111 protein-coding genes (2 of these 111 running past the window's edge) are annotated in these 113105 nt (G+C 61.1%); 35 read left to right on the top strand and 76 right to left on the bottom strand.

The window, feature by feature from the left end; all coding sequences use genetic code 11:
• Positions 1–885, bottom strand: partial view of a hypothetical protein gene (locus QCE79_RS27320; protein WP_404989421.1) — the 5' end (the start) only. It extends 1284 nt beyond the left edge of the window; 885 of the gene's 2169 nt are visible here — the first part of the coding sequence; the start codon lies at positions 883–885; its stop codon lies off the left edge, out of view.
• Positions 886–1051: 166 nt separating this feature from the next.
• On the opposite strand from QCE79_RS27320, the gene QCE79_RS27315 reads away from it, so the two are divergent.
• Entirely contained in the window at positions 1052–1540 is a 489-nt protein-coding gene (locus QCE79_RS27315) for a nucleoside deaminase (protein WP_309849207.1), read from the top strand.
• Here QCE79_RS27315 and QCE79_RS27310 read toward each other — a convergent pair.
• The 8 genes from QCE79_RS27310 to QCE79_RS27275 all read right to left on the bottom strand — a co-directional run bounded on the left by QCE79_RS27310 (position 1528) and on the right by QCE79_RS27275 (position 10383).
• Complete coding sequence (locus QCE79_RS27310; protein ID WP_309849204.1) at positions 1528–3357, bottom strand: alpha/beta fold hydrolase; 1830 nt, start codon at positions 3355–3357, stop codon at positions 1528–1530. The genes QCE79_RS27315 and QCE79_RS27310 overlap by 13 nt on opposite strands.
• A gap of 429 nt (positions 3358–3786) precedes the next feature.
• Positions 3787–4548 (bottom strand): IclR family transcriptional regulator, encoded by a 762-nt coding sequence (locus QCE79_RS27305; protein WP_250510051.1) that lies wholly within the window; start codon positions 4546–4548, stop codon positions 3787–3789.
• A 14-nt stretch (positions 4549–4562) separates the two neighbouring features.
• Complete coding sequence (locus QCE79_RS27300; RefSeq protein WP_244829671.1) at positions 4563–5303, bottom strand: amino acid ABC transporter ATP-binding protein; 741 nt, start codon at positions 5301–5303, stop codon at positions 4563–4565.
• Positions 5300–5950: an amino acid ABC transporter permease gene (locus QCE79_RS27295; protein ID WP_244829670.1), complete on the bottom strand. Its 651-nt coding sequence runs from the start codon at positions 5948–5950 to the stop codon at positions 5300–5302. Before QCE79_RS27295 ends, QCE79_RS27300 begins: the two co-directional genes overlap by 4 nt.
• A 14-nt stretch (positions 5951–5964) precedes the next feature.
• Positions 5965–6681 (bottom strand): amino acid ABC transporter permease, encoded by a 717-nt coding sequence (locus tag QCE79_RS27290; protein WP_244829669.1) that lies wholly within the window; start codon positions 6679–6681, stop codon positions 5965–5967.
• Positions 6682–6727: 46 nt separating this feature from the next.
• Positions 6728–7561, bottom strand: a complete 834-nt coding sequence (locus tag QCE79_RS27285) for a transporter substrate-binding domain-containing protein (RefSeq protein ID WP_244829668.1) — start codon at positions 7559–7561, stop codon at positions 6728–6730.
• Between the two features lie 200 nt (positions 7562–7761).
• Positions 7762–8760, bottom strand: a complete 999-nt coding sequence (locus QCE79_RS27280; protein WP_309849197.1) for a PDR/VanB family oxidoreductase — start codon at positions 8758–8760, stop codon at positions 7762–7764.
• Positions 8761–8838: 78 nt separating this feature from the next.
• Positions 8839–10383 carry a Rieske 2Fe-2S domain-containing protein gene (locus QCE79_RS27275; RefSeq protein WP_250493411.1) on the bottom strand — a complete coding sequence of 515 codons (1545 nt, stop codon included), beginning with the start codon at positions 10381–10383 and terminating at the stop codon, positions 8839–8841.
• 234 nt (positions 10384–10617) lie between these two features.
• Here QCE79_RS27275 and QCE79_RS27270 point away from each other — a divergent pair, with 234 nt between their 5' ends.
• The gene (locus QCE79_RS27270) at positions 10618–11304 is read left to right on the top strand and encodes a GntR family transcriptional regulator (RefSeq protein WP_244829665.1); all 687 of its coding nucleotides are present in this window, start codon (positions 10618–10620) and stop codon (positions 11302–11304) included.
• A 62-nt stretch (positions 11305–11366) separates the two neighbouring features.
• Here QCE79_RS27270 and QCE79_RS27265 read toward each other — a convergent pair whose 3' ends face one another.
• Complete coding sequence (locus QCE79_RS27265) at positions 11367–12683, bottom strand: MFS transporter (RefSeq protein WP_309849191.1); 1317 nt, start codon at positions 12681–12683, stop codon at positions 11367–11369.
• Between the two features lie 185 nt (positions 12684–12868).
• On the opposite strand from QCE79_RS27265, the gene QCE79_RS27260 reads away from it, so the two are divergent.
• On the top strand, positions 12869–13774 hold the full coding sequence (locus tag QCE79_RS27260; protein WP_309849188.1) for a LysR substrate-binding domain-containing protein: 906 nt from the start codon (positions 12869–12871) through the stop codon (positions 13772–13774).
• A 19-nt stretch (positions 13775–13793) separates the two neighbouring features.
• Here QCE79_RS27260 and QCE79_RS27255 read toward each other — a convergent pair whose 3' ends face one another.
• The 3 genes from QCE79_RS27255 to QCE79_RS27245 all read right to left on the bottom strand — a co-directional run bounded on the left by QCE79_RS27255 (position 13794) and on the right by QCE79_RS27245 (position 17198).
• Positions 13794–14195, bottom strand: coding sequence for a hypothetical protein (locus tag QCE79_RS27255; protein WP_309849185.1), 402 nt, complete (start codon positions 14193–14195; stop codon positions 13794–13796).
• A 760-nt stretch (positions 14196–14955) separates the two neighbouring features.
• Positions 14956–16479 (bottom strand): HAMP domain-containing sensor histidine kinase, encoded by a 1524-nt coding sequence (locus QCE79_RS27250; protein WP_309849182.1) that lies wholly within the window; start codon positions 16477–16479, stop codon positions 14956–14958.
• 5 nt (positions 16480–16484) lie between these two features.
• Positions 16485–17198: a response regulator transcription factor gene (locus QCE79_RS27245; RefSeq protein WP_244829660.1), complete on the bottom strand. Its 714-nt coding sequence runs from the start codon at positions 17196–17198 to the stop codon at positions 16485–16487.
• A gap of 153 nt (positions 17199–17351) precedes the next feature.
• Here QCE79_RS27245 and msrB point away from each other — a divergent pair, with 153 nt between their 5' ends.
• The 3 genes from msrB to msrA are packed head-to-tail and all read left to right on the top strand — an operon-like array spanning position 17352 to position 20429.
• The gene (msrB, locus tag QCE79_RS27240) at positions 17352–17849 is read left to right on the top strand and encodes a peptide-methionine (R)-S-oxide reductase MsrB (RefSeq protein WP_309849179.1); all 498 of its coding nucleotides are present in this window, start codon (positions 17352–17354) and stop codon (positions 17847–17849) included.
• A 43-nt stretch (positions 17850–17892) separates the two neighbouring features.
• Positions 17893–19698, top strand: coding sequence for a cytochrome c biogenesis protein DipZ (locus QCE79_RS27235; protein ID WP_309849177.1), 1806 nt, complete (start codon positions 17893–17895; stop codon positions 19696–19698).
• A 17-nt stretch (positions 19699–19715) separates the two neighbouring features.
• Positions 19716–20429, top strand: a complete 714-nt coding sequence (gene msrA / locus QCE79_RS27230) for a peptide-methionine (S)-S-oxide reductase MsrA (protein ID WP_309849174.1) — start codon at positions 19716–19718, stop codon at positions 20427–20429.
• A 5-nt stretch (positions 20430–20434) separates the two neighbouring features.
• Here the strand turns inward: msrA and QCE79_RS27225 are convergent, their stop codons facing one another.
• Positions 20435–21553 carry an aminotransferase class I/II-fold pyridoxal phosphate-dependent enzyme gene (locus QCE79_RS27225; protein WP_309849171.1) on the bottom strand — a complete coding sequence of 373 codons (1119 nt, stop codon included), beginning with the start codon at positions 21551–21553 and terminating at the stop codon, positions 20435–20437.
• Between the two features lie 96 nt (positions 21554–21649).
• Between QCE79_RS27225 and QCE79_RS27220 the strand changes: the two genes are divergently transcribed.
• Positions 21650–22543 (top strand): LysR family transcriptional regulator ArgP, encoded by an 894-nt coding sequence (locus tag QCE79_RS27220; protein ID WP_309849168.1) that lies wholly within the window; start codon positions 21650–21652, stop codon positions 22541–22543.
• Positions 22544–22546: 3 nt separating this feature from the next.
• Here the strand turns inward: QCE79_RS27220 and QCE79_RS27215 are convergent, their stop codons facing one another.
• From QCE79_RS27215 to QCE79_RS27205, 3 genes are all read right to left on the bottom strand, one after another.
• Positions 22547–22924: a DUF427 domain-containing protein gene (locus tag QCE79_RS27215; RefSeq protein WP_309849164.1), complete on the bottom strand. Its 378-nt coding sequence runs from the start codon at positions 22922–22924 to the stop codon at positions 22547–22549.
• Between the two features lie 106 nt (positions 22925–23030).
• Positions 23031–23369, bottom strand: coding sequence for a DUF4148 domain-containing protein (locus tag QCE79_RS27210; RefSeq protein ID WP_244829652.1), 339 nt, complete (start codon positions 23367–23369; stop codon positions 23031–23033).
• A gap of 82 nt (positions 23370–23451) precedes the next feature.
• Positions 23452–24345: a 2-dehydropantoate 2-reductase gene (locus QCE79_RS27205; RefSeq protein ID WP_309849160.1), complete on the bottom strand. Its 894-nt coding sequence runs from the start codon at positions 24343–24345 to the stop codon at positions 23452–23454.
• Between the two features lie 474 nt (positions 24346–24819).
• Here QCE79_RS27205 and QCE79_RS27200 point away from each other — a divergent pair, with 474 nt between their 5' ends.
• Together QCE79_RS27200 and QCE79_RS27195 are read left to right on the top strand one after the other, a co-directional pair.
• Entirely contained in the window at positions 24820–25518 is a 699-nt protein-coding gene (locus QCE79_RS27200; RefSeq protein WP_244829648.1) for a FadR/GntR family transcriptional regulator, read from the top strand.
• A gap of 149 nt (positions 25519–25667) precedes the next feature.
• Positions 25668–26141, top strand: coding sequence for a ferritin-like domain-containing protein (locus QCE79_RS27195; RefSeq protein WP_309849157.1), 474 nt, complete (start codon positions 25668–25670; stop codon positions 26139–26141).
• Between the two features lie 59 nt (positions 26142–26200).
• On the opposite strand, the gene QCE79_RS27190 is transcribed toward QCE79_RS27195, so the two are convergent.
• The 9 genes from QCE79_RS27190 to QCE79_RS27150 all read right to left on the bottom strand — a co-directional run bounded on the left by QCE79_RS27190 (position 26201) and on the right by QCE79_RS27150 (position 36772).
• Positions 26201–26857, bottom strand: coding sequence for a peroxiredoxin (locus QCE79_RS27190; protein ID WP_244829646.1), 657 nt, complete (start codon positions 26855–26857; stop codon positions 26201–26203).
• 257 nt (positions 26858–27114) lie between these two features.
• Positions 27115–29121 (bottom strand): acyl CoA:acetate/3-ketoacid CoA transferase, encoded by a 2007-nt coding sequence (locus QCE79_RS27185; protein WP_309849154.1) that lies wholly within the window; start codon positions 29119–29121, stop codon positions 27115–27117.
• 68 nt (positions 29122–29189) lie between these two features.
• Positions 29190–30026, bottom strand: a complete 837-nt coding sequence (locus tag QCE79_RS27180) for a shikimate dehydrogenase (protein ID WP_244829643.1) — start codon at positions 30024–30026, stop codon at positions 29190–29192.
• Between the two features lie 80 nt (positions 30027–30106).
• Positions 30107–30841 carry an ABC transporter ATP-binding protein gene (locus QCE79_RS27175; protein ID WP_250467084.1) on the bottom strand — a complete coding sequence of 245 codons (735 nt, stop codon included), beginning with the start codon at positions 30839–30841 and terminating at the stop codon, positions 30107–30109.
• Between the two features lie 50 nt (positions 30842–30891).
• Positions 30892–32835 carry an ABC transporter permease subunit gene (locus QCE79_RS27170; protein WP_244829641.1) on the bottom strand — a complete coding sequence of 648 codons (1944 nt, stop codon included), beginning with the start codon at positions 32833–32835 and terminating at the stop codon, positions 30892–30894.
• Between the two features lie 10 nt (positions 32836–32845).
• Positions 32846–33718: a branched-chain amino acid ABC transporter permease gene (locus QCE79_RS27165; RefSeq protein WP_250526729.1), complete on the bottom strand. Its 873-nt coding sequence runs from the start codon at positions 33716–33718 to the stop codon at positions 32846–32848.
• Positions 33719–33808: 90 nt separating this feature from the next.
• Positions 33809–35029, bottom strand: coding sequence for an ABC transporter substrate-binding protein (locus QCE79_RS27160; RefSeq protein WP_404989441.1), 1221 nt, complete (start codon positions 35027–35029; stop codon positions 33809–33811).
• Positions 35030–35373: 344 nt separating this feature from the next.
• A complete protein-coding gene (locus QCE79_RS27155) occupies positions 35374–36129 on the bottom strand; it encodes an anti-sigma factor (protein WP_244829638.1) in 756 nt (251 codons plus the stop codon).
• Entirely contained in the window at positions 36119–36772 is a 654-nt protein-coding gene (locus QCE79_RS27150; protein WP_250467091.1) for an RNA polymerase sigma factor, read from the bottom strand. Before QCE79_RS27150 ends, QCE79_RS27155 begins: the two co-directional genes overlap by 11 nt.
• 298 nt (positions 36773–37070) lie before the next feature.
• Here QCE79_RS27150 and QCE79_RS27145 point away from each other — a divergent pair, with 298 nt between their 5' ends.
• Both QCE79_RS27145 and QCE79_RS27140 read left to right on the top strand, forming a co-directional pair.
• Positions 37071–38054 carry a metallophosphoesterase gene (locus QCE79_RS27145; RefSeq protein ID WP_309849143.1) on the top strand — a complete coding sequence of 328 codons (984 nt, stop codon included), beginning with the start codon at positions 37071–37073 and terminating at the stop codon, positions 38052–38054.
• Positions 38051–38461 (top strand): cupredoxin family copper-binding protein, encoded by a 411-nt coding sequence (locus tag QCE79_RS27140; protein ID WP_244829632.1) that lies wholly within the window; start codon positions 38051–38053, stop codon positions 38459–38461. Before QCE79_RS27145 ends, QCE79_RS27140 begins: the two co-directional genes overlap by 4 nt.
• 25 nt (positions 38462–38486) lie before the next feature.
• On the opposite strand, the gene QCE79_RS27135 is transcribed toward QCE79_RS27140, so the two are convergent.
• The 3 genes from QCE79_RS27135 to QCE79_RS27125 form a co-directional block, all read right to left on the bottom strand.
• Complete coding sequence (locus QCE79_RS27135) at positions 38487–39581, bottom strand: VOC family protein (RefSeq protein ID WP_309849141.1); 1095 nt, start codon at positions 39579–39581, stop codon at positions 38487–38489.
• A 157-nt stretch (positions 39582–39738) separates the two neighbouring features.
• Positions 39739–39987 carry a hypothetical protein gene (locus QCE79_RS27130; RefSeq protein WP_244829630.1) on the bottom strand — a complete coding sequence of 83 codons (249 nt, stop codon included), beginning with the start codon at positions 39985–39987 and terminating at the stop codon, positions 39739–39741.
• A gap of 26 nt (positions 39988–40013) precedes the next feature.
• The gene (locus tag QCE79_RS27125; RefSeq protein ID WP_309849138.1) at positions 40014–40517 is read right to left on the bottom strand and encodes a lecithin retinol acyltransferase family protein; all 504 of its coding nucleotides are present in this window, start codon (positions 40515–40517) and stop codon (positions 40014–40016) included.
• Positions 40518–40930: 413 nt separating this feature from the next.
• On the opposite strand from QCE79_RS27125, the gene QCE79_RS27120 reads away from it, so the two are divergent.
• Together QCE79_RS27120 and QCE79_RS27115 are read left to right on the top strand one after the other, a co-directional pair.
• Positions 40931–41227 (top strand): hypothetical protein, encoded by a 297-nt coding sequence (locus QCE79_RS27120; RefSeq protein ID WP_244829628.1) that lies wholly within the window; start codon positions 40931–40933, stop codon positions 41225–41227.
• 84 nt (positions 41228–41311) lie between these two features.
• The gene (locus QCE79_RS27115; protein ID WP_250467100.1) at positions 41312–42070 is read left to right on the top strand and encodes a protein phosphatase 2C domain-containing protein; all 759 of its coding nucleotides are present in this window, start codon (positions 41312–41314) and stop codon (positions 42068–42070) included.
• A gap of 4 nt (positions 42071–42074) precedes the next feature.
• Here the strand turns inward: QCE79_RS27115 and QCE79_RS27110 are convergent, their stop codons facing one another.
• From QCE79_RS27110 to QCE79_RS27055, 12 genes are all read right to left on the bottom strand, one after another.
• On the bottom strand, positions 42075–42332 hold the full coding sequence (locus tag QCE79_RS27110; protein WP_250467102.1) for a BrnA antitoxin family protein: 258 nt from the start codon (positions 42330–42332) through the stop codon (positions 42075–42077).
• Positions 42310–42588 carry a BrnT family toxin gene (locus QCE79_RS27105; RefSeq protein ID WP_309849133.1) on the bottom strand — a complete coding sequence of 93 codons (279 nt, stop codon included), beginning with the start codon at positions 42586–42588 and terminating at the stop codon, positions 42310–42312. The genes QCE79_RS27110 and QCE79_RS27105 overlap by 23 nt, the downstream gene beginning before the upstream one ends.
• A 59-nt stretch (positions 42589–42647) precedes the next feature.
• Positions 42648–43955 (bottom strand): sigma-54 dependent transcriptional regulator, encoded by a 1308-nt coding sequence (locus QCE79_RS27100; protein ID WP_309849131.1) that lies wholly within the window; start codon positions 43953–43955, stop codon positions 42648–42650.
• A complete protein-coding gene (locus QCE79_RS27095; RefSeq protein WP_309849128.1) occupies positions 43952–47011 on the bottom strand; it encodes a peptidase domain-containing ABC transporter in 3060 nt (1019 codons plus the stop codon). The genes QCE79_RS27100 and QCE79_RS27095 overlap by 4 nt, the downstream gene beginning before the upstream one ends.
• Before the next feature lie 37 nt (positions 47012–47048).
• Positions 47049–47801 carry a peptidylprolyl isomerase gene (locus QCE79_RS27090; protein WP_250467109.1) on the bottom strand — a complete coding sequence of 251 codons (753 nt, stop codon included), beginning with the start codon at positions 47799–47801 and terminating at the stop codon, positions 47049–47051.
• Between the two features lie 72 nt (positions 47802–47873).
• Complete coding sequence (locus QCE79_RS27085) at positions 47874–49247, bottom strand: HlyD family efflux transporter periplasmic adaptor subunit (protein ID WP_309849122.1); 1374 nt, start codon at positions 49245–49247, stop codon at positions 47874–47876.
• Entirely contained in the window at positions 49225–51741 is a 2517-nt protein-coding gene (locus tag QCE79_RS27080) for an FHA domain-containing protein (RefSeq protein WP_309850614.1), read from the bottom strand. The genes QCE79_RS27085 and QCE79_RS27080 overlap by 23 nt, the downstream gene beginning before the upstream one ends.
• Positions 51742–51943: 202 nt before the next feature.
• Positions 51944–53395, bottom strand: a complete 1452-nt coding sequence (locus QCE79_RS27075; protein ID WP_309849118.1) for an efflux transporter outer membrane subunit — start codon at positions 53393–53395, stop codon at positions 51944–51946.
• 241 nt (positions 53396–53636) lie between these two features.
• The gene (locus QCE79_RS27070; RefSeq protein WP_250493431.1) at positions 53637–53918 is read right to left on the bottom strand and encodes a hypothetical protein; all 282 of its coding nucleotides are present in this window, start codon (positions 53916–53918) and stop codon (positions 53637–53639) included.
• Positions 53919–53945: 27 nt separating this feature from the next.
• The gene (locus QCE79_RS27065; protein WP_244829621.1) at positions 53946–54230 is read right to left on the bottom strand and encodes a hypothetical protein; all 285 of its coding nucleotides are present in this window, start codon (positions 54228–54230) and stop codon (positions 53946–53948) included.
• A 334-nt stretch (positions 54231–54564) separates the two neighbouring features.
• Positions 54565–54933: a DUF4399 domain-containing protein gene (locus tag QCE79_RS27060; protein ID WP_404989440.1), complete on the bottom strand. Its 369-nt coding sequence runs from the start codon at positions 54931–54933 to the stop codon at positions 54565–54567.
• Between the two features lie 114 nt (positions 54934–55047).
• Positions 55048–55485 carry a DUF4399 domain-containing protein gene (locus QCE79_RS27055; RefSeq protein WP_244829619.1) on the bottom strand — a complete coding sequence of 146 codons (438 nt, stop codon included), beginning with the start codon at positions 55483–55485 and terminating at the stop codon, positions 55048–55050.
• Positions 55486–55846: 361 nt separating this feature from the next.
• Between QCE79_RS27055 and QCE79_RS27050 the strand changes: the two genes are divergently transcribed.
• Together QCE79_RS27050 and QCE79_RS27045 are read left to right on the top strand one after the other, a co-directional pair.
• Positions 55847–57751, top strand: a complete 1905-nt coding sequence (locus QCE79_RS27050) for an SUMF1/EgtB/PvdO family nonheme iron enzyme (RefSeq protein WP_309849110.1) — start codon at positions 55847–55849, stop codon at positions 57749–57751.
• Between the two features lie 208 nt (positions 57752–57959).
• Positions 57960–58868, top strand: coding sequence for a fimbrial protein (locus tag QCE79_RS27045; protein ID WP_309849108.1), 909 nt, complete (start codon positions 57960–57962; stop codon positions 58866–58868).
• On the opposite strand, the gene QCE79_RS27040 is transcribed toward QCE79_RS27045, so the two are convergent.
• Together QCE79_RS27040 and QCE79_RS27035 are read right to left on the bottom strand one after the other, a co-directional pair.
• The gene (locus QCE79_RS27040) at positions 58862–60739 is read right to left on the bottom strand and encodes a DUF3857 and transglutaminase domain-containing protein (RefSeq protein ID WP_309849105.1); all 1878 of its coding nucleotides are present in this window, start codon (positions 60737–60739) and stop codon (positions 58862–58864) included. The genes QCE79_RS27045 and QCE79_RS27040 overlap by 7 nt on opposite strands.
• Positions 60740–60800: 61 nt before the next feature.
• The gene (locus QCE79_RS27035) at positions 60801–62036 is read right to left on the bottom strand and encodes a glycosyltransferase family 9 protein (protein ID WP_309849102.1); all 1236 of its coding nucleotides are present in this window, start codon (positions 62034–62036) and stop codon (positions 60801–60803) included.
• Positions 62037–62424: 388 nt separating this feature from the next.
• On the opposite strand from QCE79_RS27035, the gene QCE79_RS27030 reads away from it, so the two are divergent.
• The 4 genes from QCE79_RS27030 to QCE79_RS27015 all read left to right on the top strand — a co-directional run bounded on the left by QCE79_RS27030 (position 62425) and on the right by QCE79_RS27015 (position 64673).
• Positions 62425–63357, top strand: coding sequence for an aldo/keto reductase (locus QCE79_RS27030; protein WP_309849100.1), 933 nt, complete (start codon positions 62425–62427; stop codon positions 63355–63357).
• Between the two features lie 20 nt (positions 63358–63377).
• Positions 63378–63800: a DUF1810 domain-containing protein gene (locus QCE79_RS27025; RefSeq protein ID WP_309849098.1), complete on the top strand. Its 423-nt coding sequence runs from the start codon at positions 63378–63380 to the stop codon at positions 63798–63800.
• A 57-nt stretch (positions 63801–63857) separates the two neighbouring features.
• Positions 63858–64073: a DUF2945 domain-containing protein gene (locus QCE79_RS27020; RefSeq protein WP_244829613.1), complete on the top strand. Its 216-nt coding sequence runs from the start codon at positions 63858–63860 to the stop codon at positions 64071–64073.
• 162 nt (positions 64074–64235) lie between these two features.
• Positions 64236–64673 carry a PRC-barrel domain-containing protein gene (locus QCE79_RS27015; protein WP_244829612.1) on the top strand — a complete coding sequence of 146 codons (438 nt, stop codon included), beginning with the start codon at positions 64236–64238 and terminating at the stop codon, positions 64671–64673.
• A 160-nt stretch (positions 64674–64833) separates the two neighbouring features.
• Here QCE79_RS27015 and QCE79_RS27010 read toward each other — a convergent pair whose 3' ends face one another.
• The gene (locus QCE79_RS27010; protein ID WP_309849094.1) at positions 64834–66537 is read right to left on the bottom strand and encodes a methyl-accepting chemotaxis protein; all 1704 of its coding nucleotides are present in this window, start codon (positions 66535–66537) and stop codon (positions 64834–64836) included.
• Between the two features lie 264 nt (positions 66538–66801).
• On the opposite strand from QCE79_RS27010, the gene QCE79_RS27005 reads away from it, so the two are divergent.
• Positions 66802–68046 (top strand): aminotransferase class V-fold PLP-dependent enzyme, encoded by a 1245-nt coding sequence (locus tag QCE79_RS27005; protein ID WP_309849092.1) that lies wholly within the window; start codon positions 66802–66804, stop codon positions 68044–68046.
• Between the two features lie 44 nt (positions 68047–68090).
• Here QCE79_RS27005 and QCE79_RS27000 read toward each other — a convergent pair whose 3' ends face one another.
• Positions 68091–68978: an NAD-dependent protein deacetylase gene (locus QCE79_RS27000; RefSeq protein ID WP_284503870.1), complete on the bottom strand. Its 888-nt coding sequence runs from the start codon at positions 68976–68978 to the stop codon at positions 68091–68093.
• Between the two features lie 107 nt (positions 68979–69085).
• Between QCE79_RS27000 and QCE79_RS26995 the strand changes: the two genes are divergently transcribed.
• Positions 69086–70096, top strand: a complete 1011-nt coding sequence (locus QCE79_RS26995; protein WP_250467130.1) for a zinc-binding alcohol dehydrogenase family protein — start codon at positions 69086–69088, stop codon at positions 70094–70096.
• A gap of 4 nt (positions 70097–70100) precedes the next feature.
• Here QCE79_RS26995 and QCE79_RS26990 read toward each other — a convergent pair whose 3' ends face one another.
• The 3 genes from QCE79_RS26990 to QCE79_RS26980 all read right to left on the bottom strand — a co-directional run bounded on the left by QCE79_RS26990 (position 70101) and on the right by QCE79_RS26980 (position 72124).
• A complete protein-coding gene (locus tag QCE79_RS26990; protein WP_250467132.1) occupies positions 70101–70505 on the bottom strand; it encodes a GFA family protein in 405 nt (134 codons plus the stop codon).
• 240 nt (positions 70506–70745) lie between these two features.
• On the bottom strand, positions 70746–71306 hold the full coding sequence (locus QCE79_RS26985) for a hypothetical protein (protein WP_250467134.1): 561 nt from the start codon (positions 71304–71306) through the stop codon (positions 70746–70748).
• A gap of 200 nt (positions 71307–71506) precedes the next feature.
• Complete coding sequence (locus QCE79_RS26980; protein WP_250510294.1) at positions 71507–72124, bottom strand: OmpW family protein; 618 nt, start codon at positions 72122–72124, stop codon at positions 71507–71509.
• Positions 72125–72355: 231 nt separating this feature from the next.
• Here QCE79_RS26980 and QCE79_RS26975 point away from each other — a divergent pair, with 231 nt between their 5' ends.
• Positions 72356–72637, top strand: a complete 282-nt coding sequence (locus QCE79_RS26975; protein ID WP_244829605.1) for a hypothetical protein — start codon at positions 72356–72358, stop codon at positions 72635–72637.
• Positions 72638–72754: 117 nt separating this feature from the next.
• On the opposite strand, the gene QCE79_RS26970 is transcribed toward QCE79_RS26975, so the two are convergent.
• Together QCE79_RS26970 and QCE79_RS26965 are read right to left on the bottom strand one after the other, a co-directional pair.
• Entirely contained in the window at positions 72755–73252 is a 498-nt protein-coding gene (locus QCE79_RS26970) for a hypothetical protein (protein ID WP_309849087.1), read from the bottom strand.
• Between the two features lie 117 nt (positions 73253–73369).
• On the bottom strand, positions 73370–74338 hold the full coding sequence (locus QCE79_RS26965) for a GlxA family transcriptional regulator (RefSeq protein WP_309849084.1): 969 nt from the start codon (positions 74336–74338) through the stop codon (positions 73370–73372).
• A 165-nt stretch (positions 74339–74503) separates the two neighbouring features.
• Between QCE79_RS26965 and QCE79_RS26960 the strand changes: the two genes are divergently transcribed.
• Together QCE79_RS26960 and QCE79_RS26955 are read left to right on the top strand one after the other, a co-directional pair.
• Positions 74504–74638 (top strand): hypothetical protein, encoded by a 135-nt coding sequence (locus QCE79_RS26960; protein ID WP_255784629.1) that lies wholly within the window; start codon positions 74504–74506, stop codon positions 74636–74638.
• A gap of 23 nt (positions 74639–74661) precedes the next feature.
• Positions 74662–75351: an HD domain-containing protein gene (locus QCE79_RS26955; RefSeq protein WP_250467140.1), complete on the top strand. Its 690-nt coding sequence runs from the start codon at positions 74662–74664 to the stop codon at positions 75349–75351.
• A gap of 10 nt (positions 75352–75361) precedes the next feature.
• Here the strand turns inward: QCE79_RS26955 and QCE79_RS26950 are convergent, their stop codons facing one another.
• The 9 genes from QCE79_RS26950 to norR all read right to left on the bottom strand — a co-directional run bounded on the left by QCE79_RS26950 (position 75362) and on the right by norR (position 84429).
• Positions 75362–76072, bottom strand: coding sequence for an extensin family protein (locus QCE79_RS26950; protein ID WP_309849080.1), 711 nt, complete (start codon positions 76070–76072; stop codon positions 75362–75364).
• A 38-nt stretch (positions 76073–76110) separates the two neighbouring features.
• The gene (locus QCE79_RS26945; protein WP_309849078.1) at positions 76111–77166 is read right to left on the bottom strand and encodes an NAD(P)/FAD-dependent oxidoreductase; all 1056 of its coding nucleotides are present in this window, start codon (positions 77164–77166) and stop codon (positions 76111–76113) included.
• A 121-nt stretch (positions 77167–77287) separates the two neighbouring features.
• Positions 77288–78097, bottom strand: a complete 810-nt coding sequence (locus QCE79_RS26940) for a c-type cytochrome (RefSeq protein ID WP_250467147.1) — start codon at positions 78095–78097, stop codon at positions 77288–77290.
• Positions 78094–79719, bottom strand: coding sequence for a b(o/a)3-type cytochrome-c oxidase subunit 1 (locus QCE79_RS26935; RefSeq protein ID WP_244829598.1), 1626 nt, complete (start codon positions 79717–79719; stop codon positions 78094–78096). The genes QCE79_RS26940 and QCE79_RS26935 overlap by 4 nt, the downstream gene beginning before the upstream one ends.
• Positions 79709–80275 carry a cupredoxin domain-containing protein gene (locus tag QCE79_RS26930; protein WP_244829597.1) on the bottom strand — a complete coding sequence of 189 codons (567 nt, stop codon included), beginning with the start codon at positions 80273–80275 and terminating at the stop codon, positions 79709–79711. The genes QCE79_RS26935 and QCE79_RS26930 overlap by 11 nt, the downstream gene beginning before the upstream one ends.
• A 26-nt stretch (positions 80276–80301) precedes the next feature.
• Entirely contained in the window at positions 80302–80460 is a 159-nt protein-coding gene (locus QCE79_RS26925; RefSeq protein WP_250493447.1) for a hypothetical protein, read from the bottom strand.
• Positions 80461–80473: 13 nt separating this feature from the next.
• Positions 80474–81742 (bottom strand): c-type cytochrome, encoded by a 1269-nt coding sequence (locus tag QCE79_RS26920; protein WP_404989420.1) that lies wholly within the window; start codon positions 81740–81742, stop codon positions 80474–80476.
• A gap of 13 nt (positions 81743–81755) precedes the next feature.
• Positions 81756–82415, bottom strand: a complete 660-nt coding sequence (locus QCE79_RS26915; protein ID WP_244829697.1) for a c-type cytochrome — start codon at positions 82413–82415, stop codon at positions 81756–81758.
• A gap of 427 nt (positions 82416–82842) precedes the next feature.
• The gene (gene norR / locus QCE79_RS26910; RefSeq protein ID WP_244829594.1) at positions 82843–84429 is read right to left on the bottom strand and encodes a nitric oxide reductase transcriptional regulator NorR; all 1587 of its coding nucleotides are present in this window, start codon (positions 84427–84429) and stop codon (positions 82843–82845) included.
• 111 nt (positions 84430–84540) lie between these two features.
• On the opposite strand from norR, the gene hmpA reads away from it, so the two are divergent.
• The 3 genes from hmpA (at position 84541) to QCE79_RS26895 (ending at position 86752) form a co-directional block, all read left to right on the top strand.
• Positions 84541–85728: an NO-inducible flavohemoprotein gene (gene hmpA / locus QCE79_RS26905; protein WP_309849067.1), complete on the top strand. Its 1188-nt coding sequence runs from the start codon at positions 84541–84543 to the stop codon at positions 85726–85728.
• 168 nt (positions 85729–85896) lie between these two features.
• Positions 85897–86334, top strand: coding sequence for a carboxymuconolactone decarboxylase family protein (locus tag QCE79_RS26900; RefSeq protein ID WP_244829592.1), 438 nt, complete (start codon positions 85897–85899; stop codon positions 86332–86334).
• Positions 86335–86344: 10 nt separating this feature from the next.
• On the top strand, positions 86345–86752 hold the full coding sequence (locus QCE79_RS26895; RefSeq protein ID WP_244829591.1) for a cupin domain-containing protein: 408 nt from the start codon (positions 86345–86347) through the stop codon (positions 86750–86752).
• Positions 86753–87152: 400 nt separating this feature from the next.
• On the opposite strand, the gene oxlT is transcribed toward QCE79_RS26895, so the two are convergent.
• From oxlT to QCE79_RS26860, 7 genes are all read right to left on the bottom strand, one after another.
• The gene (oxlT, locus tag QCE79_RS26890; protein WP_309849064.1) at positions 87153–88466 is read right to left on the bottom strand and encodes an oxalate/formate MFS antiporter; all 1314 of its coding nucleotides are present in this window, start codon (positions 88464–88466) and stop codon (positions 87153–87155) included.
• Positions 88467–88789: 323 nt separating this feature from the next.
• Positions 88790–90217: an OprD family outer membrane porin gene (locus tag QCE79_RS26885; RefSeq protein ID WP_309849061.1), complete on the bottom strand. Its 1428-nt coding sequence runs from the start codon at positions 90215–90217 to the stop codon at positions 88790–88792.
• Between the two features lie 229 nt (positions 90218–90446).
• Entirely contained in the window at positions 90447–91439 is a 993-nt protein-coding gene (oppF, locus tag QCE79_RS26880; protein WP_309849058.1) for a murein tripeptide/oligopeptide ABC transporter ATP binding protein OppF, read from the bottom strand.
• Complete coding sequence (locus tag QCE79_RS26875) at positions 91432–92430, bottom strand: oligopeptide/dipeptide ABC transporter ATP-binding protein (protein WP_309849056.1); 999 nt, start codon at positions 92428–92430, stop codon at positions 91432–91434. The genes oppF and QCE79_RS26875 overlap by 8 nt, the downstream gene beginning before the upstream one ends.
• A gap of 3 nt (positions 92431–92433) precedes the next feature.
• Positions 92434–93324, bottom strand: a complete 891-nt coding sequence (locus QCE79_RS26870) for an ABC transporter permease subunit (RefSeq protein WP_309849053.1) — start codon at positions 93322–93324, stop codon at positions 92434–92436.
• Between the two features lie 10 nt (positions 93325–93334).
• Positions 93335–94255, bottom strand: a complete 921-nt coding sequence (gene oppB / locus QCE79_RS26865) for an oligopeptide ABC transporter permease OppB (protein WP_244829572.1) — start codon at positions 94253–94255, stop codon at positions 93335–93337.
• A 7-nt stretch (positions 94256–94262) separates the two neighbouring features.
• Complete coding sequence (locus QCE79_RS26860; protein ID WP_309849047.1) at positions 94263–95882, bottom strand: peptide ABC transporter substrate-binding protein; 1620 nt, start codon at positions 95880–95882, stop codon at positions 94263–94265.
• Between the two features lie 403 nt (positions 95883–96285).
• Here QCE79_RS26860 and QCE79_RS26855 point away from each other — a divergent pair, with 403 nt between their 5' ends.
• A complete protein-coding gene (locus QCE79_RS26855; protein ID WP_309849044.1) occupies positions 96286–97188 on the top strand; it encodes a LysR substrate-binding domain-containing protein in 903 nt (300 codons plus the stop codon).
• Positions 97189–97378: 190 nt separating this feature from the next.
• Here QCE79_RS26855 and QCE79_RS26850 read toward each other — a convergent pair whose 3' ends face one another.
• Positions 97379–97849 (bottom strand): VOC family protein, encoded by a 471-nt coding sequence (locus QCE79_RS26850; protein ID WP_309849041.1) that lies wholly within the window; start codon positions 97847–97849, stop codon positions 97379–97381.
• A 166-nt stretch (positions 97850–98015) separates the two neighbouring features.
• Here QCE79_RS26850 and QCE79_RS26845 point away from each other — a divergent pair, with 166 nt between their 5' ends.
• The 3 genes from QCE79_RS26845 to QCE79_RS26835 all read left to right on the top strand — a co-directional run bounded on the left by QCE79_RS26845 (position 98016) and on the right by QCE79_RS26835 (position 102337).
• The gene (locus QCE79_RS26845) at positions 98016–98777 is read left to right on the top strand and encodes an SDR family oxidoreductase (protein WP_309849038.1); all 762 of its coding nucleotides are present in this window, start codon (positions 98016–98018) and stop codon (positions 98775–98777) included.
• A 90-nt stretch (positions 98778–98867) separates the two neighbouring features.
• On the top strand, positions 98868–100601 hold the full coding sequence (gene ggt / locus QCE79_RS26840; RefSeq protein ID WP_250467169.1) for a gamma-glutamyltransferase: 1734 nt from the start codon (positions 98868–98870) through the stop codon (positions 100599–100601).
• Positions 100602–100930: 329 nt separating this feature from the next.
• A complete protein-coding gene (locus QCE79_RS26835) occupies positions 100931–102337 on the top strand; it encodes an NCS2 family permease (RefSeq protein ID WP_244829561.1) in 1407 nt (468 codons plus the stop codon).
• A 154-nt stretch (positions 102338–102491) separates the two neighbouring features.
• On the opposite strand, the gene QCE79_RS26830 is transcribed toward QCE79_RS26835, so the two are convergent.
• Positions 102492–102644, bottom strand: a complete 153-nt coding sequence (locus tag QCE79_RS26830; protein ID WP_244829554.1) for a hypothetical protein — start codon at positions 102642–102644, stop codon at positions 102492–102494.
• A gap of 283 nt (positions 102645–102927) precedes the next feature.
• Here QCE79_RS26830 and QCE79_RS26825 point away from each other — a divergent pair, with 283 nt between their 5' ends.
• On the top strand, positions 102928–104445 hold the full coding sequence (locus QCE79_RS26825; RefSeq protein ID WP_309849032.1) for an ATPase domain-containing protein: 1518 nt from the start codon (positions 102928–102930) through the stop codon (positions 104443–104445).
• A gap of 4 nt (positions 104446–104449) precedes the next feature.
• Positions 104450–106129, top strand: coding sequence for a response regulator (locus tag QCE79_RS26820; protein ID WP_250467170.1), 1680 nt, complete (start codon positions 104450–104452; stop codon positions 106127–106129).
• Between the two features lie 39 nt (positions 106130–106168).
• Here QCE79_RS26820 and QCE79_RS26815 read toward each other — a convergent pair whose 3' ends face one another.
• The 3 genes from QCE79_RS26815 to QCE79_RS26805 all read right to left on the bottom strand — a co-directional run bounded on the left by QCE79_RS26815 (position 106169) and on the right by QCE79_RS26805 (position 106899).
• Complete coding sequence (locus QCE79_RS26815; RefSeq protein ID WP_244829549.1) at positions 106169–106438, bottom strand: DUF1488 domain-containing protein; 270 nt, start codon at positions 106436–106438, stop codon at positions 106169–106171.
• Complete coding sequence (locus QCE79_RS26810) at positions 106439–106624, bottom strand: hypothetical protein (RefSeq protein ID WP_309849028.1); 186 nt, start codon at positions 106622–106624, stop codon at positions 106439–106441.
• A 134-nt stretch (positions 106625–106758) separates the two neighbouring features.
• Positions 106759–106899 (bottom strand): hypothetical protein, encoded by a 141-nt coding sequence (locus QCE79_RS26805; protein WP_309849025.1) that lies wholly within the window; start codon positions 106897–106899, stop codon positions 106759–106761.
• 367 nt (positions 106900–107266) lie between these two features.
• Between QCE79_RS26805 and QCE79_RS26800 the strand changes: the two genes are divergently transcribed.
• Positions 107267–107602, top strand: a complete 336-nt coding sequence (locus QCE79_RS26800) for a hypothetical protein (RefSeq protein WP_250510097.1) — start codon at positions 107267–107269, stop codon at positions 107600–107602.
• 42 nt (positions 107603–107644) lie between these two features.
• Here the strand turns inward: QCE79_RS26800 and QCE79_RS26795 are convergent, their stop codons facing one another.
• From QCE79_RS26795 to QCE79_RS26780, 4 genes are all read right to left on the bottom strand, one after another.
• Entirely contained in the window at positions 107645–108109 is a 465-nt protein-coding gene (locus tag QCE79_RS26795) for an RbsD/FucU family protein (RefSeq protein WP_244829546.1), read from the bottom strand.
• Positions 108110–108187: 78 nt separating this feature from the next.
• Positions 108188–109303 carry a succinylglutamate desuccinylase/aspartoacylase family protein gene (locus QCE79_RS26790; RefSeq protein ID WP_309849021.1) on the bottom strand — a complete coding sequence of 372 codons (1116 nt, stop codon included), beginning with the start codon at positions 109301–109303 and terminating at the stop codon, positions 108188–108190.
• Positions 109304–109385: 82 nt separating this feature from the next.
• Complete coding sequence (locus tag QCE79_RS26785; protein WP_309849017.1) at positions 109386–110195, bottom strand: ABC transporter substrate-binding protein; 810 nt, start codon at positions 110193–110195, stop codon at positions 109386–109388.
• Positions 110196–110324: 129 nt separating this feature from the next.
• Complete coding sequence (locus QCE79_RS26780; protein ID WP_404989439.1) at positions 110325–111431, bottom strand: calcium:proton antiporter; 1107 nt, start codon at positions 111429–111431, stop codon at positions 110325–110327.
• Between the two features lie 282 nt (positions 111432–111713).
• Here QCE79_RS26780 and QCE79_RS26775 point away from each other — a divergent pair, with 282 nt between their 5' ends.
• Positions 111714–112688 (top strand): sensor domain-containing diguanylate cyclase, encoded by a 975-nt coding sequence (locus tag QCE79_RS26775; RefSeq protein ID WP_309849011.1) that lies wholly within the window; start codon positions 111714–111716, stop codon positions 112686–112688.
• 61 nt (positions 112689–112749) lie between these two features.
• On the opposite strand, the gene QCE79_RS26770 is transcribed toward QCE79_RS26775, so the two are convergent.
• Positions 112750–113105, bottom strand: the 3' portion of a protein-coding gene (locus tag QCE79_RS26770) for an OsmC family protein (protein ID WP_244829538.1). Its footprint extends 76 nt past the window's final position; 356 of the gene's 432 nt are visible here — the last part of the coding sequence; its start codon lies off the right edge, out of view — the gene reads right to left on this strand; the stop codon is at positions 112750–112752.

Genomic DNA, 113105 nt, shown 5'->3' with positions numbered 1-113105 from the left:
AGTTAGCGCCGCGTTCTTTCGGAAAGGCAAGATCTGCTGGCCCACGCCGTTATCCGCGATATAAAGATCACCCGATGGAGTGACCGCGATATCCGCGGGTATCGTTCCTATGGGGAGTATCGGCACGCCGCCGAGTATCGCGCCTGTCGTCGAATAATGTGCAATGGCGGGGTGTCCGTTGAACGTGCCTGTAATGACCCAAAGCGTGCCGTCTATATCGAGTGCCATGCGTCCCGGTGATGTCACGTTGAACGCGCGATTACGCCTCATCGTGTTGGCATCGAACACAACGATCTGATTGCTCGACGCGTCGGAAACAAAAAGCTCGCTATCGTTAGCGGCCAGGCCGCGAATGCCCGCGTCCGTTCCGGCCGGCACAGTCGCCACGATCAGGAAACTGTTCTTGGTAGCATTCGCGCTGTTGCCGGCGCCGCCCGTAAAAGACGCGCCCTTGGCGATGTTGGCGATCGTGCGTCGCGTAATGCCGAACCACGTATAACCGTTGGGCGGATAATCCGCGCCGACGAGGCCACCGCCTTGATTGCCGATGGACATCGCCGCATAGAGGTATGTGCTGTTCGATGCAATGGCGTCGCCGCCCGCCGCGCCCCAACCATGCGTCGCGCCCGCCACCGCGATGCGGTCGCCATTGCGATACGCCGCGATCTCGGCGCCGCTTTCATCCCACGGACTATTGGTATAGACGGTTCCGTCCGGTGCAACGCGGATGGCTTGTATGTCCTGCTGCATCCACTTGCCATCGCCAAAGCCGAAAGTGTTGCCTATCCAGGACGTGGTGTAATTGAGCGGCGACGTAGCCGCGCGCGCGCCGCTGGCAAGGCTGAACACCATTAGCCATACCGCTAGGAAACATGAAACGTTCATCACTTGCACCCAGGCAAACCGCTGCAAAGCGAAATCGAGTTACGACCCTAATGATATGAAGAAAAGGCCTGTTTTCTTCTTAACGGCGGTCGGTACGAATGCTTGAATCCGGTTTATTGAGGCGTGTTCAATGTGCAAGAAGGCGAGCAAACAACGGAGAGGTCGAATGATAGATAGCGTGGACAGGAAACATCTCGAACGATGCATCGAACTGGCTAAAGAAGCGCTCGTCCAAGGCGATGAACCCTTTGGTTCCCTACTGGTGGCGAGCGACGGTCACGTGCTCTTTGAGGATCGTAACCGCATCAGCACGGGCGACAAGACCTTGCATCCTGAGTTCGCTATTGCAAAGTGGGCAGCGGAAATTATGAGCGAGCCCGCGCGCAAGAATGCCGTGGTCTACACATCGGGTGAGCATTGTCCGATGTGCTCGGCGGCGCATGCATGGGTGGGGCTTGGGCGAATCGTCTATGCGAGTTCGACTACGCAGTTCACGCGCTGGCGTGAGGAACTCGGTGCTGGGACCGGCCCTGTTCGCGCGTTGCCCATTGAAGAGGTGATCGACGGAGCAATCGTGGATGGCCCCGTCGACGACCTTGCAGAACGCGTGCGTGCACTACATGTCGCTTATATGCAGAAGCATCAAACGCGTTGATCGGTCAGTGCGCTGCTATGGTTTCGCTGTTGCGACACGCCTGGAACTTCGGTCTGCACGTTCGTCTGCGTGATGACCGACTCGCACAACGCGATCACTTGCGGAAGACTCGCGGCATTGAACAGCGAATGATCGACATCGGCGTAAGTTGCGACACGCACTGAACGAAGCCGCTTGAGTCGGGCGCCCAGCTTGCCGCAATGCGCGGCGAGCAAGTCCAGGCCCGCATCGTAGGCGCCGTAGACCAGCACCGTGTTCACGCCTCTAGCGTCGAGCGCGCGAATGATCGGCATGGGTGTAGTGGCCTGCTCGGGCGGCGTTTTGCTCAGGCTGTCGAGCCTCAAGACATCGACAACACGTGAACGCGCACGCGTGAGCATGTAGCCGCCGATAAAGCCCATTACGCGAAGCAGATTCTTATCGCCGCGCAAAATGGCTTTCCACTTCTGCGGATCGAGCATGGAGAACGCATAACCCGCCATGGAGTTGCGTGTGGATTCGCGCAACGCTTCGGGCGTTTTATCCTCGGGACGCTTGAACGTAGGGATATTCACCGAAATCACGCCGGTAATAACGCTCTCGCTGACCGCTGCCTTCAAAGCGTGATACGCACCTGAACAAATGCCGAACGCATAAATCGTCTTGTAGCCTTGCCGGGACAACCAACGCGCGGCGACGCCAGTGTCTTCGGTTGCGACCACGTTATAGATTCTGCCGAAGGGCGTGTCTGACTGCACATCGCCCGAAGGAAGCGGACTGTCGCCACGGCCGCGTGCATCGAAGCGCAATGAAGCAATACCACGTGATGCTAGCTCGCGTGCAATCCGCACGGAAAGCCGGCTATCGCCTACGCGTGAACTCGCCGCCGTATTCGTCATGACAAACACAGGGCCACGCGCTGCACCATGACGCGGCTCGCACAGCACGCCTACGAGTCCTTGTTCGTCCATTCGCACGGGACGCTCGACAGCCTCCGGCGTTTCGATGACGAGATCTGGCCACACGTCATGTGCCGCAGCCGATGTATTAACGGGGCCTGCTTCGAGCGCGCCGTTTGCAATCCACTCAGTGGCCGTTGCCAAAGCAGCCTTGGGCAATACCGTGAATGCCGACTCTTGAATGAAGCCGAGCAAATCTTCAAAGGGTTGTGTCTGCGTATCGACGCCAAGCCCACTGAGCGCATCCAGCAGCGGGTCTTTCGAGCTCGTTCGTGCGTGCATCAGCAATACGCGATTGGCGGGCGCAATGGCCGCACTTTTCACTTGCGACGCGAGATCGATCTTTTCAAGCCGGTCCCTGAAGGTATCGTCATAAACCTGACCCAGCACGTTGAGCGGACCAGTCTTGGGTTGCGCTTCGCGAAGGGGCGGTGCGAGCTGGTCGAGCCAGGTCTTGCGCACTGCGCCGAGTTCGCGGATATAGGTGCGTCCGCTCACGACTGGCGCAAGCAAGGCGAGATCGTCGACGGGACGCTTGAGCGCCGCAGCCAAAGCGAACGCGGCACCGACCCGAAAGCCCGCTAGCGTGACGTGTTCGATACCCGTCTGTTCCTTGAGGAAATCGACGGCTGCACCGATGTCATCCACCGCCGAATCGAACAGGTCTTGTCCTGCCTCTAGATCGGCTGAATCCCCCGTGCCGAGATAGTCGAAGCGCAAGACCCACAAGCCGCGGGCCGCAAGAGCGTCTGCCAGGTGACGCAGGCCGCTATAAGTCCACACATATTCGTGGCCATAGGTGTTGCAGAGAACGACGCCGCGCGTGCCGGCGCCTGCGTGCAGCCATCCGAATCTTTTGCCGAAAACCACCGGTCTCATTTGTATTTTCCTCGTCTTTGGCGGTGTTCAGACGTAAGCAACGAGTGCCTTCGAAACCGCCAGCCTGCATGCGTCATTATTATGCTTGGACAACTGCAGGCACAAAGGGAACGGGCAGCAAGTGCTATTCCCATCGACACGGGACTCCAGCTAGTCCTAGTCGGGCGTTGCGCAAAGCTTCTCTCCGGGCTTTGCGCCGCCATGCAGCGAGGGTTACTTGTCACCAATTATATTAAGCCCGCTTAGCACTTGCGATGTGCCGACGCGAATTTTGTTCAAACGGACTATCTATTGGCGATCATTGCATGGGGTGCATGATGTCTTGTCTGGCAAATGCGCTTAACTGCAAACACTCCGCGCGGCATCGCACAGAGCTTTTTAGGGTTTGCTTATATTTTTTTGGCTTTTGGCTTTTCGCAAAGCGGCGAATCATCCGCGCCTATGAGGTTGCGATAAGGCGCGTGCCGAGCGAATGAGGTCGTCAAGCATGAGATCGCGTTTCTCTGGATCGGTGTCGCGACTCGTCATGAAGCAGAGCGCCGCGACGGCCAAACCAGAACGATCGCGAACGGGCGCGGCCATGCAATAGCGAAACGTATGCGACAAGCCTGTCGTGCAGCAGAAGCCCTGCTCCCTTGCGCGTTCCACATCGGCGAGGAAGTCTGTGAAATTTACTCGCTTGCCGTTGTCCAGAACGAAGTCTTCATCAGGAATGAGCGCGCGAATTGCGTCGCCGCTCAAATGACCTAGCAGCAGCCTGCCCGATGCCGTCCAGGGAATGGGGACCTTAACGCCAATATCCGAACTGATATTGAAAGGTCGAGAACTGTTTTCTGAAAGCACGACCGTGTATTTGTCGCCTTCGAGCATGCACAGTTGCGCGGTCTCGTCGTGGCTGCGCACTAGCGCGAGAATGGACTGATGCGCGCGGCTGATCAGATCGTTGTGCACCGCATAATCGGAGCCGTAGTAATGCATCTCGCGGCCAAAGAAGATGCTGCCGTCGGGGCCCGCTTCCAGTAGACCCGCCTCGCTTAAAATTGCAACCAGTTCGTAGATGCTCGAACGCGGCGCGCCAGTCGCTTCGATCAATTCGCGCATCGCAAGCGGCCTGCGAGCTAGATGCAATTGCTTCATGATCGCCACGACCCGATCCACCCCGCGCGCACGCGACGTTTCCACTGTCGACATCGGCCGGGCTCCGCTCAATGATCCAGCACGCGATGCAGAAACTGCCGCGTGCGTTCGTTCTGCGGATTCACGAAGATTTGCTCGGGTGCGCCCTGCTCTGCAATCACGCCCTTGTCCATGAACACCACGCGATCCGCCGTCTTGCGCGCAAAACCCATTTCGTGCGTGACGACGACCATCGTCATGCCATCGCGCGCCAGTCCGCGCATGACTTCGGTCACTTCGCCGACGAGTTCCGGATCGAGCGCGGAAGTCGCCTCGTCGAAGAACATGATGCCTGGCTCAACGGCGAGTGCGCGTGCAATGGCCACGCGTTGTTGCTGGCCGCCCGACAATTGACTCGGATAATGCGTCGCACGATCGGCGAGGCCGACACGGTCGAGCGCATCCATGGCGCGCTTCTTGGCATCGGCGGGACTCATTTTGCGCGCCTTGATGAGTGCAAGCGTGACATTGCCGAGCGCGGTCTTGTGCGGGAACAGATTGAACTGCTGAAACACCATGCCCACATGTCCACGAATTTCTTTAGCGCGACGTGCATCGTGCAGCGGCACCTGGTTGACCCACACTTCGCCCGCATCCGCGGTTTCAAGGCCGCTCATGATACGCAACACGGTGCTCTTGCCCGAGCCCGATGCGCCGATCAAGACAAGCACTTCGCCAAGCCTCACATCGAGATTGATTTCCCGCAGCACTTGCGTGGCACCGAACGACTTGCTCACGCCCGCGAGGTTGATGATCGACGCTTCACTCATGACAGCACGCTCCTTCTACGGTCGTGACGGCGCACCCACTGCGACAGCGGAAAGCACACTATGAAATACAGTATGGCGACGAGGCCATAAATCTCGACTGGCTTGCCCACGCGATCGACGATCGCCTGGCCGCCGTGCATCAACTCCGACATGCCGATCATGCTAACGATCGACGTGTCCTTGATAAGCGAGAGATATTGCCCGACCAGCGGTGGCAAAACGATCCGGCCGGTCTGCGGCAAGACTACGGAGAAGAACGCTTGCGCTTTGGAGAGACCGAGAATCTGCGAGACTTCCCACTGTCCTTTAGGGACCGCCTCGATGCCTGAGCGAAATACTTCGGCGATATACGCGCCTTGATAAACGCTCAAGCCGACGACTCCGGCGGCAAAGACATCGATGGCATAGCCGAAGTAGGACACGCCGAAATAGATGAACATCAGTGTGATGAGCACTGGCGTGCCGCGGAAGAGTTCGGTGTAGAGCCTTGCAATCTTGTCGGTGCCCCAAGGCCCGAAAGAACGAAGCACGGCGGCCAGAAGACCGATTACCGTACCGCCCACGATCGACGCGGCCGACAAGGCCAGCGTCATCAAGAGCCCTTGCAAAAGGATCGACAGGCTCGTCGTCAATAAATCGCTCGACATGTCTCGCTCTCCGATTAAGTGCGCGCGGCAGGACGGCGCAGCATGAACGATCGGCGCGAAGGCTTCCTGATGACGAGCGGCGGGTGAAAGAGCCTCAAGCCAATCTGCCCTGCAGCCCAGGAAAGCAGGTTGCTGAGCACGAGATAGGCAAGAAGCGTGACCGTGAAAGTCTGTACGTAAAGCAGCGTACGCGAATTGATGACGGTCGCCGTACCGCTCAACTCGGGCAGTGCAATCGCGGAAAGCAGCGACGTGCCGAGCAAAAGCTGGATCAGGTTGTTGACGATAGCCGGATAAACAGCGCGTGCCGCTTGCGGCAAGACCACTTGCGTGAAGATCTGCGAGCGCTCTAGTCCGAGAATCGATGCCGCTTCGAGCTGACCCTTGGGCACCGACTGGATGCCCGCCCGAAACACTTCCGCCAGATAAGCGCCTACGTTCACCCCTAGTGCGATCACGCCTGCTGTATAAGCATCGAGCGTAATGCCAAGGGACGGCAAGCCGAAGAACACGATGAATATCTGCAGCAGGACCGGCGTGTTGCGGATGACTTCGATATAAACGCTTGCGATTCCGCGCAGCACGCGGCTCTTGGACCCGCTTGCAAGCGCCGTCAAAAGACCGAGCGCCATCGCAAGAATGAACGCCAGCAGCGTGATTTGCAGCGTGAGCCATGCGGCATGCAGGAAGTCGCTGAAATAGCCAGCAAGCGTCAACCATTCATAGCCCATGATTTTTCCTCACGTTGGACGTCACGCAACCGGCGTCACGGTTAAATTAATATTGCGGGTTGAGCGGGAAACGCGGCTCTTGCCCAAACCATTTTTTATAGAGCTGCGCGTTCTGCTTGGACGCGTTGATCTGGAACAGGAACAGGTTCAGATAGTTGAGCCAGACCTGATCGCCGGCCTTGACGCCGAACGCGTTGTATTCAAGCGGCACGAGGGCTTCGTCAGTGACGGTAAGTTCCTGATCGAGCGATGCCTGGTATGCGAGAAAGTTGTTGTCTTCGATCATCGCGTCAGCCTGGCCTTGCTTGACGGCGAGAATGGCGGCTTGCGAGCTGTCGAATTCCTGAATCTTCACCTGCATGTTGAGTGAGCGCACTTCGTCGCCGTTGGTCGAGCCTTTGACGGTGGCAATCGTGCGGTTGCTCATGTCCTTGATGGATTTGATCCCGCTCGATTTCTTGACCAGCAGCGCTTCACTCGCCACCACGTACGGATTGGTAAAGGCAATTTCCTTGGCCCGTTCGAGATTGCGAGTGAAATTGCAGAACACGACATCCACCTTACTCGTCTGCAGATTTGGAATGCGGTTGGCGCTGGTGGTGTTGACCACTTCGAGCTTTACGCCCATTTGTTTAGCGAGTTCCTTAGCGAGATCGACGTCGTAGCCGTCCGGCTGGCCGTCCTTGTTATAGAAACCGAAGGGCGCAAAGCTCAAGCAATCGCCTACGCGCAAGGTGCCGCGTTGCAAAACGGTCTTAAGCGTTGAGCTTGCCGCCCCATCCTGCGCTGGTGCTTCGACTTTCGAACAGGCCGCCAACGCGACAAGGCCGGCAATTGCAACCCAACGAGCAAAGCGCGCGCTTTCTCTAACAAGTTTCATGTGTGCATCTCGCAAGAGGAAAATCCGTTTGAGGCTTGTCCGATATATCGGACACGTATCCGACGCGGCAGATGGGAGGCAAGTCTTCCACTAAAAAAAACTTGAGGCAAGCGGGTTTACGCGTGGATGGATTAGACGCTCGCGAAGAAAAAGGGCAGACAAATTTCTTTGTCTGCCCTTCGTGGTGGTTCAAGCGCTTGCTAAAGATCCAGCACCAGCACCCTGCTCGTCGCACGCGATACACACGCCGTGAGAAATTCGGTCTTTTCGTCGTCGCCGAGAATGCAGTCGTTGTGTTCGACTTCGCCTTCGAGATAGCGCACTTTGCAGGTGCCGCATAGACCTGCGCAACAAGAGGTTTCAATCGGTACGCCTGCCAGTGCCAACGCGTCTGCAATGCTTTCTTCCTTAGATACCTCGATCTCTTGTCCCGTACTCGCAATGCGCACGGTGAAACTGTCAAGTGCATCGTTGGCGGCTTCATCGTCGAGATTGCGCTCCGGCGCCTTGAAATGCTCGAAGTGCACCGTGCCGGTGGGCCAGTGCCCGGCGGCATCGGCGCATGCCTTCATGAAGCCGCCTGGGCCGCAGTAATACACATGCTCGCCTTCGCGCGGTGCGTCGAGCAACCGGCGCAGATCGAGGCCCGTGGCCGGGTCGCCGCCATCGAAATGCAGGTGCAGCTTTCCGCTTGCGCGCATCGATTCGAACTCGTCAGCAAACGCGGCGCAGCTTGCGTCCCTGGTGCAGTAATGCATCTCGTAGTCGATGCCGGCGTCGTCCAGTTCATGCGCCATCGCCTTGAGCGGCGTGACGCCGATACCGCCTGCGATCAGTAACACGCGACGCGCGCCATCGACGAGACTAAAGTTATTGCGCGGAAGACTCACCTTCACGATGTCCTGTACGCGCAGTTGCTCGTGCAGTGCTCTCGAGCCACCGCGTCCGCGCTCATCGCGCAGAACGGCAATCACATAGCGATGCCGTTCGCGCGGCGCATTGCAGATGGAATACTGACGGATCACGCCGCCTGCAAGATGGATGTCCAGATGCGCGCCAGCCGTGAACGGCGGCAATGCATGTCCCTCAGGATCGACGAACTCATAGGAGTTGATGCCGCGTCCTTCGAAGCGGACTTGTCGCACCATCAATTGCAGCGTCTGTGCCTGGCGGTCGGTTGATATGGGTTGTGTCGACATGGTTGCGTCTCCTCGATCGATGAACGGCGGGCTTGCGAAAGCGCTCGGCATTGGTCAAAGCGCCTTCGCCATAAGCCGCTATTGCTTCATCGATTGCTCGAGTTCCTCGAAGCTTTGCCGCACGAAGTTAGCGCGCTCATCACCCTTCATCGTCTCGCTCTGCGCGAGAATGGCGACGATCTTCTTGGTGACGGCGCGACGACGCGTGACTTCTTCTTCAACGGTCTTGCCCTCGGGAATTTCGAACACGTTGCCCGAGCAGAAGCTGTTGGGCGAGCCGGCGTTCTCGCGAAACCAATCGGCGAAATTCTGCGCGGATGCCGCCGGGTTCGAACCGCGCACCGCATCGCGCAACATCTTGCGGAAGAGGAAGAGGCCCGCATCGAACTTCGTCGGATTCTCGAGCGCGTGCACGGCAATGGGCCGCTGCGAAATGATCGCTTCGTAATCGCCCGGTGCGTATTGCGCTTCCTTATAAGTCTCGCGCTCGCGATGGTTCGGCGGAATCGGTACGATATCTTCGATCTTGTACTTGCCAAAGCGCTCTGGACGACGCATGGCGACTTGCCCTTCGAGAAAGTCGATCGACTCGTAGCCGACCATTTCCTTCTTGCCCACACCGCGTGTGTCGATCCCCGGACCCATCACGCGCCAGCCGATCATCTTGCTGTTTTGGTCGTCAACAGGCACGGTCCAGCGCACGATATGAAAGCGGCTAAAGAGCTTCTTCTTCGAACCGTCCTCCGACGTATATGCATGCAGACTCAAGTTCGGCAGCACCTGATGCTGCACCCGCACGAAGAGACGATCCTTGTTCACGCGGCGCGCGCCCGCACAAGCGAGACTTCGGCCTTGCTGCACCGGTTGAAAATGCATATCGGGAGCGACTTCCATCGAGGCCGCGCCGACTTCATCGAACGTCGTGCCCTGGAAGTTGCCATTGACGACGTTCTTGGCCGCATGCAGCGCGGTCGGGTGATAGTTGTCGGCGGCGTTGTCCTGCACTTGCAGCCAGTTGCAATGCTGGAAGTTGCTGTAGGGGACGAGTTCATCGCCGGGCAGCACCGTGTAGTCGCCTTCCCATTCAGGGAACGGCGGCTCGTTCTCGGGCGGCCCCATATAAGCGAACACCAGGCCGTTACGTTCGACGGCTTTATAAGCGCCTTGACGAATCGAACAGGCATACTTCTCGGCCTCTTTTTCTTCGCCCTTAGGGAACGGTACGTGAAGACACGCGCCATCCACATCGAACACCATGCCGTGATAGCAGCACATGATGCCGTGTTCTTGAATGGCACCGTACTCGAGCGATGCGCCGCGATGCACGCAATGCGCGTGCAGCACACCAATCCTTCCGCTGCCGTCACGGAACGCCACGAGTTCTTCGTTAAGTATTTTCAGGTAACGCGGAGTATCGGTCAGTTCGATCGACATGCAGATGGGATGCCAAAACGCGCGCATGTACTCGCCCATCGGCGTGCCGGGACCGGTCTCGGTCAACTCCGGATCGTGGCCCGGCACCTTGCTCGTGTAGTACCCGCCGAAGGGAATCAGCTTCTTGACGGCGGGCGTGGCGCCGCCACTGCTCTTCTGCCCTTCCAGCTTGTCTGATTTGATCGTCATGGAGAGTCTCGTCCTGATGTGGGGATGGATATGGTCCGCTGCTTTTGATGGTTGAAGTCCGAACTTCGGTTACCGAACTCCGTACTCTGTATACAAAGATTAGCGACGGACTGCTGCGTTGTCTCTATGGGTAAACGCGAATGTGGACTAGCATGCGTGGCTTCGTTCGTTGACCGCCGCACTGGCGGGCTGTAACCTTGTCGTATTCTGTATCCAGAGATTGAGCTCGACATCATGCCCGCCAAACTTCTCAAGCTTCAGGCCCGCACGGACTACGTGGACGAGGTCTACAAGGTCTTGCTCGATGCCATCAGTTCCGGCTCGCTCGCGCCTGGTACGCGCATCACGCAGGAAGAGATCGCCGAGCAACTCGCCGTATCGCGTTCACCCGTGCTGCAGGCGCTGCGGCTCCTAAAAAAAGATGGGCTCGTGCAGGACGCGCCCGGTCGCGGTTTGCTCGTCACCCCGCTCGATCCCGCGTGGATCAGCCATCTCTACGAGATTCGCGGTGCACTGGATTCGCTTGCCGCACGCCTCGCGGCGGAACGTGGAGCGAAGCTCGACAAGTCGCTGATCGCGAACGGCCGGCGCGCGTCGAAAAGCGACGATGTCAAGGCGATGATCGATGCGGACATGGCTTTTCATGGCGCCATCTACGAAGCCTCGGGCAATCCGCTGATCGCCGATACCGCGCAGATGCACTGGGTACATCTGCGTCGCGTGATGGGCGCGGTCTTGCAGGCATCGGGACAGCGCAAGTCGATCTGGGATGAGCACGCCGCCATTGCAGCGGCAATCGCGGAAGGCGACGCGCAACGCGCATCCGAACTCACGGATCTCCATACCGCGAACGCGCGCAAGAATCTGGTCGAGCGTCTGGGTCTTGTACTGAATGAACAGAGGCAGGCGGAAGCAACGTGAACACGAATCGGCATCGCGCGAGAAAGCCCTGCATTTGCAGGGCTTTTCGTGTTGAACTGCTTTCATCGGTCCGTGCGACGGCGGCTATTCACCAACGCAGCCGGTATCGTAAAGACCATGAGGGCGCCTATCACGCAACTTACCGCAAGACCAAGCACACCATTACCGGTCGAACCCGAATGCGTCTGGATGATGCCAATCAGCCACGGGCTCACGACACCCGAGATGCTGCCCACCGAATTGGCAAGCGCGAGCCCTGCGGCTGCCGCACCGCCGCTGAGAATCGCAGGCGGCAAGACCCAGAACTGCGAGATGGTCGTGACCACGCCCATGGTCGCAATTGTGAGCGCGATCATGCCGAAGAAGGTCGAGTGCGCATACACCACGCTGAAATACAGACCGATTGCGCCGACGATTCCCGCGCCCGCCAGATGCCAGCGACGCTCGCCGAGCTTGTCCGAGCTATGACCGACTGCCAGCATGGCGATGGCGCCGGCCGCATATGGAATTGCCGTCAGAAGACCGATGTTGAGCGGATCGGAAACGCCGCTTGCCTTGACGAGCGTCGGCAGCCAGAAGCTCACGCCGTAGAGGCCCATCGTGAAGAAAAAGTAAGTCACGCTCAGCAGCAGCACCTTGGGATGCAAGAGGCCATCCTTCACGGAATGCAGTGCATGTGCGGGCTTCTCATCGCGAAGATTCGCTTCGAGCATGGCCTTTTGCGAGTCACTGAGCCACTTTGCATCGGCGACTTTATCGTCGAGATAAAAGAACGCGACGATACCGAAGAGCGCGGTCGGAATACCTTCGAGCAGAAAGAGCCATTGCCATCCCGCAATGCCGTGCATGCCGCCCATATGACTCATGATCCAGCCCGACAGCGGTCCGCCAACGACGCCCGACATCGGAATGCCAGTCATGAAGAGCGCGGTCACCTTGCTGCGCCGCGAGGCCGGAAACCAGTACGTGAGGTAGAGCAGGATGGCTGGAATGAAGCCAGCTTCGGCGACACCGAGCAAAAAGCGCATGATGTAGAAGCTCGTCGGGCTGGTCACGAACATCATGCCGGCGGAGATGACACCCCACGTCACCATGATGCGCGCAATCCAGCGTCGAGCGCCTACGCGCAAGAGGATCAGATTACTTGGTACTTCGAACAGAAGGTAGCCGATAAAGAATACGCCCGCCCCGGCTCCATAGACCGCTTCGCTGAAATGCAGATTATTGAGCATCTGCAGCTTGGCAAAGCTCACGTTGATGCGATCGAGATAAGCGCAGAGATAACACACGAAAAGAAATGGCAGCAGGCGCCATGTCACCTTTGCATAGGTGGACGACTCGTCGCCCGCCAGGTACGCAACCGGACTATGGGAACTCATTGTTGTGTCTCCGTTGTGGGGCAGGTGCGGCGTCGCATGAATCGCGTGCCTATTGCCGGTGTCGTGGCCTTGAACGACCGTTATGGATATGTCTCGACGGCTTCCATGTTCGTGGCGCGCACAACGAAAGACAAACGATGCCTGTTCATAGAACCATGACACGCATTCATGCATAAGGAATTGCCATGAGGCGCATCCCCAACTTCGTTCTCTTGCGCGCATTCGAGGCGGCCGCGCGGCTGGAGAGCTTCACGCTTGCCGCAAGCGAACTGCACCTCACGCAATCGGCCATCAGCCATCAGGTGAAGGAGCTGGAGCAGTACTTCGGCAGGCCGCTTTTTCATCGACGCAACCGGCGGGTAGAGACGACCTCCGAAGGACGCCGGCTTCATGAGAGCCTTGGACGCGTGTTCGATGTGATCGAAGCCGCGTGTGGTGAGGTTGCGCTCGAACCCCAGGCGCAAGTGCTAGCCGTGCACTGCGCGCCGAGCTTTGCGGCGAAGTGGCTCGCGCCCCGTCTGCCCGAGTTCATGAGCGAGCATCCGATGGTGACCATTCGCCTGTCATCGGATGCGGAGCCGGCCGATCTCGCGCGCGTGCGTGAAGTCGATGTCGCGATCTCCTATGGCTTCGCGCATGAGCGTCCCGGTGTGATCACGCGCGCGCTCGGAGCGGAGCGCATCGTGCCGCTTTGTTCGCCTGCGCTCGTGCGCGACGAAGTGCCCGTTGCCGAGCAGATCCGTAAGCTGACGCTCATCGACTCGCAACTCAGCCGCGTGACCTGGCCGGGATGGTTTGCATTGAACGAACTGGAAATGCCGCGCGGGCCGAGACCATCGTTCGACCGTGCCGCACTCGCGATATCGGCGGCGGCGGATGGCATGGGTGTCGCGCTGGAAACGACACGGCTCGCCGAACGCGAGCTGGCGCGTGGCGATTTGATTGAACTCGGGGCAGGCATCTTCGCGCCGCTTGCGAGAGAAACGCACTTCCTTTCCTATCGCGTAACGGAGCGCAATGTCGAAAAGGTGAAATGCTTTCGCGACTGGGTGCTGATGAAAGCAGGCCTCGACGAAACTGTCGAAGCCTGAGTAAATCGAGCCGCTTGTTTCAGGCTGCGATAGCCTGCTTCTCGCCTTTTTCCTCGATTGCTCGCGCATGTTCGAAAACGCGCTCGCGTTCACGCGCAACCAGCGCCCGTTTGCGCGCGAGAGTTTGTCGCTGATACTTCGGGTCGCCCATCAAGGTGACGTACTCGCTGTATCGATGCCTGAGATAACGCTGGAAAAACTCAGCGCCGGGCAGGCCGCAATCGAGCGCCATGAGCACGCCGTAGTCCATATCCCTTAGATCAGCCAGGGCGCTTATGGCCGTTTCAAGCGCGGCGTAGCGTTCTGCGAGCGGTAAGCCTTTACCGCATAACGCGTGAAAGCGTTGATAGGGAAATACACAGCCTTGCGACGCGCAGCGCCGCAAAGCTCTCGCAAGCCGTAGACTCAGTTCGGTTTCCACATGCCCTCCCTGTCTGTTGCGCGGATCGCAAGCGCAAGATTTCGCCGCCATTATTCGAGCTATCGAGAATGGCGAACCTTTGCCTGAAAATCATTCTTTAAGCCAAGAAAACGCGCGGCATTCACTTCGGGCCGAATTTTTTCGCGATTAGAACGGCGAAAAAATACCATGCAGGCATTTGCACTGGCTTACGGAAATAAGCTTGACACGCAATATCCCATAGTGTGCGTGCCCGTTGCCAAAGATCGAGATGGAAAGCACAACGTTGTCGATTGCCAATGCGCCTAAAGAAAACCAGGCGCAAAAAAGACTTAATAAGGTAACGGGTGACCGCTTTGAGACTCGGAGCGCTAGTTTAAACATGCAGATGCAGTACATGCTAGCAAACATATTGTCGAATACCAAGAAAACTTTTGCCGAGGAAAGTACTAATGGCTTACACGAAAATGTCATCCGGAATGTTTTGCTTGCTGCATCTTAGACGCGTGCGCCAAGGTTCATGATTATGCGGGGAATAAGACGAAGGCCGGGGGTCTGCTTTAGAAACTCACCTGACTAAAAACGTCACCAATGTCAACCGCCGCAGGCGATCTTAAGGATGATTTAAGGGTTCCGGGCTAAAACCATCACGAAACACGTTCAGTCAAGCAAGGTCCACGCGGATGGTCAAACCGGGCAACGCTCAAAGCGCTTTGCTTCAGGCTTAAGAGCGTAGGTGATGACCGTCCCATTTGGCCCGGCAGCGATGCCGGGCTCTTTTTTAAGCGTTTTTATTCGATGGGTCGGGCAACTGCGGAGCATGCTCGCCGCTCCTGGCACTGCTTGCGGGAAGCTCGAAGCTAAACGCCGCGCCCGCTTGATCCAAATCGATGAGTCGAATCTGGCTGCCATGCAACTGAAGCATGCGCTGCACGATCAGCAAGCCAAATCCGCCGCGATGCCTGCCTCCCGAAGCGAAAGCGCGCTGAAAGAGCACGCCGCGCACGTCGGCTGGAATGCCGGGACCTGTATCGCTTACCGTGACTTCCACGTGGCCGTTTGAATGTGCAAGCCTAACCGTGACCGTACCGCCTTCCGGCGTGTGATGAATCGCGTTGTCGAGCAAATTCGTGAGGATTCGCTCGATCATGCCAAGATCAGCCGATACATTGGGCAGGCGCGGCTCGATATGCGCATCGAGTCGCACTTTGCGCGCATCGGCGGGCAGTTCGAATTTCTCGAACACATCTTGCAGCAGATCGGCGAGCGAGAACGACTCCGCTTCGGGATGCACCATGCCGTGTTCAAGCCGCGCTAGTTCAAAAAGCGATTGCGCGAGATGCCCGACCTTCGCGCTTTGCGCAAGTGCGATCGACAGATAACGGCGGCGGTCCGTGTCGGCAAGAACATCGGCCTTGAGCGAAAGCGTTTCCAAGTAGCCATGCAAGGAAGAAAGCGGCGTGCGCAAGTCATGTGAAATATTGACGACGAGTTCGCGTCTTTCACGATCCTGCCGCTGCAATTCGCGCCATTGCTCGCCAATGCGCGCGGCCATTTGGGCAAAGGCGCTTTCGAGCACCACGATTTCGTCCCGCTCGTTCTCGCGTGCCGCCACGTGCGACAGTACAGGCGATGGCTCGGCCGATGCCCCGCTTGCGTCGAACCTGCGCATGGCATCGGTTAAGCGGCGCAACGGACGCGTAATGAGCCCGAAAGCGATCACGCCCGCAACGAGTCCGAGCAAGGTCACGAGTCCCATGGACAGAAGCGTGGTGCGCAAGACCGCGCTCGCCGAGGCTTTCGCCGCAAGCTCGTCGTGCTCTTCGCCAAGCAAAACCACATAGACATAACCGAAAGGCGGCTTGCCGGGCGTGGCAAGCGGCGCGGCGCTAAAGACTTTGCGCTTGTCGATGCTGCGTGGATCGTCGCCCAGAACAGGGAGCGGCGCGCCATTGATCAGACGATGCACGGGCGCAAGATCGACACGATCGCGCTTCAGATGACCGGGAGGCGCATCGTCGGCACGAACGCGGCCTTCATTGTCGAGCAGGTAGACTTCGACGCTCGGGTTCACCACCATCAACTGGCTGAAGAGACGGCGCACGGCGGGCGCGTCGATATCGCCTGCGTCCATCAGCGCGCCATCGTGGGCAATATGCGCTGCGAGCCCGCGCGACAGGCTCTGAATGACTTCCTTCTCGCGCAAATCGCTTGCGCGAATCTGCAACCATGCCGATGCGCCGCAGCATGCAAGCAGCAGCACGCAAAACACAGCGAAAAGCCGTTGCGATAGGGTGAGCTTCATGAACTTCACGATGCGCTGTCCGTCGCGAGTTTGTATCCGCGTCCCCAGACGGTCACGATGCGAGCAGGCTCGGTGGCATCTTTTTCGACCTTGGCGCGCAAGCGGTTGATATGCGTATTGACCGTGTGCTCATAGCCTTCATGCGCATAACCCCAAACCGCATTGAGCAGATCCATGCGGGAAAATACTTTACCGGGATGCTGGGCGAAGTAATAAAGCAAATCGAATTCGCGTGGTGTCAGTTCTATGCGCAGCTCATCTACCCACGCTTCGCGCGCAAGCGGATCGATAGCGATACCCGCGACCTCGAGACGGCCTGTATCCAGGCGCGAATTCTTGGCGACTGCATCCACGCGACGCAAAAGCGCCTTCACTCGCGCCACCAGTTCAAGCACCGAAAAAGGCTTGGCAAGATAATCGTCCGCACCGAGTTCGAGACCGAGAATGCGATGCACCTCGCTGGAACGCGCGCTAGTAATGATGATCGGGGTATAGCGCGTCATGGCGCGCGCACGCCGGCAAATTTCGAGGCCATCCACGCCGGGCAGCATCAGATCGAGAATCAACGCATCCCACCCGCCTTGTTCGAGCAAGCGCAAGCCCTCGGCGCCATCCGCGGAATGCACGACCTCATAGCGCTCGTCGCGCAGATGCAGGCTCAGCACATCGGCGATATGCATGTCGTCTTCCACGATCAAAATGCGTTTAGGTTGGTCCATGAGGAAATGCAAAAGAATTAAAGCGCTAGCCCGGATATTGTGCAGAAAAGCGGCGCGGCCAAGTATCACATTTAATTTAACTTTCGGTGAGGACTCGGTAAGCCGCGCACGCCTAAGATGGGCCTCATCTGATCGAGCGAAGGAAAAGACATCATGCTAAACCGCCGCCGCTTTCTGCTGACAGGCACCGCTGCCGCAGCCGCGTTTGCGTTGACGGGCCGTCTGCGTGCGCTGGCCGCGCCTTCGCCGCAAGAAAAGTTCGAAATCTCGCATAGCGACGACGAATGGCGTCGCATGCTCGATTCCATGCAATACGACGTCCTGCGTCGCGAAGGCACCGAGCGGCCCTACACGAGTCCGTTGAATGGCGAGCATCGGGCCGGCACTTTCTCGTGCGCGGGTTGTGCCCTTGCGGTGTTCTCTTCAAGCACCAAATTCGAAAGTCACACCGGATGGCCGAGCTTCTGGGCGCCGCTCGATCACGCTATTGCCACGCGGCAGGACGGCTCGTTCGGCGTCTTGCGCACCGAAGTGCATTGCCGCCGCTGCGGTGGACATCTGGGCCACGTGTTCGACGATGGACCTAAGCCGACCGGTCTGCGCTATTGCATGAACGGCGTCGCGATGAAGTTCACCGCTGGCACTGCTTGATTGGCCACCTCAACGCTTATTAACTTTCTAAAAAGACACGACCATGCTGCTCATCGTTCTTGCCTATCTCGGCGGCGCGCTGACGATACTCAGTCCGTGCATCCTGCCTGTCCTTCCCTTCGTGTTTTCTCGCGCGGATCAGCCGTTTGTTAAAAGCGGCTTGCCGTTGCTGCTCGGCATGGGCATCACGTTCGCGTTGGTGGCGACACTCGCCGCGCTTGGCGGCGGCTGGGCCACGCAAGCAAATCAATATGGACGCTGGGCCGCCATCGCACTTCTCGCCGTGTTCGGACTTGCTTTACTGTTGCCGCGCCTGGCCGATCGCATCATGCATCCGCTCGTCAGCGCCGGTAACCGACTGACGGCTTTCGCCCAGCGCGGCGATGGCAAGGCGAGCTTCGGCGGCTCGTTCCTGCTTGGCATCGCAACGGGTCTTCTGTGGGCACCGTGCGCAGGTCCCATTCTCGGACTCGTGTTGACGGGTGCCGCATTGAACGGCGCAAGCGTAGGCACCACGCTGCTCCTGCTCGCTTATGCCGCGGGCGCCGCGACTTCGCTTGCCGTCGCGCTGCTCATCGGTGGCCGCGTGTTTGCCGCGATGAAGCGTTCGCTTGGCGCGGGCGAATGGATACGGCGCGGCATCGGCGTCGCGATGCTTGCAGGCGTCGCCGCTATCGCATTGGGCCTCGATACGGGCGTGCTTGCAAGGGTATCGACAGTAGCGACGGCGGGCATCGAACAAAAGCTGGTCGACCGGCTTTCGCCTCGCAATAACGCCATGAAAGCCGCTAATACCACTGCCGATGCCGATGCACCGCGCATGATGCGCGCGAGCGCGGCGCCTTCGACTGCGCCGACGGCTTCGTTGCCCGTGGAAGGCACGCTGCCCTCGCTCGATGGCGCGGTGCAATGGCTCAACACGCCGCCGCTCACGAAGGACGCGCTGCGCGGCAAGGTCGTGCTCGTCGACGTGTGGACGTATTCATGCATCAATTGCCTGCGTACCTTGCCTTATGTGAAGGAGTGGGCAAAAAAGTATCGTGACCAAGGGCTCGTGGTGATCGGTGTGCATGCGCCTGAGTTCGCATTCGAACGAAACGTCGACAACGTGAAGAAAGCCGTGCATGACCTGGGTGTGGACTATCCGGTAGCCATTGACAATAACTTTGCGATCTGGCGCGCGCTCAACAATGAATATTGGCCGGCGCATTATTTCGTGGATACCGAGGGCAAGATCCGCTATCACCACTTCGGCGAGGGCGACTATGCACATTCGGAAGAGGTGATCCGCCAGTTGCTGGCGGAAGCGGGTCACGGTAATGCGCCCGTGGCGAAGCAGCTTGACACCAACGAAGATATCGCGGCACAAGGCGCGATGATGCAAGCCGATAACGCGGACGTGCGCTCACCCGAAACTTATATTGGCTATGCGCGCGCCGAGCAGTTCATGTCGCCTGGCGGCCAGACGCAGGATCGTGTGCATGACTATGCCCCGCCCAAGGCGCTCGATGTGAACGACTGGGGTGTTGCCGGCCCGTGGAAGATCGGCTCCGAGCACGCGACGCTCGCGGGCAAGTCGGGACGAATCGTTTATCGCTTCCATGCACGCGATCTGCATCTCGTGCTCGGGCCTTCGCCGGATGGCAAGCCCGTACGCTTTCGCGTCAGTATCGACGGCGCGCCTCCCGGTGCTTCGCATGGTAGCGATGTCGCAGCCGATGGAAGTGGTACCGTGACGCAAGAGCGCCTTTATCAACTCGTGCGGCAAGCGGGCCCTGTCAAGGACCGCACCCTTAGCATCGAATTTCTGGATTCGGGTGTCGAGGCTTATGCCTTCACCTTCGGTTGATTCATCGAGGAGCCATCATGGCGAATAAATTCAGCAAGACAGGCAAGGCCCTTAGCGTGGCTGCGCTGGCTGCAGGTGCTTTCGCGTTGCAGCAAACCGCGCATTCGAGTGAAGACGCCAAGGTCATTCCTGCACCCGCGCATGACGAGAGCGTAGGCGCCACCCACACGGAGACGGCGGTATTTGCCGGCGGTTGCTTCTGGGGCGTGCAAGGCGTGTTTCAGCACGTGCGTGGCGTTAAGGAAGTCGTCTCGGGCTATACGGGCGGCAATGCCGATACCGCTCAATACGAGCGCGTAAGCGAAGGCGATACGGGCCATGCGGAGTCGGTGCGCATAACCTACGATCCTGCCGAAGTGACTTATGGCCGGCTCTTGCAGATTTTCTTTTCGGTCGCGCATAACCCGACCGAGTTGAATTATCAGGGACCGGATCACGGCACGCAATATCGCTCGGCAGTCTTTCCGCAAAATACGACTCAGCGCGATGTCGCTACCGCATATATCGCGCAACTCGATGCGGCGCATGTTTATTCCGGCAAGATCGTGACTCATGTCGAGAATTACAAAGGCTTTTATCCGGCCGAGGCTTACCACCAGAATTACTTGACCGAACATCAGGAAAGCACGTATATAGCGATTAACGATCTGCCTAAGGTGGGAAATCTCAAGCAATTATTCCCGCAGGCTTATAGAAACGACGCGGTGCTCGTGGCGGTCGCATCGAAATAAACGTCTTAGCACGGTGCGCGCGTTTCGAGCCAGGCGTTGACGTAATCGAGAACGGCAGGCATATTCCGCCTGCCGAAGCCAATGCGAAAATGTGCGTCGCCGTAATCGAGCAAGGTCGAAGGAAGCAGCAGCACGCCCGTGTCCTGCAGCAACTCGGCGCAAAAACTGCTGGCGCGCTCCTGACTGAGCCGCACGAAGCCGATCGTGCCCGCACGCGGCCGATGCCATTCGAAATTCATGGCGTGGCGTGCCATGAATTTATCAAGCACCCGTAGATTTTCACGGACGATAGAAACATTCCGCTCGATGAGCGTGTCCGAATGACGCGCGGCGATGGTTGCAAGATACTCGCTCGGCGCGCTGTTACTAATCGTCAGATAGTCCTTGAAGACGCTCATGCGTTGCAGCACTTGGGTGCTTTGCGTTGCGATCCAGCCGATGCGCAAGCCCGCCAGTCCATGCGTCTTCGATAACGCACCGAGCGTGATTGCACGCTCGTAGACATCGCATGCTGCGGGAAGGCGGTCGGCACAGTCGTGTTCGAGGCCGCGATAGACCTCATCGCTGAAGAGCCACAGTCCGTGCTTGCGCGCAAACGAAACGGTAGCGTCGAACACCTCGCGCGATGGCAGATACCCGGTCGGATTGTGCGGCGAGCAAAGGACGATGGCGCGCGTTTGCGGCTTCAGCAGCGCTTCGAGATCGGCCGGATCGAGCGCCCAGCCGCCCGCTTCGTTTGCTCGCCACGGCGATACGCTTACGCCCAGCGCTTCAGCCACCGAGTAATGCGATTGATAGCCGGGCATGTGCACGATGACATGATCGCCCGCCTCAAGCATCGTGTTCATGAACGAAAAGATCGCTTCCTGAGCGCCCGTATGCACGATGATCCCGCTTGCATCCATGCACTCATACATGGCCGCCAGCTCGGTTCGCAAGTCCGGTGCGCCCGGATATTCCGTGTAGCCGAGCCAGGTATCGAACAAGCCGTCGCTTGCTTGCGGTTCGAGCGCGAGCAGGTCACGCACCGACATCGATTCGGGATCGGAACTGCACAGCAAATGCCGTGCGGTGAATTCGTGCTGTGCGAAGTAACGTTCCAGCTTGAAAGGTGTGGGATTCATGGCGTGGGCTTGATCATGGTCGACGAAAGCCGTAGTCTCTCGCAGTAAAAGCCCATGAAGCCAGCTAATCTTTCTAAGTTCGATTAAGGAACGCTAATGCTCGACTACGCCTCGCTCGATGCCTTGCTCGCGGTCGTTCGCACCGGTTCGTTCGAGCGCGCGGCAGCGTTATTGAGCGTCACGCCTTCGGCCGTCTCGCAGCGCGTGAAGTTGCTGGAAGAACGCGTGGGCAGCCTGCTCGTGCGACGCGGACAGCCGTGCGAGGCAACCTCCTCAGGCGCTCTATTGTGCCGCCATACCGAACGCGTGCAATTGCTCGAAGCCGAACTGGGCGGTCGCATGCCCACACTACCCGGCACGACGAGCGGGAGCCGCGCCAGGCTGCGCATCGCGGTGAACGACGACAGCATGAGCACATGGTTCATCGACGCCACCGCTGACTTCTGCATCGAACGTGCGCTGTTGCTCGATGTGGTCGTGGACGATCAGGATCACACCGCAGAGCGTATCCGTGCGGGCGATGTACAAGGCGCCGTCACCACGCAAGCCGATGCCGCACCGGGCTGGCGGTCGGTCAAGCTTGGTCGCATGCGTTATCGGGCTGTGTGTTCGCCCGGTTATTTCGAGCGCTATTTCGCGGAAGGACTGACACGCGAGGCATTGCGTCGCGCGCCGTGTGTGAATTTCAACGAGAAGGACGAATTGCAAAAGCGCTTTGTTCGCCGCGTTGCTCGTGCCGATATTGCACCGCCCGCGCATTTCGTTCCGCACGGCGAAGGTTTCCTGCGCGCGTGCACGTCCGGACTTGCATGGGGCATGTGCCCGCAGCGGCTGGTCGAGTCGCGGCTCGAAAGTGGCGAACTGGTCGAGCTAGTGTCGGGGACGCGACTCGATATCGATCTTTACTGGCAAAGCTGGCGCTTGGCCTCGGGCTGGCTCGACGACTTCACCGCCGAGCTACGCGCCCGGGCGAAGTCGTCGCTGAGTTGAGTCTTAAGCGCCCTGCTTTTCGATGGAATCGACACGGTCGGGATAAAACGCGAGATGGTCCTTGATACCGGCGACGGCATCGTAGGGTTGCTCGTAGGTCCAAACGGCGTTGACGCCTTTTTCGCCCAGGCTCGTGATGCTGTAGTAGCTGCAAACGCCTTTGTAAGGACAGTACGTCTCGTGCGAAGTGCGCGTGAGTTGCGACGTGTCGGCGTCATCGCGCGGCAGATAAAGCACCTCGCCATATGAAGCTTCGCGCAAAGATAGCGCTTTGCTGGTATCGACGATTACGCGGCCACCCGCCTTCACAACGACATGCGCGGGACTGGGCTGGACAGTAATCGGATGATCGGGACCGGGAATCTTGACGGTACGTTCCATGGCTTCTTCCTGCCGTTTTCGAGGGGAAAGCCATGGTAGCGCGGTTGTATGAACCGCGCAGAAACGGACGGCGGTAGCGCCGTTCGAGCGCTACCGCGAGCATCGCTTAGTGGCCGAAATAGGTCGGCTTGGAGCCGTCGTTATTTACGGGCGGCATGGCGCGCGAGCCGGTGGATGCGCGGTAATAATCCGAGCCGCCATAAGCGCTATCGTTGGCCGACGCTGCACCATTCTGGCGCGCGGCGCGGCCTTCGGCGGCCTGTACATCGGCCGGATACGTCGTGCGGTCGCCTGCCGCGGGGTTATAGCCCGCCGCTTCGACCTGTTGCAGGTCTTGCTTGACTTGCGAGCGCGTCACGGCCGAATTGGTGTCCGACTGAGCGAAAGAAAGAACCGGCGCCACCACAACGGCAGCAACGGCCACGACTTTGATGATCGACTTCATGGTGAACCTCCGGGAGTTGTAGCGCTGACAGTTCTGCGCCTGCTACATTTGAGCATCAGGCGTGCCTGGCTCCCTTCGGCATTCAATCTGCCTTGCTCTCCACGAGCTTCACCAAAACATGCAGCATGCGATTAGCTGGCGTCGCTACACCGAGCGCATCGCCACGTCGCACGATCAACCCGTTCAGATGGTCGATTTCGCTGCGCTTGCCGCGCATCACGTCCTGAGCCGTCGACGAAAACTGGTTCGGCATGGTCTCCGCGATACGGCGCACGGCCGCATCCACATCGCCAGGTAAGATCACGCCTTCGGCACGAGCGACGGCCGTGCATTCATCGACGATATCGCGCATGACGCGCGTCACGCCCTCGCCCTTCACAATGCGTCCATAAGGCAATTGCGAAAGCGCTGAAAGCGCATTGTAGGTGCAGTTCAAGACGAGTTTGACCCACAGCGCGCCGCGCACGTTGTCGGAGATGTCGGTGGGCACGCCAGCGGCCACGAAGGCGTGCGCGACTTCTTCGCTCGTACTCGATGGCTCGATCACCAGTTCACCACGCCCGTGGTGCTTCATATGTCCTGGCCCTGCCATTTCGGACGCGACATAGACCACGGCCGCCGCCACTTCTTGCGGCACATACTCACGCAAGCGCTCGGCGTTCTCGACGCCGTTTTGCAGCGACAAAACCAGCGCATCGCGTTCGAGATGCGGTTTGAGTAACGCGGCGGCGCTTTCGGTATCGGTGGACTTCACGCAGAACAGCACGAGCTTCGCTCCTCGCACTGCGCTCGCTTCGGTGCTTGCCGCAAGCTGCACACGTTCATCGAAGGTTTGTGTTTCGAGACGCAGACCATCGCGCGTAATAGCCTCGACGTGCTGCGGCCGCGCGATCAGCACGACCTCATGACCCGCGCGCGCGAGCATGCCGCCGTAATAGCAGCCCACCGCGCCTGCGCCCATGACGGCTACTTTCATGTCCTTTCCTCGCTCTGTTGCGTTGTCGTTGACCGGTGACGCCGAGCAAATGCAGCGTCTATCGGTTCGGAAAATAACACATCGGCAAGCGTTGGCGTTCCATGTCGATACATGGCGGCAAGCCACTCGAATGCTTCGCAGACCGCATCGAGCTTGCCGACACGCTGTTCCTCGCAAACGCTTGCGCGAAAAACACTGTGTGCGGACGCACTATAGTCAGTCGTTTTCGTGATGAACCATATTGTTAAAACGTATGTGCGGGAGATACGCTCCGTCAAGCGGATCGACGATGCTGTTCATAAAAGGACGACCGCTACGGGATGGCTGATAACGGGGAGACCAGGTTGCGGCGAAGAAGCCGTGATCACCCAACGAAGAGTGGTACCGAGAGCAGAAACAAAAAGCAAAGCGGCAAGCCGCTCGGCGACGGGCGAGGCGCGGCAGAGGCTTGGGCGTTTTCACGAGAACAAAAACATGAATCATGGATATGAAACATCGCTCGTCAAGCGCGTGGTGAATCAGCTTGTCGCGAGCATCGTCAGCGGGGAATACAAGGACAACGTATTGCCTCCGCAAGTGATTCTTTCGAAGAAGCACGGGGTAAGCCGGACCATCATGCGCGAGGCGCTCAGCATTCTGATCTCGCGACGCATGCTCGATGTGCGGCCCAAGACCGGCACGCGTATCAAGCCCGCGAAAGAATGGCTCGTGTTCGATGAAGAAGTCGCCGACTGGCGTTTGCGCGCCATGCCCGATCAGGAATGCATGCGCCGTCTGATCGAGTTTCGCGCACTCGTCGATCCGCCCGCTGCCGCGCTCGCCGCCATACGCGCGAACCGGCATCAGCGTATTGGCATCAACGCGGCCTTTCAGCGGCTCGTCCATGCAGGCCCTTCGGAAAGCCTGCAATCTTCCGCTGAAGAAGCGTTGCAAGCCGCCATCATCGAAGCCAGTGGCGACGAACTGTTGCAGCAAATGGGTTGCGTGGTGCGCGTCGGCATCCGTGCGATGAAGGCAACCGTTCGCACGCAGACTGTCTCCACCGATGCGCAACTCGGCGATTATGGCAAGGTCGTGCGTGCCATCGAGACCGTCGATGGCGAAGGCGCGCGCTCCGCCATGTCGCAGGTGCTTTCGCGTGCGGCGTCGGTCTGGCTGGAAGAGACCGTCTGAGGCATAGCAGGAAGTTCGAAAGCCGTTGCCTTCCCGTGGACCGTATCTTGCGCGCGATTCGTGCGGCTTACATACGGCGTCGGCGTGACTACAATGGGTGAATGCCCTTTTCACGCTGAGCGTTCCATACTGGAAACACGGAGGCAAACATGGCGGAACTCGATAAGGAAGCAGTCGTCGGCGTGCTCAACCGGATTCTCGAATCCGAACTGGCGGGCGTCGTGCGATACACCCACTACTCCTTCCTGGTCTTCGGCTTCGGCCGGATACCGATCGTCTCGTGGCTGCGCGAACAGGCGGACGAATCGTTACTGCATGCGCATCAGGCGGGCGAATGGATCACCACGCTCGGGGCCTATCCGTCGCTTGAAATCGGTCCGTTGCTCGACAACCATACGTTCGATATCGCGACCATTTTGCGCGAATCGCTGCAATCGGAAAAACTCGCGTTGGATCTGTATCGCGATCTGCTGAGGATCGTGGAAGGTCGGTCGGTCGCGCTCGAAGAATATGCGCGACAGATGATTCAAACCGAGGAACTGCACGCTGGGGAAGTGGACAAGATGTTGCGCCGTCCCGGTGAAGTGGATACCGCGCCCGAACGGCGAACGGGACACGCATAAAAGAAAACGCGCCGGCCGCATCCACATGCATGCAGCCAGCGCGGTGTCGGCTCGTGTGTTTATTTCGGCTGCGCGACCGTGCGCAGATATGGCTTGAGCGTCTTGAAGCCTTCCGGATACTTTTTCTTGGCGTCATCGTCCGACACGGAAGTCGGGATGATCACGTCTTCGCCCGGTTTCCAGTTCACCGGCGTGGCGACCGTGTGCTTCGCGTTGAGTTGCAGTGCGTCGAGCAGGCGCAGCACTTCGTCGAAGTTGCGTCCCGCGCTCATCGGGTACGTAAAGGTTGCCTTGATCTTCTTGTCCGGACCGATTAGAAACACCGCGCGAATGGTCGCGTTATCGACCGCGGTGCGCGGGCCACCGCCGCTCGCGTTTGGATGAATCATGTCGTAAAGCTTCGCGACATTCAGGTCCGCGTCGCCGATCATCGGATAGTTGACGGCCGTGCCCTGCGTTTCCTCGATGTCCTTCGCCCATTGCGAATGGTTCGTTACCGGGTCGATGGAAAGGCCGATGACCTTGGTGTTGCGCTTGTCGAACTCGGGCTTGAGCTTTGCCATGTAGCCGAGCTCGGTAGTGCAGACAGGCGTGAAGTCCTTCGGATGCGAGAACAGAATGGCCCACTTGTCACCAATCCATTCATGGAAATGAATCGTGCCTTGGGTGGTTTCCGCGGTGAAATCGGGGGCTTCGTCGCCAATGCGGATGGACATGTTTGATCTCCGTGTTGAAGTAATTCGAAGCGCGCCTCGCTCGTCGTGATGACCGTGACGAAACGGCTTTCGATACGAATGCGCAATTCACTCGATGATTATAGTGTGCTTGCGATTCTCCTCGCGCGGCGGCCGATGGTCGCTCATCGACGTTTTCAAGCTTTGGTTATCTGTGCGCAAGCAAAGGCGTCCCAATCGAACGGCGAACGTGCGTTCCTAAAGTGTTTATCACGAGCCGATATAAGCTAATAACCGCTTCAAGCCTGGCGGCTTTCGTGATCGCGCGCTTCCTCGGCGCTTTCGTAGATATAAGGCGCGACGCCGCGACGCTTGAGCGCATCGCCGAGTTTCATGCGCAGGAAACTGCTCGTGGTATAGCGCGTGACGCCGTCGTAGTGGTCGCCCACGAGTTTCGTCACCATCTCCGAATAGGCATCGAGCATATCGGGGCGAATCGAGAAATTGTCGTAGTTGACGATGGCATGTGGGCGCACCTTTGCGTTCGCCAGTTGCTTGGCAACTTCGCGGCGAATAGCTTCGACATCGCCAAGATTCTTCACTTCGTGCCCTTCGAAATTGATGAAGAACAGGTTCTTGCGCGCGTCGTAGCTGAAGCGCTCCGCAAGGTTCAGACCGAGCAGCGTATCGCGCAATCCCATGGGCGTATCGCGGAAAATGCGTTCGTCCATGAGGCGCGGCGGCGCGTCGATCACCGGCGTAAAACCCATCTGCGCGACGATGTCCCGCTCGATATCTACACCGGGCGCCACTTCGATCAGCGCGAGCCCGTCTTGCGTCAATTCGAACACGCAGCGCTCGGTGATATACAGCACCGTCTGCCCGCGCTCGAACGCATATCGGCCGCTGAACGTGCGATGCTCCACGGCATCGACGAACTTGCGGCAATCGCCTTCGTGGCGAATCACGAGCTTGCCGTCCTCCAAGCCGACATCGAGCTTGCCTGCGTTGAACGTGCCGACGAACACGACTTTCTTCGCCGCCTGGCTGATGTTGATGAAGCCGCCCGCGCCCGCGAGTTTCGGCCCGAACTTGCTCACGTTCAGATTGCCGTCGCGGTCCGCCTGCGCAAGGCCGAGGAAGGCGATATCGAGTCCGCCGCCATCGTAGAAGTCGAATTGATACGGCTGATCGATGATTGCCTGCGTATTGGTCGCCGCGCCGAAATTGAGTCCGCCTGCGGGAATGCCGCCGATGACGCCGGGTTCGGTCGTCATCGTGAAGAGGTCGATGACCTGCTCTTCGTTCGCCACGCTTGCAATGCCCTCCGGCATGCCGATGCCGAGATTCACCACGCTATTGGCCATCAATTCGAACGCGGCGCGCCGCGCGATGATCTTGCGCTCGGTCAGCGCCATGGGTGCAACCGAACTTGCCGCAACCCGCAGTTCGCTCGAATAAGCCGCGCTATAAGGCTCGCCGAAGGTCTGCCAGTGATTGTCGGAACTCGCCACCACCACGCAATCGACCATGACGCCGGGAATCTTCACCTGCCGCGAGTTGAGGGTATTGGACTCCGCGAGCCGCTCGACCTGTGCGATCACGATACCGCCAGAGTTGCGCGCGGCCATCGCAATGCTGAGCGCTTCGAGCGTGAGCGCTTCCTTTTCCATCGTGACGTTGCCGTTGAGATCGGCGGTGGTGCCGCGCACGATGGCGACATCGATCGGGAAGGTCTTGTAATACAGATACTCCGCGCCGTCGATCGACATGACGCGCACGATATCTTCCGTGGTGCGCGCGTTGAGCTTGCCGCCGCCATTGCGCGGATCGACGAAAGTGCCGAGGCCGACCGTGGAGAGTTGCCCCGGCCGATGCGCGGCAATATCGCGAAAGAGCTGTGAAATCACGCCCTGCGGCAGATTGTAAGCTTCGATGCGGTTATCGATGGCGAGCTTCTGCAACCCCGGCACGAGTCCCCAGTGACCGCCGATCACGCGCTTGACGAGCCCTTCGTGCGCGAGATGATTGAGGCCCTTTCCACGGCCATCGCCCTGACCTGCGGCATACACGAGCGTGAGATCGGCAACCGGTTCGCTGCCTTCGGCGTGGTCTTCGAGAAAGCGCGCTTCGAGCGCAATCGCCACTTCCTCCGCGAAGCCGATACCGACAAAGCCGCTCGTCGCGATGGTGTCGCCCGCATGAATCAGGCGCACGGCCTCGCGCGCGGTGACGATCTTGCCGCGCTCGACAAGCCGCGTGGACGAGGGAAACGGATGGCGTGTCGGTGCGCTGCTGGCGGTCATGGCGTCTCCTCGCTTGAGTCTTTCCCGGCGCGCGTCAGTGTTCGCGCGCGCGCGCTCGTCTTCTGCGTCTAAGCGTACTTGATCTGGGCGACGGCACGCAATTCGTCGGCGGTCGCCGTGCCATAGCCGAAGAATTCCAGGTACGCCGGGATCATCTCGAACAGCATGTCGGTGCCGACCTGCACCGAGCAGCCCTTGTCCTTGGCCGCGCGCAAGAGCGGCGTGTACTCCGACTTCATCACCACTTCGCCGACAAAGGTCGTGGGCGCGATGCGATCGATATCGAACGGCAAGGGATCGCTCTCTTTCATGCCGAGCGGCGTTGCATTGACGATGACATCGAAGCCTGCGGGATCTCTCGTGTCCGTACGCACGATGAGTTCCGGATAGTGATCGCGCAAACGCCCGGCGAGCCCTTCGACCGAAGCGGTGTTGGTGTCGAAGATGGCGAGTTCCGCCACGCCCGCCGCCGCGAGAGAAGCCGCAATCGGCGAGCCCACGCCGCCGCTGCCCAGCACCAGAACGCGCGCGCCCTTCAACGCGCGGCCCTTGCGTTCGACGCCGCGCACGAAGCCGGCGCCATCGAACTGGTCGCCGAGCAGCGTGCCGTCTTCGCGTTTGAGAATGGCGTTGCATGCGCCCGCAATGCGCGCGGTGGGGCTCACTTCGTCCATCAAGCCGACGGTCGTGATCTTGTGCGGCATGGTGACGAGCGCGCCGCGCAGGTTGGTCAGCTTGAACAACTGCGGCACGAAAGCGACGTAATCTTCCGGTTTCACGCCCATGGGGACGACCACGGCATCGATGCCCTGTTTGTCGAACCAGGGGTTGTAGATCATCGGCGCCTTGAACGCTTCGGTCGGAAAGCCGAGATGGGCAATTACGGTGGTCTTGCCGCTGATCATGGCGACGCTCCTTCGAAGATGAGCGCGCAACGGTGCGCGCGACGCCTCCATGATAGTGCGACTTGCCTGCCCGCGGTTCTTTAATGGCTCGCGCCGAGATAGGCCGCCTTGACCGAAGGATCGTTCTTCAATTGCTCAGCGGGGCCGTGCGTGGCGACGCGGCCGTTCTCGAGCACGTAGCCGTAGTCCGCCACGTTGAGCGCGGCGGCGGCGAACTGTTCGACGAGCAGCATGGTCACGCCCTCGTCTTTCAGGCGCGCGATGATGCGGAAGACTTCATCGACGAGAATGGGCGCAAGGCCCATCGAAGGTTCATCGAGCAACACGAGGTCGGGGTTCAGCATGATGGCGCGGGCCATCGCGAGCATTTGCTGTTCCCCGCCCGAAAGCGTGCCCGCCAGCTGATTGCGGCGCTCCTTAAGGCGCGGAAACAGTTCGATGGCGCGTTCGAGATCGGCGGCCACGTCGCCTTTCGGACGCGCCCAGGTCAAGCGCGGAAACGCGCCGAGCAGCAGATTGTCCGTGACCGACATGGTTGCGAAAACGCGTCTTCCCTCCGGCGAATGAGCAAGGCCGAGGCGCGCGATCTTGTGTGAATCCATGGCGTCGATGCGCTTCGCGTCGCTGCCGATGCCCATGGTGATCTCGCCTTCCGTCGGCCGGATCATGCCGGAGATGGCGCGCATGGTCGTCGTCTTGCCCGCGCCGTTCGAGCCTATCAGCGTGACGACTTTCGCCTTCGGGACATCCAGGCTGATGCCGTGCAGCACCTTGACCTTGCCGTAGCCTGCGTGGAGATTCTTGATTGTCAGCATCGCGTGTCGCTTCGTCGGATGATCGGGTTGGCGTGATTGGCGCGTTGCGTTCAGACGGCTTCCGCCGCTTGTCCGCCGAGGTAAGCCTCGATCACCTTCTCGTTGGCCTGTATTTCGGCGGGCTTGCCCTCCGCGATCTTCTGCCCGAAATCCAGCACCGAAACCGTGTCGCAAACACTCATGACCACATCCATATGATGCTCGATGAGCACCACGGTAATGCCGTGATGCCGCACCTTGCGAATGATCGCGACCAGTTCGCGGATATCCGGCGCGGTCAGGCCCGCAGCGGGTTCGTCGAGCAGCAGCAGTTGTGGATCGAGCGCGAGCGCGCGGGCTATTTCAAGCAGACGCTGCTTGCCGTATGGAAGATTGCGCGCTTCCTCGGCCGCTGCATGTTCGAGTCCGACGAAGCGCAGCATATTGAACGCCCGTTCGCGCGCCGCGCGTTCTTCACGCTTGTAGCGCGCACTCATCAAACCTACATCCGCGAAGTTCGAACGGAAGGTGTGATGCAGGCCGACGAGCACATTCTCCAGCGCCGTCATCTCGCCGAAGAGCTGCACGTTCTGAAAGGTCCGCGCGATGCCCGACAGCGCGATCTTCGACGACGTGCGTCCCGCGAGCGACTCGCCTCGATACTCGATTGCACCCGCGGTCGGCACGTAGATGCCCGTGAGCACGTTCATCATCGTGCTCTTGCCCGAACCGTTCGGACCGATCAGGCCATGGATGGTGCCGCGCCTGACCGTCATGTTCACATCGTTGAGCGCCTTGAGACCGCTGAACTGCATGAGCACGCCGCGCACGTCGAGAATGGTGCTTGCTCCTTCGGTCGTGACGGCGGCGACGGCGTCGTCCTGCTGGGTCTGCATCGCCAGTTCCTGCGTGTCGACCTTCGTCACGCGCACGCGGCCCAGATTGAGCGTCTTGCGCACGAAGCCGACAATGCCATCTTGCAGGTAATACACGACGAGCAGAATCATCAGGCCGAAGATGGTGAGACGCCAGTCGGTGAGCGCTTCTATCCAGAAGGAAAACGCCGCAAGACCGGCTGTACCGATGACGGGAATCGCCACGCGTTGCAGCGTCGTGGTTTTGCGAGCCAGGGCGAGCGCCGCGCCCGCAACGACGAGCACCGCAAGCGCGGTTGCCACGACGCGGAAGTTGGAGATGTCGTCGAGCAACTTCGGCAACAGCACGATCACCGTCGAACCGATGATCGCGCCCGTGCGTGTCTTGCGCCCGCCCATGATGATGGCGAGCAGGAACAGAATGGTCAGCTCGAAGTTATACGTGTTCGGCGAGATGTACTGCTCGGAGTACGAGTAGAGACAGCCCGCGAGCCCCGCGAATCCCGCGCTGATGACGAACGCATAGACCTTGTGCCGATACACCGACACGCCCATGCAATCCGACGCAATGGGGCTATCGCGCAAGGCTTCGAAGGCGCGCCCGAGATGCGACTTGAGCACGCGATGCACCACGATCAGCGACACCACCAACAGTGCCGCCACGAGCCAGTAATACTGGATTTCGTCGAGCTTGTGACCGGCAATGGTCGGCTTGGGAATCTTGAGACCCATCGGACCATTGGTGAGGAAGTCCATCTCGTTGATAAGTATCTGGATGATGGTGCCGAACGCGAGCGTCACCATGGCGAGGTACGGACCCGACACGCGCAACGCGGGCAACGCCAATATTGCGCCGAAAGCCGCCGTCACCACGATGGCAAGCGGCGCGGTCAGATAGAACGGCAAGCCGAGCTTGATGAAAAGCACGCCTGCCGTATAAGCGCCCACGCCGAAGAGCCCCGCATGGCCAAGCGACACTTGCCCCGTGTAACCCACCACGATATCGAGCCCGAACAGAAGGATCGCGTAGATCATGATGGTTTCGACGAGGTGGATGTAATACGGATTGCCCGATACCACCGGAAAGATCGCGACTGCGGCGAGTCCTGCGAGCGCCGCGACTATGTTCTTTGCTTTCATGTAGGCGGCCTCAGACTTTCTTGATCGCGGTCTTGCCGAAGAGGCCCGCAGGCTTCACCGCAAGCACGATCAGCAACAGCACGAGTCCCGGCACGTCCTTGTAGCCGGTCGAGATATAGAAGCCCGTCGTCGTCTCCGCTATACCCAGGATCATTCCGCCGACGATGATGCCCATGCCGCTCGACAAGCCGCCGATGATCGCGACAGCGAACGCCTTGAGGCCGAGCACCGCGCCCATGGTCGCGCCGGTAAGTGTGAGCGGCGCGATCAGCACGCCTGCGAACGCCGCCGTCAGCGACGACAACGCATACGAGAACGTGATGACGAGCCCCGTGTTGATGCCCATCAGCGCGGCCGCATCGCGATCGTTCGCGGTGGCGACCACGGCCTTGCCGAAGATCGTCTTGCGGTTGAAGAACTCCACCGCGAGCATCATCACGAGCGCGCCGCCGACCACGAGCAGTTCCATCGGCAACACGTTTGCGCCGAACACCTTGAGCGGCGCTTCGGGCAAGGGCGACGGAAAACGCAGGTCGTCGCGGCCCCAGACGTTTTCCGCGACGTTCTTGAAGATGATGCCGAGCGCGATGGTCGACATGATCCAGCCGAACTCCGACTTGATCTTGATGGCGGGCCGCACGCCGATGCGCTCCACGAACGCGCCCTGCACGAGCCCGAAAAGACACACGACCGGGATCATGAGCCAGTAGTTCACGCCCGCCGAAACGAGCGTGAGGCCGACGAGCGCGCCGAGCATGAGAGCATCGCCCTGGCCGAAGTTCAGCGTGCCGGAAGTGGCGAACGTCAGTTGATAGCCGAAGGCGATGACGGCGTAGATCATGCCGAGCGCGATGCCGCTATATATGAGCTGGAGAAGGATCATCGTCGGGCGTCAGGGCGGCGGAGGATGCTCGATTGAAAAAGAGCCCGATCTGCGACCGGGCCCTGGAGAGACAACAGCGGCGGCACGGCGTTAGTTCGACGCCGTCGTCTGCTTGGTGCGAAGCGTGCTGCCGCCTTTCTTGTCCGCGTCGTAGGCGTAGATCACGCGGCCGGCCTTCACTTCGCCGATCACCGGAACGTTCGAACTGATCGCTTCGTGATCGGTCTTGGTGAAGGGCTTGTCGTAGACCATGACCACGCCTTCGACCTTCGTCGTGAGGTTTTCCAGCGCTTCCTTCACCTTCGGACCATCGGTCGAGCCGGCTTGCTTGATGGCCGCCGCGAGCAGATAGATCGAGTCGTAGCCTTGCGCCGCCGACACCGGCGAATCGATACGATCGCTCTTCGGCTTGAACTCCTTCACGTAAGCGTCGATGAAGGTTTTGCGCTTGGGCGTGTTGGCTTCCTGGATGAAGGTCTGCGGCATGCGCGCGCCTTCGCCGTTGTTACCCGCGTTGTCGATGTAATTGGCCATCGAAAGCGTCCAGCTGCCGATGAGCGGCACCTTCCAGCCGAGCTTGGCCATGCCGTTCGCGATCTGCGCGAGTTCCGGCCCGATACCGTAAGTCAGCACCGCTTCCGCGCCCGCTTCCTTCGCCTTGAGCAACTGGGCCGTCATATCGACGTCCTTGATGTTGAACTTCTCGACCGCGACGGGCTTCACGCCCTTGGCCGACAGCGCCTTTTCCAGATCCTCGCGGCCGAGCTGACCGTAGTTGGTCGAATCCGCGAGAATGGCGACCTTCTTGAAGCCGCGCTTGGTGATGGCTTCCTCGACGATCATCGGCGCCTGGATGCGGTCGGCGGCGGCGTTGCGGAATACGTAGTTGTCGGGCTGATCGTCGAATTGCTTCGTCACGACCGTGCCCGTCGCCACGTTGTTGAAGACCGGAATCTTCGCTTCCTGGAAGAAGCGTTGCGAGGCGAGCGCCACGCCCGTGTTGATATAGCCCACGACCGCGACCACTTTCTCCTTGTTGATGAGTTCCTGCGCGATCTGCACGCCGCGTTCATTCTTCGCTTCGTCGTCGCGTTCCACGAGCACGATCTGCCGTCCCAGCACGCCGCCCGACTTGTTGATCTCGGCGGTGGCGAGACGCACGCCGTCGCGCATGGAGACGCCCATCGAGGACGAACCGCCGGTAAAGGGACCGTCCACGCCGATCTTGATCGGGTCCGCGGCCTGCGCGAGGCTCGCGCTCAATGCAAAGACGCCGAACGCGAGCGCACCTGCGATGCGCTTCATCTGCATGCCCATATCTGTCTCCGTCGCTTGAATCGTTATGTGATGAGGTCGGCTTTGCGCATGCCCTCGCCGCTCGTTCGTTTCGGTGCATCGCTCGAACGGCAATTTACGAATGCGGTGATCGATATTAGAAAATTGTAAGGATCAGACCATATTCGGACATACCCGAACAGCACGAGCGTTAGCGCACTCCCGACGCGACGTAATGTGAGACGGGATGGAATAAACCCTTAGTCAGGTAGATTGCGGATGCGTAAGCGCATCAGCGCGTGCCGCAAAAAAACGCGCGGCTTCCCTAAGGAACGCCGCGCGCAACTTGCGCACGATTGCTCGTTTGATCGCGGCCCGGCTTAACGTGGCGAGCCTGCCTCGATAGCCTGCACGAACTGACGCATGACCGAGCCGGAGGCATCGGTGACGGCCCAGAAGGTCATGCCGTCGCGATTCCAGCGTGCGAGCGCATAACCGTCGTCGGATTGCGTGACGGCCGCCGCCCCTTCCTTCGTATCGAGCGATGCGCCGCCCTTGCCCGAGGGAAACACGTACACGTCGATCGGATGCTTCAGATAGCGATACACCACCACCGCCACCGGCCGATGATTGACGTAATCGAGCCTGCCGCCGACCAGCGCGAATCCCGGCCCGGCCGGATCGATGACGGGCGGCGCATAGTCGATACGTCCGTTGAACCACGGCTTCACCGTATGCTTGTCGCTCGACAGCACGTCGATAGGCCGGTCCGACATCAGTGAACGCACGTGACTCGCGACGATCTCCTGTGCAAGCGGATCGCCCGCACCACTCACGCCATGCGGCACGGCCTGAAACCACAGCATCGCGCCGAGCACGAGCGCGGCCAGCGTGCCGCCCGCGAACGCGCCGCCGAAGAACGGCACGGGCGTGGCGAACCATCGCCATGAACGGGCCGAGCGTTCGCTCTGCTCGTCCTGCTGGTTTCGTTCGCGCGCGCGTTCCCGCACCTTGACGTCTTCCGCTTCGGCCCGGATGCGCGAGAGCACCTGAGCACGCAAATGCGCGGGCGCGCGATGAGTCAGCGAGCCGTCGATGAGCCTCGTTGCGAGCGAGGCGGTGTCGTTATTGTCCATTGCCCGACTCCTCAAGACCCGGCCCCGTGCGACGCACGAGCCGCATGCCCGGTTTGTCCTGCGCGGCGTGCACGGCGAGCGCCAGCAACTTGCGGCCGCGCGCGAGCCGTGACATCACCGTTCCTATCGGCACGCCCGTCACGGCGGCCACTTCCTTGTAACTCATGTCTTCCAGCTCTCTCAGGACCAGCACTTCACGAAACGGAATGGGCAAGGTTTCGAGTGCGCGATGCACGATATGCACCTCGTCCTTGCGTACCGCAAGCGTTTCCGGGTCTATGCCCGCTTCCTCGGACCAGCCGGGCAGCGCTTGCTCCCCGGCGATTTCTTCGTCGTAGGGCGTCGCGTCGGCGAGTTGCACGCGGCGGCGCCATTCCGTGAACCACGTATTTCGCACGATGGCAAAGAGCCATGCACGCGCGTTCGCTTCCTCGCCCTCCTCGAAGCCGCTGAAGAAACGAAAGGCGCGCAGATAGGCTTCCTGCACGACATCGTCGGCGTCGCTCGGACTGCCGGACAGCCAGCGCGCGAGGTTGTACGCGGCATCGAGATGCGGCATGAATGTCGCCTCGAAACGCGCGTCCACGCCCGCCGCCTGTGTTCGGCTTTCCGCGGACTTATCTGCTTTCGACCTGGGCCACATCGCGCGGGTCTCCTTGGGAACAGGGTTCGACGTTTTCATTACCTTGCAACGCCCTCGTCACATGTACTCGCCCTGGGCGCGATTTATTCCCGCCGAAGCGGCGTAATCGAAAAAATAAAATCGACGAGACGAATCGGGAATATCGCGACGCTCTCGCCGGTTCGATGGACGGATGCCGCGCAGCTTCAGCACTCGAACATGAACGCGCCGGCTTCACGCCCATGCATCGTGCCGCCATGCGCGTGAGCTTCAGGAAACCATGAAACGCGGCCGCATTGTTCGTATTCAAGGAGTGCGCATGACACACGACCCGAACGACCTGCCCGACGCGCAGGAACTCGACGACCACGGCAAGCGCCGGCGCACTGCATTGTCCTGCATGGCCTGGGCCGGCGCGGGCGTGCTGTGGACGGTGAGCGGCGGCGTGCCGGTGTCGAGCATCATTTCATCGGCGCAGGCGGCCGAGAAGAAGACGAGTTCGTTCAGCTTCGTGCAGATCAGCGACAGTCACATTGGCTTCAGCAAGGACCCGAACACGGAACCGACGAGCACGCTGGAGGAAGCGATCAATCGCGTAAGCGCCATGCCGAAGCAGCCCGCGTTCATGATTCATACCGGCGACGTCACGCATCTGTCGAAGCCCGCCGAATTCGATACCGCCGACCAGATCATCCGCAAGGCGGGCATGCAGGTGCACTACGTGCCGGGCGAGCATGACGTGCTGGTCGAGGACGGCAACCCGTTCTTCTCGCGTCTTCCAGCGCAATACGGCAGGAGCGGCGACCGGCACTGGTACAGCTTCGACGAAAGCGGCGTGCATTTCATCGGCCTGACCAATGTCATCGACCTCAAGGGCGGCGGTCTCGGCTTTCTCGGCGATGCGCAACTCGCCTGGCTCAAGGCCGATCTGCAAGGACGATCGAGCAGCACGCCGATCGTCGTGTTCGCGCATATCCCGCTGTGGGCGCTTTATCCGCAATGGGGCTGGGGCACCGACGACAGCGCACAAGCGCTCGCGCTCTTCAAACGCTTCGGGTCCGTCACGGTGCTCAACGGCCATGTGCATCAGGTAGCGCAAAAAGTGGAAGGCGACATGCGCTTCTATTCGGCCATGTCCACCGCGTTTCCGCAGCCTGCGCCCGGCGCCGCATCGGGGCCCGGACCGATGAAAGTCGGCGCGGACAAGCTGCGCTCCATGCTCGGTCTGCGCGAAGTCACGCATGTGCAGGGCCGCGAATATCTCGCCGTCGTCGATACCCCGCTTGCAGGAGATAAGGCATGAACGTCGCCACGCTCGCGAGCTATGTCTCGCCTTCCAGATTGCGTCCTCTTGCCGGACGCGTTGCGCGTCAGGCCGCGCTTGCGCTCGTCGTCAAGGGACTCGTCGGCATCATTCCCTCGGCGTGCGCGGAGGAACCCGCGCAGCAGACGGTAGCGATGAATACGCCGACCATCAGCATCGACAATTTCGCTTTCAGCCAGCCGAGCGTCACCGTGCCGGTCGGCACCAAGGTGACGTGGGTGAATCATGACGACATGCTGCATACGGTCGCGGACGAAGCGAAGTCATTCAAGTCAGACCCGCTCGACAGCGGCCAAAGCTACTCGCATGTGTTCGACAAGCCCGGCACTTACAAGTACTTCTGCTCGCTGCATCCGCATATGACGGGGACAATCGTCGTGCAATGAGCGCGCGGGCACGTTCGCCTGACGCTCAACCGCGTGCCTTCGCGATGGCGCTCAGATTGCCTTCGCCGAAGCCGTGATGCCCGCGACGCTCGACGATCTCGAAGAACATGTCGCCCGGTTCACGCTCGGCGAAGGTTTGCAGGAAGAGTTGCGGCGTGCCGTCCGGCAGAATCTCGCCGTCCACGAGAATGCCGCGCGCACGCAGCTTGTCGATATCGAGTCCGTGTCCGGGCAGGCGTTCGTCGATCTGATCGTAGTAACGCGGCGGCGGATTCAGAAAGCGCATGCCGCGCGCCATGAGGGCATCGACGGAAGCGAAGATGTCTTGCGATGCCAACGCGATATGCTGCACGCCTTCACCTTCGTGATCGGGCAGATACTGCTGCATAAGATCCGTGCGATACGTGCCTTCCTCGTACACCGGAATGCGGATGTTGCCGCACGGCGAAACCGTGACCGCGGAGTCCTGCGACACATGCCAGTCTGGATGCACCTGATGAATCTCCGAGAAGTGCAGCACTTCGCGGTAGAAATCGAGCCATTCGCGGATGCGGCCCGCGCCGACCGTCTGCGTGAAGTGATCCACTTCGAAGAGACCGGTGCCGCCTGGCTCGGCCTTCGCGCCGGCAATGGGCCGGAAATCGATGTCGTAGATCGTGGACACGCCGCTATCCTTGCCTGGCCAGTGATCGACGAAATAAATGTGCGAGTCGCCAATACCCTGAATGGCCGGAATGGCCAGCTCGTTCGGGCCGATCTTCTCGCCTTCGAAATCCCAGGCGCCGAATTCGACCGCGCGCTCGTGAGCAAGCGCCGCGTCCACCACGCGAATGCCGATGGCGGCAATGCCCACACCATGCGATTCGGCGAAGCGCGACGCGAAGGAATCCGGCTCTGCGTTCAGGAGGAAATTCATGCTGCCCTGACGAAACAGCTTGACCGCCTTGCTGACATGCTGCGCGACCGGCACGAAGCCCAGCCGCTCGAATAAAGCGGCGAGGCCCTGCGGGTCCGGGCTGGAAAACTCGACGAACTCCAGCCCCGCGATGCCGAGCGGATTGTCGCCGACTTCGCAATCGGGCGTCGCGCGGGCGGGGGAAGTGGAGTCGGGCTGGGTCATCGGCAAAGTCCTCAATGGTCGGGCGGGTTCTCGGACGTGAAACTACCACAGCGATGGCTGCCTGTGCTCACGGCCGATAAACCTGCCGCTAGAGTAGCGGCAGCGCGATCATCGTGTCAAAGCCGGGACTTCGCGCGGCTCGGGCGCTTTCGCTGTATCAGGCGGCAAGCCGTTGCGGGCTCATCGACGGGCGTCTTGCTTGCGGGGGAAACACGTTCCAGGTGCCGTCGTCGTGCCGGAAGAAGATGATCGCAAGCGGTCCGTTCGCGTGCCACGCCTCGATGCAGACGTAGCGCGAGCCCGTGACCTGCGAGCGACACAGCCGCACGACGCGTGCCGGATGCGCCGCGCTCGGGGCGAGCCATTTGTCGACGGCCCAGTGCAGCGAGTTTTGAATGGTGTGCATGATGGTCTCCTTTCTGGTCAGGCCGTTCAGGCGGCGAGTGCGGCGTTCAAGCGGCGTTGCCGATCGGCAGCGACATAGGCGCGAAACAATCCCGTCACTGCGCGCCACGCCACGCGCGGATGGGCGAAGCAGGCGCGAACCTGGCGGCTTTGGCTTTGGCCGAACAGGCACCACGTCACGAAGTGCTCGCAGTTGTTGGTCAACAAGCGATAACGGTCTTCACCGAGCCGGCTGCGGGCGCGGCGCACTGCTTCCAGGCCGACGAAGCACGCGGTCGGGTTTTGGCGGATGGTCACGTCATGGCCGCCCGCGAATTGCGCGAGACTGACTTCTTCCACCGGACCGCGATGCAGCGACTTGGCGAATCCCGCGTAATGGATAACCCGGCCGTCGCCCGCATAGAGTCCGTGATGTTCGTAACCCGAGCGGCGCGTGACGAGTTCGGCGCCTATGGCCGGTTCGTCATCGAACGACAGGCTGCACGCGGCAGCTCGGGTATCGTTCGGTCCGGACGGTTGGGTGTTCGACATGGCTCGCTCCGATTTTTGGTCTCGTCGCGCCGAAGTGTCTGTTCGGCGGCTTGTTGCGGAGTCTTTTGCAGGTTTCTTGCCAGTCTTCGTAAATGTTTGATTTATAGAGAAAATTACCGTTTTACGTTAGATTCTTGATAGCGGTTGTTGATTATTAACCAACAGTCTGGGAGAGCGATGTGTTGGCGCCAGAGCATCAATGGAGCGCCCGTGCGCGTTTGGTTCGTAGTGTTGGTCGTCCGCTTGTTTGCCAACAGCGGTTGTTGGCGACGGTCCAACTGATGACGCAAAGGCGCGGGCATCGACAAAGGGCGAAGGCCGCATCGAATAAGCCGATGGCGGAGGCGCATGCAAATCGGCATAGCCCTTGCATAAGTGCCCGCATCGAATTCGAGCAAACAAGGAGAGCCGCAATGAGCGCAATCACCATCACCGATCTGGATCACGACCGCGAACTCGATCGCGCGGCGATGTTGGCCATCAGTGGCGGCGGTGGCGCGCCTTGGCTCTTCGGCTGGATCACGCCATATGTCGCGGACCGTCAGCAAGGCGGTGGCGGCAGCAGCGTGGTGAACATCTACGACATCACGAACAACATCAGCGTCGGTCAGATGGTCAACCAGTATCAGAGCGTCGATGTGAACAACACCGGCGCGGGCGCGACGCTCACCGTCAGTCCCAACGCGCTGTCCAGCAATCGCGCGGGATAAGCTCGGCGGTTGAGTGCACAATGACTGGGGCCGCGCGCCTCGGCCGACCGCATGACGCGCCAGTCAGGACCTTGGGAGGTTGCCGTGACCTTCAGCAACGAGTTTCGATGGACATCCGCTGCGCGCACCGACGCGGGCCTCGTGCGGCAGATCAACGAAGACGCGCTGCTCGACGCGCCCGAACGTGGCCTGTGGGCCGTCGCAGACGGCATGGGCGGTCACGCGGTTGGCGATCTGGCGAGCCGCATGGTGATCGAGAGCTTGGCGAGCATGACGGCACAAAGCGCACTGGCGGATGCACGGGCGCATTTGCTCGATATCAACGCGCGCTTGCGTGCGGAAGCGGCGCGACGGCAGGTATCGCGAATCGGCAGCACGGTGGTGTTGCTGGCTGCGCGAGACGGCGTATGCGGTTATTTGTGGGCGGGCGACAGCCGTATCTATCTACTGCGGCGCGGGCGGCTGCGGCAACTCACGCGCGATCATAGTCACGTGGAAGAACTGAAGGCGCGCGGACAATTGACGGCGGAAGAGGCGCTGCATCATCCGGCGCAGCATCTCATCACGCGTGCGGTTGGCGCGCTCGACTTCCTCGATCTCGACGAAGATTCCATCACGCTGCACGATGGCGATACGTTCCTGCTTTGCAGCGATGGTCTTTCGAACGAAGTGAGCGAGGACGAGATGGTGGCGCAGCTTGCGTTGAGCAGTTGCGAGCTCGCGGCGCAGAGGCTGCTGGAGATTGCGCTGGAACGCGGCGGGCGCGACAACATTTCGGTTGTCGTCGCGCGTGCGGAGGATTTGATGGCTTTGGATAGGACGCAGGTTAATCCTGGCCTGTAAGCGCTTACGAATGGCGCTGCTGATGCATCTGCATATACGCGCGCAGAAGCCGATTGATGCGCGTTTGATACCCCTTCCCTTGCTCACGAAACCATTCGAGCACGTCTGCATCCAGCCGCATGGTGACGGCCTGCTTCGGCGGCACATGCAGTTGAGCCTGTTCGAAAAAGGTGTCGTCAAGCTCCGGGATTTCAGTCAGGTCGATATCGGCGTCTCGTGCCTGCTCGAGCCGCTTCCAGTCAGTTGCCGATTTTTTGCTCATAGCGTTTTGCCTCATGTCTGGTTGCCTTGCGCGCCGAGATGATTCGCACCGCGTCTGCGCACCGCTCGACATACACTACGACGCCCACCGTGGCGCTCATCCAGCCCAGCGCAATCCAGCGCTCCTCGCCGTAGTCTTCCCGCGAATCCAACCAGGTCAGAACCGGATGGTTGAATACATCTACTGCGTCTCGAGAATCAATGCCGTGCTTCCGAATGTTGGTCTGATTCTTGGCTTCGTCCCATTCGAAACGCACGCATCACCCGTATTGACAATTGTATGTACAGTCTAACACGGACGATCGCTACATTGAAGCTACTGTCCTTCCCTGCTCTTTTGCGCCGCAAGCCTGAAATCCTTCGAATGCAGCCCGTGCTTCTTTAAAAGCATCTGCAGATGCGACCGGTTCATCTCATACCGCCGCGCAAGTTCGGCCACCGTGCCGCCCACTTCATGCAGCCCACGTTCCAGAAATGCGCGCTCCGCTTCGTCACTCGCAACGCGCTTGGCTTCGCTCAGCGAAGTCGCCGTCGCAATGCCGTTGCCATTCGCGGCAGGACCGCCCATCGCCAACGAGAGCGATGTCTTCGGCCGGATGTCCAGCGGAAGGTGCTCGATATCCGCCATCTCGCCTGCAAGACAAGCGATGCGATAGATGATGTTGCGCAACTCGCGGATGTTGCCGGGATAATCGTAATTGCGCATGAAGTCCCTTAAACGTGGGGACATCTTGATGGGCCGGCGCTTGAGCGTGGCCGCCGCTTCATCGCCGAAGTAAGACAGCAAGAGCGGTATCTCGTCGCGGCGTTCACGCAGCGCGGGCAAGGTCAGATGAATCACGCTCAAGCGATAAAACAGGTCTTCGCGAAAGCGACCTTCATCGCAGAAGCGCCGCAGATTGCGATTCGTCGCCGCGACGATGCGCGCATCCACCGAAATGGCTTCATCCGAACCCACGCGCTGAATCTCGTGCGCTTCGAGCACGCGCAACAGCTTCACCTGCCCAACCAACGGCAGCTCGCCAATTTCATCGAGAAATATGGTGCCCGCATGCGCGCTCTCGAACTTGCCCTTGCGGTCGTTGGTCGCGCCCGTGAACGCGCCCTTGCGATGCCCGAATAGTTCGGATTCCAGCAGATTATCCGGAATGGCCCCGCAATTCACGGAGATATAGGGCTTGTCCGCGCGCGAGCCATTGGCATGAATGACCTTGGCCATCAGCTCCTTGCCCGTGCCGCTCTCGCCGTCGATCAGCACGGGAAGATCCGTAGGCGCGGCTTTTTCCGCTATTTCCAGGGCTTCGAGCAGCTTCGGGTTATCGCCGAACGTGCCTTCGAATACGAAGCTGCGTTCGATCAAGGCCTGACGCCGCGAGCCCGGTGACATGTCGCGTCGAGGCTCGGCAGCAGCGGCCTGAATGAAGCGCTCCTTGTGCGAAAGCTGCATGACCTCATCGCGCAAGGAACTCGCCTGACGCAGAAGCTTTTCTATCTCGGGCCGCTCCAGCCGCGATGTCCATCGCAAGGTGGAACGCAAAATCTCGATCTTCTCGATGATTCCCGCATACGATATGGCCGATGCGGGCACGCCGCTGTCGCTTTCCGGTTGGTCTAGTATTTTCATGCTGCGCTCAGTTGCTTCTGCACGAGTTGGTAATACATGCCCTTTCTTGCGACCAGCTCATCATGCCTGCCCTGCTCCACGATACCGCCTTCATACAGCACCAGAATCTTGTCGGCACGCATGATGGTGGAAAGCCTGTGCGCGATGATGACCGCGGTGCGGCCCTTGAGAATCTCCTGCATGTTGCCGAGGATATTGCTCTCGGACTGCGTATCGAGCGCGGACGTGGCTTCGTCGAAAACCAGCAGACGTGGGTCGTGATACAGCGCGCGCGCGATACAGAGCCGCTGAATCTGTCCACCCGACAAACCCACGCCACGTTCGCCCACCACCTGCTCATACGCTAGCGGCAGCTTGACGATGAACGCATGCGCATCCGCCATCTTGGCCACTTCCTCGATACGCCTTCTATCCGGCGACTCCTCGCCGCTCGCGATGTTCTCCGCTATCGTGCCCGAGAACAGCAAGTTGCTCTGCATGACATAACCAATCTGCGCGCGATAAAAGCCCTTGTCGATGACGCTCAGGTCGTAGCCGTCCACTGTCATCTTGCCTTCGCTCGGCGCATAGAAACCAACGAGCAGCTTGGCAAGCGTCGTCTTGCCTGAACCGCTTCTTCCGACTACCGCGATGAGTTCGCCGGGCTTGATATCGAAGCTGATATTTTCCAGCACGTAAGGCGTGTCGCCTTCGCCATAGCGAAAATACACGCCGTTAAAGCTGATTTCGCCCTGCAAGTCGGGCAACATCACGCGCTGCTCCATCTCCGAAGGTTTCTGCTCCGGGTCTATGTCGAGCACATCGCCGAGACGCTCCATTGCCACGCCGGCATCGTTCACGAGACTCCATAAGTTGATGAGGCCCATGAGCGGCGACAGCACGCTACCCATGAAAGCATTGAACGCAATCAACTGGCCGATGCTCAGTTCGCGCGAAAGCACGAGGTTTGCTCCGACCCACAATACGGCGATAGTCGTACCTGCATTCAGCAACTGGCTGCACAAGCCTACGCCGATATTGAAGCGTTGCGACTTGTATTGCACTTCGAGCGACTTTGCGTACTTCTTTTCCCACTTGAGCCGCACCGCACGCTCGATGCCCATCCCCTTCACCGTTTCGACGCCGCCCAAGGCTTCCATGAGAAACGAACGTGCGTCTGTAGCCGAAGAAAACGCTTCGCGCGCATTCTGCTTGATGCGCGGCGTGGCGAGGATGGTAAGCGCCATCATCGGGATGACGAAGGCAATCAGCAACAAGGTCAGCTTCACGTTGTAGAGAAACATGATCGTGAAGTAAATGAAGATCATCAGCAGATTGAGTACCGTCGTCACTGTGGATTCGGTGAGAAAAGCGCGAATGGTGTGGTTTTCCTGGAAGCGCGCGAAAACGTCGCCGGTCTTGCGCTTGGCGAAAAAGCTGAAGGGCAGCGAGAACGTGTGCCTGAAGAACTGCGACATCATCGCGAAGTCCATGTTGCGCACCATGAAGTTTGCAAGATAGGCACGAATGGTCGACATGAGTTGAGTGAACAGGTTCGAGATGATCAACCCGCCTATCAGCACATGCAGCAAGCTGACGTTCTGATGCACGATCACGCCATCGAGAATGTTCTGGATGATGAGCGGCGGAATCACGCCCAGCACTTGAATCACGAAGGTCGCTAAAAACAGATGCAGCAGGACCTTCTTGTAAGGCTTCAGATACCCCACGAAGCGAATCCACGGCGAACGCGATACCGCTTGCTGCGCCATGTCCTGCACCGGAGAAAACAGCAGACATGTGCCGCTCCAGCCGCGCTCGAACTCGCCCACGGTCATCTTCTTGAAGCCGATGGCCGGGTCCGCGACCCACACGTTGTCTTTCGAAATACCGTAGACGATGATGTAGTGATATCCCTCCCAATGCGCGATGAACGGCATCTCGAAACCGCGTAGCGACTCGAACGTGCACTGCACGCCGCGCGTGGTGAAGCCGAGCGCATCGCCGGCGCGCGCAAGACTGTCGAGCGTTGCGCCTTGCGTCGTGACGTTCGCCAGTTCGCGCAGTTTGCCGAGCGTCATGTTGATGCCGTAGTGCTTGCAGATCATCGCAAGACACGCGGCGCCGCAATCCATTTCCTCGGCCTGCTCGACCCACGCAAAGCGCTTGATGACGCGCTCGCCCATCTCGGGCTTGGTGTGGAGATCGAGCATCGACGGCAGTCTGCGACGCTCGGCGAGTTTCTTCTGACGCTGCAGTTCGCGCTCGCTGAAACGAATGCGTTCTTCCAGCACTTCGCGCAGCTTCACATTGCGCTCGATGATGAAATGCACCGTCTTTTCAGGGATTACGAGCAGGCGCGTGTCCGTGAGCGCAATGGCCGACGCCATCTGCTCCTGACGCATCACGCACGCCTTCTCGCCGAAGATTTCACCGGGCCCGAGCGTGGCGAGTACATGCTTTTCGTTGCCGTCTTCGCGCACGATCCGCACTTCGCCCTGCCGCACGACATAGAGGCGCCGGTCATCGCGCGAGTCTTGCTTGAAGATCTCCTTGCCTTCGCCGACGCGCTTGACGCCCACGCTGCGCACGCATTCCTCGAGTTCGGCCTTGTTCAATTTGCCGCGCAGATCGAACAGTTTCGCGACGAAGCCGCCCGCCGAACTGATCGCGACGAAGCTCGTGACGAACGCGAGCGCAGCCGGGTTTCTTGCGATAATCGGCTCGATCGCATTGCGCGGGATGAACAGCAGTTCGGTCTTGCCTGAAGAGCGCACCGACGATTCATGGCGATACTCGCGCAGCATGGCGATATCCGCGAACGTCTCGCTCGCCTTCTTCACTCCCATGCTGATTTCCTTGCCGTGCTCCTCGGTAAAGATGCGCACAGAGCCGGCCTTCACGACATAGAGCCCGTCGGCGGAATCCCCCGCATTGCACACGGTTTCACCGAAGCCAAAGCGGCGCGACTGAGCATGTTCCGCGAGTTGCGCGATCTCCTCGCGCGTGAACGGCGAAAGAATCTCCACGGTCGCGAGAAAGTCGGCGGGCGCATCCAGGCTCGAAGGGGCGTCCATATCGTTCGCTCTGTTGTAGTTTCGGCTTGGTTTCGGTTTAACGTGCTTCGATCACATGTTCCTGCGCGCGCGCCACCAGCCATTCCTCGCGTAATAGCCGGCGAATCTCGGCTGCAACGTCCTGATCGAGCTTCGCGGGATACTTCGACGTAACCGAGAAAATCTCATAGGAAGAGCCATCGGCGGAGATGAACGGGCCGAGCAGATCACCGGCTTCTGCATTGAAGACCTTCGCTTCGATCTCCGGCTTGAGTTGCCCGCGCATCACGCGGCCTATCACGCCGCCTTCTTCGCGCGTATCGGCGAGCGAATGTTCGCGGGCCATGTCCGCAAAGCTGTCTGGGTCGTCGTTGAGATACGAGATCATCTCGCGCGCGCTGCCTTCGGTATCGAGCAGAATGTGGCTCACTTCGATACTGTCGAACTTCGGCGAATTGAGCTGAAAATATTCTTCGACCTCGCGCTCCGTACCGATGTTTTCAAGCATTTTTTCCTGATACAGCGTGTCGGTGATGAACACTTCGAACTCGTCGAGACTCACCGAAAGCGCATCGAGATAGTTGTTCATGTCGGCCGCGCGATGCAGCCCGCGAATGCGACGAAACTGGTCGGCGCGCGTCTGGATCTCATCGTCGCTTAGTTTGACGCCCGCCTTCTTCGCCGCGCGCACGGTCAGCTTGTCGCGCACCAGTTGCTCCAGCAGGCCGTCGAACTGGCCGTTGAGCTTCAACAGCCTGATCAGTTCGCCGACATCGACCACTTCGTCGTCGATTCGCACTATCGCCGTCATGTCGTTCTCCGTTGATTTGAGGATGCATCTCGCAGCATGTCCGACCGGTTCCGCGTGCGTAACCCTCCTTCCCTATCCCGCCACATTGCGGAAGGGGTCGAGCCCGAGGTCGATGAGCCGGCGCTCGCGCACGACGATCTCGGCAGTGGCGGTCATGCCGTAACGCAGCGGATATTTCGTGTCGGCCACCTGATAGAAGCCGCGATCGAGTGTCACGCGTCCTTCGTAGACAGGCTGCTTCGTGCCAGGGCTCGGCTTGGTCGCGGGCGAGATGAACGCGAGCGTGCCGTCGATCACGCCATAGCGTTGGTAAGGAAACGCGTTGAACTTGAGCTTGACGTGCTGTCCCTCGCGAAGAAAAGCACGATCGTGTTCCGCAATTTCGATCTTCAATACGGGCCTGGCGTTGGCGGGGGCAATGCCGCCCAGCGGCGTGTTTGCCTGAATCTTGTCACCGGTCTGCGTGGATGTGACATCGGTGACGACGCCCGATACCGGCGCGAGTATCAGCAGAAAATTATCCTTGTCGATATTTTCGAACTTGATGCGCGCGGCAGCATCCGCCACGAGCCGCGCGGTCTGTAGTTGCAGACGCAACTTGTCTTCCGTGCTCGCCACTTCGCGCATGGCCGATTCATATTGCAAGCGCAGATTGGTCGATTCCTGTCCGCTTGTTTCGAGTTGCGCCTTCGCCTGCGTGAATTCGTGGCTCAGACGAAAATCCAGTTCTGCGAGTTTCGACTGTTCCACGCGATAGCCGCCATCGGCTTCGAGATACGCGTTGCGTTTGACTTCCACTTGCGATTCCGACACCCCGCCGCCGCCCGGCAAGGCAAAGAGCCGTGTGAAGCGGTCGAGTTCGGTCTTCGCGGCATCGCGTGCGCGGCGGGCGTTTTCGAGCACGCTGCGTTGTTCCTGCAATTGCGCCTTCTGTCCTTCCGCGAGCTTGCTCGTGCCTTCGTTCACGCGCTGTTGATGCTGATGCTCTTCCACTTCCATCTGATTCTTCAGCGCGACGATCTTGCGCTGCATGAGCAGCTTCTTCTCGGGGAACTGCTTCCATTCGCGTTCCGCATCGTCGAGCTTGAGTTGCGCTTCGAGCGCATTGGTCGCCGCTTCGATTGCACCACGTGCATTGAGGCGCGCGACGACGTCATCTTTGCGTACGGGCTGGCCTTCCGCGATGAAAAGCTCGGCAAGCTCGCCGTCGATCGGCGCGTAGAAGCGCCGCACTTCGGACTCCGGCGCGAGCGTGCCTTGCGCGGCCACGGTGACATCCGCATGTCCCACGAACGACCAGACGAGCGCGGACGCGACCAGCGCGACCATCGTGTAGATGAGGGCTTGCGTCAGGCGCAGCGGCTCGGCCGTGAGTATGGCGATACCTTCCGCGCCATGATCGACCAGCGCTTCCGATAAAGGTTTAAGGTGCGCGTCTTTCTTCACCGCTCGTGCCTCCCGTGGTTGCCGTCGTGATGGTGTTGGCACCGATCAAGCCGAGCTTGGTCTTGAGCAACTGCGGTTCGAGCACCATGCGCAGATCCTGCAGCGAGCGGCGCTGCAGGATCGCCTCGTTGTCTATCTCGCTTGCAAGCGCCGCCCACTTACCGTTGTCGGCCTTCACTTGCCGGAAGATGCGCATGCCGCGTGTGGCCGCATCCTCGGCATCGGTGAGAAGTCGCGCCTGACTGCGGAACGTGTCCGACACACCCGATTCGAGCCGTTGCGATCCGCCGATGCCACCGTTCGTCCGATACTGATTCCATAGCGTCTGTGCTTGCGACATGAGGCTTTGCGCGCGGGCAGCAGCCTTATCCCGGAGCGAAGCGACATCAGGCGCGACCTTGTTTGCGAACCACGTGTCGCTATCGAGATCGAGTGTTTCGTAGAACGACAGCAGCGCTTCGTCATAAGCTTTCGTGCCGCGCGCCTTTTGCAGATCGGCGTATTGCGCGGCCACGGCTTTCTTGTGCGCGAGTTCCTTTTGCGCAGTCGCGGACCATGAGCCTTGCGGCAATTTCTGCAACCCGTCCAGCGCATCCGGCGTCTTGCCGTCGCGCCAGGCATCGGCGATTGCAGCGTATTGTCTGAGCACCTCAGGTGGCGGCAGTTGATCCGCACTGATCTGTTGATACCGCTCCTGAAAAGGCGGCGTCGAAAAATTCGCCGTATTTATGGATGCGGCAAGCGGTGCGAGACTCGTGCCGCTCGCCGCGCTGCGCAGATCCGCATAGCGCTTGAGATCGGCGCGCACGCGATCGAGGCCGCCCAGTCGCGGATATTTGTCCGCATAATCCTTGAGCGCGCCGTCGATGGAATCGAGATCGTCTTGCGCAAGACCCTTAACGATGGTCGCATTCAATCGCTCGATAGCCGCGAGGTAGACAGAGTCGTCGCTCTGCAACTTGCGCAGATGACTAAGTGCAAGCGCATACGGCTCGCGAAACTCGGGCACATAGCCCGCAAGCCTGTCGAGATCGCGTTGGTGCCCCAACGCATCCGCTTCCCAGTGCTTCAGAATTGCGCCGATCCGTCCTTCATCGTCATACATCCGAATGGGCGCATCAGGACCTCCGCGGCTCATCACGAAGCTCTCCAGTTTGCCTATCCAGTCGAGCTCGTCGATCATGGAGCGCACATCGGGATTGTTTTGACCGAGGGCTTTCATCTGCGCGATGATGGCGTCGGCGTTCGCGAAGTCGCCATGTCGCAACGCGGCCAGCCAGCGCGGAACATTTCCCTTGAGCACGGCTTCCGTGTTCATCGCGGCGAATTGCGTGTCTTGCGGATGCGTGAGCAGATAGTCGCTAGTGACGCTCGCAGCTTGTGCATAGTCGCCCTGCGCCAGCAGCGATTTCGCCTGACGTTCGTTCGATCCGCTGTAAAAAAGCGCCGCACCACCGGCGAGCATAGCGATCAGCACACCCGCTGCAATCATGCGCATGCGGCGCGTTGTACGACGGTCATCGCCTGCGAAGGCCGTATGCAGTTCGGAAACGAAAAGCGCCGTCTTGCCACGCCGCTTTTTTTCAGGGGCGGCTTCTTTTGCGGGGACAGGCTGCGAATCCAGATTGATTTCGTCTTCAATCGCCGCAGCTTGATCGACGCAAAAGATATCGAGGAACGAGTGCGCCGATCCGACGAAGGTCGTCTTGTCGCTGTCGAAGTTATTGTCGGCATGCGAGGCAGCCATTTCCGTGAGCGTCGATTCGCTCTCTTCGCCATGCAGATGCACGACATAGACGAAATGCGTGCCTCCGAAGGCAAGCGTGTCGCCATTCTTCAGTTCGACTGCTGACTCGCCTAGGCGCGCGCCATTCACGAAGGTGCCGTTGGTGCTGCCAAGGTCTTCGACGAACGGCGCCGCGCCCTTGACGAACACGTGCGCATGCCGCCGCGATACGTAATTCACCTGATGTGGATACTGCTCTCGATGACGCGCAAACGTAGCGTCGCTCTTGCTCACGAGAAACGGGAATTGCAGCAGTTCGACGGGCTGCAAGTTCAGGTCGTTGCGCTGCGGAACGAGCGTGATGCTCAAGGGCTTGACGGCCACGTTGCGGCGCTTGCGCGGTGCAAATTGCACGCGGTATGCGAGACGGTTGCCGAACCCGATCTCATCGCCCGCACGAACGCGCACGGGCATTTCGCGCACGGGTGTGCCATTCACGGCGGTGCCGTTCTTGCTGCCGAGATCGGCGATATAAACGAGGCCATGCTCGATGAAGATGCGTGCATGACGACGCGAGAGTTGGGCGACGGCTTCGGGCGGGCTGGTATCGAACGGTGCTTCCGCACGGCCAATGGCGAAGAGATTTTCGTCGATACGAATCTCCGCCAGATTCTCGCCGATTCCGTTACGAGCGAGCGGCTTCAGGACGACATCGAACGCTTCGCCCACGTTCGGCTGCTGTTCCGCTATCGGATCGCCTGGAGCCATGTCCATGTCACGAAGTGAGTCCATGAGTCTCGAGCGGCGCATGGAGCGGATGGGTCGTCCCGCCAGCCGAGCTATGCGACGGCGGGTGTTGAAAGTTTAAGTCACGCATTATCGTAGTCAATCGTGCAGCACTGGCTTAAAACGCCATACGCGAGCCGCTTGAGGCGATATGGAACGATCGTTAGCAAAGCTTGAGGATTGCTCACTGAGGTGTATCCGTGGATGCGTTCTGAACATTCACCGTTGGCCATCCGCCGCCGAGCGCCTTATAGAGCGTCACCGTATCCGACAGGATCTGCTGATGATTGGCGAGCAGCGCAAGCTGTGCGGCGAGCAAGGTGCGCTCGGTTTCAAACACTTCCAGCTGAGAAATCACGCCTTCCTTGAGTTGCGCGTCGATCTGCGCCGCGACGATGGTCAGATGCTCTACTTCCTGTTGCAACTCGACGCGCTGCTTCGTATGCGAATCGAGATTCACGAGCGCATTCTCTACTTCCTCGAACGCGCTCATGACGGTGCTGCGATATTGCTGTTCCGCGACCGTGGTTTGCGCTTCGGTGGTCTTCACGTGAGCACGAACGCTCGGATCGAGAATCGGGATGTTGATGCTTGGCAGAAAGCTGAAGGTGAAAGTTTTGAGCAGGTCCGTCAGCGCGAAACTGGCGCTACCGCCGCGCCCGGTGAGACTGATGGTCGGCAATTGCGCGAGCTTCGCCTGACCGACGAGGTCATACGATTCGAGCACGCGATACTCCGCCGCGACGAGATCGGGACGCCGTGCGAGCAACTGCGATGGCAGCCCCGACGGCACCGGCGGCGCCTGCACACGCGTCTGCAAATGCCCTTCCGGCAGTTTGAATTCGCCTGCGGGAACGCCTGTCAATGTAGCGAGTGCGTTATTGGCAAGATCGCGCGAACGGCGCAATTCCAGCAGATCGCGCGTGAGGCGGTTCAATTCCGCGCGCTGCGTCAAAACCTGCGTATGGGGCACGAGACCGTTCTTTTCCATGCCCTCGAAGATCGTCAGGATTTGCCGGTTGGTCGCGATGGTCTTCTTCTGCTGCTCGATCTGATCGTCGAACTGAAGAATCTGGAAGTAAGTGGTCGAAACGTTGGCGACGAGTTCGAGATAACCCGCGCGCCAGTCGGCCTCCGTCGCGCGAAATTCGGCCTTCTGGGCTTGCACGCCTTTTTCCACCGCGCCCCAGATGTCGATGTCCCAGTTCACTTGCGTGCCCAGGTTGTATTGCTTCGAAAACATCTGGCCAGTGGTCTTTTCGAAGCTCGCGCCCGCACCCGCATCCATGGAAGGCAACGCGCCCGCACGGGCCTCGCCGATCTGCGCGCCCGCCACGTTGATGCGCGCGGCCAGCACCTTGATATCGAAGTTGTTGTCGATAGCCTGGCCGACGAGCGTATCCAGTGCGGGATCGTGGAACTGCTTCCACCAGTCGGGCTGAATGGTGGCAGCCGCTGCGACCTTGGGCGCGTCGATTTTCGTGAAGGCGGTCTTCTCGGGCGTGTCCGGGCGTTGATAAGTCGGCACCTTCACGTCGATGCAACCGGCAAGCAGAGCAAGCCCGCTTGCAAGGCCGACGCGTAGCAGCCCAAAACGCAAAGAGCCTAAGCGCAACGATGGCAACAAGGCTTGCACGATCTCGCTCCCGGTGAACGCGCACCGACGGTCAGGTTGAGTGTGGAGGCGTCGCGGCCCGGCTCGTCGATTCATCGAGTAAATCACAAGGCGGAACGGGATGCCATACGGATCGAATCGGAGGCCGCCCGCCGTCTTGCGAACGGCGGGCGGGTATTGCAAGCGAGACTCCCCGTGCCTCGCCTTTACCGCGTAACCACATTGATGCTCTACCGCGTCACTGCCGCTTTTATTCCCGGCTTCACGAAACAAACGGCGTGAACACGTTGATGTTGCTGACGTTGTGTGCGTCCTGCTTCGGCTTGACGTTCGAGGTCATGTCGCTTGCGAACGCAGCGTTGAGGCCGTTCTGGTTGAACGTGTTTTGCGTCTGGTTTGCGAGTTGTTCCGTCGTACCGCTCAGATCGAACGCGCTGCTGCTATAGAACGGCATGAGGAAATTCATGCCGCCGCGCACGGCCGACATTTCGTCACGGTCCATTTCGGCTTGATGGGAAAGATCGCGGATGGTCAGAGTGGACATGATCGAAGGCTCCTGGATAAGGTTGATTTAGCTCAGTACGGGACGGGCGCCAAGATTGACGGTGCTGATGTTCTGCGCTTCCTGCTTCGGCATGACGTTCGACATCATGTTGCCGCCGAAGGCCACGCCCACGCCGTTTTGATTCACCGTGTTCTGCGTCTGGCCGATCAGTTGCTGCGTGCTGAACGAAGATTCGAACTTCGTGATATCGATGCCGGGAAACAGGAACGACATGCCGCCGCGCACGGCCGACATCGTCTGGCGATCGAGTTCTTCGGTAACAGGCAGGTCTTGAATGGTCAGCGTTGTCATGGCGGTTCTCCTTGGGACTTCGCGCTTTGCGCATCGGGTGGTGGTTGGCGACAACTTGTTTGCGTGAGCTGTTAAATGCATAGGGTGTGCCAGTCGTCGTTCGATGCGGAAAAATATCTAGCAAAGCCTTGTCGCACATAAGCACGGTCGACGTAATGTGCTCTCAAACTCGACCCAATGATGATGGTCTTCTACCAACACTTCGGACTCCAACTGTCCGTTATCGAACGACATCGCTTTTCTCGGGCCCGAGACGAACGCTCTCATCCGCGAAACGTCTGCGGATACGGCGTATCAACAGGGAAAGGCGGCGCTTAAGGCATGCGCGCGCCGCTTACTTGACGTAGATCGTGATCTTCTTCGAATACACAGGCGGGTCGGTCGGAATGTGCCGGTCATCGCCCATCAAGAGCTGAAGTGTGTGCTTGCCCGGCGGAAGTTCTATAGTCGTTTCCGTCTCGCCCGCGCCGTAGTGCAAGTGATTGCGGTCTGACGGAATCTCCTGATCCATCGGCGGCAAGTCCGTATCGATCAACAGGTGATGATGCCCCGTGTTAGGGAATTTGACGCCGCGCGGCGCCACGCCCATGTACCGTAGACCGAACCATACCTTGATAGGCTTGCCCGCCGCGAAGGTCTGGCCATCGTTTGGATAGCCGATATAGGCGTAAGCGTTGGCGGGCGCCGGCGTCGGCCCCGCCATGGCGAATTGCACCGCAAACACAGCAGCAAGCAATGCAAAACGTGATAGCGCGATTGCGCTGACGGTTCGGTTCTTCATGTCATTCCCCTGGGCTGCGCGGTTGCCGTGCATGCTTCATTTCATCGTGATGGTGATCTTCTTGGAATAAACAGGAGGATCGTGCGGTACGTGGTTGTAGTCGCCCATCAGCAGCTGTAGCGTGTGCTTGCCCGGCGGAAGCTCCAGGCGCGCATCGGTCTCGCCCGCGCCATAGTGAAAGTGATTGCGGTCGGAGGGAATCTCCTGATCGAGCGGCGGCAGGTCAGTATCGATCAGCAAGTGGTGATGTCCGACGTTGGGCATGTCCACGCCCTTCGGACAGACGCCCATGTTGCGCAGTCCCATGCGTACCCAAAGTTTGCCGCCCGAGATCACGGCGCCGTCGGGCGGCCAGATGATGTATGCCTCGGCGTTCGGCGGAGCGGGAGTGCGCTGACGCGCGGCGGAAAAAGACGTATCGGCGGCGACGGCGGCGAGTGAAGCCAGTGCGCCAAGCACGGTTCTTCTCAACATGTTGTGCATGCCTCTCGATGAACAGTCACATGAAGGACTGACGAATGCGCGAGCGCTGAAGATACTGTCGTACGCTCGTGCGTGGAGCGATCAAGCCGTCGTCAGGTTTTTAGATTAGAACGTAACGTTTAAAAAAGATACTTACCAGAGAACGGAAGCGCACTCCTCATCACGCATACCTGCTTAATGGGGATTTAAGTGCCGACTGACCGCGTGCTATCTTTGTTTGTGCTGCAGATGCACGAGCGCGACGGCAAATGCATGGTCCTCGCATGCGCCGACTTTGCATGAGCATCCAGGCGACAACGACAGACGCGCGAACGGCGCGCCCCTAATCAAGCCGGACCGAAAGGGTGTGAATATGTGGCGGACTCTCTTCATCGCAGGCATGTTCGTGACAATGGGCGGCGCGTTCGCAGCGCCTTCCGATCCACCGCTTGAGAGACCTTCGGTCGCGGCCGCCGACACTCATGCGAATCGCATGGCGCTCGTTATCGGCAATACGCACTACGGCGACGCCCCGCTGCCGGCCGCGGAGCACGACGCATACGATATGAGCGTTGCGCTCACGTCGCTCGGATTCAACGTGACGCGCCGTATCGATCTCAACGAAACCGCCATGCGCGACGCGCTCGACACGTTCGTCATGCAACTCGGTCCACACGATACCGCGCTCGTCTACTTTGCGGGCCACGGTCTGCAGGCAGGCGGCGATGCCCTGCTCGCCCCGCTCGATGCCCGCGCCGATGCGCCCGTCACGCTGGTCGAGAAAGGTATTCCGGTGAAGGATGTCGTGGCGCGCATGGTGCAGCGCCGTCCGGACGCCGCGAACATCGTCGTGCTCGACATGTGTCTGAACGATCCCTTCGGTGCCGCGCCCACCGAGAGCATGTCTTTGCCCGCGAACACACTGGTTGCGTACGCAACTACTTTTGCGACCGAAGCCGCCGAGACGGAACGCAACGGCCTTTACACCGCCGCGCTGTTACGAGCGATGTCCGGCGAAGCACGCACCACATCCGGAGTATTCGCCATAGCCGCCGCAAATGTCGCGCAGTTGACGCACGATAGCCAACGGCCGTGGATCGCATCGACACTCGATGCCGCATTCACACTCGCACCGATGTCGTTAGCTTCCACGGACGCCATCGATGCGACGCAATCCGCCACGGGTACCCGTACGCGCGGCATTCTTCCCAAGGACAGCAGCGAGCAATACGAACTGACCTTCTGGGAATCGATCAAGGACAGCACGTACCCAAGCGATTACGAAGCCTATTTGAAGGCGTATCCGAACGGACGATTCGCCACGCTTGCCAAGGCGCGTATCGATCGCTTGCGTGCGGCGGCCGCAAGTGCGAAGCCCGCGGCATCGCCGCAGTTGCCAGCTTCGCCTACTCCGGCGCCGACGCCGAAGCCCGCGCCGCCTGTCGTCGCCGAAAAGCCGCGTCAAACCGCACCCACGACCACGCCTGCACCGGCAACCACAACTGCCACTGTCGCAGTCGCATCCAGACCCGCAGCGAAGACTTCCGCAGGGGCCGAAGTAAAAGACTGTCCGTCTTGTCCCGCGCTGGTCCCGCTCTCGGCTGGCAGCTTCAACATGGGCAGCAACAACGACGATCCCGCAGAAAAGCCGCCGCATCGCGTGGCCATTGCGCAGCCGTATCTCATCGGCAAATACGAAGTGACGATCGAACAATGGAATGCATGCGTCGATGCCGGCGCCTGCACACGTATCTCACCCGATGGCGACGCCGGCAACGCGCCGCCCGCCAATGCGCCGATGCGCAACGTCAGTTGGGACGACGCGCAGGTCTACGTCAAATGGTTGAGCAAGGTGGGCGGCAAGGCATATCGCCTGCCGACCGAAGCCGAATGGGAATATGCGGCGCGCGGCGGTACGCAGAGCACTTACTGGTGGGGCGATCAGATGAAGAAAGGCAACGCCGACTGCAAGGATTGCGGCGAGCCTTATCGTCCCGAAGCGCCGATGCCCGTAGGCTCATTTGCCGCGAATCCGTATGGTCTCCACGACATGAACGGCAGCGTCTGGGAATGGGTCGCCGACTGCTGGCACGGCAACTACAAAGGCGCACCGGCCGATGGCCACGCGTGGGACGATCCATCATGTTCAGTGCGCGTGATTCGCGGCGGCTCGTGGCGCGAAGGCGCGAGCTATATGCAATCGGCCACGCGATTCAAATACAGCTCGAGCGTGAGGCAATCGCAGAACGGTTTTCGTGTGGCGCGTGACGCGCAGTGAAGGCACGCAACGCAAGCGTGATGACGAATGAATTTTGTGCTATCGCTTAATCGTCCAGGGCAGGATTCATCCGCAACGATCGGCATACTCATTGACCCTTCCGATCATCGTGAAAGCCATGCGTTTTTTCACTTCGTCACCGTACGCCACAGCGCGCTTTTCCTCGGCAAGAGTGGCCATTGCCGTTGCAGCGCTGCTAGGTTCGAACGTGGCGCACGCAGTCTGCACCTGGATAAATGGTCAGAGCACGCAGACTTACGTCTTCGCAATTCCCAGCGTCAGCGTTGGACGCGATACCGCGGTCGGTACGTTGCTGTATAACGCTCCGCAGCAAACCGCCATCCCGGCTTCAGGTAATTTCGCCACGTGCGCAAGTAACGGGATCGTCAACCGGAGCGTCACCGGCGGCGCCCAGGTCTCCGCGAGTCCTTACACTTTCGCCACCAACGTGCCGGGCATCGGTATGCGCTTTTACGACAGCTACGGCGGCGTGCGGCGATACTGGGGCGCTGGCGACGGGGAGACCTTCAATGGTCAGTGGGCCTGGAACGGAACGACGCTCGGCGTGGAGGTCGTCGCAACCGGACCGGTAGGGAACGGTACAGTGAATGGCGCCTTGACCGCGCAGATGATGCTTGGAGGAACGCTCGTCGACGCCATTCTGAGCACCTCGCCATTCGCGGTAGTCGGCGCGACTTGTTCGGTCAAGTCGTCGGTAATTTATGTCACGATGAAAACGGTGAATACATCTGCATTGAAGGCGGTCGGTGCATCCGCCGAGCCAACACCGCTTTCGATCAACCTCGACTGCGCGTCGAACATACGCGTATTCGTGACCCTGACCGACAGCGTGGCGCCAGGCAACCGCTCCAACACACTGACGCCGACTAGCGATTCGACCGCGCAAGGTGTTGCATTGCAAATCCTCAACGGCGATACAGCGGTGAATTTTGGCGCCGATACATCCGTGGCTGGCAACCCGGGCCAGTGGATGGTCGCCACGTCGACAGGCGGCCCAATGAGCATTCCGCTCGTCGTGCAATACATCCGGGTGGCATCGACCGTGTCGCCTGGCAGCCTGTCCGGGCTCGTCACCTTCACCATGTCCTATCAATGACGCGCCTTCACGATGATCTGCCCTTGCGTATCGCGCTCGATCTTCTTAAGCACCGGCTGCGCCGCCTGAAAGTCCTCGGGCGTGCAGACCTGCTTGCCGAAATTCGCGGTGAAAGTGCGCGAAATTTGAATCGTGTTGGTCGCGGCATCGAACAGATAGCGCGATGAAAAGCGGAAGAAGCCGCTATCGAGGTCGAGGTTGTCGGGCACTTCGACCACGTGCATCGTACGAGGAAGCACGATCTGCGATACCTCGTCGAACACGCCGCCTATGCACAGATAAGGTTGCGTACGCACGCGCTCCGCAAGCCAGTTGCGCGCCTGCGTCGCGATGCCGCCCGAGAGACTCGTCAACGCGGGCAACGCGGTCGTGCCAGTGGGCCAGACCACGTCGTCAAGCGTGCCGTTCACGGTCGTGGCGAAGGGGCCGCTCGTGGCATCGACATCGCTGGTCGTAAGCGCGCCCGCGCCACGCAGATTCGTATAACGCAGACGGTCCGTTGCGATCTGCTCGCGCCGCTCCGTATTCGCCGAACGCAGATTCATACGCTCGATCTCGGCACTCCATCCTGCATCCTCGACCCAATACGCAAAGTTGGCGACGCCTCCGGGCGCCACGTCGATCTGCAATCGCGCCGCGCGCGACAAGGGCTGCGTGGATGGTGTGTGCGAAAGCTTGCCGGCATTCACGAGCACGGTCGGGCGATCCATGTCCGCGAGTGGCAGATAGCCGAACTCGACGCTCGCCGCCGTGCTATCCGCATATAGATTCAGATCGGGCATCCATGTGATGACGTGATTGATCGCGCCCGCGCCGTAGCCTGGCACCGAAGGCAGCGAATACACCGCGCCCAGGCCGATCAGCGCGGGCTCGTTGCGAATGCCCACGGCATCGAGCAACGCGCCGAACAGCGCGACGTGGTCTTTGCAATCGCCATAACGATTCGCAAGTACCTCGGTCACGCGATGCGGCACGGCGGGACTTTGACCGATGAACATCGCGACATAGCGGATATTGCGACGTACCCAGTCGTAGAGCGTCTTTGCTTTGGCGCGCGCGTCGGCGTCGTTGCGTGTGAGCGATTGCGCGAACGCGATCACGGCGGGATCTTTCGTGCTCGGGTCCACGGAAGGTTCGCGATAGCTCGCGGCGAAGCTCGCGTAATCGGGAAACGTCGACACCATCAGACGGTCGCCGTATTGCGCGTAAGCGACCGAGCCGGTTTCGATGCGCGCAATGTGTTCGCGACGGTAATCGAACGCATAGCGCGTGCGGCCATTCGCGGTGACGGGCGGCTCGGCTTCATAGCCGCGCGCATCGGCGAAGAGCGGCTTGGTCGCGGGCAGATCGAAGATGAGCCGCTGTGCAAGCACCGGCCGCGAACCCGGATCGACGTAATAGTTGAACTGCCCCGCGATGACAGGACTCGCCTGGCTCTTGCGAAACCGCAGATGCACCGTCGAACCGATGCCCACCGCCGGAAAAATCACCGCGCGCAGCTTGGCGTCCTGAAACGTGGGCGCGCCTGCCGAACGCGGCTCCTGGATGTCACGGATCTGCTCGGGCGAAACATCGTGACGCGCGCCGTTGGCATCGACGGAATAGGCTTCGACGATTTCCACGTTCGACACGCTGCGGTCGTACCAGACGTAACGCTGCGCAATTTCGTCGATGCCGGCCGACGTGTTCGCGCGCAACACGGTGGTATCGTCCTCGGTCACCGAACCGTCTTCCGCCACGACGAACTCGTGGCTGTCGCTGATAACGGTCGATGGATCGTCGTCGCCGGATGCTGCATGAGCAATGCCAGTCAGCGCGATCGCCAAGACGAGAGCCAGGACGAGAACCAAACGGATCGATAGACGAGTCATGTCGCGGGCGCATGTGGGAGCTGCGTCAATGCTACATGAAGCGCGCCGGGGTCGAGCGGCGTCAGCGTGCAGCGAGTTGCGCCAGATCGGCCTGCAATTCGTCGAGCGGATGCGACCAGTCGCCGAGTTGCGTCTGACGATAAAGCCGCATAGACGGATACCAGGGCGTGAAGCGCTGACAGTCATACCAGCGGCAATCGCACGCGTTTGCAAGCAGCACCCATACGGGACGATTCAACGCGCCTGCAAGATGCGCGGGCCCCGAGTCGATGGTGATGAACAAATCGAGTTCGTCGAGCACGTATGCCGTATCGCCGAAAGCCGCGAGATACGGCGCCATGTCGATGACATCGTGCGCCTGCATCAACGCACGTTCGTCATCGGTCAGCGCGCCGACCTGAAGCGAGTAGAAGCGGCAATCGGGATTGGCGAACAACGCGGCCAGTTGTTGGAGTTGCATCGACCGGTACGGCTCATGGCGCACGTTGCTGGCGCTGCGCCAGCCGATACCGACCTTCATCCGCTTCGGTTCGCGTTGCATCGATGCAAGCGCTTGGTGTGGCAAGCCGCGATTGGGATTGCATGCGATCATGCCGCCGGGATTCTCCATCGGAGAATATGGCGAATGCTGATAGCGCGCGAAGAGATTGAACACGTACGTAATGCGGTCGCAATGCTGCATCTCGTGCGCACGTTGCTCGGCCGTCGGGATGACAAGACGCACGCCTTCGCGCGGGCGGACGACATCGCGCCACTCGTCGAAGACTTCGATGACCAACTCGCGTGCGCCTTCCCGCAGCAAGGCATCGACGTAGCGCGAATAGAGCACGAAATCGCCGAAGCCGCCTTCGATGGAGATCAAGATCGACTTGCCGGCAACGGGTTCGTCTATGCCGAGCAGCTTGGGACGCGCCAAGTCGATCCACGGCATGTCACCGCTAAAGAGCACGTGGAGAAGCGACTCGCCGCGTCCGACATCGCGGTTGATGCGATGCAGTGCATGCGCTTCGTGATACTTGCCGCTCGAGTAAAGCACCATCGCGAGTTCTTCGGTGAGCTGGTAGCGCACTAAGGGAGACATGTCGTGCGTAAGCGCTATCCTGAGACAACGTTCCGCAAGCTCGCGCATGCCGAGATAGTTCAAGTCGATGCCGAGTTGTCCGATCCATATGCCCGGATCGGGCAAGGCGGCGAGTCGAGTGATCATGGCCTGCGCTTCGACGGCGCGCCCGGCCACGCGCAAGGCGCGCACGCTGTCTATGTTGAGCGGTAAGTTCTGGGCGTCTGGGAGACTCATTTTTGTTTTGCAAGGTGCGAAGAGCGAAGCCGCGAATGCCGACGCTCGGGCGCACATGCTAATTGCACGGTTCGCCTTAGCTGCAAAAAAATGTCGGATCGAGCTTTCGTTGCCGGGTACGACTTCCGAGCATAGACGCAAGCGTATCGATCAGGCGAGCACGTAGGTGAAACAAACGCGCCGGTTATGGTAACCGTTTCCGAGTCTGTCTCGACGGGCTTAAGAAGAAGTAGCGCCGGCATCGTTCGTTTCGGTATCGGGTTATCCTGCTGCGAGACGCGGGTTGCACCAGACATTGCGTCTGTTCTTGCATGTCTTCGCCAGGAGCCTGATCGATGATGCCTTTGCCTAACTCGAACCATGCACGGCGTCATGGTTCTTCTCTGCCATGAACGGCCGTTCACCAGATCGCCGACGGTTCCTGCGTGTCGCGGCCACGGCGGCGCTCGCCGGAGCGACAAACCCGCTCATCGCGCAGATCGCGCCCTCGCAGTCGACGCCCATGCACAAGCGCCCGATTCCATCGAGCAACGAAGCGCTGCCTGTAATCGGCTGCGGCACGTGGCGCACATTCGACGTCGGCGACGACGCCGCCCGCCGTCGCGGACTCGCCGAAGTGCTGCGCGTGCTGTTCGCGGCGGGCGGCTCGGTGATCGATTCATCGCCCATGTATGGCTCGTCCGAAGCCGTCGCGGGCGACCTGCTCGCCGAATTGCACGCACGCGACAAGGCGTTCATCGCCACCAAGGTGTGGACCGATGGACGCGAGGCGGGCATCGCGCAAATGGAACAGTCGATGCGCCTTTTCAAAACGCCGCGCATCGACCTCATGCAGATCCACAATCTGCTCGACTGGCGCACGCAACTCGCCACGCTGCGCGATTGGAAAGCGGCCGGGCGCGTGCGCTATATCGGCGTTACGCATTACACGTCGAGCGCGTTCGGGCAGGTCGAAGCGGTGCTGCGATCCGAGCGTGTGGACTTCGTGCAAATCAACTACGCGGCCAACGACCGCGACGCCGAGGAACGGCTGCTGCCGCTTGCCGCCGAGCGCGGCGTCGCTGTGCTCGTCAATCAGCCGTTCGGCGGCGGCTCGCTGCTCGCCTCGCTTCGCGCAAAACCGCTGCCCGCGTTCGCGGCCGATTTGGGCTGCACGAGTTGGGCACAGCTTCTGCTCAAATTCGTGTTGGGAAACCCTGCCGTCACTTGCGTGATTCCGGGCACCGGACGGCGCGAGTACATGATCGACAACGTGCGCGCGGGCATTGGCGATTATCCGGATGCGGCGCTGCGAAAGCGCATCGCGGATGCCGTCGCGTGACTAGAGAGCCAGGACATGCCATGAGCGATACCTTCGATCTTCAACGCTTCGTCGATGCACAAGAAGCCGTCATCGACAACGTGCGCGCCGAGTTGTCCGCCGGCCGCAAGCGCACGCACTGGATGTGGTTCGTGTTCCCGCAAATCGCAGGTCTCGGCCATAGCCACATGGCGCGGCATTACGCTATCCAGTCCCGCGCGGAAGCCGAAGCGTATATCGCGCATCCTGTGCTCGGCGCGCGGCTCGTCGAATTGACTGGCATCGTCAATGGCGTGAAGAATTCGAGCGTCGAGCAAATTTTTGGGTATCCGGACGACATGAAGTTTCATTCGTCGATGACGCTCTTCGCGCGCACCGCACCCGATCCCGCGATCTTTAACGACGCGCTGCAACGCTTTTTCGATGGCCACGAGGATGAAGGGACGCTCGCCCGCTTGAAGTAGCCGCGCGTGGGCATGGCCGTTGCGCTTTCGTTGGCATTTCAACGATGGAGAGACGCGATGACTCAATCCCTCAAGCTGCACGATCACGTTAGCTGGAATACGCCGCAGGGCGAGACCACGGGCCATGTCGTGAAAGTGATCCACGAACGCACGACAGTCGATGGCCATACAGTCAATGCATCGAAGTCCGATCCGCACTACGAGGTGGAAAGCGACAAGAGCGGCAAGCATGCCGTGCACAAAGCGGAAGCGCTGAAACGCATTTCACACTGAATTTTCTTCGATTTCCGCGTCACGGCGTGCGCCCCAAGCGGGTGCACGCCGTGCGTATGCGCACGTTCCCTGCAAAATTCGCAATAAACGTTCACACTTCTACCGCGCTAGATTCGCGCAATTCCCAAGAACTGATTTGCCAAATCTTTTGAGGATTGGAAGATGAACTCGAAACTCGTGGCACTGCTCTTCGCCGCATCGGCCATTGGCCTGACTTCCACCGCGTCCTACGCGCAAGTTGCGGGCGCACAGACGCTCGGCGTATCGGTCGAGGTATCGACCGCCATCATCGACGGCTGGAGCGTCAGAAAGTCGATTCTGAACAAGCCCGTCTTCAATGAACAGGGCGCGAAGGTCGGCGTGATCCACGACATCATCGTGGCGCCGGACCGTTCGGTTTCGTTCGCGATCATCGCGGCAAACCAGTTCCTCGGCGTCTCGCATCACGACGTCGCCATTCCGGTCGAACAACTCGATTTCCAGGGCGGCAAGCTCGTGCTGCCCGGCGCGACGAAGGACGCGATCAAGGCCCTGCCCGAATTCCAGTACACCAAGGTCAAGGCAACGCCGAAGCCGCGTGCGGAGTTCGAACATCACTGATGCTTGGCAGGCAGCGGCGTGAGGTTTGCGCCGCTGCAGGCCGCTTGCGAGTTCGTCGTATCGAAGTAAGCACGCATCAAAGCCGTGGCGGCGTTCGTTCGACGTCGCTACGCACGGCATCGGTCCGACGCAGCATCAACGCGCTACTACGCGCCATCGGTCAGAACGAACTCCACTCGTCGCCATGCGTCGCCGCAGCGGTCGCCACGGGCGTGGCACGCCGCGTACGCGCGGGTGCGGCAACGCGCGCGGCAGTACGCGCCACGGGCACGGCAGGCGCATACGACCGGGGCGCAACACCACCGCCTTCGACCACGAAGAACGCCATGACTTCGTTCAGGCGACGGCCCTGCTCTTCCAGCGCCTGCGATGCGGCCGCGGCTTCCTCGACGAGCGCCGCGTTCTGTTGCGTGACCTCGTCCATCTGCGTGATCGCCTGATTCACCTGCTCGATGCCGCGTCCCTGCTCCGCCGATGCTGCCGCGATCTCCGACATGATGTCGGTCACCTGAGCCACGGCCTGTGTCACTTCGGTCATGGTCGTACCGGCTTCGCTCGCGAGTGCCGAGCCGTCCTTCACCTTTTCGACGGAATCGGCGATCAGTTCCTTGATCTCCTTTGCCGCCGACGACGAGCGCTGCGCGAGGCTGCGCACTTCGCTTGCCACGACCGCAAAGCCGCGTCCCTGTTCACCCGCGCGCGCCGCTTCAACGGCCGCGTTGAGCGCCAGAATGTTGGTCTGGAAAGCGATGCCTTCGATGATGCCCGTGATCTCCGCGATCTTCGACGAGCTGTTGCTGATGCCGTGCATGGTGTCGACCACGCGACCGACCACATCGCTGCCCTTTCGCGCGACATTCGAGGCATTCGACGCGAGCGAACTCGCCTGATGCGCGTTGTCGGCATTCTGACGCACCGTGGACGTCAATTGCTCCATGCTCGCCGCCGTTTCCTGCAACGACGCCGCCTGCTCTTCGGTGCGCTGGCTCAGGTCCGTGTTGCCTGTGGCCAGTTCCTTGGCGGCGCCGCCCACCGCGCCGCTGCTGTCGCGCACACGGCTCACGGTTTCGGTCAGGCGTTCGTTCATCTCGGCAAGCGCACGCAGCAAGTCGCCGGTCTCGTCCTTCGAATCGGCGATGATCGTGCTGCGCAAGTCGCCACGCGCCACGGTTTGCGCGATCTCGACTGCGTCCTCGATAGGCCGGGTGATCGAACGCGTGATCGCAAAGCCCGCAGCCACCGCGAACAGCGTGGCGAACGAGCACAGCGCGATCAGCACGTTGCGCTGCATTTCGTACTGAGCTTCGAAATCACGCACGATCTCTTCGCGACGCGTGGCCGTGTAGCTCGCGTAGTCGTCGGTGGCCTTGACCAGTTGGGCGAGCAGCGGACGGCATTCGTCGTCCATCTTGGAGATCGCCTGGTCGTGCTTGCCGGTGAGCGCGAGGCCGACGATATCCGTCGCCACCGGGCCGTACAAGCCTTCCACGCGCGCCATTTCGGCGACAAGGCCACGGGCCTTCTCGCTCGTGTCGCTCGCCGAGGCGATCATGTCCTTGAGTTGTTTCAGGCGCGCCTGCACGTCTTCGTGAGCGCGCGTGACCTGGGCTTTTTCCAGTTCGAGATCGGCGGGCTTGCTGACGAGCACGAGATTGCGTGCGGCAATGGCGCGGCGATCGACCGCGGTGCGCAACTGACTGGCCACATCGGCGCGCGCGTTGATGCCGTTGACGTAGTTCGCGAAGCCGTCGGTCGCCTGGGAAAGCGAGCGCAGCGACATGCCTGCGACGAGCACCACGAGGACGGCAAGAATGCCGAAGCCGGCGACCAGTTTGTTCTTGATCGTGATGTTTCTAAGGTTCATTTGAAGGTTCTCTCAGTCAGTTCGTGGAACTGTTTCGGCGTCGTATGTTCGACTCGTGCGCCTTACGCGGCGTACAAGCGAACGTTTGCCCTCATCCGGGGCTTGGCGCTCTAGGAACTATTACGGCGGGCGGTTGCGAAGTCTGAAGGGGCGAAAATACGATTAGTCGGCATTTTGTCCATACCTTCGTCGCAACGGCGGTAACTTTGTCCAATCGATACTTCATCGGCGATACTTGATGCTCCTCACGCGATCAAAAGACCGATGACCGAACATCTCGACTTCCGCACGCCTGAATTCAACGCCGCCCTGGCCGCGTTACCCCTCGCGCCTGCCACGAACATCGCTCATGCCGAAGACTGGTGGGACGCGGTGCGCGCGCTGTATAGACAGTCCGACGACCTGATCAATCTGGAAAACGGCTACTGGGGCGCCATGGCCGAGCCGGTGAAGTCGATGTTCCATTACTGGATCGATCGCCTGAACCACGAAACCACGCTGTTCGTGCGTCCGCATTGGATGACGATCCACGACGGCCTGCGTCAGCGTCTTGCTGGCGCCATGGGCTGTTCCGCCGACGAGATAGAGCTCACGCGCAACGCGACCGAGGCGCTGCTTGCGCTCATCAGCGGCTATAACGGCCTCGAACCGGGCGATACCGTGCTCTACAGCAACCTCGACTACCCGTGCGGACGCGATGCGATGGAATGGCTGCGCGAACGGCGCGGCGTCGAGCCAGTGCGCATGACGATGCCCGAGCCTGCCACGCGCGAGGCCGTGCTCGACGCTTACACGTCGGCGTTGAAAGCGCATCCGCGCACGAAGCTCGTGCTGCTGTCGCATGTCTGTTTTGCGACGGGGCTGGTGCCGCCGGTTCGCGAGATCGCGGCGCTCGCGAAAGCCGCGGGCGCAGACGTGATCGTCGATGCCGCGCATTCCTGGGGCATGCTCGACTTCGACGTGCCGACGCTCGACGCGCCGTTTGTCGCGTTGAATCTGCACAAGTGGATCGGGGCGCCGCTCGGTTGCGGGGCGATCTACATCAAGAAAGAGCGTCTCGGTTCAATCGACCCCTATCTCGGCGATACGACCTGGCCCGCCGACGATATCCGCTCGCGCGTGCACACGGGTTCGCCGAACTTCGCGGCTTGGCTCACGTTGCCGGCGGCGCTGGAGTTGCATCAGCGCATTGGCGCGCGCTCGAAGGAAGCGCGTCTGCGGGCCTTGCGCGACGCTTGGGCCGAACCGGCGCGCGCGCTGCCGGGCGTGCGGATCATGACGCCAGCGGATGCATCGATGACGGCGGGTATCACTGCGTTTCGCATCGAAGGACTGGCGAGCGATGTCATCGTGAAGACGTTGAAGGACAGGTTTGGCGTGTTCACGGTCGCGCGGCCGATTCCGGATGCAAGCGATGTCGTGCGGGTGACGCCGGGGGTTTTTACGCGGATGGAGCAGGCGGAGAGGTTACTTGAGGGGATTGATTCGATGGCGGGTGAAGCGGGCTGAGTGGACACGTGGGAACGCTCGTTCAACGCATCGAGCGTCCCCGCTCACCCCCCATCCAACCCCTCGATCAACGCCTCGAGCGTCTCCGAACAAGGCGCCTCGACCTTCAACGCAAGCAATGCATCCGCGCGCGTCTTGCCGATATTGATCGCCGCAATCGGCTTGCCGCTCTTCGCCGCCCATTCGCAGAATCGATAGCCCGAATACACCATCAACGATGACCCGAGCACGAGCATCGCGTCGGCGGCTTCGAGCGAGCTTGCCGCGTCCTGCACCAGCGCGCGCGGCACGCTCTCGCCGAAAAACACCACGTCCGGCTTGAGCACGCCACCACAACGCGTGCAGCCCGGCACATTGAACGAAGCGAAGTCGATATTCTCGATTTGCGCATCGCCATCCGGCACCGACGGCGCCGTGTAATTCGTAAAATCCGGGTTCGCTTCTTCCAGCATCCGCTGCACCGCCACGCGCGTAAGCGCCGCGCCGCAAGCCATGCAGCGCACGCGGCCGAGATTGCCGTGCAGCTCGATGACATCGGGATTTCCAGCACGCGTATGCAAGCCATCGACATTCTGCGTCACCAGCCGATGCACCCGCGAACGCGCCGCCAGCGCCCGCACGGCGTGATGCGCCGCGTTCGGTTGCGCATCCGCCACCACCGGCCAGCCAATCAGGCTCCGCGCCCAGTAACGGCGGCGCGCGTAGTCGTTGCCTAGAAACTCTTTCAGCAGAATCGGCTGACGGCCCGTGCGCTGGCCCTCGCGATCGCGATAACAGGGAATACCCGACTCGGTGCTGATACCCGCGCCCGACAGCACGAATAGCCGCGGATGCCGCTCGACAAAATCCTGAAGTGCAAGCACGTGCCGTCCTGAAACCTTATTGAGATGCTCAGAATATAAGGCGAAACGCGCCGCCGCGCTGACGCACAATCCGGCCTTACCACTTTATCGAATATCAAATTGGCTTGACCAGATCGCCGCGTATCGCTAAATTAATGCGCTGTCGCCCCCACACAAACCACATAAAGAGACACGCCATGCTGACCGTCATCTGCGAAACCCCCGGAACTCTCAAGGCCGAACAGCGCGAGAAGCCCGCGCGCGGCGACAACGAAGTGCTGCTGCGCGTGAAGCGCGTCGGCGTGTGCGGGACCGACTTGCATATCTTCACCGGCAATCAGCCGTTCTTGTCGTATCCGCGCGTGATGGGGCATGAACTCTCCGGCGTGATCGAAGAGGCGGATGCATCGAGCGGACTCAAGGCGGGCGACACCGTCTACGTCATGCCCTATCTGTCGTGCGGCAAGTGCATTGCATGCCGCCAGGGCAAAACCAATTGCTGCGTGAACATTCAGGTGCTCGGCGTGCATCGCGACGGCGCGTTCACGGAGTATCTGAACCTCCCCGCGCAATTCGTCCACAAGGCCGAAGGCGTCACGCTCGATCAGGCCGCGATGGTGGAATTCCTCGCGATCGGCGCGCATGCGGTGCGCCGCGCGGATGTGCAACCGGGACAACGCGTGCTGGTCGTCGGCACGGGGCCGATCGGCATGGCGGCGATCACCTTTGCGCGTCTGCGCGGCGCAAACGTGACCGCGCTCGACACGCGTGAAGATCGCCTGAACTTCTGCCGCCGCGAGTTGAAGGCGGACGCGACCGTGCAAATCGGCGAGCGCGACAAGGAAGAGTTGTCGAGCCTCACCAACGGCGAATTCTTCGATGTCGTCTTCGATGCCACGGGCAACTCGCGCGCAATGGAACGCGGCTTCGAATTCATCGCGCATGGCGGCAAGTACGTGCTGGTGTCCATCGTGCCGGACCGCATCTCGTTCGCCGATCCCGAGTTTCACAAGCGCGAAGCAACCTTGCTCGCGAGCCGCAACGCAACGCCCGAGGACTTCGAGACCGTGCTCGATGCCATGCGTCGCGGCGAAGTGCCGACCGATGCGCTCAACACCCACCGGCTCACGCTCGCCGACGTGCCCGAGCGCTTCTCGTCGCTACTCGACCCGAAGGCGGGCGTGGTGAAGGCAATCGTCGAGTGCTGATGAACTAGTTCTGCCGGCCGCGTGCGAAGCGCGGCCTGCCCTGCGCGTCGTGCCACGGCTCGGCGTTTTTGCACCAGATTTCGTAAGTGGGCGGAAAGAGGCCGGTTTCGTCGAAGATGCCGGTTGGCACTTCGATTTCCGGCACGCCGTCGAAGGCGAGATAGATAGGCGAGCCGCATGTCAGGCAATGATGCCGATGCCCGGTCTCCGAGCTTTGCCACGCGACGGTATCGCCCGTGATCTGCACGGCGTCGCGCTCGAAGATGGCATAGACGCCGAACGGCGCACCGTGAATGCGGCGGCATGTCATGCAGTGGCAGAGATTGACTTGCAGCGGCCGCGCGAAGACCGCAAGGCGCACCGCGCCGCACGCGCATTGGCCTTCGTGAAGGGACGTCATGGCGTTCATCTGAAGTCTCCGTTTCGCGCTGCAAGGAGCTTCTAATCGCTTGGCCCTCGGGCGCGTTCGTTATGAGCGTAGGTCGCACGATGCAGACTGCCTGGGCCGTGTTGTCTGGCCGCGTCCGCAAGAGTTGAATACTCTTTCACCGTCTGCTTCAGCCGTATAGCCACGAGCGCGACAAGCGCCCTGCATTAGCCGATGCAACGAGCGCACTCGATCGAATGCGCTCATCGGCGGCCCTTGGCTTCAGCGAACGTAGTAACCGCGATTTTGCATGCACTCGCCGTACGCGCGCCAGTAGCGCACCATTGGCGGCTCGGGCGGCGGCATCGGCGGCATTTTCATCTCGGCGTAATTTGCATCCGATGCGCCCGAAGCCGCCACGGCGCCCGATGCGCCCGAAGCACCTGCAGCGACCGCGGCTCCGGATGCACTCATCGGCGCCGATGCGCCCGCGGCAACCGTCGCCGAAGCGCCTGCGGGCCGGCCCGCCATCGTCGCGGATGCGCCCGATGCCGGCGCCGCCGACGCGGCCAGCGCGCCCGATGCAACCGGCGGCAACGGCGGCTCGACCGGGCGCGGAGCCCCGAGCGTGCGCGTCTCGATGGCGTTGTTCTTGGGTGCGGTCTGCGGCTCGCGCGCCATCACGACCTTGGTCGTCTGATTGGCATAGGCGTAGCAGGCCGCGTTGTCGACGCTCTGCTGCCCCGTGCTCTGACTGCGGCCGGGCAAGGCGAGCGGTTGTTGCGCGAAGGCCGCGCCACAACTGACGAGCAAAGCGAATCCCGCGTAAGTGGAAGGTCTCATTGGCTTGCGTTTCCCCGATGCGGTGTTATTAGTCGTTGCAGCGCGCACGGGGTCACGCCGGCCTCAGGCGGCAGGTGACCGCGCGCGTCTGCGCCGGGCCTGCTGCAAGAATACCGTGCCGGCAAAGTGTTCCACGCCAGAAGCACCGGCTTCATCCGCCAAATTTCGATAAAACGGGTCGGTCGCCGCCTGTTTCGCCCTTAGAACTTCATGCCCACGCCAACGCCGAACACCCACGGGTCGATCTTGAGCGAGCCGAGATCGACGCCGCCCGCCGACGCGCTCGTGCGCATCCAGATCTTCTTGACGTCCGCGTTGACGAACAGATTCTTCGCGACCTGCACATCGACGCCCGCCTGAAGCGCGGGGCCGAAGCTGCTGTGCTTGATGGAGACATCGGCGTCGCCCGCTTTCAGTTTGTCGTTGTAGAAGAGCGTGTAGTTGATACCCGCGCCGACATAGGGCCGCACGCGTCCCGCATGATTGAAGTGGTATTGCAACAGCAAGGTCGGCGGCAAAACACCCACGCCGCCCAGCCCGCCTATGCTCGATGTCACCTGATGCCGCGAGGTCGCGAGAATCAGCTCGACGCCGATGTCGTCGCGAATCATGTAGGTGAAGTCGAGTTCGGGAACGATGGAGTTATTCACGTCGGTGTTGAGCGTGCCGAGCGCGCCGCCTGCGCTTACTTGCGGCTCGATGCTGATGGCGCGCAACCGCACGAGCACATCGCCTGCATGGATGCCGCTCATCGAAACGTTCGACGACGAATCTTCCGCCGCGTGTGCCATGCCCGCGCACAATGCCGCGCATGCCATGACGATGGCGCTAATGCCTGCTTTCACTGTTTTCATTGCTGGTTTTCCCTGTTCTGGATCGATGTCCTGCACAGGAATTGTCCCGAGCGCAGCACAGCCCGGCGTTGATGCGCGTCAAGGCAAGACGCCGTGGTCTGCTCTCCTGCGGGGGACTTTGCGCGAGAACAAGCTATGTTCGCGGGTCCGTTGTTTGCTGGCTACAGTCGGGCGCACAACAACGGGAGGCGATACATGAAACCGATAATCGGCGCACTCAGCCGCACGGCGGGGATACTGCTCGGCGGCACGATCGCAGTCGTGGCAAGCGCCCAGCAACCGAACAAGCTGCACTACGACAGTACTCCGGCTTATCAGGAACACAGCTCGACGCCACCTGCCGCGGCGGCGGCATCGGCGAGCGATGCGCTCAAGACGACGCCGGGCAAGACCTCGGCGGGAAAGGGACCAGCGCCGGATCGGCCGAATGGCTTGGGGATGGATGCGGGCGCGGGCAGTATGAGCAAGAAGCCCTGAGCTTCGTGCGGGGTTGGGACGATCGCAGAACGCGGGCATGTCCATAGGCCCGCGCGCCTCGATGCATTACGAACAGGCTGCCAATGTCTTCGCCCCGCTCAACCATTGCTTGGCACGCTATGACGCATCCTTCGCCTTATCCGGCCACGGCCAGGTCGCATACCGCGACGTCTTCGCTGAATCGCCGGACTCGGCTGCATCCAATGACGCTGTGCTCTGCCCGGCCTCCTGCAAGTCCTCGCCAAACCAAACCACCTCGCGGCGTCGCTCCTCGACGTACGCATCCCAGCCTTTCGCGTCGTCTTCGAATAGATCGTGACGCACGGTATTCGCGAGCATCGGCCGATTGAGCGTCTCGTCGAGAAGCGCCTTCGGCCACACGAAAAACGCGCCCGACGCGCGCCGAATGAACTCGCGCGGCGTCATGTCGCCCGCGACGAAGCCGAGCAGCGTGAAGTCCGCGAGCGCATCGTTACCACGCACCGCATCGGCGATGCTCGGATAGTCATCGGCGCATTGACTCAGGCAGAACACGGTTTCCAGCACATCGCCGAGATGCAGCAGCAATGCGCGCCGCTCGAAGGGGTCCTGCACGGGGGACGCTTGTGTCGTCATTCGATCTTCCGTCTGTCGATTTAGTTTGCGATGCAGCGTGCCCGCAGCAAGAAAAGCCGCAACAGCGGCACGCCTCGTTATCCCAATTTTAACGAACGCACGGCGACGCCTGTTCCATCACTTTGAAAAGCGTGTCCTGAAGCTCAGCCGATAATCGTTCGGCGATACCCCGAGCCGCCGCATGAACACGAGGCGCATGCGGTCCGCGGTGCCGAAGCCGCATTCGTAGGCCACGGTCTTGAGCGGCGTATCCGTGCTTTCAAGCGCGTTGCGCGCAGCATCGACCCGCGCGCGCTCGACGAACTCGTGCGGCGTCATCTGCGCGAGCTGCACGAAGGCCCGCGCGAAATTGCGCTCGCTCATGCCCGCGACCTTCGCGAGTTGCGACACTGCGAGCCTTTCGCCGATGTGCTCCATCACGTAACCCTGCACTTTCGCCACCGGCGATGTCTCGTCGGCAGGCGCGCTCAGATAAGGGCTGAACTGCGACTGTCCGCCGCGCCGCTGCGCGAACACGACGAGGCGCTTCGCCACCGCAAGCGCCACGCGCGCCCCGTGATCTTCCGCGACGAGCGCGAGCGCCACATCGATACCCGCCGTCACTCCGGCCGACGTCACGAGCCGCCCATCGCGCATATAGATGCGATCCAGCTCCACGCGCGCCCGTGGAAAGCGCTCGGCCAGACGCGGCGCATTCTGCCAGTGCGTGGTCACTCCGCGCCCGTCGAGCAGACCGGCATGACCCAGCGCAAACGCGCCCGTGCAGATCGAGCCGTACCGCTCGCATTTCGCGGCGACATCGGCGAGCCAGGCGGTGAGATCGGGATCGGGTTCATCGAAAGGCAAACCCGGACCGCCCGCGACGAGCGCCGTGTCGTAGCGCCCGCGCGCTTCATGCCATGAGACGTCCGCCAATAGCCGCGTGCCGTTCGATGCGCGCACCGCAAGCGCTTCGGGGCCGACAAGCGTGATTGCGTAGGCATCGGCCGCGGGCACGAACATGTTGGCTTCCGCGAAGACATCGACGGGGCCGGCTACGTCCAGCGCCTGCACGCCGGGAAAGATCGCGAGGGCAACGGTGGGCATCGGCGAAGGCGGTTTTTAGCTCGTTGAAAACACATGGCAGAAGACAGCGTGCGACTGGCAGAGTTCGACGCGTCGTTTTCATTGTCGCGACCGCGCGTTTTGCCGACACTGATACTCATCGAAACGCAATGCAACGCAATGTCTCACGCCACGGAGGCGAGTGCAATGGACACATCAGCAAACACCCGCGTCGATATCGAACGCAGCGCGCATGCCGACTTGCAGGAGTATCTGCTCGATGAAGCGCTGGCCGAAACTTTTCCGGCAAGCGATCCCATCTCGCCGAGCCACATCAGCTGAACAACCTTCAAGGAGTAATTGAAATGAACGAAATCATCGCTGGCATCCGTATTCCCGACAGCAAGATGGCGCGCGAAGCCACGCAACTCGTGCGCGATACGGAACCCGATTTGCTCTATCACCACTCGCGCCGCGTGTTCCTGTTCGGTGCGCTCGCGGGCGAACGCAAGCAGCTGAAGTATGACGCGGAACTCTTGTATATCGGCGCGATGTTCCATGACATGGGACTCGTCGATGCCTACAGCAGCGCGCACGACCGCTTCGAAGTGGATGGCGCGAATGCGGCGCGCGACTTCCTGCTCGGCTACGGCATCGGCGAAGGTGAGATCGAACAAGTATGGGATGCCATCGCGCTGCACACGACGCCGGGCATTCCGCAGTACAAGAAGCCGGTCGTCGCGCTCGTGACGGCAGGCGTTGAGATGGACGTGCTCGGGCTTGCTTACGACGAATTCACGGCGGATCAGCGCCGGCTCGTGGTGGCGGCACATCCGCGGGAAGCGAATTTCAAGGAAGGCATCATCGATGCGTTCGCGCAAGGCACCATCAAAAAGCCCGAAACGACGTTTGGCAACGTGAAAGCAGACGTGCTCGCGCTGAAGGACCCGAACTACAAGCGGCTGAACTTCTGCAGCATCATCCTCGGCTCGGCATGGAGCGATGGTCCTCACGATCATTCGACCTGCCGTAATCCGGCGCATCAGCACGCGTGACGTGAACGCATCAGCGGCAGATGCGATACGGGCCCATGTCGACGTGAAAGTGTGTCTTGTGGAGCGCGTTGTAATCGGGGCCGAGGGTCGTGTCGAACGACTGGCATGCGCCTTCGTGGACGCGTCGCAGGAAGCTCGCTTCGGGCGATGCAGAATCGTCCCAGCGCGCGAGCGTGATGCGCTTGCCGTCGGCGAGCACGAAACCCGTGAGGTCGATGGCATTGGCGCTTGCATGCTGACTCAGCGCGCCGTCTTGCCGATGATTCACGTTGCGGCACGCGTAGCTGCCAACATGCTCGATGCGCGTCACGCGTTCGCCGAAGAGTTCGACGGCGGCGCTCTGCAGGTATCGATGCTCGAAGAACGCCATCGAGAGCGCGAGCGGACACGTGGCGAGATACGGCGAGCTGTAGCGAACTTCGGCGGATTGCGTCACGCGCACCACGTCCTTGAGTTCGCAGCCGCCGGGGGGCGATGAATCCGCCATCGGACGATAGTCGAGCCCGGATTGTTCGAGCGCGGCCCGGCACATGTCGGCATCGTGCAGCGTGCGCCAACGTCGGAACGTGGTGAAGAAGTCGGGTGGCGCGCGAACGTCGAGCGGCGTGAAAGGATCGTATTGCGCGGGTACGCTAATGCGGCGCGCATAGACCGCATAGCCCAGGCCGAGCGCCGCGACGCACGCCACCAGCAGCAGCCACGCGATGAATCGACCGATCAAGACGCGCGCCCTGGTCGAAGCGGATCGACGCGCAACTGTCAGCTCCCTTCCGCCGCGTGCGTGCCGCCTGACTGCACGCGCTGTGCGAGCTTCGCGTCGTAACTCGAATGAATGTGCACGCGCTTCTTGTCGGGGTAAGCGTACGAGTAAGCCTTGCGCAATGCGAGCGATGCCTCGTGAAAGCCCGACAAGATGAGCTTCTGCTTGTTCGGATAGTTGGCGATATCTCCGACTGCGAAAATGCCCGGCCGCGACGACTCGTAATACGAGGTATCGACTTCGATGCGTCCGCCGCGCACATCCAGGTTCCATTGGGCGATAGGCCCGAGATCCGCCACGAGGCCATACAGCGCGACGAGCTTGTCGGCGGCGAGATCGGTGGTGCCGTCAACGTGCTTGATACGCACGCCGCGCAAGGTGTTGCCGGGCGCGTCGAGCGAATCGATCATGCCGACGACGAACGCCATCTCGCCCGCCTCCACGGCGCGCTTCATTGCCGCCACGGATGCCGCCGCCGCCGAAAACCCGTTACGCCGATGCACCAGCGTGAGCTTCTTCGCGACGCCGCGCAAAGCCAGCGCCCAGTCGAGCGCGGAATCGCCGCCGCCCGCGACGATGACCTCGCGGTCCGCGAAATCTGCCAGACGCGCGACGCTGTAGTGCACGCCGTTGTCTTCGAGCGCTTCAGCTTGCGGCACTTGCAGGCGCTGCGGCACGAACGCGCCATTGCCCGCGGCGATCAGAATGGCGGCGGCATCGAAACGCATGCCCTGCTCGGTCTCGACAGTCCAGCGATGATCCTCGCGTTGCGCCACCGACATCACGCGCTGATCGAGGTGGATCGGCACGTCGAACGGACGAATCTGTTCGAGCAGACGATCCACGAGTTCGCGCGCGGTGCACGAGGGAACGGCGGGAATGTCGTAGATCGGCTTGTCGGGATAAAGTTCGATGCATTGCCCGCCGATGCGCCCGAGCGTGTCGACAATCTGGCACGAAAGGCCGAGCACGCCGGCTTCGAAGGCGGCGAAAAGCCCGACGGGGCCTGCGCCGACGATGAGGACGTCGGTGGTGTGGATGGCGTGATCGTTCATTGCGGGGTCCGGTGCCTGCTGCGCAAAACGCAGCATTGAACGGACCACGATACAGAAATCGAACCAGCGCGGCAACGAAACCCCTGCTTTCCGAACGGCGATAGCGTGCAGTTGCAGCCGCTCAATGCCCGTCCAGCTCCCGCGCATAGTAAGCCGCCGCGGCTTCGATCTCGTCCGGCGTCATGTTGCGCGCCACGTTGCGCATGACTTCGTTGATATCGTTGGTGCGCGTGCCATTGGCAAAAGCGGTCAACTGCGCCTTCGTATAAGCGGCCGGCAAGCCGTCGAGCCACGGGCTGCCCGCCTTGCTGTCGATACCGCCGTGACACGTCGCGCAGGGCGCGATGTTGCGCATCGGCGCACCGTGGGAAACGATCGAAGGCGCGAGCGACGCGCTCACCTTGCGCTGCGCGGGCGGCCTCGGCAAGCTCGCGTAGTAAGCGGCAAGATCGCGCATGTCTTGATCGGAGAGATTCACAGCCATCGGGGACATCACCGCGTTATTGCGCGCGCCCTTCTGAAAATCGATCAACTGTTTGTAGATCACCGACGCATACTGGCCCGCGAGATTCGGCGAATTGGCCTCGCTCATGCCGCGCTCGCCGTGACACATCGTGCAGCGCAGAGCCAGCGTCGCGCCGCGTCCAACCGCGCTCGCGTTGACGTTCACGAGCAACTGCGGCGTGACTTCGACACCCGTGAGCGTGACGGTCGGCTCGACGGTCTTACCGCCCTCGCCCGCGTACCAGCTGCGCGGCACGCCCGCCGCGCTGCAGATGGCGTTCCAGACGCCCGTGAACGGCTCGTCGCGATGCACCGAAGGCAGCCACACGAAGCCGATCAGCGCCGACACCACCGCGATGCCGATCATCCCCAGCACGCTCGTCGCGAACCAGCGGTTCCTGAAGGTGAAGAGGCGTTCGTCGCTCATCGCTGCGCTCCGATGGGAACCGCGGGCACGGCGGTATCCGGCCGCGAGAGAAGCTGCGCGATGGGATAACCGTAGTTGACGAGCGTGAGGCCGATCATCAGCACGAGCCACAGCGCGAAGCTGTTCAACGCCACCGGTATGCTGCGCGGCTCATGCAACGCGCGGCTGAAGCGGAATTCCTCGACCGTCACGCGCGGCGCGCGATGCGCCTGTATGAGCACGATGAAGAACAGCACCGCCGAGACCACGAGAATGAACCCGCCGATCACCGAGACGATCACGGACACGGCCTGCGCCGCGATAGCAGGGTCCGTGTAATCGTAGAAGGCCATGCGTCGCGGCATGCCGAGCACGCCGACGTAATGCCACGGGAACGTCAGCACGATCATGCCGACGAACCACAGCCACAACTGCCAGCGCATCAGCTTCAGGTTTTGCAGCGCGCGGCCGGTGAGATGCGGCCACAGATCGTAGGCGATCGCGAAGTACATGATGACGATGGCGCCCGCGAAGATCAGATGAAAATGCCCCGTCACCCACTGCGTGTTGTGCACGGTCGAGTCGAGCTGATAACTCATGTTGATGAGCCCGCCCGCGCCGCCGAAGCCGAGCATCACGAAGGAGAAGGCGACGGCGAGCATCATGGGATTGGACCAGGGCAGCGCCTTGATCCACCCGAGCGCGCCCTTGCCGCCGCGCAACCGCGCCGCGATCTCCACCGACGCGCAGATGGTGAACACGGTCAAGAGCGTCGGCACCGCGACCAGCGCCGTGAACACCGAATGCATGAACTTGAAGCCCGAGCCGACTTGCGGATCGGCGAACAGATGGTGAATGCCGATGGGCATCGACACCACGAGAAACAGAATGAAGGAGATGCGCGCCATCGCATCGCTGTAAAGACGCCCACCAATGGCGCGCGGAATGATCGTGTAATACGCGATATACGCGGGCATCAGCCAGAAATAGACGATAGCGTGCAGCGTCCACGAGAAGAACACGCGCGCAAGTCCCGCGTCGATGGTGTGCTTGAGGCCGAGCGCCACCGGCAGAATCATGAACAGCACTTCGATGGCCGCGCCCACCGCCGTCCAGCCCCACAAATAAGCGCCCGCGACGGTCGCGAACATGGCGAGCGGCACCGGCTTGCCGCGATTGTCGCGCTTCCACGCCGCGAGGTTCACCGACATCAGCGCGACCCAAATCCACGAGCCCACGACCACCAGCACCACGCCGATGTAATAGAACGCGTTGCCGATCATCGGCGGATAGAAGGTGTAGAGCACCGACGCAAGACCCATGGCGACAGGCGCCATCGCGGTGACGGAGCCTATGGCGACGAGCCAGAAGCCGAGCCACGCCCAACGCTTTCCGACGAGCGGGCGCTTCAGCGCCAGTTCGCTTACCGCATAGCCGAAGCCCATGGCGATCAGGGTCGGAAACACGTAGCCCATGGCCGAGCCGTGCGCCGTCACCGAGCGGTAGTACAGCTCCGGATTCTGCAGCCACGGATGCAGCGGACTGCGCACCAGCATCTGCCACGCGCCGAGCAAAAGCGCGACACCGAAGGCGATGAACGCCAGCCAGAAATGCGCGAGGACGAGGCGCTTGCTATTTAACACAGGACACTCTCCGCGAATTAGCCGGCAATTGCGCGGCCATCTGCATGAACTCGGCGCGATCCACCACTTTCACATGCGCCCACATGTTCTGATGCCCGGTGCCGCAGTATTCGTGGCATGGCATCAGGTGCTCGCCGGGTTGGTTGAAGGTCGTCTTGAAGGTCGAGACGTAACCGGGTTCGAGCATCGAATTGATGTTGGTGTTCTCGATCAGAAAGCCGTGCACCACGTCCGAACTCGTCGCGCGGAACGTAACCGGCACGCCTGCGGGCACCACGAGACATTGCGGCGTGAACGAATACTGCTGCGCGACGATCCGCACCGTCACCGAGCCATCCGCCTCGGGCGCGCTGCCGAGATTGCTTTCGATGAATTCGCCCGATACATGCAGCGATTCGGGGCGCACGGTCTCGACGCGCGAAGGCGGCATCATTGCCCAGTGGATGCCGGTGTAGACCACCATCGCGACGAGCACGACGACGATCGCCATGACAAGCATTGCCCAGCGTTTTTCGACGCGCTCGGCGACTTCATGCGAACCGGGGGAAATGGCCATTTATCTGCCGCCTCGACGAATCACGATCACTGAATCACCCCGCGCGGCAAGAACACGGCGAAGTAAAAGACGAACCACAGTCCGATGACGATCGCGGTGGAAATACCCGCGAGCGCGAGCGCGCCGGCGGGGCCGCTCTTGACTATTTCATCAAGCCGCGCGTCTTCGTTCGGGTCTTCGTTCATGTGTCGTCGATCCTCAATAAAGCGGCGCGGAGCGCAGCTCGTTGACTTCCTTCACCGTCACCGGCGCGCCGCGATTGCCCCACGCCGTGCGGATATACGTGACGACCGCCGCGACCTCCACGTCGGACAGCGACTGCGCGAACGGCGGCATGCCGTATGGACGCGGATTCTTGAACGTGCCGGGCGGATAGCCGCCGTTCAGCACCATGCGGATAGGGTTCACGGCCGAGTTCATGACGATGGACTGATTGTTCGCGAGCGGCGGAAAATCGGGCGGCTTGCCCTGGCCCTGGGCCGCGTGACATTCGGCGCATTGGGCGTCATAAATCTTCTTGCCGAGCGGCGAGAGATTCGTGCGCTGTTCGACCACGGCCTGGGTCGGCGGCTCGGACTTATCGCCGGAGCGCGCGGGCAACGCCTTGAGATAGACGGCCATCGCGCGCACGTCGTCTTCGGAAAGATATTGCAGGCTGTCGTAGACCACTTCGGCCATCGGTCCATACACCGCGCCGCGATGCGAGACGCCCGCGTGCAGCAAGCCCACGATTTCGTCGATACTCCAGTCGCCCAAGCCCGCTTCCTTGTTCGACGTAAGCGAGGGCGCGTACCAGTTCTGAATCGGGATCAGGCCGCCTTCGAATGCCTTCGACGCGACATTGCCGCCGAGCGCGTTGATCGCGGTATGGCACATCGAGCAATGCCCGAGTCCTTCGACGAGATACGCGCCGCGATTCCATTCCACCGATTGCTTCGGGTCCGGCCGATATTCGGCCTCCCTGAAAAAGAGCGAGCGCCAGCCGATCAGCAGTTCGCGCCGGTTGAACGGAAAGCGCAGTTCATGCGGCCGGTTCGGCTGATGCACGGGCGGCGTGGACATGAGAAACGCATAAATGGCGTCGGAGTCGGCTCGCGTGACCTTGGTGTAGGACGTGAACGGCATGGCCGGATAGAGCAGCGAGCCGTCCTTCGAGCGGCCGGTGTGCATCATTCGATAGAACTCGTCGGCGGTCCAGTTGCCGAGTCCGGTTTCCTTGTCCGACGAAATGTTCGGCGTGAAGAGCGTGCCGAACGGCGTATCCATGGGACGGCCGCCGCCGAAGGTCTTGCCAGCGGGCAACGTATGGCACGCGATGCAATCGCCCGCGCGCGCGAGGTATTCGCCGCGCTGGACCGTGGCGGCATCGGCACTCTTCGTCTGTGCAGACGCGTTGCCCGTCGATACGGCGCAGGCCGCAAAGAACACCGCCAAGGCAAGCGTCCCAAGTTGTCGGAATCGAAGCACGTCGGTTCCTCGGTTAGTTATGGACGCTGCCGCAAGCGAGCGGCATCTTGAGGCTTCCGGCCGCGACCGGCGACACATCGGGCGGCGCGGGCAACGACGCGAGGAAGGCGGCGATGGCGGTGATATCGCGCTCGCTCAACTGCTGCGCGACGTGGCGCATGCAGTCGGGCGCGATGGTCGTGCGCGTGCCGTAGCGCCATGCCCCGAGTTGCGCGCTGATGTAGTCGGCGTGCAAGCCGAGCAAGCCGGGAATGGCGGGCTCCATGCCGGTCATCGCGCCGCCGTGGCAACTCACGCATGCGGGCACGTTGCGCGCGGAATCGCCCTTCGTGACGAGCGCCTTGCCGTAATCGAGCGTCTTCGTATCGGCCGTGACGGCGCTCGGCGGCGGGAATGGCGGACGCTCGCCCGCGAAGTAATCGGCGATCTGCCTGAGATACGCATCCGGTAGATACGCGAGCAGATAGTTCATCGGCGGATACTTGCGGCGCCCGTCCCGAAACGCGAGTAACTGGTTGTACAGATAGCCTGCGGGCTTGCCCGAAAGACGCGGGAAGTAGTCGTTGCCGGTGCCTTCGCCCTGCGCGCCGTGACAGGCGGCGCAGCCCATGACGCGGGCCTGCATGGTGTCCGGGGCGCGCTCGAGCGCCGGCTCCGCCGCGAATGCGCCCATGCTCGCGAATGCCAATAGCGTGGACAACAGGAGTGCGGTGCGCTTAGTCACGTATCCCACGTTTCCCACGTATCCCCCGTTTCGAGTTGCCGTGTTCGATCAGCCGGACGTGCACGTCAATGCGGTCGCCGGCGCTTGTTGTTCAGTGCAATGCAATGCTCGTACTGCTGATGATTGTCGGGTGGTTGTATCGGTGGATCGTCGTTTTTGCACTTCTGATCTTAGAAGAGCCCAACCGTTTTTCCCAGCCTGCAGATTGTCTCAATCCGCGCGTTTGCTGCGTGCGGATCGAGTGATCGTTGTTTGCGCCAGATCAATGAACCGCATTATTTTGAGATGCGTAACCACGCCATGCCGTCTTGCCTAGCCTCACCAATAAACGCTTTGCGCGTCCGCGTGAAGATTTTCGAGAAAAATATTTGCGCGCTTACTTGAGCCCGAGGCGGCGCGCGAGACGATTGAGATTTGCCCGGTCGACGCCAAGCTCACGCGCCGTCGATGCCCAGTTCTGCCCGTTACGCGCGAGCGCATCGAGGACGATCGTGCGTTCGTAGGCGGTGACGGCTTCGCGGAAATCGACGCCGGCGGCAGGCGTCGGCGGCGCGCCCGGTGACGCGGTGCGCGTGGTGTCGGCGAGACCGAAGTCGGCGGCGGTAAGCGTCAGGATGCGCGGACGTTCGCGCACGCCCGCGAGCGCCTTCAATGCGCTGCGCGCGATCAGATGCTCCAGTTCGCGGACATTTCCCGGCCAGTCGTAAGCGAGCAGCGCGGCTTGCGCATCGGCGGAAAGGCGCAGGCTCAGAAGGCCGAGGCGCGCGCGGTTCTCCTCCAGAAAGAAGCCCGCGAGCAACAGGACGTCGCGTCCGCGCTCACGCAACGGCGGCACGACGAGCGGATAAACCGACAACCGATGATAAAAATCCGCGCGAAACCGTCCCGCCCGGACTTCCTCGACGAGATCGCGATTGGTCGCGGCGATGAGCCGCACATCAACCTTATGCTCGCTGTCCGACCCAATGCGCTGCAACTGCCCGTTCTGCAGCACGCGCAAGAGCTTGGCCTGCACGGCGAGCGGCAGTTCGCCGACTTCATCGAGAAAAAGCGTGCCGCCGTCGGCCAGTTCGAATTTGCCGCGCCGGTCCGACGACGCGCCCGAGAACGCACCGCGCACGTGCCCGAAGAGTTCGCTTTCGACGAGCGTATCCGGCAGCGCCGCGCAATTGAGGCTCACGAGCGGCTTGTCGGCCCGCGACGAGAGCGCATGAATCTCGCTCGCGACGAGTTCCTTGCCGACGCCCGTTTCACCGGTAATGAGCACGGTCAGCTCGCTCGTAGCGACGATCGCGATGTCTTCCAGCAAGCGCTTGTGCGGCTCGCTATTGCCGATCATCTCGCGGCGACGCGTCCCGTTCGCCTGCCGATACGACTCCGCGCGCTGCCGTTCGGCTTCGCCCGTGCGCGCGAGCGTATCGATGCGTTCGGCCACACTCACGGTCGCCGCCGCGAGACTGAGAAACGCCTGAAGCGAAGCCATGTCGATGTCGTCGAAGCGCGCGGGATCGAGTGCGTCGAGTGTGAGCAAACCCCAAGGCCGTTCGTCGATGAAAAGCGTGCAGCCGAGGCAATCGTGTACTTCGAGATGACCGTCCACGCCCTTGACCAGGCCGTCGTAAGGATCGGGCAGATCGGAGTTGGCGGCGAAGCGCGTCGGTTCGCTGCGCGCGAGGATGCGGGCAAAACGCGGATGATCGCCGACGCGAAAGCGCCTGCCGAGCGTATCGCCAGACAATCCGTCGATCGCGAGCGGCACGAGCATGTCGCCATCGAGTCGCAGGAGCGCGGCGGCGTCGCCCGGAAAAAGCGCGCGCAGCGTACGCAAAAGGCGACGATATCGCTCGGTGTCCGGCATCTCGTGCGAGAGGTCTTCGATCAGCGGAACGAGCGCGTCGAGCAATACACGCGAAGTCATTGCGACTACTTCAGCAGTCTTTCTGACTAGAGTCGAATCGACCATATACGAAGGTAAGCAATTGATTTAACGATAATTCTACTCTGGCACGGAACCTGTATTGCAAATTGCGACACGAAGCGCTCCCTGCTTCGCCCTGGAACGAGGACTCCGACCATGCTGTCACCCGAACACCGCGCCATCGTCAAAGCCACCGTGCCGCTTCTGGAAAGCGGCGGCGAGGCGCTCACCACGCACTTCTACAAAATGCTCATCGACGAGAATCCCGAAGTGCGTCCGATGTTCAACCAGGCGCATCAGGCGAGCGGCGCGCAGCAGCGTGCCCTTGCCAATGGCGTCTTGATGTACGCGCGGCACATCGACCAACTGGAACAGCTCGGCGGACTCGTCGGGCAGATCATCAATAAGCACGTCGCGCTCGATATCCGCCCGGAACATTATCCGATCGTGGGACGCTGCCTGCTCAGGTCGATCCGCGAAGTGCTCGGCGAGCAAATCGCCACCGATGCCGTGATCGAGGCATGGTCCGCCGCGTATCGGCAACTCGCGGATCTTTTGATCGGCTTGGAAGAAGGCATGTACAGCGAACGCGAGAAGGCGCCGGGGGGCTGGCGCGGCACGCGGCGATTCGTGGTCACGCGCAAGGTCGCGGAGAGCGAGGAGATCGTGTCGTTCTATCTCGTGCCCGAAGATGGCGGCGCCCTGCTCGACTTTCATCCGGGCCAATACATCGGGCTGCGCGTAAATATCGATGGCGAAGAAATGCGCCGCAACTACTCGCTGTCCGCCGCGCCGAATGGTCGCGAGTACCGCATCAGCGTGAAGCGCGAAGCGAACGGCCGGGTGTCCGGTTTTCTGCATGCGAACGTACGTGAGAACGATGTCATCGAGCTTTATCCGCCCGCTGGCGACTTCAGGCTCGAACATAACGAGAAGCCGCTCGTGCTGATCAGCGGTGGCGTCGGGATCACGCCGACGCTTGCCATGCTGCAGGCCGCGCTCGTCGCCAATCCGAATCGGCCGGTGCACTTCATTCATTCGGCGCGCCACGGCGGCGTGCACGCGTTTCGCGAGGTGGTGGATGAGCTGGCGACGCGGCATCCGCAACTGAAGCGTTTCTACTGCTATGAGCAGCAGCGCGATGGGGACCAGGAAGCGCACGGCACTGGTTTCGTCGATGAAACCCTGCTCGCGCGATGGCTCCCTGTGACTCGCGACGTCGATGCCTATTTTCTCGGGCCGAAGCCCTTCATGAAGGCGGTGAAAAAGCATCTGAAGACGCTCGGCGTGCCGGATGCGCAGAGCCGCTACGAGTTTTTCGGACCGGCTTCCGCGCTGGAATGAGCGCTGTCAGCGAGCCCGCGACTGATCGTCTCGGGCTTTTTTTAACGGTTACTGGTCACCTGAAATTACCAAAAATCGGCCATTTCTTAAAACCAATCCGGCGACTAATCTACATCTGTCGCGTCACTCATGACGCTCTTTCAAACCCCAAGCGAAGAGGAAATCATCGTGGAATCACGTCTCGACTTCTACAAAGCCAGCCCCGCCGCGATCAAGGCGCTCGTTGGTGTCGAAGAGCGCATCGCCAAATGCGGACTCGAGAAATCGCTGACCGAGCTGGTGCGCCTGCGCGCATCGCAGATCAACGGCTGCGCGTTTTGCGTCGACATGCACACCACCGACGCGCGCAAGGGCGGCGAAACGGATCGCCGGCTGGCGACGGTCGTCGTCTGGCGCGAAACGCCGTTCTTCACCGACCGCGAACGTGCCGCGCTGGAATGGACCGAGGCGCTCACGCTCGTGTCCGAGGAGCACGTACCCGATGCCGTCTGGACCGCCGTGAAGCCGCACTTCAGCGACGAGGAAATCGTCGACCTGACGCTGCTCATCGCCGCGATCAATAGCTGGAACCGCTTTTCGATCGCGTTCCGCAAGATTCCCGCGTGAGGTAAAAACCATGAACCTTCGCAAGATCATGATGTTGACGGCGGCGCTGGCGTTGAGCGCGTCCAGGGTGTTCGCGCACGATGCAGCCGCGGAAGTCGTCACGCCCGTGATGAAGCAGGCGATTCCCGAGATCGCGGGCAAGAACGTGCTGATGGCGACTGTCTCGTATAAGCCGGGGCAGGCATCCGAGGCGCATATGCACCCCGGCTCGATCTTCGCGTATGTGCTGGAAGGTCATGTCACGTCACAACTCGAAGGGTCCTCCGCGAAGACCTACGGGCCGGGCGAATCGTGGTACGAGCCGCCCGGCGCGCATCACCTCGTATCGAAGAATGCGAGCGCGACCAAGCCGGCGAAGCTGCTGGTCTTTGCGGTGGCAGGCGACGGCGATCCGGTCAAGCTGCCGATTCCGCATTGAGCGATGTCCTGGCGGTTAAGCGTGATTCATTCGGCATTCACGCTTTGTGACAAACGTGCCTAGCCATTGAGCGACAATCGCGGCGCCACGTTTATTCCGTTTCGACATCATGAAGCAGGTTCGTACTTTTCTTGCCGCCGCCGCGGTTTTCGCAGTCTTATCCGCGCTTGGCGGATGCGGCATTCTGGGATGCGCCGGCTTCGCCACCAATGGCATTGGCTTCGGCATGTGCAACATGGGCATGCGGTTCTAGCGTCGGCGCGGGTGCGCCGACTTGGCGCTTCATTCGCTTCTTCGAGAGGCGCCCGAAGCCGTCGCCGCCATGCTGTTGCACCATGCGATAAAGCGCCAACGAGACGGGACGGGCGACGCCTAACGCCACCCGCCCGCGCCTTGCGCTCTACTCCTTCAGCGGCGAATACCCCATCTCCAACCCCGCCGCGCGCGCATGCTTCTGCGAATGGGCATTGCGCATCGGCTTGAGTACGAAGAGCGCGAGCAGCGCGGATATTGCCGCCATGCCCGCCGCCAGCATGAAGACCGCGTGCCAGCTTCCCGTCATCGATGTGATCACGCTCGAGAACGGCACCAGCAACGCAGCCGTTCCCTTCGCCGTGTACAGCAATCCGGCATTGGTGGCCGCGAACTTCGGGCCGAAGGTATCGCCACATGTCGCGGGAAAGAGGCTGTAGATTTCCCCCCACGCGAAGAACACGATACCCGTCAGCACCACGAACGCCACCGGACTCTGCCCGTATCGCGATAACGCGACGATGCCCACCGCTTCGATCGCAAAGGCGATGAACATGGTGTTCTCGCGTCCGATACGGTCCGATACCCAACCGAAAAACGGTCGCGTCAAGCCATTGAGCACGCGGTCGATGGTCAGCGCAAAAGTCAGCGCCGGCAACGTCAGGCCGAGCAGCGACACCGGCGAATCGTGCAACCCGAAGTCCTTCGCGATTGGCCCGAGTTGCGCGGTTGCCATCAATCCGCCGGCGGCCATCATCACGAACATGATGTACATCACCCAGAAGATCGGCGAACTCAACACCTGCTTCGGGCTCGCGTTGTAGACGGCGCGCTTCAACTTGCTCTTGACCGCGGCGAGCATCTGCGCGGGCGGCGCGTAAAGCGCCATGCCGAGCAGGAACACCACGAGTCCCTGACCGAGTCCGAACCATAGGAACGTGGCTTCGTATCCGCTCGACTTGATCATGTGCGCAATCGGCACGACAGTCGCGGCCGATCCCATGCCGAAGCCCGCCGCCGTGATGCCCGCCGCGAGGCCGCGTCGCTCGGGGAACCACTTGAGCGCGTTACCGACGCACGTCCCATACACCGCGCCCGCGCCGATGCCGCCCACCGCCGCCGCGAAGTACAAGAGCGGCAGTGACGACGCCACCGAGTTGATCGCCCAGGCAATCGCGCACAGCAAGCCGCCGCACACGACGACAGGACGCGGACCGTATTTGTCGACGAGATACCCCTCCACGGGCACGAGCCACGTCTCGGTCACCACGAAGATAGTGAACGCGACCTGAATCGACGCGCGGCCCCAGTGATATTTCTCGTCGATCGGATTGACGAAGAGCGTCCACCCGTACTGCATGTTGGCGATCATCGCCATGCAAATCACGCCGAACACCAACTGCACCCACGGCGACGCCAGGCGCGACGTCTCCGTCTCGCGATCCATCCGGTCGGTTCCCATGCATGTCTCCTTGCCTTGTGTAATCGGACGCCGAGCGGCGCCTCCTGCGATGACGCTTCGACCGCCATCGCATATACACAGTATTTGATATATCAAGTAAGTCAAGCGAAAGAAACGGCGGGGTTTTCACTTAGGACAATGCATACCGTAAGCGCATGAAAGCTAACCGCCGCGCGTTGAACGGACGAAAAAAAGCCCGGCAGTCACGAGGCTGCCGGGCGATGGGCGTGGGCGAGACATGGCAATCCGCAACACGCACTCTCTTTATATATGAAAGCTATACGTAATGTAAAGAGGAGATTTTGTAGGATTCTCGCTTCGCGTCAGAACACGTTCACCGGGACGTTGACCATGAGTCGATACACGTCGCTCGTTCCGTCCGAATAGTATTGGCTGCCGTGATGGTGCATGTAGTAGAACTTGACCGACGTGTTCTTGAACTTGCCGTCCGGCACCGTATAGCTCGGGATCACGCCAATTTCATAGTGCGTGCCATGCACCGGCTGCCCGTCCTTCCAGTAGAGCCCGTGCTGGCTGCTATCCGGGTTGGCATATTGGTTGGCCATGGCGGTCGCATCCGCGTCCCAGCCATACGCGCCCCACAGCGTGAACTTCAGGCCGGGCACGCCGTACTCCTTCATGTTGAGCGAATACGACAGACTCACGGACTTTTCGTGCGGCGCGTTGTAGTCGACATCCAGCGAATTCGAGAGATAGTCGCCCGCGGATTGGCCCACGTAGTCGAAGAACTGATCGCTTGCAATCTGCTGAAACGCGAATTGAAGCGTATGCGCGCCGTGCGTGCCGGCAAGCGCCAGGCTGTACGCGTTGTTGTTGATCGAGCCTTGGCGCTTGTCGCCGATCGCGCCCGTGTAGTAGTAGTTCAGCGCGCCGGTCCAGCGCACGGTTTTCGGGTCGCCGATACTTTGCGTCGCCGAGAGATAGTACTGCTGCCACACGTTGTTCGCGACGCTGCCGTAGAGCGTGACGGCGGTATCGTCGCCACGGGTCCAGTCGCCGCCGAAATACGTGAACTGCGACATGTGCGTGCCGCCGTACTCGGTGGTCAGGCCCGTAACGCTCGCCATGCCGCGCGCGATCACGCCATCCACGGTACCGGCCTTCAAGGTCAGGTTCTTGATCTCGTCGCTGGCAAGCGAGAAGCCGCGATATGTCGGCGGCAGCGCGCGATTGTCGTGCGGCACGAGGAACGGGTTATCGAAGAGTTGCTGGCCGTACTTGAACACGGTGTTCGAAACACGCGCCTTCACGTCCCACACGCCGGGATACGCCCACGCAAGTTGCGTGCGCCCCGCTTCGCCCGGCGCGCCGATCCGCACGCGGTTGCCCGCGCCGCTGCCGCCGTTGAGCTTGAGCGCGCCGAACATCGTCAGATCGAAACCCAGACCGACGAGACCGCGCGTGTAACCCGATTCGAATACCGCTTGCTCGCCGAGCACCCACGCGTCCTTCTTCTCCGCGCCCTTCGCTTCGAAATGCTCGGTGTAAGAGCGCGTGAGCAAGTTCAGATGCGAGTCTTCGATCAACCCTTTCGATTTCGCCTGATTGCTCACGGGCGCATCTGCCTCGGTATTGGGCGGCGATGAAGGCGGCGCCTCGGTGTGCCGCGACGGCGGGTCGGTATCGTCGGTCTGTGCCGGGGCTTGTTGCCCGTAGGACGCGGCCGAAGCGGCCATGAAGCCGCTGAAAAGCAAAATGGAAAGCGCGAGGGAACGTTTTTGTTTTTTCATGAAAAGTATCTCCAACTACTGACTCAACCTGTTGATTGCTCCATCGAAATCCATGAAGGATTCCGAAACGAACGGATGCGAAAAGCCACGTCCGGCGATACAAACGGTCGGGACGAACGTGGCAAACGGCTAGGACGAACAGAAGACGCGCTATGCTGCGCGCGAGCGAAATTGATAGTGCTTTAGGGCGAGTTTCCGGGTTCCTCTATTCGACGTGTTTAGATGTAAATCAAGCAAAGAAGCAGGCGGCGGAGGATCCCTCCGCCAACGCGCGCAACGTGGGCGTCTCCAGCGAACAACGCGACTCGGCCATGGGACAGCGCGTATGAAACACGCAGCCCGATGGCGGGTCGATCGGGCTCGGAATATCGCCGGAAAGAATCTGCACGACCTTGGCGCGCTCGACCGACGGGTCCGGCACCGGCACGGCCGAAAGCAGCGCGCGCGTGTACGGATGGCGCGGCGTTTCATAAAGTGCGTGTTTGTCGGCAAGCTCCATCACGCGGCCGAGGTACATCACCATCACGCGGTCGGAGATATGGCGCACCACGGCGAGATCGTGCGCGATGAAGATCAGCGAGAGCTTCATCTCCTTCTGAAGCGACTTCAGCAAATTGACGATTTGCGCCTGGATGGAGACATCGAGCGCGGACACCGGCTCGTCGCAGATCACGAGTTTCGGCTCGACGATCAACGCGCGCGCAATGCCGATGCGCTGACACTGCCCGCCCGAAAACTCGTGCGGATAGCGGTTGGTCATCTGCTCGCGCAGACCCACCTTCGCCATCAACGCGCGCACCTTAACGTCGATCTCGTGCCGGCTCATGCCCGGCCGATGTTCGAGCAAAGGCTCCGCGATGATCTGCCCGACCGTCATGCGCGGATCGAGCGATGCCAGTGGGTCCTGAAAGATCATCTGCACGTCGCCGCGTACGCGATGCCATTCGCGCGTCGATGCTTCGCGCAACGGCGCGCCCATCCACACGATATCGCCGGCGGTCGCGGGAATGAGGTTGAGAATGGCGCGCGAGAGCGTGGACTTGCCGCAGCCCGATTCGCCGACCACGCCGAGCGTTTCGCCCGCCTTCAGATCGAAGCTCACGCCGTCGACGGCCTTGAGCGTGCGCGACGGCGCCCACGGCAAGCGCTTCTTCGACTTCACCTGAAAATGCACGCGGACATCGCGCACGGAAAGTATCGTCGGGGCCGATGCATCAGACATGGCTCGCCTCCTGATAGCGGGTGATCATGTCTTCGGCGGAACGATGGCAGGCGCGCAGCCAGTGCACGCCATCGACCGGCCGCAACGCGGGCACGTGCTGCACGCAGTCTTCGGCGGCATGCGCGCATCGTTCGTGAAACGGGCAGCCCGCGGGCGGATGCGCCATGTTCGGCGGGTTGCCCGGAATGCCGGTCAGTTCGCCGCCGCTCTTGTCGAGACGCGGCAGCGCGCGCAAGAGCCCGATGGTGTACGGATGCGACGGCTTTGCGAACAGGCTGCTCGCATCGCACTGCTCCATCACGCGGCCGCCGTACATCACCATGACTTTTTCGCAGAGACCGGCCACCACGCCGAGGTCGTGCGTGATCAACACGATCGACGTGCCGAAGTCGCGCTGCAGATCGCGCAGCAATTGCAGCACTTGCGCCTGCACGGTGACGTCGAGCGCGGTGGTCGGTTCATCGGCGAAAAGCACTTCGGGCTCGCAGAGCAGCGCCATGGCGATCATCACGCGCTGACGCATGCCGCCCGACAACTCATGCGGATATTGTCCGATACGATGCGCCGCTTCCGGGATGCGTACCGCTTCGAGCATGCCGATGGCGCGCTTTTTCGCCGCGCGGCGCGTCATGTTCTTGTGCAGTTCGAGCACTTCGGTCATCTGCCGTTCGATGCTCAGGTACGGATTGAGCGAACTCATCGGGTCCTGAAAGATCATCGAGAGACGGTTGCCGCGAATGCGGTTCAGCGCCTTGCCCGACAGCCCGAGCAAATTTTCCCCGCGATACAGCGCCTGCCCGCTCGCGCGTCCGTTCGATGCAAGCAGCCCAAGCATGGCGAGCACGCTCTGGCTCTTGCCCGAACCCGATTCGCCGACGATACCGAGCGTTTCCCCCGCTTCCAGCGTGAAGTTCACGCCGTTGACCGCGCGCACGGTGGCGTCGTTGGTCTTGAACTCGACCTGAAGATCGCTGACATGAAGTAGCGGCATGACTCACCTGTCCTTCGGATCGAGTGCGTCGCGCAAACCGTCGCCGACGAAGTTGATGCAATAAAGCGTGATCGAAAGCAGCGCCGCCGGACACAGCAAGATCCACGGCGAGGTTTCCATCACGCCTACGCCGTCCTGAATCAGCACGCCCCAGCTCGTCATCGGTTCCTGCACGCCGAGCCCGAGAAACGACAGCACGGATTCGGTGAGAATGACGCCGGGCACCGTGACGGTGGTATAGATCGCGACGATGCCGAGCAGATTCGGCACCACATGCCGCACGATGATGCGCGAGGTCGGCACGCCGATGGCGCGCGCCGCTTCCACGTATTCCTTCGAGCGAATGGCGAGCGTCTGGCCGCGCACCACGCGCGCCATGTCCATCCACGAGAACACGGTGATGGTGAGCACGACGAGATAGAACTCGCGGCCGAGCAGCGTGACCATGAGAATGGCGATCAGCAGGTACGGAATGGCGTACATCATGTCGACGAAACGCATCATCGCGTTATCGATCTTCCCGCCGATGAATCCCGCCAGCGCGCCCCACACGATGCCGAGCGTGACCGATGTCAACGTGGCGAGCGCGCCGATCACGAGCGACACGCGTCCGCCGATGAGACAGCGAACGAGCAGATCGCGCCCGGTTTCATCGGTGCCGAAGAGGTGCCAGTTTTCGAACGTGGGCGCGGCGCTCATGGCGTTCCAGTCGGCGGAATCGAACTGATTCGGCAAGAGCCACGGTCCGACTATGCAGATAAGCGTGATGACCGCGAGCAACGCGAGACTGACCACTGCCGCCTTGTTGCGCACGAAGCGCGCGCGGGCGTCCTGCCAGGGGCTTCGGCCCGCGACGGCCTGTTCCATGAGCGGCGCTAAAGATACGGATTTCATTGGGCGCCCTTTAGTAACGGATCTTCGGATCGAGCCACGCATAGGCGAGGTCGACCAGAAGGTTGAGCAGCACGGCCACCACCGTGACGAGCACGACGAGTCCCAGCACCAGTGTGTAATCGCGGTTGGCCGCGCCGTTCACGATCAGCTTGCCGATGCCCGGCAACGAGAACACGGACTCCGTCACGACCGCCGCCGTGATCGATGAAATCGCGAGCGGACCGAGCACCGAGACGACTGGAATGAGCGTGGGCTTCATCGCATGGCGAAGCACGATGGTGCGCATGGGCAAGCCCTTCGCGCGCGCGGTGCGGATGTACTGCGTGTTCATCACTTCGATGAGACTCGCACGCGTCACACGGCCCACGGTGGCGACGTTGATCATCACGAGCAGCGCGATGGGCAGCACCATGTAGCGCATCTGAAAGTCGTTCCAGCCGCCCGCGGGAAGCCATTTCAGCGCAATGGCGAACACGAGGATCAGTACCGGCCCGATCACGAACGAGGGAAACGCGTTGCCCGCGTTGCTCACGAACATGAGCGCGTAATCGATCATGCTGTTGCGCCGAAGCGCCGCCGCCACGCCGAAGGCGACGCCGATAATGATGGCGAGCAGCATCGACACGCCGCCGATGGAGAGCGACACCGGCAAGGCGCGCAGCACGAGTTCGTTCACGCTCCAGTCGGCATAGCGGAACGAGGCGCCCAGGTCGCCGTGCAACAAGCTGTCGAGATACAGCAGGTACTGCTTCCACAACGGCTCGCCGAGGTGGTACTTCGCCTGCAGATTCGCGAGCACTTCGGCGGAAACCTTGCGCTCGCCGTCGAACGGACCACCGGGCGTGGCATGCAGCAGCAAATAGCACACCGTGATCACGATGAGAAGCGTAGGCAGCGTGAGCAGCACGCGCCGCAATGTATAAGACCACATAGGTATCTCAGTGCTTGACGATGTAGAGGTCCTTGCTGCCGTAGTGATCCATCGGATTCTTGAGCGAATAGCCGCCCACGTAGCTCTTCACTAGTCGCGGCAGGCCGTATTGCAGGAGCGGCAGGAACGGATAATCCTCCATCACGAGTTTCGCCGCCTGCGTCTGCAACTGCGTGCGCTTCGCCTGATCGGTCGTCTCGCTGGCTTGCTGCGCGAGCGCGTCGGCCTTCGGATTGCAATTGAAGTTGTCGTTCTGCTCAGACTTGCACTGCACGAGCGTGAGGAACGTGGTGGCGTCGTTGTAGTCGGCGACCCAGCCATTGCGCGCGATCTGATAGTCGCCCTCGTGACGCTTCTTGACCAGAACCTTGAATTCCATCGATTCGATCTGCGTGTCGAGGCCGAGCTTGGTCTTCCATTCCGACGCCGCGAAAATCGCCATTTTCTTGTTGTAGTCGCTCGTGTTCATGGCGAAACGCAGCTTCGTGCCGGGTTTCACGCCGGCTTGTTCGAGCAGCTTCTTCGCTTCCTCGACGCGCTTGGACATCGGCCAGGCAGACCAGTCATATGCCGATACATCCGCGCCCTGCACGCCCTTGGGCATCAACCCGTACATGGGCGTCTGGCCGTCGGCGGTCACGCGCTGCGCGAGCAGATCGCGGTCGATCACCATCGACAAGGCCTTGCGCACGCGCACGTCCTTCAGGAGCGGATCGCGATTGTTGAAGCTGTAATAGCGCGTGCCGAGGATCAGCGAATTGCGAATGTCGTTCGGAAACTGCTGGCGATACTTGGCAAACGTGCCAGTCGGAATCTGATAAGTCATGTCGTTATCGCCCGACTGGAAGAGCTTCACGTCCGTGTTTTCGTCCTCGACGGGCAGATAGGTCACTTGCGTCAGCTGCACATGTTCCTTGTCCCAGTAACTCGCGTTCTTCGTCAGCACGAGCTTGCTGTTGACCTGCCAGTCCTTCAACTGAAACGCGCCGTTGCTCACGAGCTTGCCCGGCTTGGTCCAGTCTTTCCCATATTTCTCGACGCCCGCGCGATACACCGGCGCGAAGTTCTGATTCGACATCAGTTCCGGGAGGAACGGCACGAGGCCGGCGGTCTTGACTTCGATCGTATAGGCGTCGATGGCGCGCACGCCGAGCGCGCTAGCCGGCTTCTTGCCCGCGACGATCTCGGCGCCATTCAGGAGAAGCGGCCCGAACACGCTCGCATAAGAAGATGCCGTCTTCGGGTCGATGAAACGCTGCCAGCCGTACACGAAATCGTTTGCACTGACAGCCTCGCCATTGGACCAACGGGCGTTCTTGCGCAGATGGAAGAGCCAGGTTGTCGCGTCCTTCTGCTCCCACTTTTCGGCCACGCCCGGCACCACGGTGCCGTCCGCGTTGGCGGCGGTGAGGCTCTCGAACAGGTCGCGCGTGACGTTCGCCGCCACGACCGTTTCGACCAGCGCGGGGTCGAGCGTTTCGACTTCGGAGCCGTTATTGCGCACCAGTTCCTGCTTGGCGGCAAGCGTAACGCCCGACGGCACGATGGCAGCGTGCGCCGACATCGTGAAGGCCAGCGCCGCGAGCATCGCGAGAGCGTATTTGGGCGTAAGTGAGGTCGTGCGCATTGCGTTTTCCTTCTTGTCTCGTTGTCTTGGTTATCGTTGCTGTTGCGCCGGTCGTTTAGTTCGGCTGCACTAAACAATTGGCTCAACGAATCATCAGGGCTAGATTCGTAGAGCCCGAAGCAATGCCCCCGCGCGCCGCGGCCAGCCTTTGGCTTACGCCGGGCCTTTCATCGCGCTTCTAGGTTGGCGGCGAGTATTTCGTATCAATAAGACGGATGCCACTCACATGTCGTTATAGTGACTAAATTTTTCGAATACTCGTGCGAATTGTTGGCAAAACACACACGGCCGGCATGCGTCAAAGCGCATCGAAAAGGCAGTAAAGCATTGTTTCCTATAAGATCTGCGTCCTCGCAGTACCGAAACTGCACTACCAGAGCCGCTTGACAAAGCCGTCCCCAAAATGATTCGTTTTCGCCAGATCGAGGCATTCCGTAGCCTCATCATGACGGGCACCAGCGTCGGCGCCGCCCGCAAACTCCATGTGACGCAACCGGCCATCAGCCGCCTGATTGCCGATCTCGAAGCCGATCTCGGCTTCAGCCTCTTCAGCCGTATCGGCGGCCGTCTGAATCCGACCAACGCGGGCCTGCGCTTCTATAAGTCCGTCGAGGAAAACTTCCTCGGGCTGGAGCGCCTGAAACAGGTCGCGCAGATGATCCGCGACGAAGCCTCGGACGGCCTGACCGTCGCCTGCATGCCGGTGTTGGCCACCACGTTGTTGCCGCCCGTGCTTGCCGACTTCACGGAGCGTCATCCGGGCGTGCCGATCAAGGTGGATTCGGTGAAGGTGCCCGAGGTGCTCGTCAGCCTGCAAAATCACACCGCCGATGTTGCCTTGAGTCAGGCATTTCCCGCGGTGGCAGGCATTGAAGTCGAGACCTTGCTGAAAGCGCGTGCGCTTTGCGCCATGCCCGCGTCGCACAGGCTCGCTGCGAAGAAGATCATCCGTCCGGACGACTTGCGCGGCGAGAAGCTGATCGGCTGGCTGCCCAATGCGCGGCAGCCTTACGAGGCGGAGCAATCGCTCATTTCGGCGACCGAAGAAAGGCCGCGCTACACCGTGCTCACCGACACTGCCCACACGCGCTATGCGATGGTCGCGGGCGGTCTGGGCGTGTCGATCGTCGAGCCGTTCGCGGCCAAGGTCTGGCGCTCGCACGGCGTGGTCGTGCGGCCGTTCGAAACCGATATCGAATATGAATACGCGCTGTCGTATCCGGGCAGCGGCATTCGTTCGGATCTCGTCGCGTCGTTCAGGGAATCGGTGCGGCGCGTGGTCGAGACGTATTCGTTCGATGCGTAGCGGCTTCGTTCGAGCGTGGCGCGCGGTTCACCCGCGTTTCGATGCGTAGTGAATTCTGCGCCGCGCTCGCGCCGACAAGCGCGCTTCGTAGCTGGCGAATTCATCGCGGCGCGTCGTTCCGACGGACGCGTGCTCCACGCGAGCCGACTCGTCGCGCGTATCGTAAGCGCGTCAGATGGGCGTTGAAGAATCACGCCCCGCCAAACAACGCCTCCGCCCTCCGCTGCATCTCGTCCGGCGACACATCTTCGCGGTGAGTCGCGATCCACCACACATGCCCATACGGATCGCGGATCTTGCCGCCGCGATCGCCATAGAACTGGTCTTCGACCGCGCGCAGAATGGTCGCGCCCTGGTCCACCGCGCGCTGGGCAACGGCATCGACGTCATCGACATAGAGATGCAGCATCACCGGGCTGCCGCCTATGGAGAGCGGGCCTTTCACATCCATCTCTGGAAATTCGTCGCACAGATAGACGACCTTGCCGCCGATAGACAACTCCGCATGCCCGATGCGCCCGCCCGGCTGTTCGAGCCGGTAGATCTCGGTAGCGCCAAACACCTTCGTATAGAACTCGATGGCCGTCACGCCGCCCGCCACCGCGATGTACGGGATCACGCCCTGACGGCCGGCGGGGATGGGATCGACTTGTGCGTTCATGTGCGTCTCCTGGTTTCACTTCGACGTGAGCAGATGAACATGTTGCCACTGTTTGCGGCCGGTTTGGGCGCGGCTTGCGCGCCGCCCGACGCCGCCCGCGAATGCTCCGTATACTCTTGGCTGGCGCAACCTGTCCCGTTCATAAAACAACCACACTGGAGCACTCATGCACGATCTGAAAGGCAAATCGATCCTCATCACCGGCGCGAGCACGGGTATCGGCGCGGCGGCGGCGCGCGCGTTTGGCCAATACGGCGCGAATGTCGCGGTGCACTACAACAGCTCGAAGGACCAAGCCGAGCAAGTGGCGAGCGACGTGCGCGCGCTGGGAGTCTCGGCCGTCACCGTGGGTGCGGACGTGCGCGATTCGAAGGCCATCGATGCCGCCGTCGCCGCGACGGTCGATGCGTTCGGCAAGATCGACGTGCTCATCAACAACGCGGGAAGCCTCGTCAAGCGCGAGCCGATCGGCGACGTTACCGACGAACTCTTCGACGAAGTCATGCATATCAACGCGCGCTCGGTGGTCGCGTTCACGCGCGCGGCGCTGCCCTCGCTGCGTTCGGGCGGCGGCGGTTCGATCATCAACGTGACGTCAGTCGCGGCGCGCAACGGCGGCGGTCCAGGCGCGCTGCTTTATGCGGCGTCGAAAGGCTTTGTCAGCACGATCACCAAGGGCATGGCCAAGGAACTGATGGGCGATCGCATCCGCGTGAACGCCGTCGCGCCCGGCGTGATCCAGACGCCGTTTCAGGAGCGCTTCACCTCGCCGGAACAGCTCGAATCCTTCCGCAAGTCAATTCCGATGGGCTTCATAGGCGAGCCGGACGACTGCAGCGGCGCGTTCCTCTATCTCGCCTCCGAGGCGATGTCGCGCTATGTGACTGGCCAGATCATCGACGTGAACGGCGGTCAGTTGATGCCTTGAGCGCATGATGCGGCGCGTGCCATTTCTTGGCGCGCCGCGAACATGGTATAAGCGCTTACAACCCCGAAAAGCCTAAGGAGAACGCAGGAGATGCAGTCGAAAAGAGAACCGCGCTTTCGCACGCTCGCATTGAGCGCCATCGTTGCCTCGGCGCTTCTGGCGGCCGGGTTCGTCGAAACCACGCCCGCCGTTGCCAAGACCGCGGACACTCAGCCGCAAGTCCTCACCGCCTCGGCCGTGGCGGTTGCCGACAAGTTCGCCGCCGACACCGCCGAGCAAATCCTGAAGCAAGGCGGTAACGCGGTCGATGCAGCCGTCGCCATCGCCTTCACGCTCGCGGTGACTTATCCGGAAGCGGGCAATATCGGCGGCGGCGGATTCATGACGCTGTACGTGGATCATCGTCCGTACTTCCTCGACTATCGCGAGCGCGCGCCGCTCACCGCCACACGCAACATGTATCTCGACGACAAGGGCGAGGTCATCAAGGGCATGAGCCTTTACGGACATCGCGCGGTCGGCGTGCCGGGCACGGTGGAAGGCATGTGGCAGGCGCAAAAGCGCTTCGGCAAGCTGAAGTGGAAGCAGGTGCTCGCGCCCGCCATCAAGTATGCGGAAAACGGCTTTCTCGTCGACGATCAACTGATTTCCCGGCGTGACGCCGCATCGAAGGATTTCGCCGGCAAGACGAATTTCGATCTCTACTTCGGCGGCATGAAGGCGGGTCAGGTGTTCAAGCAACCCGATCTCGCGGATACCTTGCAGCGCATCTCCGACAAGGGCGCCAAGGGCTTCTACGAAGGCAGAACGGCCGAGCTGATCGCCACTTCCATGGCGGGCCACGGCCTCATCACGTCGCGCGATCTGAAAGACTACAAGGCGGTCTGGCGGCAACCGATCGTCGCGAGCTGGAACGGCTATCGCGTGATCACCGCGCCGCCGCCGAGTTCGGGCGGCGTCGGCCTCGTGCAGTTGCTCAAGATGAAGGCGGACCTGAAGGACAAGTTCGAAGGCGTGCCGCTGGATTCGGCGCAGTACATTCACCTCGTCGCGGAAATCGAGAAACGCGTCTTCGCCGATCGTGCGCAATATCTCGGCGATCCCGACTTCTACAAGGTGCCGGTTGCACAACTCACCGACGACGACTACATCCTGAAACGCGCACAGGAAGTGAATCCCGACAAGCCCTCGGAGACGAAGAGCGTGCTGCCGGGCCTCGGTACATCGATGCCCGAGAAAGCGGAGACGACGCACTTTTCTGTCGTCGACAAATGGGGCAACGCGGTGTCGAACACGTACACCATCAACGGCTACTTCGGCTCGGGCGTGATCGCCGAAGGCACGGGCGTCGTGCTCAACGACGAGATGGACGACTTCGCTTCCAAGCCGGGCGTGCCGAACATGTTCGGCGTGGTCGGCAGCGACGCCAACGCCATCGAGCCGAAGAAGCGGCCGCTGTCTTCCATGACGCCGACCATCCTCACGCGTGACGACAAGGTCGCGATGGTGATCGGCACGCCGGGCGGCTCGCGCATTTTCACGTCGATCTTCCAGGTGCTCTCGAACGTCTACGACTTCAACTTGCCGCTACCTGAAGCCGTGGGCGCGACGCGTTTTCATCATCAGTTGCTGCCGCCGGACACGATCTACCAGGAGCCGTTCCATCAGCTCGATCCGGAAGTCGTGAAGCAGCTCGAAGACAAGGGCTACAAGTTCACGATGCAAGGCTTCAATGGCGACATTCAGGCTATCCGCATCAACGGCGACACGCCCGAGCCCATGTCCGACCCGCGCGGACGCGGTGTATCGCGAATCATGCAGTAATGGGTTTGTCAGGGCGTACGTGACGAAGCGTTCACCCCCGACGCCGGCCTAGGCATTTGCCCTAGTCCGGCGTTTATCGTTCTGGCGGGAAGCCCCAGCCAGCTTAGGACTCTCAGAAATATAAGAATGTTGGCATGAGCGGCATGTTTTCCACGGGATTGGACCTCGCGTTGCGTTCCCATAGTCTTTGTCCTGACCGAGTGCAGCCATCAGCGGCGAGCACGAGGCTACATCCAGAACTAAATACGAGACGACCCTGACGACGGACCGCAGTGCGCTTGATTGCGCGCACGGTCGACCGTTTCAGCGTGCTGATAAAGGAGCAGCTCATGTTGGAATCCCCCGCCCAGCAGCTTGGCGACATCGACATTTCCCCTATCGAACGAGAGGACACGGCACCGACCGCGAGCGGCGGCTTTCTTGACCGCTACTTCGGCATATCGCTCGCTGGCAGCACGGAAAAGACCGAAGTGGTCGCGGGCATCACGACCTTTCTCGCGATGGTCTACTCCGTGTTCGTCGTGCCGGGCATGCTCGGCAAGGCCGGTTTCGATACCAGCGCGGTGTTCGTCGCCGTGTGCCTCACGACCGCGTTCGGCTCGCTGCTGATGGGCGTATGGGCGCGTCTGCCTATCGCGATTGGTTGCGCCATCTCGCTGACCGCATTCACCGCGTTCGGTCTCGTGCTCGGCAAAGGCCTCTCGCCTGCCATCGCACTGGGCGCCGTGTTCCTGATGGGCGTCGTTTTCACCGCGATCTCCGTGACTGGCGTGCGCTCGTGGATCTTGCGCAATCTGCCGACGGGCGTCGCGCATGGCACGGGCATCGGCATCGGCTTGTTTCTGCTGCTGATCGCGTCCAACGACGTCGGCCTGATCGTTAAAAATCCCGCGCCGGGCATGCCGGTTTCGCTGGGCGCGATCCGCGCGTTTCCCGTGCTGATGTCGGTGCTCGGCCTGGCGGCGATTTTCGGGCTGGAACGCCGGCGCGTGCCGGGCGGCATTCTGCTCGTGGTGGTCGGCCTGTCGGCTATCGGCCTGATCTTCGATCCGTCCGTGCGCTTTCACGGCGTGTTCGCGCTGCCTTCGCTCGCGACGCCGGGACACGCGTCGCTCATCGGCGCGATGGACATCAAGGGCGCGCTCTCGATGGCCGTGCTGCCGAGCGTGCTCGCACTCGTGATGACCGCCGTGTTCGATGCCACCGGAACGATCCGCGCCGTCGCGGGCCAGGCGGGTCAGATCGACGCCAACGGGCGCATCGTCAACGGCGGACGCGCGCTGACGGCCGATTCGCTCAGCTCGATCTTCTCCGCATGCTTTGGTGGTGCACCGGCGGCGGCGTATATCGAATCGTCGGTGGGCGTGGCGGCGGGCGCAAAGACGGGGCTTGCGGCAACGGTCGTCGGCCTGCTCTTTCTCGCGGTGATGTTCCTTTCGCCGCTCGCCGGTCTCGTGCCCTCCTACGCGACGGCGCCTGCCTTGATGTACGTCGGCCTGCTCATGCTCGGCAACGTGAGCAAGCTGCACATGGACGATACCGTCGACTCCATGTCCGGGCTCGTATGCGCCGTGTTCATCGTGCTGTCGGCGAATATCGTCACCGGCATCATGCTTGGCTTCTGCACGCTGGTGATCGGGCGGATCGTGGCGGGCGAGTATCGCAAGCTGAACGTGGGGACGGTCGCGATCGCGATCGTGCTCGCGGTGTTCTATCTCGGCGGCTGGGCGATCTAGACGTCGCCATCCGATGCGACAACGGCGCGCTCTCCGTGGGGAGGCGCGCCGTTGTCACTCTGGCGATGCGCTACGCGCTCGTAAAAGACAAACGCCCCGGGAGCCATTCGCTTCCGGGGCGTTGCTTTGAAACTTTGACCGGGTACTGTCCTACTTACTTGGTGCGGCGATACGATTCGACGAGCATCTCGCAGTTTTGCAGATGCAATTGCAGCGCGCGATTCCACTCACGGCGCACCGTTGCCTTCGCCGAGCGCAGGAACGAACCGAACGAAACGAACAAAGATTGTTGAGCGGTGGTTTTCATGGCGTCTCTCAGGTAAAGAATCAGGGTAACTAGCTAGGGGATAACCCTAACTATACCCTTTTCATGCTGCATTGCAACCAAATCTTAAAAAGCGTCGCTCTGGTTTGGATTTTTGCAACAGGAATTTGCTGGATAGTAGGTAAATTTAACGAACGTCGCAGCGCCGGCGTGTACTGGCTCGCTTCTTGCAGCCGCCACGCGAGGCGCGGGCGTTCCCCAATGTTTTCCGATTGCTCGCGCGAAAGGCTAGATAAAAAGGCCAGACAACAGAAAGCGCAAGCACATGCCAGAAAAAACCACGCAAGCCCTGCCCGCCCGCATTCCGACGGGCATCGAGGGAGTCGACGACATTCTCGGCGGCGGATTGACGCCGCATCGCATGTATTTGATCGAAGGTGCGCCGGGTGCGGGCAAAACGACTCTCGCCTTGCAGTTCTTACTCAAGGGCGCGGAAGTCGGCGAGCCAGGTCTTTATGTGACGCTTTCGGAGACGAAGGAAGAACTCGTCGCCGTGGCCGAAAGCCATGGCTGGGACACGAAGCGCTTTACCATCATCGAACTTCTGTCGGACGAAGGGCTCGACCCGCGTTACGAGCAGACCGTTCTGCATCCCGCTGAAGTGGAACTGGGCGAAACCGTGCGCGATGTCATCGCGCAAGTGGATGAAGTGAAGCCCGCGCGACTCGTCTTCGACAGCTTGTCCGAGTTGCGCATGCTCTCGCAAAACCCGCTGCGTTATCGCAGACAGATTCTCGCGTTGAAGCGTTACTTCGCGACGCGCGCCTGCACCGTCATGCTGCTCGACGACAACACGTCCGAGCCGGGCGATCTGCAGTTGCACAGCATCGCGCACGGCGTGCTGTGCCTCGACAATCTCGTGCACGACTACGGCGGCGAGCGCCGGCGCCTGCGGATTGCGAAGATGCGCGGCATCAAGTTTCGCGAAGGTTTTCACGACATGACGCTGAACACCGGCGGCATTGAAGTCTATCCGCGTCTGATCGCGTCTGAACATCACGCCGATTTCTCGGCAAAGCCGCTCAGCACCGGCACGGCCGGGCTGGATGCGCTTCTCGGCGGCGGCCTCGTGCCAGGCACCAATACGCTCATCGTCGGGCCGTCGGGCGTGGGCAAGACGACCACCGTGACCTCGTGTCTGCTCGCCGCGCTCGAACGCGGCGAGCCGTGTGTCTACTATCTTTTCGATGAAACGCGCACCACGCTTTTGCGGCGCTCGACGAGCCTCGGCATCGATCTGCGGCCGCATCTCGACAGCGGCTTGCTGAACTTGCGCCAGGTCGATCCCGCCGAAATATCGCCCGGAGAGTTCACGAGCAGCGTGCGACAGAGCGTCGAACAGGGCAACGCGCGCTACGTCGCCATCGACAGCCTGAACGCGTATCTGCAAGCGATGCCCGGCGAGCGCTACCTGCTCCTGCAAATGCACGAACTGCTCACCTATCTGAACCAGCGCGGCGTCATCACGATGCTGGTGCTGGGGCAGCATGGAATCATCGGCGAAATACAGAGCGACGTGGATATCAGTTATCTAAGCGACGTGGTCCTGCTGTTTCGCTACTTCGAGCGTCAAGGCGAAGTGCTGACGGCGCTGACCGCCGTGAAAAGCCGCGCGAGCGGCCATGAGCGCTCGATTCGTCAATTTCAGCTGGGTGCGGGCGGGCTGAACGTCGGCGAGGCATTGCGCGACTTCGAAGGCATTCTGAGCGGCCTGCCTTCGTACAAGGGCGGCACGGCCATGCTGGTTCCCGACACCAGTCACGCGGGCTCCTCGGGGAACTAGCGCCATGGAGTTTCGCGTTCTGATAGTGGCGCCATTCGGCCGCGATGCCGACGTAATCGCCGATGTCCTCGCATTCGATGACCGCGATTGCTTCGCGTGCGCCGATTCGGTTTGCCTCACCGCCGAACTCGACCGCGGCGCGGGCACTGCCATCGTCACCGAGGAATCGCTCAAGAGCGACAACGGCGAAGTGCTCGCTGCCTGGATCGACCGGCAACCGGCGTGGTCCGACTTTCCCATCATTCTGCTTTCAGGACGCGCAACCGAACGGCGCTCGGCCGCGAGTATCGACATGCTGGAGCGGCTTGGCAACGTGCTCGTCCTCGAACGTCCTCTGAACTCGGAGACCTTGCGCCGCGCGGTGATGTCGTCGCTGCGGGCGCGTGCGCGCCAGTACGATGCGCGCCGGCATCTCGCGGAGTCGGAGCAGCATCTGATCGCGCGCTCGAAGGCGCAGGAAGCGCTCGAACGGCTCAACGACTCGCTGGAAAGCCGCATCGCCGAGCGCACCCAGGAACTGGCATCGGCAAATAATCGCCTGATGCGCGAGATTCACGAGCGCGCCAAGGTGCAGGCCGTGCTCGTGCAGTCGCAAAAGATGGAGGCGCTCGGGCAATTGACGGGCGGCATCGCGCATGATTTCAACAATCTGCTGAATGTCATCATGGCGAACGCGGAATTGATCGCGCGAATCAGCAGCGACGAGCGCGTGCGCAAAATGGCCGCGACGACCAAGCGCGCCACCGAACGCGGCGCCAAGCTCACCGCGCAGTTGCTGACGTTTTCGCGCACCAGCAATCTCGATTTGAAAGCGGTCAACGTCGCGTCGCTTTTGCAAGGCATGCGCGACATCATCTCGATCTCGCTCGGCTCGTCGATCGCGTTCACCACGACCTCCGATTCCGAAGATCTCTGGACCCAGGCGGATGCCAATCAGCTGGAACTGGCCGTCCTCAATCTCACGATCAATGCGCGCGACGCCATGCCCGGCGGCGGGCGCCTCACGATCCACGCGGGCGAGCGCCCCGCGCCCGACGAAACCTTCACGGCTGGACGCTACGTGGTCATCCGTGTGAGCGATTCGGGCTCGGGCATCGAGCCAGGCGTGCTGTCGCGCGTGTTCGACCCGTTCTTCACGACCAAACCAGTCGGCAAAGGGACGGGGCTCGGCTTGAGCCAGGTCTACGGCATCGCGCGGCAGGCGGGCGGCGTGGCGCGCATCGAAAGCGAACCGGGCAAAGGGACGAGCGTCGAAATCTGGTTGCCGCTCGGCGCGAAGGATTTGCAGGAAGCCGACGTTGCGCTCAAACCCGAGGACAGCGCATCGGGCGCGAAGCGCATCCTCGTGGTCGAAGACGACGAAGACGTGCGCGAGATGCTCGTCGAATGTCTGCAGACGCTCGGCTATTCGGTGACGCACGCCTGCGACGGCCCCAACGGCCTCAAACGCCTGCCACTGGACCATCCCGATCTGATGATGGTCGACTTCGCGATGCCCGGCATGAACGGCATGGAGGTGATCGCGAAAGCGCGTGAACTGCGTGCCGATCTGCCGGTGATCCTGGCAACGGGCTATGCGGACGTCGATGTATCGAAGATCAAGGAAAAGCGCTTTGCCGCGCTGCGCAAGCCGTTTCAGCTCGATGAACTCGCGCGCACGGTGCGTATTGCGCTGGACAACTGAAGCCGCCGCGACAACGTGACGGTTACACGGCGTTGAACGCTACTCGTGGATCGTATAACGGTTCTGCGGGCCGCCCGTGTAGAGACCCTTCGCCAGTTCGAGAATGCGTTCGCGATTGCGGTCGAACGTGGCGAGCAGCGCCATCTCACCCGTGCCCATGCCGGGGTTCAGCGCGGCAAGCGTCTTGTCCTCGACCAGAAAGCTGATCTCGCGCTTGCTGTCGTAACCCCAGAAGCACACGCCGTGTCTTGCGGCGTCGTAGCTGCGGCTGGGGTTCGGGAAGTTGAGGACTTCCGCGGGCTTTCCCATCTAGACACCCGGGCCCACGTAACGCCACTTGCTCGCGTTGACGTCGATAAGCGCGTCATTATCGCGGCGCTTTTGAGCGCGCTCGCTGTCCGCGTTGCTCAGCGCCGATGCACGCGACTTCTGCGCGATCGTATATTCGCTTTGTTTGACGGCCACGGCGGGATTGACTTTGGGTCTCGTTGTCATGCTGGTTCCAGTCCGGAAAGAGAAAACATCGGGACTCGGTGGTGGGCGTCTGACTTCCACTTCGATGGCGAAGTCAGAATAGAGCGTCGTCGCGCCATGCACCGAGGACAGCTTGAACGAATGTCGCGCTAAGGCTATTTCTTCTTCACGGATGCGCTGGCTTCCGCGCTTTTCTTGGGCGTGGCCCACGATACAGCCGCTGCCGGCGACTCTACTTTCTTCGGCTGTTTGGGCTTTTTAGCCTCTTTATTTCCGCGTACCTGACCTTTTGCCATGATCCTGCTCCCCGACTTGCACAGACGCGAAGGCGACTGCTGCGCCACATAGTGTGGGCGCTTTCGGAGGAACTGTCGCGATTTATTTTTTTACCGGCAGTTTTGAGGGAATGAAAGCATGGCTCGAAGCCTTTTCGAAGCTTTTATAGCATGCCTTAATATCAAGCCGAAACTGCCTCATTCTGCTTGCTCCTCCCCGATACCGTTTGCTTTTCGCTCGCTTTGAGCGCATGGTGAGGCAGCATCACTACACGTTGAAACTGCCCTGATCCGCATTTGTCCAGTACTGGCGGCATCGCTTATCGAGCAAGTTTTCTGACTGTCATTTCACGAGACACGTCGCACCAAGCCGCGTGCATTTGACAACGTGTTCGCGTTTCATGGCGAGCAGACCTTCGACGAGTTGCCGGTCTCGAAAGAGCCGGTATCGGAAGAACTTCGCTGGCGACGCGAAACCAGCCAAAGCCAGTTTTCCGACAACGAAGGTGAATCTATGTGGACCTGCATACGATGCAGCGGCAGGATCTCGCGCGCCAAGGCCGAAGCTAGCGTCGACAGCTTCGGCTGCTATTTCATCTGCAAGGTATGCTCGCGCCGTAATACGCTCGTGGATGTCTCGCTTCCCGCCGGGCCGACCCTGCTTGCGCAGGCGCCCGACAGAAAGCCGCGCTGGGTTGCCCGGCCGGCTATTCTGTTTTCATGATCGCGGTCAGGCGCCGCAAGCTAGTGTCAAGAAATCAGCGTGTCATTGCGCTGGCGTGTCGGGCGCGAGTTGCACGCCCTTTTTGAAGATGAAGCAGCCGTAGCCGCGCGCTTCGCTCGTCTGAATCACGCAATAAGCCTGTTTGGCGCGCTCGTAAAAAGCGAAGCGCTCGACGGGCGCGAGCGGAACGGCGCGGCCTTCGGCGTCGTCGACTTCGCGTTGTACTTCACGCTGTACGGCAGGCAGCGCATCCGGGTCGCCGACCACTTCCATGCGCTCGGCGGGATGATCGACGAACGTATCCAGCGGCAGCACAGACAACACGGCCCGCACCGCACGCGGCGCGTTGATGCCGTCGAGACGCAGCAATTGTCCGCGCACGGTCTGACGCGCGACGGAATCGCCGGGAAAGTTGGCGTCGCAGATGACGACTTCATCGCCGTGGCCCATCGCGCAGAGTGCGTGAAGGATGTCGGCGTTGAGCAAGGGATCGAGATTCTTCAGCATGTTCCTGTCGTTCTCCGTGGACATTGCAACCGGGTTTGCCGACGTATGGTAACCGCGTGGGACGACTCGTCGGCAACTTCAAGGCACGAGCAGGTCGCCTTCGCGCCGGACTTCCGCGCCCGCGATGCGCGCCACCAGCATTCCCGCCGTCGCGAACCGCGTCCAGTGCCGCGCGTACAGCACGCCGTCACTCTGCGCGATGAGCGGCACGAGTTCGTCATGGAGCGGATCGAGCACTTCAGCGACGACATCGCCCGCGCGCACTTTCTCTCCAACTTCGCGCGCATGCAGAATCACGCCGGAGATCGGCGCGTGAAGGTAATCGCATCCGGCAAGCGGCGTCGGCGGATTGGTGAGCGCGGGCAGCGCGGGGGCAGCGCCCGAAATAAAACCCGCGTGCGTCAGATAATCGACGATTGCCTGTGCATCGGGCGCAGCGGTTTCGCGCGATACGTCGCGCACGCCGCGCAGTTCGAGAGTGACGGTTGCCGCGCCCCGAGGAATGGGGAAGCGTCCGGCGAATGCGTCACGCAGATAACGCCACGCCGATACGCACGCTTCGTCGAACGGCTCGCCGCCCGACACGTCCGCGAGCAATTGCGCCTCGCTGCCGAGATAGCGCGCAAGCGGTTCGATCCGAACCCAGGCCTCGGGCGTCGTGTAGAGATGCGCGGCGGCTTCCCAGTCGCAATGCATGTCGATGATGAGATCGGCATCGCAAGCCAGCGTCATCAGCGCGATGCGCTGCGATTCGAGTTCGGTCGCGGGCTCGAGCGCCGCGAACGCATCGCGCAAGGCGGCGCGGATGGCGCGGGCGTTGTGCGCTTCATCGCCAGTCAGGTGTTGCTTGAGTCTATCGACGAGCCTCGGCCCAAGCGCGGGAAAGCGCCGGTTGAAATCCTGTCCGGACTGCATGTCGAAGCGGCCCATTTGCGTGCCGAACCAGTGCTGATTGAGCCCGGCCGGATTCGCCACGGGCACGAGCACGATCCGCGCGTTCAGGCGCCCCGCCGCTTCCAACTCCGCGAAATGCCGCTTGAGATACCACGCGACCACCATGCCCGGCAGTTCGTCGGCGTGCAGCGACGCCTGGATATAGACCTTCGGCCCATGTTCCGCGCCGAAGGCGTAGCTCGTGATCGCGCGCCCCGTTCCAGGCGAAGCGGCGACGAGCGGATGGTGCGAGACCTGCATCGAATGAATTGCCTCGTAAAAAAAGAAAGGCACCGCAAGCGATGCCTTTTCGGTCGACACTCGGAACGCTAAACGCCAGCGCTTACCGAATCGAGATATCGGTGGCGAAATACTTCGCCATGATGCGCTTGAACGTGCCGTCCTTCTTGATCGCGTCGAACGCCTGGTCCAGGCCGTTCTTCAGATCGGCGTCGCCCTTGCGCAAGCCGATTGCCGTGCCCGGACCGATGATCGCCCGGTCTTCGACAATCGGCCCGACGAGCGCGAACGCCTTGCCTTGCGGCTTCTTCAGAAAGCCGATGGCGGCTTGCGCGGCATCGGTGAACATGGCGTCGATACGGCCCGCGACCAGATCGTTCTCGACCTGATCCTCATCGCCGTAAGGCACGACGGTCACACCCTGCGGTTCCCACTTCACGCGCGCGTAGTGTTCCTGCACCGTGCCCTGTTCGACGCCGACGCGTTTGCCCTTGAGCGCCTGCGGCGTCGGCAGAATGCCCGAGCCCGCGCGCGCGACGAGTTGCGCGTGGGTATCGTAGAGCGGCTGGGTGAAATCGATCTGCTTCAGGCGTTCTTCGGTAATGCCCATGTCGGACAACACGGCGTCGAACTTGCGCGCCTTGAGGCCGGGAATCATGCCGTCGAAACTGTTTTCGACCCACACGCATTTGACCTTCATCTGCGCGCAAAGCGCATTGCCGAGGTCGATGTCGAAACCGGCCAGCTTGCCATCCGCCTGCTTCGATTCGAACGGCGGGTAGCTGGGATCGACGGCGAAGCGGATCTGCGTGAGTTCCTTGGCGTGAACGGAAACCGAGGTGACGGCGAGTGCTGCGAGCATCGCGGAGAAAGCGAACGATGCGGACTTGCTGACTGACTTCTTGAACGACATTCCAATCCTTCGAGACTTGCGGTAAAAATTGACGCCGGAGCGATTACTGCCAAGCGCGTGACGGGTCGACGAAACCCGCGGCGCGCGCCGGAAAACCGTGAATGGTAGCAAAACCGCATGCGTCGATGCTCATGGCACGACGGTCAGGAACAGGAACGCCGCGAAGATCATCAGATGCACGACGCCTTGCAGCACGGTCGAGCGCCCGGTGCCGAGCGTGATCACGGAGACGAGCAGCGTCACCGCGAGCATGGTGATCTCCTTCGGCGCGAGCCCGAGGGAGATAGGCTGGCCGATGAGGATCGACACGATCGCAACCGTGGGAATGGTCAAACCGATGCTCGCGAGCGCCGAGCCGAGCGCAAGGTTCAAACTCGTTTGCAGCCGGTTCAGACGCGCGGCGCGCAATGCCGCGAGCCCTTCGGGCAACAAAACGAGCGCGGCGATCACCACGCCGACGACCGCCTCGGGTGCACCGGCTGCCGCGACGCCCGCCTCGACCGCAGGCGACAAGAGCTTCGCCAGCCCGACCACGGACAAAAGCGACAGCACGAGCAAGCCGAGCGCGGTCCATGCGGCGGCGTTGGTCGGCGGCGGCGCGTGGGGCACGTCGTCTTCCGTGGCGGTTAGCTTGACGACATCCGGCACGGCTTGCAAAAAGTAGTCGCGATGCCGGATGGTCTGCACGAACACGAACACCACATACAGCACGAGCGAGATCACCCCGACGAACACGAGTTGCGAAGTGGACAAGCCCGGTCCCGGCACGGTGCTCGTGAAGTTCGGCAGGACGAGCGTGAGCACGGACATGGCGCAGAGAATGGCGAGCGCGGCGCTTGCGCCCTGCAACTGAAAATCCTGCACGTGATGCCGCATGCCGCCGATCAGCAGACACAGCCCCATGATCGCGTTGCTGCAAATCATGATCGCGGCGAACACGGTGTCGCGCGGCAAGCCGGCTTTTTCGGGGCCGCCGGACAGCATGACGGAGACGATCAGCGCGACTTCGATCACCGTCACCGCAATGGCCAGCACCAGCGTGCCGAACGGCTCGCCGACGCGATGCGCAACTACTTCGGCATGATGCACGGCCGCGAACACCGCGAACGCCAGCGCGATGGCAGCCAGCGCCATGAGCGCGGTGTTGTGAATGAGCGCGGTGGCCACGAGCACGACGAGCGCGAGAATCGGGGTGATGACGGTCCAGTCGAACTTGAGTTTCAATGGGCGCTCCATGCGAATCAGGTAAAGGGGTCGTCGGTTCATGGCGAAGTGCCACCATGTCCGACCCGCCTGCGCGACGAAGGTGCGCTGCAAGGGCGATGAAAGCGCCGTGACAAAGGGCCGCGGTCCATCGGCATGATAGCGAAAACGCCGCGCGGCGCGAGACTGTCGAAGCGAGCGCTGCGCTCGGCTTCGTGCTGAAGAATTGGCGTATTTGTCGGAGAATAAGCACTGTTGCCGATTGTCCCGTCGTCAGCGGCCCTGCCGCCAAACCGTCTCAGGAAACGGAGATCCATGCTCGTCGCGCCCAAACCCTCGACCGAAGCCGCCCGGCTTGCCACGCTGCGCTCGCTGAATATCCTCGATACCCCGCCGGAAGAGCGCTTCGACCGTCTCACGCGCCTGGCGCGGCGTCTGTTCGGCGTGCCGATCGCGCTCGTGAGCCTGATCGATGAGAACCGGCAGTGGTTCAAGTCGTGCATCGGTCTCGATGTGCCGGAGACTTCGCGCGATGTGTCGTTCTGCGCGCACGCCATTCTGCATGACGACGTGTTGATGATTCCCGATGCGCGCATCGATACGCGCTTCCACGACAATCCGCTCGTGACTGGCGCGCCCGGCATTCGGTTCTACGCGGGGCATCCGCTGACGGTGCCCAATGGCAGCAAGTTGGGCACGCTTTGTCTCATCGATACCCGTCCCCGCGAATTCGACGGCGAAGAGCGCAGCCTCTTGCGCGATCTCGCGCATATCGCGGAACAGGAGATCGCGGCGATCGAACTTGCAACCGTCGATGACCTGACGCTCATTGCCAACCGTCGCGGTTTCGAAGCGCTAGCGCGGCATGCGCTCAATATCTGCAAACGGCTCGATCGGCGCGCGTCGCTGCTGTTTTTCGATCTCGACGATTTCAAGCGTATCAACGACACCTTCGGTCACGCGGAAGGCGACCGCGCGCTCGTCACTTTCGCCGATGCCTTGCGCGCTTCGCTGCGTGCAAGCGATGTCATCGGCAGGCTTGGCGGCGACGAATTCGTCGCGCTCCTGACCGACGCGAGCGACGAGGAAGCCGCCCACGCGCTCGAACGTCTGCGCGCAAAGCTGGCTGCGCACAATGCTTCGGCCACACGCGGTTACGAGATTCGCTTCAGCGTTGGACAGACGCAGTTCGATCCCGCGCAGCATGCGACTTTCTTCGACCTTCTGATTGAAAGCGACAGCAAAATGTACGCGCATAAGGCCGAGAGGAAGAACGCGGCGCGGCATTAAAAAACGCGGACGGTCGAGATAACCGGTCCGCGTCTTTTCACTCAAACCACGCCTCGAACGCTCAGGAAACCAGTTCGGCGTTCAGCGTAATTTTCGCGTTGCCCGCAAACAGCTTCGACACCGGGCAGCCTTCCTTCGCGGCTTGGGCGGCCTTGTCGAAGGCAGCCTTGTCCGCGCCGGGAATCTTCGCCTTCAGATCGAGTTGACACGCGGTGATGGTGAAGCCTTCGCCGTCTTTATCGAGCGTGACGGTCGATTTCGTTTCCAGGCTTTCGGCCTTCAGACCCGCGAGCTCGAGTTGCAGCGAAAGCGCCATCGTGAAGCAGCCAGCGTGCGCCGCGCCGATCAACTCTTCCGGGTTCGTGCCCGGACCTTCCTCGAAACGCGACTTGAAGCCATACGGCGCTTCGTTGAGCA

It is taken from the genome of Caballeronia sp. LZ003, assembly GCF_031451465.1.
Classification (GTDB): Bacteria; Pseudomonadota; Gammaproteobacteria; order Burkholderiales; family Burkholderiaceae; genus Caballeronia.
This window is presented reverse-complemented; position numbering and strand designations above follow the sequence as displayed.

Bases quoted from the DNA above. Each gene is read 5' to 3' on its own strand.
- QCE79_RS26805 (WP_309849025.1), bottom strand. From the start codon at position 106,899: ATGGCAAAAGGTCAGGTACGCGGAAATAAAGAGGCTAAAAAGCCCAAA.
- QCE79_RS27285 (WP_244829668.1), bottom strand. From the start codon at position 7,561: ATGAAACTTGTTAGAGAAAGCGCGCGCTTTGCTCGTTGGGTTGCAATT.
- QCE79_RS26885 (WP_309849061.1), bottom strand. From the start codon at position 90,217: ATGAAAAAACAAAAACGTTCCCTCGCGCTTTCCATTTTGCTTTTCAGC.
- QCE79_RS27140 (WP_244829632.1), top strand. From the start codon at position 38,051: ATGAACGTCGCCACGCTCGCGAGCTATGTCTCGCCTTCCAGATTGCGT.
- QCE79_RS27125 (WP_309849138.1), bottom strand. From the start codon at position 40,517: ATGTCGAACACCCAACCGTCCGGACCGAACGATACCCGAGCTGCCGCG.
- QCE79_RS26790 (WP_309849021.1), bottom strand. From the start codon at position 109,303: ATGCAGGTCTCGCACCATCCGCTCGTCGCCGCTTCGCCTGGAACGGGG.
- hmpA (WP_309849067.1), top strand. From the start codon at position 84,541: ATGCTGTCACCCGAACACCGCGCCATCGTCAAAGCCACCGTGCCGCTT.
- QCE79_RS26810 (WP_309849028.1), bottom strand. From the start codon at position 106,624: ATGACAACGAGACCCAAAGTCAATCCCGCCGTGGCCGTCAAACAAAGC.
- QCE79_RS27130 (WP_244829630.1), bottom strand. From the start codon at position 39,987: ATGCACACCATTCAAAACTCGCTGCACTGGGCCGTCGACAAATGGCTC.
- QCE79_RS26785 (WP_309849017.1), bottom strand. From the start codon at position 110,195: ATGTCGTTCAAGAAGTCAGTCAGCAAGTCCGCATCGTTCGCTTTCTCC.
- QCE79_RS27200 (WP_244829648.1), top strand. From the start codon at position 24,820: ATGAATCATGGATATGAAACATCGCTCGTCAAGCGCGTGGTGAATCAG.
- QCE79_RS26975 (WP_244829605.1), top strand. From the start codon at position 72,356: ATGAAACCGATAATCGGCGCACTCAGCCGCACGGCGGGGATACTGCTC.
- QCE79_RS27060 (WP_404989440.1), bottom strand. From the start codon at position 54,933: ATGGCGGGGCCGACGCCGGCGCCCGCCAACGCTTACGCCTATATCGGC.
- QCE79_RS27095 (WP_309849128.1), bottom strand. From the start codon at position 47,011: ATGGACGCCCCTTCGAGCCTGGATGCGCCCGCCGACTTTCTCGCGACC.
- QCE79_RS27260 (WP_309849188.1), top strand. From the start codon at position 12,869: ATGAGGCGCATCCCCAACTTCGTTCTCTTGCGCGCATTCGAGGCGGCC.
- QCE79_RS27035 (WP_309849102.1), bottom strand. From the start codon at position 62,036: ATGAGTCTCCCAGACGCCCAGAACTTACCGCTCAACATAGACAGCGTG.
- QCE79_RS27090 (WP_250467109.1), bottom strand. From the start codon at position 47,801: ATGACGGCGATAGTGCGAATCGACGACGAAGTGGTCGATGTCGGCGAA.
- QCE79_RS27210 (WP_244829652.1), bottom strand. From the start codon at position 23,369: ATGAAGTCGATCATCAAAGTCGTGGCCGTTGCTGCCGTTGTGGTGGCG.
- QCE79_RS27315 (WP_309849207.1), top strand. From the start codon at position 1,052: ATGATAGATAGCGTGGACAGGAAACATCTCGAACGATGCATCGAACTG.
- oppB (WP_244829572.1), bottom strand. From the start codon at position 94,255: ATGTGGTCTTATACATTGCGGCGCGTGCTGCTCACGCTGCCTACGCTT.
- QCE79_RS26820 (WP_250467170.1), top strand. From the start codon at position 104,450: ATGGAGTTTCGCGTTCTGATAGTGGCGCCATTCGGCCGCGATGCCGAC.
- QCE79_RS26925 (WP_250493447.1), bottom strand. From the start codon at position 80,460: ATGAACGAAGACCCGAACGAAGACGCGCGGCTTGATGAAATAGTCAAG.
- QCE79_RS27290 (WP_244829669.1), bottom strand. From the start codon at position 6,681: ATGGGCTATGAATGGTTGACGCTTGCTGGCTATTTCAGCGACTTCCTG.
- ggt (WP_250467169.1), top strand. From the start codon at position 98,868: ATGCAGTCGAAAAGAGAACCGCGCTTTCGCACGCTCGCATTGAGCGCC.
- QCE79_RS27025 (WP_309849098.1), top strand. From the start codon at position 63,378: ATGAGCGATACCTTCGATCTTCAACGCTTCGTCGATGCACAAGAAGCC.
- QCE79_RS26830 (WP_244829554.1), bottom strand. From the start codon at position 102,644: ATGAAAACCACCGCTCAACAATCTTTGTTCGTTTCGTTCGGTTCGTTC.
- QCE79_RS27005 (WP_309849092.1), top strand. From the start codon at position 66,802: ATGACCGAACATCTCGACTTCCGCACGCCTGAATTCAACGCCGCCCTG.
- QCE79_RS27195 (WP_309849157.1), top strand. From the start codon at position 25,668: ATGGCGGAACTCGATAAGGAAGCAGTCGTCGGCGTGCTCAACCGGATT.
- QCE79_RS26980 (WP_250510294.1), bottom strand. From the start codon at position 72,124: ATGGCATGCGCGGCATTGTGCGCGGGCATGGCACACGCGGCGGAAGAT.
- QCE79_RS27010 (WP_309849094.1), bottom strand. From the start codon at position 66,537: ATGAACCTTAGAAACATCACGATCAAGAACAAACTGGTCGCCGGCTTC.
- QCE79_RS27175 (WP_250467084.1), bottom strand. From the start codon at position 30,841: ATGCTGACAATCAAGAATCTCCACGCAGGCTACGGCAAGGTCAAGGTG.
- QCE79_RS27020 (WP_244829613.1), top strand. From the start codon at position 63,858: ATGACTCAATCCCTCAAGCTGCACGATCACGTTAGCTGGAATACGCCG.
- QCE79_RS27275 (WP_250493411.1), bottom strand. From the start codon at position 10,383: ATGACGATCAAATCAGACAAGCTGGAAGGGCAGAAGAGCAGTGGCGGC.
- QCE79_RS26775 (WP_309849011.1), top strand. From the start codon at position 111,714: ATGCTCGTCGCGCCCAAACCCTCGACCGAAGCCGCCCGGCTTGCCACG.
- QCE79_RS27040 (WP_309849105.1), bottom strand. From the start codon at position 60,739: ATGACTCGTCTATCGATCCGTTTGGTTCTCGTCCTGGCTCTCGTCTTG.
- QCE79_RS26995 (WP_250467130.1), top strand. From the start codon at position 69,086: ATGCTGACCGTCATCTGCGAAACCCCCGGAACTCTCAAGGCCGAACAG.
- QCE79_RS27295 (WP_244829670.1), bottom strand. From the start codon at position 5,950: ATGTCGAGCGATTTATTGACGACGAGCCTGTCGATCCTTTTGCAAGGG.
- oxlT (WP_309849064.1), bottom strand. From the start codon at position 88,466: ATGGGAACCGACCGGATGGATCGCGAGACGGAGACGTCGCGCCTGGCG.
- QCE79_RS27135 (WP_309849141.1), bottom strand. From the start codon at position 39,581: ATGACCCAGCCCGACTCCACTTCCCCCGCCCGCGCGACGCCCGATTGC.
- QCE79_RS27080 (WP_309850614.1), bottom strand. From the start codon at position 51,741: ATGGCTCCAGGCGATCCGATAGCGGAACAGCAGCCGAACGTGGGCGAA.
- QCE79_RS26860 (WP_309849047.1), bottom strand. From the start codon at position 95,882: ATGCGCACGACCTCACTTACGCCCAAATACGCTCTCGCGATGCTCGCG.
- QCE79_RS27155 (WP_244829638.1), bottom strand. From the start codon at position 36,129: ATGGACAATAACGACACCGCCTCGCTCGCAACGAGGCTCATCGACGGC.
- QCE79_RS27215 (WP_309849164.1), bottom strand. From the start codon at position 22,924: ATGGAACGTACCGTCAAGATTCCCGGTCCCGATCATCCGATTACTGTC.
- QCE79_RS26835 (WP_244829561.1), top strand. From the start codon at position 100,931: ATGTTGGAATCCCCCGCCCAGCAGCTTGGCGACATCGACATTTCCCCT.
- QCE79_RS26990 (WP_250467132.1), bottom strand. From the start codon at position 70,505: ATGAACGCCATGACGTCCCTTCACGAAGGCCAATGCGCGTGCGGCGCG.
- QCE79_RS26945 (WP_309849078.1), bottom strand. From the start codon at position 77,166: ATGAACGATCACGCCATCCACACCACCGACGTCCTCATCGTCGGCGCA.
- QCE79_RS27050 (WP_309849110.1), top strand. From the start codon at position 55,847: ATGTGGCGGACTCTCTTCATCGCAGGCATGTTCGTGACAATGGGCGGC.
- QCE79_RS27055 (WP_244829619.1), bottom strand. From the start codon at position 55,485: ATGTTGAGAAGAACCGTGCTTGGCGCACTGGCTTCACTCGCCGCCGTC.
- QCE79_RS27235 (WP_309849177.1), top strand. From the start codon at position 17,893: ATGCTGCTCATCGTTCTTGCCTATCTCGGCGGCGCGCTGACGATACTC.
- QCE79_RS27150 (WP_250467091.1), bottom strand. From the start codon at position 36,772: ATGTGGCCCAGGTCGAAAGCAGATAAGTCCGCGGAAAGCCGAACACAG.
- QCE79_RS27165 (WP_250526729.1), bottom strand. From the start codon at position 33,718: ATGATCCTTCTCCAGCTCATATATAGCGGCATCGCGCTCGGCATGATC.
- QCE79_RS26930 (WP_244829597.1), bottom strand. From the start codon at position 80,275: ATGGCCATTTCCCCCGGTTCGCATGAAGTCGCCGAGCGCGTCGAAAAA.
- QCE79_RS27145 (WP_309849143.1), top strand. From the start codon at position 37,071: ATGACACACGACCCGAACGACCTGCCCGACGCGCAGGAACTCGACGAC.
- QCE79_RS26895 (WP_244829591.1), top strand. From the start codon at position 86,345: ATGAACCTTCGCAAGATCATGATGTTGACGGCGGCGCTGGCGTTGAGC.
- QCE79_RS27120 (WP_244829628.1), top strand. From the start codon at position 40,931: ATGAGCGCAATCACCATCACCGATCTGGATCACGACCGCGAACTCGAT.
- QCE79_RS27205 (WP_309849160.1), bottom strand. From the start codon at position 24,345: ATGAAAGTAGCCGTCATGGGCGCAGGCGCGGTGGGCTGCTATTACGGC.
- QCE79_RS27280 (WP_309849197.1), bottom strand. From the start codon at position 8,760: ATGTCGACACAACCCATATCAACCGACCGCCAGGCACAGACGCTGCAA.
- QCE79_RS26825 (WP_309849032.1), top strand. From the start codon at position 102,928: ATGCCAGAAAAAACCACGCAAGCCCTGCCCGCCCGCATTCCGACGGGC.
- QCE79_RS27185 (WP_309849154.1), bottom strand. From the start codon at position 29,121: ATGACCGCCAGCAGCGCACCGACACGCCATCCGTTTCCCTCGTCCACG.
- QCE79_RS26965 (WP_309849084.1), bottom strand. From the start codon at position 74,338: ATGCCCACCGTTGCCCTCGCGATCTTTCCCGGCGTGCAGGCGCTGGAC.
- QCE79_RS26845 (WP_309849038.1), top strand. From the start codon at position 98,016: ATGCACGATCTGAAAGGCAAATCGATCCTCATCACCGGCGCGAGCACG.
- msrA (WP_309849174.1), top strand. From the start codon at position 19,716: ATGGCGAATAAATTCAGCAAGACAGGCAAGGCCCTTAGCGTGGCTGCG.
- QCE79_RS27300 (WP_244829671.1), bottom strand. From the start codon at position 5,303: ATGAGTGAAGCGTCGATCATCAACCTCGCGGGCGTGAGCAAGTCGTTC.
- QCE79_RS26915 (WP_244829697.1), bottom strand. From the start codon at position 82,415: ATGGGCGCATTCGCGGCGGAGCCGGCGCTCGAGCGCGCCCCGGACACC.
- QCE79_RS27190 (WP_244829646.1), bottom strand. From the start codon at position 26,857: ATGTCCATCCGCATTGGCGACGAAGCCCCCGATTTCACCGCGGAAACC.
- QCE79_RS27160 (WP_404989441.1), bottom strand. From the start codon at position 35,029: ATGCAGATGAAGCGCATCGCAGGTGCGCTCGCGTTCGGCGTCTTTGCA.
- QCE79_RS27180 (WP_244829643.1), bottom strand. From the start codon at position 30,026: ATGATCAGCGGCAAGACCACCGTAATTGCCCATCTCGGCTTTCCGACC.
- QCE79_RS26780 (WP_404989439.1), bottom strand. From the start codon at position 111,431: ATGGAGCGCCCATTGAAACTCAAGTTCGACTGGACCGTCATCACCCCG.
- QCE79_RS26940 (WP_250467147.1), bottom strand. From the start codon at position 78,097: ATGAGCGACGAACGCCTCTTCACCTTCAGGAACCGCTGGTTCGCGACG.
- QCE79_RS27220 (WP_309849168.1), top strand. From the start codon at position 21,650: ATGCTCGACTACGCCTCGCTCGATGCCTTGCTCGCGGTCGTTCGCACC.
- QCE79_RS27015 (WP_244829612.1), top strand. From the start codon at position 64,236: ATGAACTCGAAACTCGTGGCACTGCTCTTCGCCGCATCGGCCATTGGC.
- oppF (WP_309849058.1), bottom strand. From the start codon at position 91,439: ATGTCTGATGCATCGGCCCCGACGATACTTTCCGTGCGCGATGTCCGC.
- QCE79_RS27110 (WP_250467102.1), bottom strand. From the start codon at position 42,332: ATGAGCAAAAAATCGGCAACTGACTGGAAGCGGCTCGAGCAGGCACGA.
- QCE79_RS27265 (WP_309849191.1), bottom strand. From the start codon at position 12,683: ATGAGTTCCCATAGTCCGGTTGCGTACCTGGCGGGCGACGAGTCGTCC.
- QCE79_RS26795 (WP_244829546.1), bottom strand. From the start codon at position 108,109: ATGCTGAAGAATCTCGATCCCTTGCTCAACGCCGACATCCTTCACGCA.
- QCE79_RS27305 (WP_250510051.1), bottom strand. From the start codon at position 4,548: ATGTCGACAGTGGAAACGTCGCGTGCGCGCGGGGTGGATCGGGTCGTG.
- msrB (WP_309849179.1), top strand. From the start codon at position 17,352: ATGCTAAACCGCCGCCGCTTTCTGCTGACAGGCACCGCTGCCGCAGCC.
- QCE79_RS26850 (WP_309849041.1), bottom strand. From the start codon at position 97,849: ATGAACGCACAAGTCGATCCCATCCCCGCCGGCCGTCAGGGCGTGATC.
- QCE79_RS27250 (WP_309849182.1), bottom strand. From the start codon at position 16,479: ATGAAGCTCACCCTATCGCAACGGCTTTTCGCTGTGTTTTGCGTGCTG.
- QCE79_RS26875 (WP_309849056.1), bottom strand. From the start codon at position 92,430: ATGCCGCTACTTCATGTCAGCGATCTTCAGGTCGAGTTCAAGACCAAC.
- QCE79_RS27245 (WP_244829660.1), bottom strand. From the start codon at position 17,198: ATGGACCAACCTAAACGCATTTTGATCGTGGAAGACGACATGCATATC.
- QCE79_RS27100 (WP_309849131.1), bottom strand. From the start codon at position 43,955: ATGAAAATACTAGACCAACCGGAAAGCGACAGCGGCGTGCCCGCATCG.
- QCE79_RS27270 (WP_244829665.1), top strand. From the start codon at position 10,618: ATGCCCGCCAAACTTCTCAAGCTTCAGGCCCGCACGGACTACGTGGAC.
- QCE79_RS26970 (WP_309849087.1), bottom strand. From the start codon at position 73,252: ATGACGACACAAGCGTCCCCCGTGCAGGACCCCTTCGAGCGGCGCGCA.
- QCE79_RS26955 (WP_250467140.1), top strand. From the start codon at position 74,662: ATGAACGAAATCATCGCTGGCATCCGTATTCCCGACAGCAAGATGGCG.
- QCE79_RS27310 (WP_309849204.1), bottom strand. From the start codon at position 3,357: ATGAGACCGGTGGTTTTCGGCAAAAGATTCGGATGGCTGCACGCAGGC.
- QCE79_RS26855 (WP_309849044.1), top strand. From the start codon at position 96,286: ATGATTCGTTTTCGCCAGATCGAGGCATTCCGTAGCCTCATCATGACG.
- QCE79_RS27225 (WP_309849171.1), bottom strand. From the start codon at position 21,553: ATGAATCCCACACCTTTCAAGCTGGAACGTTACTTCGCACAGCACGAA.
- QCE79_RS26870 (WP_309849053.1), bottom strand. From the start codon at position 93,324: ATGAAATCCGTATCTTTAGCGCCGCTCATGGAACAGGCCGTCGCGGGC.
- QCE79_RS26960 (WP_255784629.1), top strand. From the start codon at position 74,504: ATGGACACATCAGCAAACACCCGCGTCGATATCGAACGCAGCGCGCAT.
- QCE79_RS27070 (WP_250493431.1), bottom strand. From the start codon at position 53,918: ATGTCCACTCTGACCATCCGCGATCTTTCCCATCAAGCCGAAATGGAC.
- QCE79_RS27170 (WP_244829641.1), bottom strand. From the start codon at position 32,835: ATGAAAGCAAAGAACATAGTCGCGGCGCTCGCAGGACTCGCCGCAGTC.
- QCE79_RS26985 (WP_250467134.1), bottom strand. From the start codon at position 71,306: ATGAGACCTTCCACTTACGCGGGATTCGCTTTGCTCGTCAGTTGTGGC.
- QCE79_RS26815 (WP_244829549.1), bottom strand. From the start codon at position 106,438: ATGGGAAAGCCCGCGGAAGTCCTCAACTTCCCGAACCCCAGCCGCAGC.
- QCE79_RS27065 (WP_244829621.1), bottom strand. From the start codon at position 54,230: ATGACAACGCTGACCATTCAAGACCTGCCTGTTACCGAAGAACTCGAT.
- norR (WP_244829594.1), bottom strand. From the start codon at position 84,429: ATGGTCGATTCGACTCTAGTCAGAAAGACTGCTGAAGTAGTCGCAATG.
- QCE79_RS27030 (WP_309849100.1), top strand. From the start codon at position 62,425: ATGAACGGCCGTTCACCAGATCGCCGACGGTTCCTGCGTGTCGCGGCC.